The organism is Alistipes sp. AF14-19 (assembly GCF_003461645.1).
Taxonomy (GTDB): domain Bacteria; phylum Bacteroidota; class Bacteroidia; order Bacteroidales; family Rikenellaceae; genus Alistipes; species Alistipes shahii.
In genome coordinates, this window is record NZ_QTXM01000001.1 from 115344 (window position 1) to 230686 (window position 115343).

Consider the following 115343-nt stretch of genomic DNA (forward strand, 5'->3'; position numbering starts at 1 on the left):
GTCCCGTCATCGTCAACGCCTCCCCGGCGGCCATCGGCGGCGAGATCATCCTCAAACTGAAGACCGAGGCCTCCGGCATCGTGGAAAAGAGCCGCGCGCAGGGCGTTTCGAAAGGCAGCGGCATCGACGAGATCGACCGCATCCTCAACACGGTGAACACCGTACGTTTCGAACGGCTCTTCCCGGACGGCGGGCGTTTCGAAGAACGCACCCGCAGGGAAGGCCTGCACCTCTGGTATTACGCCAAATACGACCCGTCGGTCCCGACGAGCGAGATGGCCAGCCTGCTCTCTTCGTGCAAGGACATCGAAATCATCGAATACTCGCTGGCCGCCGAAACTTCGGACCACCGCCGCGCGGCATCTCCCGCCGCCGGGGCGCAGAGCGTCACCCGCGCCATCGCAGACGAGGTGCGCAACGTCCCCTTCCCGTTCAACGAGAGCGAACGCTCGCAGCAGATGCAATGGCACTACAACAACACGGGAAACATCTTCGCGCAGACGAGCCAGCTGGGCGCCGACGCCAACGTATACGCCGCCTGGCAGCTCTCGACGGGCAATCCCGACGTGATCGTCGCCGTCGTGGACCAGGGCGTCAAATACGACCACGAAGACCTGGCCGCCAACATGTGGGTCAACGAGGCCGAACTGAACGGCACGCCGGGCGTCGACGACGACGGCAACGGCTATGTGGACGACATTTACGGCTACAACTTCACCAAGGAGACCGGCGAACTGGATTTCTCGGCCGAACTGATGCACGGCACGCACGTCGCCGGCACGATCGCCGCCGTGAACAACAACGGCGTGGGCGTCTGCGGCATCGCAGGCGGCTCGGGCAGGGGCGACGGCGTGAAGATCATGTCGTGCGAGATTCTCGGCAAGTCGGAGTCCGGATCGTCGGGCGCCGGACTGGCCGGACAGATCCGCGCCATCAAGTACGCCGCCGACAACGGCGCCGTGATCTGCCAGAACAGCTGGGGATACACCGCCGGAACCATCTCCGTGACCGACTGGACACGCGGTTCCTACTCGGCGCTCTCGCGTGCCATGGAGTACTTCAACAAATATGCGGGACTGGACGAAAACGGCAACCAGACAGGCCCGATGGCCGGCGGCATCGTCCTCTTCGCCGCGGGCAACGACGCTTCGAGCGAGGTCTGCTATCCCGCCGCCGACGCCAACGCGATCAGCGTGGGCGCAACCGCGTTCACGGGCGCCCCGGCCTACTACACCAACTACGGCACATGGGTCCGGATCTCGGCCCCGGGCGGCGACCAGATGCTGAGCAACGCCTACGGCGGCGTTTACAGCACGAGCGTGGCCGCCGACGGCTCTTCGGGCTACGAAGGCAGCCAGGGGACCTCGATGGCCTGCCCCCACGTGTCGGGAGCCTGCGCGCTGGCCGTCAGCTATTACTACGGCGCTGAAAAACGCAAGGGCCTTACGGGCGAAATGCTCCGGCAGGCGCTGTTGAGCAGCACCCAGTCCGTCGACCGCTACTGCACCGGCAAATACCAGCAGTATCTGGGCAACATGGGCATCGGCAGCCTCGACACCTACAAGCTGCTGCGGAACATCGCCAAGATCGACGGCATCCCGGCGCAGCGGGTCGGCGTGGGCGACACCGTCAGCATCGACCTGAGCAACCACTTCACCGCCACCAATGTCCTGGGGTACACCGTTTCCGTTCCCGACCTCGTGAAGATCGAACTTCGGGGCGGAGTGATGAAGCTCACCGGCCTCAAGAAAGGCCGGACGACGATCATCGTCTCGGACGGCGCGGCCATTCGCAAACCGATCGAGGTAACCGTCGAATGACACATTCACTAACGCAAAAGAGAATCAAACCTATGAAAACCTTTTATAAATACGCGGCATTCGCGGCGGCGGCCCTCGCGGGACTGTGCGCCTGCTCGTCGGACGACGACGCGGCGGAGACCGGCTCCGGCCTGCAACCCGTCGCACAGCCGCAGATCATCGTCAGCGACCTGACGACCACCGGATTCACCCTCCGCTGGGAAGCCGTCGACGACGCAGGGTCCTACGTCTACACGTTCGACGGCGGGAGCGAAACCTCGACAACCGGCTGCCGGCTGGAATTCAACAGTCTGGAACGGCAGAAAGAGTATGTCGTGGCGGTCAAGGCCTGCCCCCGGGACCCGGCCGAATACACCGAATCCCCCTTCACCTACATCCACGTGCTGACCGACGATCTGGAGCAGCTTCCCCAGCCGAAGATCACGCTCGGCAGCGCCTATGCGTCGAAAACCGTCATCTCCTGGACCGAAGTGCCCGAAGCGGAACTCTATGAGTTCTCGGTCGACGGCGGGGAGGTGTCGACCACCCGAAACCGTACGGTCATCCTGTCGAAACTCGACAAGGGCCGCACCTACTCCTTCTCGGTGCGCGCCATGACGTCCGACGCCACGCGCTTCACCAACTCGGAAGCCGCACAGCTCTCGTTCGTCACCTCGGACGCCGACGTTCCGCCGCTGGTCATCGCCCCGACGACGATCATCTCCGACGCCGTGGCGTTCGACATCTACGCCTCCAGCGACGAAACCTACTATTATGAGATTCTCCCGGCCACGACCTTCGCCAAGTATTCGCCCGAAGAGCTGATGACCGCCTTCCAGACCTATATCGTCGAATACGCCAAAAAGCAGGGCATCAGCCTCCAGCTGGCCATGGCCTCGATGCTCAAGTCGGGAACCCAGAGCCTCCAGATGACGGGACTCACCCCCGAGTTGAGCTACGTGATCTTCGCCTTCGGCATGGACCTGCGGGGCAACATCACCTCGAACCTCTCCTCCACGCAGTTCAAGACCACGGCCGACGGCTACTCCGCCGGTCCGAACTACGGCGGCAGCGACTGGTTCACGCAGCGGTTCTACATCACCAACGCCTACCTCGCCCTGACGGGTTACGGCTGGACCAACTCCGTGTGGACCCACTGGAAGGGAGACGACGTGACGGACGTCCGTTACCGTACGCTGACGACCAAGCTCTTCAATCAGGTCTTCTCCGATCCCTACGACCAACAGGCCATCGCCGCATTCCTGAAAGACCCCAATTACGGAGTCCAGTTCAACCCCGAGCTGCTCTCGGCGACGGTAAACAGCGCCGACGGTTACAACGGACTTACGGAAGGAGTCAGCGCCGGCACGTCCTACACGCTGCTCACGCTGGCCACCTCGTCGAGCGGCGCCGAAACGGTCTGCGTCAACTCCGTCACCACGAAGACCAGCACGGCCGCAGCCGCGTGGTTCGCAGCCGCAGCCTCGACCAACGCCAACTACGGCCCGACGCACAACACCGTGGCCGGCGTCATGAAGGGCATCGACATCGCAACGGTGCGTTACGCGATTTTCAAACAGAGCGCCCTGGCGAACGTCAGCACGGACAACTATCCGGCCGTGATCGAAGAGTTCGGACACGACCTCAAGGAGGAGTACCTCCCCTACATCAACGGAAACGGCTTTGCCATCCTCTTCACCGGGGAGAGCGGCGTAACGCCCGAAACCACGTACGTCTTCATGGCGACGGCGACCAACACGGTCGGCGACAAAGTCACCAAATGGGGTTCGGCGACCACCAGCGCGGCTCCGGACGCCGCCCGGGCGAAGGCGCAGGCCGCAACCCGAACGGACGAACCGCTCCGGTCGCCCGCCGGGAAACCCATCGCCAACCCCGAGAAGTTCATCTACCCGATGGAGAGCGTCCAGCTGCCCGCCGGAGCGAAACCCGAAGGCGACCTCTGGACCATCATTCACAACACGCACAACATCAAATAAGAGTACATCTATGAACAAGATAGCAGCAATTCTCTGGTGCATCCTGTCGCTGGCATGGACGACGGCCTCCTGGGCGCAGAACGTCGCCGTCAGCGGCAAAGTCACCGGAGCCAACGGCGAAGCCATCATCGGCGCGAACGTTCTCGTGGAGGGCACTACGCAGGGCATCACGACGAACGTCGACGGAGACTACACCCTGACGAACGTCCCGGCCAACGCCACGCTCGTCGTCTCCTACCTGGGCTACAAGACCGAGAAAATCCCTGTCGGCAACAAGACCCGCATCGACGTCACGCTCCGGGAGGACACCGCCGAGATCGAAGGCGTGATGGTCGTGGCCTACGGTACGGCCAAGAAGGAGTCGTTCACCGGTTCGGCCGCCGTCGTCAAGGGCGGCGAACTCCAGAAGCGCGTCGTGGGCAACGTCACCAAATCGTTCGAAGGAACCGTAGCCGGCGTGCAGGTCGCCTCCGGCGGCGGCCAGCCGGGCGAAGCGGCATCGGTCATCATCCGCGGCATCGGGTCGGTGAACGCCTCGGCGACACCGCTATACGTGGTCGACGGCATCCCCTTCGACGGGTCGCTCAGCGCGATCAACCCCGCGGACATCGAGACGATGACCGTGCTCAAGGACGCATCGGCAGGTGCGCTCTACGGCGCCCGCGGAGCCAACGGCGTCATCGTCATCACGACCAAGAAGGGCAAGAAGGACAAAATCCGCATTTCGTACAAGGGCAACGTCGGAATCGCCTCGCGCGCCATCCCCCGCTACGACCTGGTCGACATGAAAGATTACGTCGAGATGAGCTACGAAGCGCTGCGCAACAGCGCCCAATACGGCACGGGCATGGATTTCGAGGGCGCGAGCCGCTACGCCGCCGCCAACCTCGGCCAGCAGATCGGCGGACTGAAGAATCCCGAATACTACAACCCGTACAAGAATTACACGTGGGAGACGCTGATCGACCAGTCGACGGGCAAGATCCGTTCGGATGCCAAAGCTGCATGGAACGAGAACTGGCTGGACGAAATCAGCGACAATTCGGCCATACGCACCGAACACATCGTCTCGGTGAACGGCGGTTCGGAACGCGCCAACTACGTCGCATCGCTGGGATACTACATGGAAGACGGCATTCTCCAGAACACCGACTTCTCCCGCTACACGGGCCGCGTGGGCGCCGATTCGCAGGCCAAGAGCTGGCTCAAGATCGGCATGAACGCCAACTTCGCCCACAGCGAATCGAGCTACCAGAGTTTCGAGGACGCAAGCACGTCGAACGTCTGGTACACGGCGCAGTTCATGGCCCCGGTCTATCCCGTCTACCTGAAGGACATGGCCGGCAACAACGTGCGCGACGCCGACGGGCGGCTGCAATACGAATACGGATCGGAGGATGACAACGGCTACGCCAACCGCCCCTCGGCCCAGGGCTTCAACTCGAAGGCCGAACTTTACAACAACAAGGCCTACTACACCCGCAACTCGCTTTCGGCGCGCAGCTACATCACCTTCGGGACGGTCAGGGAGGAGGCCCGGCTCTACGGACTGAAACTCACGATGAACTTCGGTACGGACTACACCGACTACCAGCGCACGCTGGTCTACGACAAGGAGCACGGCAACGCGGCCCAGCAGGGCGGACGCCTCAGCAAGACCAACACCCGCACGCTGAGCTACACGTTCAACCAGCTGCTGACCTACGACCGCACGTTCGGCGACCACTCCCTCAACCTGCTGGCCGGCCATGAGTACTACCGCTACAAGTACAACTACGCCCTCGGCGAAAAAACCGGCATCGTCGGCGGGATCGACGAGTTGGGACCCGCCGTGACGACCACCGACAACAACAGCTATTCGCACAACTACGGCGTGGAGTCCTACCTCGCGCGCATCAACTACGGCTTCAAGAGCCGTTACTACATCGACGCCAGCTGGCGAACGGACGGTTCGTCGCGCTTCCATCCCAGCGACCGCTGGGGCCATTTCTGGTCGGTGGGCGCCTCGTGGCGCATCTCCGAAGAGCAGTTCATGGAGAACACCCGCCAGTGGCTCGACAACCTCACGCTGAAGGTTTCATACGGCGTACAGGGCAACGACAACCTGGGAACCTATTACGCATGGCAGGGTCTCTACGACTACACGTGGCCCAACGCCACCGATGCGGGCGCCTTCGTCGACAAGCTCGAAAACAGGAAGGTGACCTGGGAGAAGAACGGCAACCTCAACGCCGGCATCGAAGCCACGATGTTCGGCGGCCGACTGGGCGTTTCGGTCGAGTACTACAACCGCAAAACGCGCGACATGCTGCTCAACAGTCCACTGCCGATCTCGACCGGATTCACGGGCTTCAACGACAACGTCGGCTCGCTGCGCAACCAGGGGCTCGAGGTCTCGCTGCGCGGAACGATCCTCGACAAGCGCGACTTCCGCTGGGACGCGACGCTGATGGGTTCGTTCAACCGCAACAAGGTGCTCTCGCTCACGGGCGGCCAGGATGTCATCACGTCGGGCATCCGCGTCATCGAGGTGGGGCGGCCGATCTACACCTTCTACCTGCCGAAAACGGCCGGCGTGGACCCCGCCACGGGCAAGCAGCTCTACTACGCCTACTGGACCCAGACGGTCAACGACGAGGGGACGCTGGTGAACACGCGCTGCGACGAGTACATCACCGACAACGTGGCGATGGCCACCTTGAGCAAATACTACCACGAAAGCCGCGAGCCGAAACTCTTCGGCAGCATCGGTTCGACGTTCACGATCCTGAAGAACATCGACGTCTCGTTCCTGACGACCTATTCGATCGGCGGATGGGTTTACGACGGACTCTACAACGGCTCGATGTACGTGCAGTACGCCGGCAACAACTGGCACAAAAACGCCAAACGCCGCTGGCAGAAGCCGGGCGACAAGACCGACGTGCCGATGCTCGAAGTGGGCGGCTCGTACGCCACGACCAGCAACTCGCTGATCGACGCCTCGTACTTCGCCATCAAGAACATCACCGTCGGCTACACGCTTCCCAAGCGCTGGCTCAAGAAGATCGACATCGAGTCGCTGCGCATCTACGCCACGCTGGACAACATCGCCATGTTCAACCACATGGACGGCATGGACCCGCAGTATAACTTCACGGGATCGGTGGCTTACAGCTACACCCCGTCGCGCGTGATCGCATTCGGTATCGACCTGAACTTTTAACCACGGGAGAAAACAACTATGAAAAAAGCAATATATCTTATCATCGCACTGATCGGCTTATCAGCCCCCTCGTGCAGCGACTCGATGCTCGATTTCTCCCCGACCGACTCGGGTTCGGGCAAGGAACTGCTCAAATCGGCATCCACGGCCATCACTTCGGTCAACGGCGTCTACCGCTCGATGTGGACGGCCGGATGGTCCACGACCGCAAACACCCACCAGTGCTTCGGCATCGCGGCCTACAACCTGGCGCTCGACTGCATGGCCGACGACCTGATCATGCAGTCGCAGGGCAACGGCTGGTTCTGGGGCGACCACTGCTACAACGTCAAGAGCAACTACACTTCGTCGGCCTTCCGGTCGTACGACGTCTGGTACGCCAACTACAAATGGATCGCCAATGTAAACTACATCATCGACGCCGAGCCGGAAATGGCCGGAACGGAGGCCGACGTGGCCTACGTCGCAGGACAGGCCTACGCCATCCGGGCGCTCTGCTACCTGAACCTGGCGACGTGGTTCTCCCGCGCCCCCTACAACTCCCTGACGGGCGCTTCGCGCTGGAACGAGCCCTGCGTACCGGTTTACACCACCGGCACGTCGATCGACACGGGCGGACAGCCCCGCGAATCGCTGCGCACGGTCTACGGCCGTATCGACCAGGACATCGACCGTGCCATCGAACTGCTCGAAAAGGCCAGGGAAACCACGCTGGCCGAGAATAACAAATCGCACATCAACCTCTACGTGGCCCTGGGCATCAAGTCGCGCGCCTGTCTGGCGGAAGGCGACTGGGACGGGGCATTCAAGGCGGCCAAGCGCGTGATCGACGAAGGCGGCTACGCCGTCGGCACGAAGAGCGACCTGACGAGCGGCATGAACTCGCTCGACAAGCAGAACGTCATGTGGGGCGCAGGCATTCAGGTGGCCGACCAGGCGGGCGGCTACGCCGGGTTCTTCACCCACATGGACAACAAGGAGGGCGCCTATGCCAAATCGGCGCCGAAGCTGATCAGCAAACAGCTCTACAACCGCATCAGCGCGACAGACATCCGCCGCGACTGGTGGGACCCCTCGGACAAGGAGTCGCCCTACGTCAGCAAAAAATTCTCGTTCGCCAACGTGGCCTCCTTCCTGGGCGACTACATCTACATGCGCGTCGAGGAGATGTACTTCACGGCCGCCGAAGCGGCCCTGCGGCTGGACGACCTCAAGAGCGCACGCGAACTGATGAACACCGTCATGGCCGAACGCGACCCGGGTTACAGCGCCAACAACCGCAGCGGCACGCTGCTCGGCGCGACGACCACGACCTGGACCGGATCGTTCCTCGAAAACATCCTCACCCACCGCCGCATCGAACTGTGGGGTGAGTACGGCCGGCTGTTCGACGTCCGCCGCCTGGGCCAGGGCATCGACCGCCGGACCGACGACGGCTTCTCCGAGGAGTGCATTTCGATGATGAACCGCCGGAACGTCAACATCACCAAAGCCGACACTTACGACTGGGTGCTGACCATTCCCAAAGCCGAACTGGATGCCAATCCGAACATCAACGAGGAGGACCAGAATCCCTAACGAGCCTTTGAACCGTTGAAAATCAAGTACACTATGAAAAACATATCGAAATATCTGGGTGCGGGACTGCTGCTCTTCACCGCGGCCTGCAGCCAGACGCAGGAGGGCGACCAATACACCCCCAACAAGGACGATGCGAAGGCCATCCACTTCATCCAGTCGTCCATCCAGAAGGAGTTTCCGCAGGACGCCGTGCAGGGCGTGATCAACGTCGAAATCGCGCGTCCGGGCAACAAAGGCGCCTACAAGGTCTATCTGGCGACCAAGGACGACGACTACGAGCTGTTCTCGGTTCCGGCCGAGGCGACCATTCCCGACGGCAGCCACTCCGTGACGGTTCCCGTCGAGGTCGACCTTTCGAACTTCGTCATGGGTTCGAACTACAAGACCACGCTCTACATCAGCAGCCGGGAGGCGCGTCCGGGCGACAACGCCGCGCAGGTGGCGCAGTACTCCGACAAGGTGACCCTTTCGGCCACCTACGAACTGGAGTGGGAGACGCTCTACCGCACCACCGGAGAGGGCGAAGAGATCCCCCAGCTGGCAACCTACCACTACAACGGGTACTATTCGGGCCGCGATTCGGGCCTGGAGGTCGAGAAAGCCGTGGGAGCCAATATCTTCCGGCTGAAGGACTGGGCCAGCGGCGTGACGTTCAAGTTCGTCCTCCACGACGACAACACCTGCACCGTGCCGGCGCAGTCGATCGGCTACTACAACTCGAACTACAACGAGTACGTCTACGTCGCCGACATGGCCGTTTACACCGGCAACGACTCGGCGTACGCCAGCTATCCCTGCACGTTCGACGGCGAGAGCACCTTCTCGTTCTACCTGATCTACTACGTGTCGTCGGGCTATTTCGCCCAGGGGACCGAGAAACTGGTCTTCGACACCGACATCGACACCACGCCCGTCGTGGAGATCGCTTTCGAGGGCATCGAGACCACGAGCACCGGATTCAAGGCTCCGAAACTCCACTTCTCGCCCAACGAATACACGAAGTACTACAAGGCCGCGGTCGTCGCCGGAGACATCACCGCCGACGCCGAACGGCAGCAAGAGGTGCGCCGGCAGCTGATCGACGACAAACTGGAGGCCGTGACCCCCGTGGTGACGCTCCTCGCGGACGACGCCTCGGTCTGGAACGTTCCCTCGGGCAACTACACCGCCGTGGCGCTGGCCTACGACTCGATCGAGAACCCCTGCAAGCTCTACACGCAGCGGTTCACGAACGACCCGAACGACGAATATGCTCCCCGATCGCTCGAATTCGAGTTCTACGCTCCGGAGAACAACCTCAACTACTCGCCCTACAACACGCTCATCTGGCAGATGCAGACCGCGAATGTGGCGGCGATGAAATATCTCTGCGTCAAAACCGCCGTCGCCGACTACCTGTGCGAAGCGCTCGGCATGACACTGGAGGAGGTGACCGCATCCCGGGGCTACGACGTTCCCGAGGAGATGATCGCGCAGCTCAACTCCCCCGAAGGCCGCGGCACGTCGTTCAGCCCGCTCGACGAAGGCAGCACGTACACACTCGCCCTGCTGATGTACAACTCGTTCGGCGACACGGCTTTCGTTTCGAAGAGCGCGTCGACGTTCGGTTACTTCGCCAAGGATTTCGACCGGACGAAGACCCTGGAGGACTTCATCGGCGCATTCGGCGTCACGGCGACCGTCGACGTCGATTCGCAGTCGTCCGAAAAGACCTTCCGCATGGACATCGCGCGCATCAACGACCGCGACGTGCTCATCAGCGGCATGACCGACATGCGCGACTTCGCACCCCAGCTGAAAGGCTACTACGACAAGGAGCTGCACATGCTGATCGTCGAACCCCAGTACGCGGGGATGTACAACGGCGCCTATGCGACGCTCGGCTTCTCGAACGGACTGTCGATCTTCTGGGGCGACGCCGGAATGGCCGTCGGCTACATCGGCGACACGCTCTACTGGGCTTCAAGCCCCTACTCACCCGAAGAGGTCAACAGCTACATGTTCCTGCTCTTCAGCACGCCGCAGGCGTCGAGTTCGAGCTACCTGCGCCAGTACGCCGGTTCGAAAACCTACTCGTCCCTCAAGATGAAGCCCCTCCAGCAGGCGTCCGCACAGACCGCGGCCCGCGCCGCGGAATCGCGGACCGGAAGCATCGAGACCGGCGGACAGCGCTTCACGACCTACCTGACGGGCGAACGCGTCGCCGTTCCGGCGAAAGCCTCCGGAAACACGGCAGCGAAAGTCCCGGCCGAAGGCAAGCGTCTGCGCACGGACCTCGTGCTCCACACCCGCTGATCCGCAGCCCGCACAACCGAAAACCGGATTTCCGCTTTGGGCGGAAGTCCGGTTTTTTCATAAAATCGCAAAAAACGGCGTCTCGGCGTGACAGTTTGGCGCGAATTTACTAATTTTGCAGGTTGTAAGGCGAAAACACAAAAAACTCACGATATTATGCTTACGATAAAGCAAATCCGCGATGACAAAGAGGCCGCCGCACGCAAGCTGGCCAAGAAGGGCGTGGACGCCGCGCCTGTCATCGAAAAGATCATCAGCTTCGACGACCGGCGCAAAGCCCTCCAGCTGGAACTCGACAACACGCTGGCCGCCCAGAACAAGGCCGCCAAGGAGATCGGCGCACTGATGGGCCAGGGCCGCCGCGAGGAGGCCGAGGAGCGCAAACGCTTCGTGGCGGACCTCAAGGAGAAGTCCTCGCGCCTCGAAGCCGAGCTGACCGACGCCCGGCAGGAGTTGCAGTCGGCCATCGTCTCGCTGCCGAACTTCCCCGCCGAGATCGTCCCCGAAGGCAAGACGGCCGAGGACAACCTCGTCGTCAAGCTCGTGGAAAGCTACACCGCGCTTCCGGAAAACCCGCTGCCCCACTGGGAGCTGGCCCGCAAGTACGACATCATCGACTTCGACCTGGGCGTGAAGCTCACCGGCGCGGGATTCCCCGTCTACAAGGGCAAGGGCGCACGGTTGCAGCGCGCGCTGATCAACTATTTCCTCGACTGCAACACGGCGGCCGGCTACCTCGAAGTGGAGCCGCCCGTGATGGTCAACGAGGCTTCGGGCTTCGGCACGGGACAGCTCCCCGACAAGGAGGGGCAGATGTACCACGCCACGGTAGACAACTTCTACCTCGTTCCCACGGCCGAGGTTCCCGTGACGAACATCTACCGCGACGTGATCCTCGAAAAGGAGGATTTTCCGGTGAAGATGACCGCCTACACCCCGTGCTTCCGCCGCGAGGCCGGGTCGTACGGCAAGGACGTGCGCGGACTCAACCGCCTGCACCAGTTCGACAAGGTGGAGATCGTGCAGCTCTCGCTGCCCGAAAAGAGCTACGAAGCATTGGACGGCATGGTGGCCCACGTGGAGAGCATCGTCAAGGCCCTGGGCCTGCCCTACCGCATCCTGCGCCTGTGCGGCGGCGACATGTCGTTCACCTCGGCGCTGACCTACGATTTCGAAGTCTACTCCGAGGCCCAGAAACGCTGGCTCGAAGTGTCGTCGGTATCGAATTTCGAGTCGTTCCAGGCCAACCGCCTCAAACTCCGCTACCGCGACGAGGAGAAGAAAATCCAGCTGGCGCACACCCTCAACGGCTCGTCGCTGGCCCTGCCGCGCATCGTGGCCGCGCTGCTGGAGAACTATCAGACCCCCGAAGGCATCCGCATCCCCGAGGCGCTGATTCCCTACACGGGTTTTGATATTATCAAATAAGTTTTTATATTTGCACACACACATTTAACAATAAACACTCAACACAATGGCTTACAAAATTACCGACTCGTGCGTTGCATGCGGCAGCTGCATCGGCGAGTGCCCCGTAGAGGCTATTTCGGCCGGCGACATCTATGTGATCGACGCCGACAAATGTATCGACTGCGGCACCTGCGCAGGCGTATGCCCGAGCGAGGCGATCGTTTCGGAGTAACACGGAATATCCGAAAGAGAAGCACACCTCGGCAACGGGGTGTGCTTTTTGCGGTTTGAAAAGCCGCTTCCCCCACCCAACAACCAACGAATCATGGGCGATCTCGAAAAAATGAAAGCCGGGCTTTGGCTCCACGCCATCTGTCCTGAAATCGGCGGCGCGCTGCTGCGGACCGAGGAGCTGGTGTTCCGGCTCAACCAGCTGCCCCCGAGCCGCCGGGAGGAGCGGGAGGCGATCATCCGGCAGCTGTTCGGACACGTCGGCAAGTCGGTCTGCATCCACAGCCCGTTCCACTGCGATTTCGGAGCGCAGATTTCGGTCGGCGACCATTTCGTCGGCAATTTCAACCTGACGATCCTCGACGAAGCGCCCGTCACCATCGGCGACCACGTCTTCATCGGGCCGAACGTCGGCATCTACACCGTCAACCACGCCCTGCTGCCCGACCAGCGCAACGCGGGCATCATGCGTTCGCTGCCCATTGCCATCGGCAACAACGTCTGGATCGGAGGCCACACGGTCGTGATGCAGGGCGTGACGATCGGCGACAACACGGTGATCGGGGCCGGGAGCGTCGTCACGCACGACATCCCGGCGGGAGTCGTGGCCGTCGGCTCGCCCTGCCGCGTCCTGCGGGAGATCACCGAGGCGGATCGGGTAACGCCCGTATGAAAAAGAAAAAGCGCTCCGATCCGGGGCGCTTTTACGTCATTGCGAGGAGCGCAGCGACGCGGCAATCCGATTGCTGCGCTGTGGCATTACGGCCCAGATCAAGAATCAGACGAACCCGTCCGATAAGTCCTTCCACAATGAATTTTGAGAGTCTATTAACCCGATTTTCCGTTTCCGGCTCCAACTCTTGATTTGTTTCTCCCGGGCGATTGCATCCCGAACGTCCCGATACTCCTCGGCGTAAATCAACTTATGGACGTTATAGCGGCGCGTAAATGCAGACTGACCGGCGGCATGTTCTTTCATACGCCGGGATAACGAGGTCGTAACGCCGACATACAGCACCGTATGCAGTTTATTGGTCAATATATATACATAGCTGCTCTCCATGGCCGACTCTGCGTTTTTTTCGGATTGCCACGTCGCCTGCAGCTCCTCGCAATGACGTAAAACCCCATCATTCTATTCGTAAAGCAAGTACTGCACCCGCTTTTCGCGGTAGCGTTCCACATCGGGAACCCAGCGGGCGCGGATCGCCTCCTCCGAAGCCCCGGCCACGATCATCCCGCGCACCCATCCCGCACCGACCAGCTTTTCGAACATCGGGGTGAAGAACCTGTCCCCCAGCCCCAGATCGCGGTAGGCGTCGATCATGTAGCGCAGCGAGAATCCCACTTCGCGGGCCTCGGAGAGCGGCATGCCGCGCAGGTCGACGCCGTGGCACAGCCGGCCTTCGAGCGGCGGATGTTTGGCCCCGGCCGTGGGGCGCGGCGTAAAGGAAAAGGCGCGTCCGGTCATATCGGGATGTCCGTAGATTTCGAACGGGCAGTCCGTTCCGCGTCCGAGGCTCACGACCGTGCCCTCGAAGGGGCACAGCGCGGCATAGAGATAGACGGCGCGCGCAGTCGGAAGGTTGGGCGACGGAGCGACGGGCAAGAGGTATTCGGTGGCATGGGTGTAGTTGCGGCACTTCACGACCGTCAGGTCGCACGGCTTCGCCCACCCTTCGCCAACGGCCATGCGGGCGATTTCGCCCATCGTCAGTCCGTGGAGCACGGGGACCGGAATCGCCCCGACGCCCGATTTGTACTTCATGTCGAGAACGGGTCCGTCGACAAGATGCCCGTTGGGATTGGGGCGGTCGAGCACCACGACCAGGCGGCCGAAATCGGCGCAGGCGTCCATCATCCGCAGCATCGAGATATAATAGGTATAGAAGCGCAGACCCACGTCCTGCATGTCGACGACCAGCACGTCGAACGAGCGCATCGCCTCGTCCGAAGGCCGTTTCGCGTTGCCGTCGTAGAGCGAGCGGATGGGAATGCCCGTCCGGGCGTCGACCGAACTTGCGACCCGCTCCCCGGCATCGGCCGTGCCGCGGAATCCGTGCTCGGGCGAGAAGATCGCCGCGACGGCAAACCCTTCACCGTGGAGCAGGTCGACCAGATGCACCCGCCCGGAGGCATCGGCTCCCGGCGCGCCGGGCAGCTCCGCCACGGAGGTCTGGTTGGCCAGCACGGCCACGCGCCGTCCCCGCAGCAGCGGGTAATAGGACGCCGTGTCGGTCATGCCGACGTTCACCTGCGCCGGAGCGGCGAAGGCTGCAAAAATGGTGAATACAAGGATAAAAACAGATCGCTTCATAGAGCAAAGATAATATTTTGCACCGAAAAATGCTATCTTTGCGGAAAAGCGCCTCTGCCATGAACCTTCGTAAAACGGATCGCTCCGAGCTGAACCTTTTCCCGGCCCTGTCTTTTCTGGTTGTCTGTTTCATCGGAGGCTATTTCCTTTGGGCAACGAAAGATGCGCTGCCCTCGGAGGCGGACAATACGGATTTTCGCTACGCTCCATCCCGGGCAAAAGAGTTAGCCCAGGAACTCGACTCAATCTATTCCTGCAAATCGGGACCGGGGATGGAGGAGTTTCCGGAGACATGGCATCGGAAATATACGTCCAACGCATCGGCTCCGGACAACCAGAACGACACGCTGCGTAACGTTTACAATCTCTTTACCACCCTCTTCAATCCCGACCCGACGCTTCGTCCGAGGGGTTTCCGGAGCGATTCGGCCTACCGCTACGTCGTTATCCAATCGCAATTGACGTTCTGTGTCGCAGAGGACGGCATGTTCGATTATTATTACGAAAGCTCCCCTCCTCCCACATTTCCGACCGACGGATTTTACCTTCTCCGCAAAGCGGGAGCCTATTACAGGGTTTTGGACGATTTCCGACCGCAAATCCGGCAAGCGGGGTTAAAACAGCTCTATCTCACCGATGAATACAAGGATGCTCTCGAACTGTTTCTGGAGAAAAACGGATACTGGCCCGACGAAGAGCGGACATCCGCAGAATCGGGCCGGAAGCGGATGCGTTTCCTGCAAAACTACTGGTACGTCATCAACGGGCATTGGGAAGGATGGCATCTCGGAATCCCCGCAATCGGATACATCGTCCTGAACAAATCACTCGACAAGGCCGTTGCCGAGGTAGTGGAAGAGTACAACGGCAGCGGCGTCCTTCTACATAAGACGCATTCGGGCTGGAAAGAAGTGGGCGGACTTTATCATTGGGAGGAATAATCCCTACGCCTGCGCGCCGTATTCCATCAGATAGGCCTTGATGAAGGCGTCCAGGTCGCCGTCCATCACCGACTCCACGGCCGAAGTCTGCACGCCCGTGCGGTGATCCTTCACGCGGCGGTCGTCGAAGACGTACGAGCGGATCTGCGAACCCCACTCGATCTTCTTCTTCGAAGCCTCCAGCGCCTGCTGCGTCGCCATACGCTTGTCCAGCTCGCGCTGGTAGAGTTTCGAGCGGAGGATGCGCATGGCGTTCTCGCGGTTCATCAGCTGCGAGCGCGTCTCCATGTTCTCGATCAGGTACTCGATCGCCTCGCCCGTGTCGGGGTCTTTCGCGTGGTAGCGCAGGCGCACGGCCGTCTCCACCTTGTTGACGTTCTGCCCTCCGGCGCCCGACGAACGGAACGTGTCCCACTCGATGTCGGCGGCATTGACCGTGATCTCGATCGTGTCGTCGACGGCCGGCGATACGAACACCGACGCAAACGTGGTCTGACGCTTGTTGTTGGCGTTGAACGGCGACAGGCGCACCATGCGGTGCACGCCGTTCTCGCTCTTGAGGTAGCCGTAGGCGTATTCCCCCTCGAACTCCAGCGTGCAGGATTTCACCCCGACTTCGTCGCCGGCCTGGAAGTCCAGCACCTTGACCTTATAGCCGTGGGCCTCGCCCCAGCGGGTGTACATGCGCATGAGCATCGACGCCCAGTCGAGCGCCTCCGTGCCGCCCGCCCCGGCGTTGATGTCGAGAATGGCCCCGAGTTTGTCCTCGTCGCGGCGCAGCATGTTGCGCATTTCGAGTTTTTCGATCTTTTCGAGCGTCGCGGCGTAGTGGGCGTCCATCTCCTCCTCGCTGACCACGCCCTCCTTCACGAAGTCGGGCATCAGCTGAAGGTCCTCGGCATCCTTGCGAATGGCGTCGTAATCCTCGACCCATGCCTTGATCCCCGCCACCTTGCGCAGCTGCTCGCGCGCCTTGTCGGGGTTGTCCCAGAAGTTCGGCTCCTGGGTTTTCTCCTCTTCGTTGCGCAGGTCGATGCGCTTCTGGTCGATGTCCAAACAGCGTTCCAGCGCTTCCCGGCGCTGTTCGATCTCCTTGATCTGTTCCGCAAGTACCATAATATGCTCAAAATTTCATGTTCAGTTTCCGTGCGGCGAACTCCAGGATGAAATCCGCCGTGCCCTCGTCGCCCAGCGGCGAGGTGCTGACGCAGAGGTGGTAGGTCGCCGCCTCGCCCCACGTCCGCGAGCTGTAATAGTTGTAATACGAGGCGCGCCGGGCGTCGACGCGCTCCATCATCGCGCGGGCCTCCTCCGCGGTGCATCCCTGCCGGCGGCGGATGCGGCCGATGCGGTCGGCATCGTCGGCCGTGAGGAAGACATTGACGCAGCGCGGATTCTCGCGCAGGATGTAATCGGCACAGCGGCCCACAAAAACCGCCGATTCACGCGCCGCGACGGCGCGGATCACGTCGCTCTGAATCTTGAACAGCGCGTCGTTCGACAGCACGTTCGTCACGCCCCCGTCGTCGCCCACGAACGGCGCCCGCAGGTAGCCGACCACGGTCGAAATCACGCCGCGCGACTCCTTCTCGTCGGCCTTCTCGAAAAACTCGGAGCAGATGCCGCTCTCGCGCGCCGCCAGGTTGATCAGCTCCTTGTCGTAGAGCTTCACGCCCAACCTGCGGGCGATGATCTCCCCGACGGTCCTGCCGCCGCTGCCCAGCTGGCGGCCGATGTTGATGACGAATTGTTCCATAGTCCTATCCCTCTTTGGCGGCGTTTTCCGCACCGATGGCCCGGAATTTCCGCAGTTGGTAAGTCAGCATGAAGAAAGCCACCAGCGAAGCCAGGAAGTCCGACAGCGGCATCGAGCACCACACGCCCCAGCTGCCGTTCCACTCGGTGCAGACGTCGAAAATGTGCGGCAGGAAGATCAGTCCGGGCATCAGAAACAGCAGCTGGCGCGACAGCGACAGGAAGATCGCCTTGCCGGCCATGCCGATGCTCATAAAGAAGTTGGTGGCCACCATCTGGAAACCGATGATCGGGAAGCAGAAGAAGACGATGCGCATGCCTTCGACCGCCAGGCGGATCAGCTCCTCGTCGGAGGTAAACATTCCCACGGCCAGGCGCGGCATGAACTCGCCGAGGAGGAATCCCGCGGTGGTGACGCACGTCGCGCCGATCATCGTCAGCTTCAGCACGCGCATCACGCGGTCGTACTGCTTCGCGCCGAAGTTGTAACCCGCAATGGGCTGCATGCCCTGGTTGACGCCCAGCACGATCATCACGAAGAAGAACGCCAGGCGGTTGACGATGCCGTAGGCGCCGATCATCAGGTCGCCGCCGTACTCCTTCAGCCCCTTGTTGATGAGGATGACGATGAAGCACGCCGCGAGGTTCATCAGGAAGGGCGACATGCCGATGGCCAGCATGTCGCGCACGATCTTCTTCCGCAGGCGGTAGATGCCGCGGCGGAAGTGGAGAAGCTCCTGTTTGTTCGAAAGGATGCGCAGCTGCCACACGAGCGAGATGACCTGCGCCAGCACCGTGGCGATAGCCGCTCCGCGGATGCCCCAGCCGAAACCGAAAATGAACAGCGGGTCGAGGATCGTATTGATGACCACGGTGTTGATCGTGGCGTACATCGACTTGCGGGGATGCCCCGAGGCGCGCAGCACGGAGTTCAGACCCAGATACATGTGCGTGACCACGTTGCCCAGCAGAATGACGGTCATGTATTCGCGGGCATAGCCGATCGTGGCCTCGCTGGCCCCGAAGAAATAGAGGATCGAATCGAGGAACAGAAGCGCCACGAGGCCGAACGCTATGCCGATGATCAGATTGAGCACCAGTACGTTGCCCAACACCCGCTGGGCCGTTTCGTAGTCGCGCTGGCCCAGGCGCATCGAAATCAGCGTCGCGGCGCCCACGCCCACCAGCGAACCGAACGCCGCGGCGAGGTTCATCAGCGGGAAGGTCAGCGCAAGGCCCGAGATGGCCAGCGGCCCGACCCCGTGGCCGATGAAGATGCTGTCGACCATGTTGTAGAGCGACGAGGCCGTCATGGCGATGATCGCCGGCACGGCATATTGCACGAGCAGCTTCCGGATTCGCTCGGTTCCGAGCTCCAAAGCCGCCGATTTTATCTCCGTCATAAGTTATATTCCCTTAAAAATTCCATTACCGGCCCGCACGTACGGCACGCACGCCCGGGGCTGCCTCACAGCACGCTATGCGCCAGCAGTTCGCGGCTGAATCGCGCGGGGTAATAAATATCGCAAATGTAATGCTTGGGGCAAGTGAAGCTCCACCCTTCGGCGCTCCGGTATTCGTAGTCATCCCCCCGGCTGATCCGCTCGGCCGGGTAGCAGCGGCGCTCGATGAGCGGAATGTCGATCTGCGAGAAGAACCGCCGCATCGCCACGTCGATGTACAGCCCCGTTCCTTTCAGCGCGACGCCGAGCCGCAATTCGCTGCCCGCACGCGAGGTCTCCCGTACGACGCACCACTCCAAAGGCATCCGGGCGGGCAGGCCGAACTGCACCCTGAAAAACCGCAAGGTATTGTACCGGTATGTCTCCATGTCTCTGTCCTTATCAGATAAAACGTTACAAATTCCCTGAAAATTCCGTTTTCGCCGCGGCCGGGTACTCCGGCGTGGCGCCCGCGCACGAACAGACGAAAGCCGCGACCTTCGACGCGAACGCCTGGGCCGGCCAGATGTCGTACCCGGCGGCCAGCATCGCGCAAAACGCCGCCGTGAACGAATCGCCCGCACCGACCGTGTCGACAGGGCGGACACGCTCCCCGCGGGGAATCACATAGGCCGAAATCCGGTTCCGGGTGAACACGCGGCTGCCCTCGGCGCCCTCGGTGAGGATGACCATTTCGAGGTTCTCCCGGCGGTCGAGCAACTCCCGGCACAGCCCGCCCGGATCGGCGGCGGGACATCCGGTCAGGCATCCGGCCACGCGCGGAGCCTCCTCGTCGCTGATCTTCAAAATATTGCAGCGAGCCATCGACTCCTCCAGCACCTCCCGCGAGAAGAAATCCTGCCGCAGGTTGACGTCGAACACGCGCAGCGTCGGCCGCTCCCGGCGAATCACCCCGTCGAGAAACCGGACGACGGTAGCGTGCGACGCCGCGCTGCGCTGCGCCAGCGAACCGAAGCAGACCACATCGGTCCGGGCGGCCAGCCGGGCCAGCGCATCCGACCACGTCATTGCATCCCATGCGCCGGGCAGAATCTCGTAGGCGTTGACCCCGGCGGCATCCCGGCGTTTGTCGACGACGCCGGTAGGCAGCTCCCCGACGCGGCAAAGCCCGTCGCAAAGCCCGCGGGCCTCCAGTTCGGCCGACACCGCGCGGCCGCGCTCATCGTCCCCGACCGCGCTGACCACATGCACCTCCGCCGCATCCGGACCGGAAATCAGCCGGGAGCACTTGAGGAAATGATCGGCGAAATTGGCCGGCGCGCCGCCGAAGGTATATTCGTCCGTCACGACATCGTGGTCGTAAAGCACCTCGCCCAGTCCGACGGCTACGATCTTGTCCGGATTCCCCATACCAGCAGGCGTTTTATTCCAGTTCCCAGTCCGTGCCGTCCTTGCGGTCCTTGACGCGGATGCCGGCGGCCGTGAGTCCGTCGCGGATGCGGTCCGAGGCGGCCCAGTCCTTCGCCGCACGGGCTTTCAGGCGTTCGTCCAGAAGCATCTCGACCAGCGGCGTCACGTAGTCGCGCCCCGAAGCCGTCCCGGCGGCCTTCTCGTCGCGCAGGCCCAGGATGTCGAAAGCGTAGCGGCGCACGGTGGCCGTCAGCGCCGCGAGGTCGGCGGCCGTGATCGTCTGCGAGCCGTCGGCCAGCTGGTTGATCGTGCGCACCCAGTCGAACAGCGCCGAAATGACCATCGGCGAGTTCAGGTCGTCGTCCATCGCCTCGGCGCAGCGCGTCTCCAGCTCGGCGGGATCGACCGTCGAGACCTCCGCGGGTTTGATCTTCCCGAGCGTCTCGATGCCCTTCATCAGGCGGTCCAGCCCCTTCTCGGCGGCTTGCAGGGCCTCGTTCGAGAAATCGAGCGTCGAGCGGTAGTGGGCCTGGAGCACGAAGAAACGGATCGTCATAGGCGAATAGGCCTGCGAAAGCTTCGGGTGCGACCCGGTGAAGAACTCCTCCAGCGTGATGAAGTTGCCCAGCGACTTGCCCATCTTCTGCCCGTTGACCGTCATCATGTTGTTGTGCAGCCAGTAGCGGGCCGAATCGTGGCCCAGCGCGGCGGTCGACTGCGCGATCTCGCACTCGTGGTGCGGGAACATCAGGTCCATGCCGCCGCCGTGGATGTCGAAACGCTCCCCGAGGTAGCGCGTGGACATCGCCGAGCACTCCATGTGCCAGCCCGGGAAACCCTCGCCCCAGGGCGACGGCCACCGCATGATATGCTCGGGCGACGCCTTCTTCCACAGCGCGAAGTCGTAGGAGTGGCGTTTGTCCGACTGCCCGTCCAGCTCGCGCGTGTTGGCGACGATGTCGTCGAGGTTGCGCCCCGACAGCCTGCCGTAGTTGTATTTGGCGTTGTACTTCTCTACGTCGAAGTAGACCGAACCGTTCGCCTCGTAGGCATAGCCGTCGGCCAGAATCCTCTTCACGAACTCGATCTGCTCGATGATGTGTCCCGAGGCATAGGGTTCGATCGAGGGGGTCTCGACGTTGAGCGCGTCCATCGCCCGGTGGTAACGCTCCGTGTAGTAGTGCGCCACCTCCATCGGCTCCAGCTGTTCGAGCCGGGCCTTCTTGGCGATCTTGTCCTCGCCCTCGTCGGCGTCGTGCTCCAGATGGCCCACGTCGGTGATGTTGCGCACGTAGCGCACCTTGTAGCCCGAAGCCTTGAGGTAACGGAACAGCAGGTCGAACGTCACGGCGGGCCGGGCGTGGCCCAGATGCGGATCGCCGTAGACCGTGGGACCGCAGACATACATGCCCACGCGGCCCGGAACGAGCGGCTCGAAGACCTCCTTGCGGCGGGTGAGCGTATTGTAAAGTACGAGTTTGGAATCCATAATCGCAAATTAACGTTTTGAACGGGTAAAGGTACGAATTTTTACACGGAAACCGAAAAATAAATCGTACCTTTACGCCGATTATTATGAAATTTCAAGACTTACGACTCTCCGAGCCGCTGTTGCGCGCCATCGGAGAAAAGGGGTACACAGATCCCACCCCCATTCAGCAACAAGCCATTCCTCCCGTACTCGAAGGCCGCGACCTCCAGGGCTGCGCCCAGACCGGAACGGGCAAAACCGCAGCTTTCACGCTGCCGATGCTCCAACTTTTAGCCGCCGAACCGGCCCCCAAGGGACGCCGCCCGATCCGCGCCCTGGTGCTCACCCCGACGCGCGAACTGGCCATCCAGATCGACGAGTGCTGCCGCGACTACGCCCGCTACACCCCCATCCGCCACTGCGTGATCTTCGGCGGCGTCAACCAGCGTCCGCAGGTCGACGCGCTCCAGAAGGGCGTGGACCTGCTGGTGGCCACCCCGGGCCGCCTGCTCGACCTGATCGGGCAGGGTTACGTGACGCTCGACACGATCCGTTTCTTCGTGCTCGACGAGGCCGACCGCATGTTGGACATGGGCTTCATCCACGACATCCGCCGCATCCTGCCGCTGCTTCCCGAACGGCGTCAGACGCTCTTCTTCTCGGCCACGATGCCCGAGTCGATCGCCGCGCTGGCCGCGAAAATCCTCCGCAACCCGGTGCTGGTCACCGTCACGCCCCCGGCGTCGGTGGTCGAGACCATCGCGCAGACGGTCCATTTCGCCGAAAAAGCCGAAAAAAGCCAGCTGCTGATCGACCTGCTCTCGGCATCCGACGCCCAGCAGGTGCTCGTATTCTCGCGCACGAAGCACGGCGCCGACAAGCTGGCCAAAATCCTGAACCGGGCCGGCATCCGGTCGTGCGCCATCCACGGCAACAAGTCGCAGAACGCCCGCGTGAAGGCCATGAACGATTTCAAGTCGGGCGAGTGCCGGGTGATGATCGCCACCGACATCGCCGCCCGCGGCATCGACATCGACCAGCTGCCGCTGGTGATCAACTACGAACTGCCGGAGGTGGCCGAAACCTACGTCCACCGCATCGGCCGCACGGGCCGCGCGGGACACGAGGGCGCGGCGTGGTCGTTCTGCTCGGAGGACGAGTTCGAGTATCTCTGCGACATCCAGAAACTCACCGGACTTACGATCCCCACCGAGGGACCGGTTCCGGAATATGCCCTGCGCAAGGCCGCCCCGGCGCGGAAACCCGCGCAGAAGGCCGCACAGCGTCCCGCCCGCACCCAGGAGCCGAAACCGGCCCGGAACGCCGGAGCCAAATCCGCACAGCGTCCCGCCCGGGATGCGGACGCCGGACAGCAGCCTGCGCAGCGGCCGGCCCGCAACACGGAGCAGAAGGCCGCCCGCAATGCCGCGAAAGCCGCCGGGAACAAATCCGCCGCCACCGCAGCGCCGAAAAACGCCCCCAACCCGGCTCCGGCCCCTTCGGCAAAGCCGTCCCGCCGCCGCAAACGCAGAGGGTCGGGGAACGCCGCCGGGTCCGCGGCTACCGCCATCGCCGCACCGGCGGCAACGGCCGAGGCCCCGCAGAAAAAATGGTGGAAAAGGTGGCTGTAAACGCATTTCGCGTAATAAGGTTGGAAAAAACGCGTTAAATCATTACTTTTGCACGATAAGTAGTTACGAAAAAAGTTTTCTCGGATATGCACTTTTACAAACGCTGGAACAACATCACGGGCTGGGCCGTATTCGCCGTCGCGGCGATGGTCTATCTGATGACGATGGAACCCGTCTCAAGCCTCTGGGACTGCTCGGAGTTCATCGCGACATCCTACAAACTCGAAGTGGGACACCCGCCCGGAGCCCCGCTGTTCATGATGCTGGCGCGCCTGGCCACGCTCTTCGCCTTCGGAAACCCCGACTACGTGGGCATCGCCGTCAACGCCATGAACTCGCTGGCCAGCGCCTTCTGCATCCTGTTCCTGTTCTGGACCATCACCCACCTGGCACGGCGTCTGGTGACGCGCGACGGCGCGCAGCTCACCGCCGCCAACACATGGGCCGTCCTGGGCGCCGGAGCCGTCGGGGCCCTGGCCTACACCTTCACCGACACGTTCTGGTTCTCGGCCGTCGAGGGCGAGGTCTACGCGCTCTCGTCGATGTTCACGGCGCTGGTCGTGTGGCTGATGCTCAAATGGGAGGAGCAGGCCGACGAACCCCACTCCTCGCGCTGGATCGTGCTGATCGCCTACCTGATGGGACTCTCGATCGGCGTGCACATCCTCAACCTGCTCTGCATCCCCGCGCTGGTCTTCATCTACTACTTCCGCAAGACCGCCACGGTGACCTGGCGAGGCATCGCCCTCTCGACGCTCGTGTCCGGGGCGATGATCGTCTTCGTCAACAACATCATCATCCCCTACACCGTCTGGATCGGGGCGCAGATCGACACGCTGTTCGTCAACACGTTCGGCCTGCCGGTCAACTCGGGCATCACGCTCTTCGCGCTGGCGCTGATCATCGGCCTGGGATGGGCCGCATGGGCCGCCCACAGACGGGGCCGCGTGCTGCTCAACATCATCCTGCTCTCGACGACCATGATTCTCGTCGGCTACTCTTCCTACGCCTCGGTGACCATCCGCGCCGCGGCGAACCCGCCGATGAACTCCAACAACCCCAACAACCCCCACGCCCTGCTGTCGCTCCTGAACCGCGACCAGTACGGCGACCGCCCGCTGCTGTACGGCGCGCAGTATTCGGCTCCCCCCGAGGGCGTGAAGGAGAAGAAGGTGTGGTATCTGGACGAGGACGGCAAGTACAAGACCGCCACGGTGCTCACGGGCTACACCCACGCTCCGGAGTTCATGCAGCTCTTCCCCCGCATGTGGAACTACTCGAAGGGCGAAAAGGCCTACAAGGAGTGGGCCGCCTACCGCACCAAGACCGAGACGCTGCGCGACGACAAGGGCGAGGTCCTGCGCGACGCACAGGGGCGTCCCATGCGCGGCGAGACGCTCGACTTCGGACGCAAACGGGCCTACACCGACTCCTACGGCGAAACCCGCACGGTCACCGAACCGACGTTCTGGGAAAACGTCCATTTCTTCTTCAACTACCAGCTTTCGTACATGTACTGGCGCTATTTCATGTGGAACTTCGTGGGACGCCAGAGCGACATACAGCCTTCGCGCACGACGATCACCGACGGCAACTGGCTCTCGGGTATCCGCTGGATCGACGAGAAATACGTCGGCCCGCAGGACAACCTGCCGCGCGAAATCGCCGAAAACAAGGGCCGGAACACCTATTATTTCCTCCCCTTCCTGCTGGGACTCATCGGACTCGTCTACCAGTTGAACCGCGACCAGCGCAACTTCTCGATCGTGCTGTGGCTGTTCGTGATGATGGGCATCGCGCTGGTCTTCTACTTCAACACCTCGCCCGGCGAGCCGCGCGAACGCGACTACGTCTATGCGGGATCGTTCTACGCCTTCTCGATCTGGATCGGATTCGGCGTGCTGGCCCTGCGCGACCTGATCGCCCGGCTCTCGAAGCGCGACAACGTGGCGACGGCAGCCGCGGCAACGGTCGTCGCAATGAGCGTCCCGGCCATCCTCGCGGCCCAGAACTGGGACGACCACGACCGTTCGCACCGCACGATGGCCCGCGACATCGGCTGGAACTACCTCCAGTCGACGCTCCCCAACTCGATCATCCTCAACTACGGCGACAACGACACCTTCCCGCTGTGGAACAATCAGGAGGTCTACGGCGTGCGCCCCGACGTGCGGATTATGAACACCTCCTACCTCGGCGGCGAGTGGTACATCGACGAGATGAAGACCAAGGCCAACGACGCCCCCGGCGTCCCCTTCTCGCTGCCCAAGCACAAGTACACCTTCAACAACGACATGATCTACGTCACCAACAGCATCGACCGCCCGGTGGAGATCAAGGAGGTGATCGACTTCGTGCGCAGCGACGACCCCCGCAGCAAGGTCAAACTCGCCGACGGCACGCTGGCCGACTACATCCCCGCCAAGCGCATCGCCCTGCCGGTGAACAAGGAGAACGCCCTGGCGTCGGGCATCGTGGCCGAAAAGGACCGCGACAAGATGGTCGACACGGTGTTCATCAACATCAAGAAGAATTCGCTGGACAAGAACCAGCTGATGATCCTCGACATGCTGGCCAACTTCGACTGGAAACGCCCGATCTACATGACGCAGGTCTACATTCTCCAGGACTTTGGGCTGATGGACTACCTCCAGTTCGACGGCTACGCCTACCGCCTGGTGCCGATCCTCACCCCGACGCAGAACCCCTACGAGATCGGACGCATCGACGCCGACTACGCCGCGCCGCTGCTGCGCGACACGTTCCGCTACGGCAACCTCAAAGACCCGCGGGTCTACGCCGACTACTTCATCCAGTACAACCTTTCGGCCTCGCACGCCCGCGACGCCTTCGCCCGCGTGGCCAAGGAGCTGCTGCGGCAGAACCGCGTCGCAGAGGCCGTCGAGCTGCTCGACCTGGGGCTGGAGCGGATGCCGACCTCGCAGGTGCGCTTCACCGACACCAACACCTACCCCTTCCTGGAGGCCTATTACGCCGCTTCGGCCATGGGCGACAAGGAAGCCGCCGCGAAGGGCGACGCCCTCTTGAGGGAGTATGCCCAGACGCTGATCGAATACATCGAGCACTACCTCCGTTTCGAAGGGGCGCAGGGCGACATGGTCTCGGGCCTTATCGACGAGAAGCTCGACCAGCTGGGCGACATCTACTACCTGGCCAGCTACGCCGACCGCAAGGAGGTGGTGGCCGAACTGAACGACTACTACCGTTCGCTGGGGGTCTCCGAGGAGAACCTGATCGACGTGGGCGACAAACGCCAGCAGCCCGACTCGGCGCTGCTGCCCGCCGCGAAATAACCGGAACCGGAAATGAAATAACGCACGTAACGCTTCTGTTACGTGCGTTATTTTTATGCGGCCGCCCACCCGGAACGGATTTCGGGCAGGCCAAAATCCGGTTCCGCGGTTAAAACCGACATTTTTTGAGCCTGAACACTCCCAATTGCCCTCACCTTTCACTATATTTGCAAAATAAACCGTTTTTCACGAATCCAAACCCTGAACTTATGCCGCTTTTCATTCCGGAAGACTATACGGCCAAGCTCGCTCCCGAAACGATGGAGCAGGCCATCACCTATCTCAAGGAGATTTTTCCCGACATGCTGGCCCGCCGCCTGCGCCTACGCCGCGTCACGGCGCCGTTGTTCGTCCTTTCGGGCACGGGCATCAACGACGACCTGAACGGCGTGGAGCGCGCCGTGTCGTTCCCGATCCGCGATCTGGGCGACCGCCGGGCCGAGGTGGTGCACTCGCTGGCCAAATGGAAACGCATGAAACTGGGGACCTACAAGATCGCCCCGGGATACGGGCTGTACACCGACATGAACGCCATCCGCGCCGACGAGGAGCTGGACAACATCCACTCGCTCTACGTCGACCAGTGGGACTGGGAACGCACGATGCGCCCCGAAGAGCGCAACCTGAACTTCCTGAAAGCGACCGTCGAAACGATCTACGAGGCGATGAAAGCCGTCGAGGAGGAGGTTTACGAACTCTATCCGCACATCACGCCCATACTGCCCGAGCGAATCACGTTCCTGCAGGCCGAGGAGTTGTTGCAGGAGTTCCCCGCGCTGACGCCCAAGGAGCGCGAGCAGGCGGCGGCCCGCAAATACGGCGCGCTGTTCCTCATCGGCATCGGCGGCGAACTTTCCGACGGGCAGCGGCACGACGGACGCGCCCCGGACTACGACGACTGGAGCACCCCGACCGAAGGCGGTTACAAAGGGCTCAACGGCGACATCATCGTGTGGAACCCGGTGCTGGAGAGCGCCTTCGAACTTTCGAGCATGGGCATCCGCGTCGACGCCGAGGCCCTCGAACGCCAGCTTGCGATCTGCGGATGTCCCGAGCGGCGCGAAATGGAGTTCCACCGCCTGCTGCTCGAAGGACGGCTGCCGCTCTCGATCGGCGGCGGCATCGGCCAGTCGCGCCTCTGCATGTTCTACCTGCGCTGCGCCCATATCGGCGAAGTCCAGGTCAGCATCTGGCCCGAGCGGATGATCGCCGAGTGCGCCGCCCACGGCATCCACCTCAAGTGAGGCGGCTCCTCGAAAGCGCCCCGGTCCCTCGCCGAAAGCCGACCGCCCCGCGGAAACGCTCCGGCTGCTCCGGATTAAGAAAAAGCCCCCGCTCTCGGAGCGGGGGCTTTGCTTATTTTCCGGCGGCAGGCTGGTCCGGAGTCTGGCCGTTCTTGTTCTTGTTGTAAAGGAAACGCTTGATCTTATGCGTGGGGGTCTTGATGAAATCCTCCTTCTCCTCAACGACCTCCGAGATCCGCGAAAAACGGTTGACCTTGGCGTTGACGAAATCCATGATCTCCTTCTTCAGCTGTTCGGTCTTGGCCTCCCAGGCCTCCTTCTTGCTCTCCCACTCCTCGCGCCAGTCGTCGATCATCGACTCGATCTCCTCGCGGTTGAAGTGCACCAGGGCGATCAGGCGGCCCTCCTGCTCCGTGACGATCGAATCGGCGATGCAGACGTGCGAGTTGAGCACCGTCTCGATGTCCTCGGGATAGATGTTCTCGCCGCCGGGACCCACGATCATGTTCTTCAGACGGCCCTTGATGTAGAGCCAGCCGTCCTTGTCCAGCTCCCCGAGGTCGCCCGTGCGGAACCATCCGTCGGCCGTGAAAGCCTCCTTCGTAGCCTCGGGATTCTTGAAATAGCCCACCATCGCACTCGGCGTGCGGGCCACGATCTCGCCCTGACGGGTCTCGGGGTTGACGTTCTCCAGCCGCAGTTCGACGCCCGGGGCCTGGGGACCGGTCGATCCCAGCCGCACCATCGAAGGGGCCGCGCCGGCCAGCAGCGGTGCGGTCTCGGTCAGCCCGTAGCCGATGGCATAGGGGACGCGGGCTTCGAGCAGGAATTTCTCGGCCCCGCCGTCGAGTTTCGCACCCCCGATTCCCAGGAAGCGCAGACGGCCGCCGAAGAGTTTCATCAGTTTCCCGCCCGCGACGCGGTGGAGGTAGCGGCGCATGAAGCCGATGCGGTAGAGCGTGCGCCAGAAGGAGTTGGAATTGAACTTGGCGAGCACCTGGTGGCGGTAGATTTTCTCGATGATCAGCGGCACGATCAGCATGACTGTCGGGCGGATCGCACGCAGGGCGGGCATCAGCACCGAGGCCGTGGGCGGACGGTCGAGGTAGACCACCCGCGCGCCCATCGAGAAGGGATAGATCATGCCGATGGAGCACTCGTAGGTGTGCGAGAGGGGCAGCACCGAAAGGAACGTGTCGCCGCCGTCGACCGGGAAGATCGAGGCGGAGATGTCGACCTGCGCGCAGAGCGCCGCATGGGTCAGCATCACGCCCTTGGGCTTCGAAGTGGTTCCCGACGTGTAGATGATCACGGCCAGGTCGTCGGGCCGGGGAACGCCCGTCGAGCCTTCCCCGCGGACGCGCTGCGAGATGACGCCGAGGTTCTTGGTGCGGACCGCCACGTTGAGCCGCTCGATGGTCTGCTTCGAGAGCTTGGTGAAAAGTTTGTCCGACACGAGCAGGGCCTTGGCCTCCGAATGCTCGATGATCATGTCCAGCTCCTCGCCCGAGAAGTCGGGCAGGATCGGCACGGCCACCATGCCCGCCGACGTGACGGCGAAATAGCTGATGCCCCAGTTGGGCATGTTGCTGCTCAGGAGAGCCACCTTGTCCCCGGCGCGAAGCCCCGCTCCGGTGAGGATTTCCTGCACCCTGGCGATACGACGGTCCACCTCGGCATAAGTCACGTCATCGCCCTCGTACATCGAGAAAGCGACCTTCGACGCGAACTTCTCCACGCTGTTGCGGACCAGTTCGTACAGTGTATTGATAGTCATCATGTGTTCTTTTTTAGCTACGTTCGGATAACGCAAAAGTTTGGGGCGAAATTACTAATTTCCGGCTAAAAAACACTATTTTTGACATTAATTATCACGATGATCGACCATCTGTACATCAAACGGCTCGCCGCCGGCGCAGGGTTCGACCTCTGCGGCATCGCCCCGTGCCGCCATCTGGCCGAAAACGAGGCGCTGTTCCGCGCATGGCTGGCCCGCGGCCGCCAATCGTCGCTGGGCTATCTGGAACGCAACGTCGACAAACGCTTCGACGCGCGCCGGCTGGTCGAAGGCGCACGCACGGCCGTGGTCTGCGCCGTGTCGTACAAAAACCGCGTCGGCGAGGGCTATCCGCCCGGGCACCGGACGAAGGTGGCCTCCTACGCCTGCGCGGCGGATTACCACGCCACCCTCCGGACGATGCTCGGCGGGATGCTCGACGCCCTGCGCGCGGCGCACCCCGGTCTGGGAGGCCGCGCCTTCGTCGACACCGCGCCGCTGGCCGAAAAGCAGCTGGCCGTAGAGGCCGGGCTGGGGTGGATCGGCCGGCAGTCGCTGCTCGTCACGCCGCAATACGGGAGCTACGTCGTGCTGGGCGAGCTGATTCTCACCGAAGAGACCGACCGCTACGACGCGCCGTTCGAAGGGTCGCGCTGCGGAACCTGCCGCAGCTGCATCGACAACTGCCCCACGGGAGCCGTCGCCCCGGACAGGACCATCGACACGGGCCGCTGCATCTCGTGCCGCACCATCGAGCGGGAACAGCCCGGTCAAACGGACCTTCACGGCTGGATCTTCGGCTGCGACGCGTGCCAGAGCCTCTGCCCCTGGAACCGCCGCGCCCCGCAGCACCGCAACGCGGCGTTCGATGCCGTGTTCGACCCGCTGGCGATGGACGCCGCGACGTGGCTCGGCATGGATGAAGCGGCGTTCGAAGCCCTCTGCGGCCGCACGCCGCTGACACGCAGCGGACTGACCCGCATCCGAGAAAACGCCCTTCGAAACGCCGCACCCGAAGAGCCGTCGGAACGCTGAACCAGCCCCCCGCTCCGGCACGAAAAAGCGGGTTCCGGAAATCCGGAACCCGCTCTGCGGTTTATTTCATGGGGCCGGAGGCTCACTGTCTGCGGCCCTTCGGAAAACCCGGCAGGCCGCCCTCTTCCTCCTGCAGCCCGCAGGCTATTTGGTTAGTTCGGCCAACGCGGCTTTCGCACTCTCGACAGCCGGTCCCGCCGTCACCTTCCGGAAGGCCTCGATGGCCTGCGGCTTCATCTCCTTGGCGTTGTAGGCGGCGCCCAGCGTCAGGTACATCAGGCTCACATCCTCGGGATCGGTCTGCACCTTGGCGGCAGCCTCGCCCAGCTCGATCACCTTGTTGTAATCCTTCTTGCTGGCATAAGCCTGCAAGCGGACCTTCTGCGCCAGAGCGTTTTCGGCGTTCTTCGCCAGCAGCGCGTCGGCCATCGCGATGATACCGTCGAAATCGTTGGCAGCCTGAAGCGTGGCCACCTTGTTATTGGTGTAGAGGGCGATCATCTCCTTGGCCTTGGCGGCGTCATCGGCATACTTGGGGTGCGTCTTGGCGGCCACCGCCTCGTAGATGTCCATACCCTTCTCGTACTCGCCCATCTCGCAGTAGCTCATGGCGAGGTTCAGCGCCATCGCGGTATTGTCCGGGTCGGCCTTGTAGCCCTTCTCGAACACGCCTGCGGCGGTCGCATAGTCCTTGTTGTTGAAAGCGTCGCCGCCCTGAATCTGATAGATCTTGGCCACCCAGCCGTTGGCCTTGGCCATCTGGCTCATGTCGCCGTAGAGTTCGGCCAGCTCCGCCGATTTGGTGAAATTCTTCAGCGCCTCGTCGTAGTTCTTGGTCCGGATCGCTCCGCCGCCCATCATAAAGTAGCATTTGGGAAGCGTCGTCTTGGCCGTGGCCACCAGCGACGCGGCCTCCTCGCTGTCCAGCCCCTGCTCGATCACCTGTTCGAACTTCGCGGCCGCGCCTGCGAAATCCTTGGCGCCGAAAGCTGCTGCGGCTTCGTTGTAGATTGCAGTAACATCCTGCGCCGAGAGCGACACCGCCGCCAACAGCGCGACAACCGATACAAATAACTTTTTCATTGCTTTTCTATTCGATTTTATAAGTTTTTCAGTTCATGCGCCCCTGTCCGAAACGCGTTGGATGCAAAAGTATAAAAAAAATTCCTTTTTTACCAAATCTATCCGCGCAAACCCGCGAAAAAACCGTTCATCAACTCCTCGCACTCCTCCCGGAGCACCCCCCGCGCCACGGTCGTCCTGGGGTGGAACACCGCCTCAGAGTAACGCCGGAAGCCCTTCTTGGGATCGTCGGCGCCCCACACCACGCGGCTCACCTGCGCCCATCCGATCGCCCCGGCGCACATGATGCACGGCTCGACCGTGACGTAGAGCGTGCACTCCTGCAAATACTTGCCCCCGAGCGTCGCGGCAGCGGCCGTGAGGGCCTGCATCTCGGCGTGGGCCGTGGGGTCGGCCAGGGTTTCGACGAGGTTGTGCCCCCGCCCGATCACCGCACCGCCGGCCACGACGACCGCACCGATGGGCACCTCCTGTTGTTTTAACGCCTTTTGCGCCTCGTTTAGTGCCAGGCGCATGAATTTTTCGTCGGTTTCGTGCTGTTCCATGCCGGATTGTTTTCGGCAAAAGTAACCATTTTTTCCGAAGAACGCACCCCGCGCCCGGCAAACTCCACCCGGAAGCGACGCAGGCGCATCAATTTCGATTCAAAACACTCCTTCTTCCAAAAAGAAAAAATCAAAATCAAAGAAATGCTTGCATTTTATTGCATAATTTCTATATTTGCAAATGGAATAGTCCACAAAACCCTTAAATTCAATTTGCTCCTACAAAACACACACATCCGGCCCAAAAAACGGTCCAAACCATGCACTCTGTATTTCGAAACCACACCAATTACTAACCAGAACCAATTAAAACCATTATGGAAGAAACTCGCCAAAAAGCACCCGGGAACGGGCATTTTCCGGCAGTCCTGCGATTCGTCGCCGCGCTGCTGCTGTCCGGAACCCTATGCCTCGCGTGGGGGGGGGGAAATCTCCTCGCACAGATCCGGAGCATCTATGTAACGATAGATGCAGCCGATGCAAGCATCCGGGAGGTCCTCGAATCCATCGAGGCGCAGAGCGATCTGCGGTTCATCTATGCGGATGAAGTAAAACCGATCCTGACCAAGGTCGTAACGGTCAGGGAGAAAAACGTAAGCGCAAACCGGATTCTCGACCAGATCCTGCCCGACGTCGGCCTTCAGTATTCGGTCGGCGGCACGCAGGTCCGCATCTACCAGGCCGCCAGCGGTTCGCGCGACGTCGCCCAAACGGTCAGCGGCACGGTGATCTCCGGCACCGACAACTCCCCGCTGGCCGGCGTGATGATCTACGTCGAAGGAACGACGGCCGGCACGATCACCAACGGCGACGGCTCGTACACCTTCACCATTCCCGCCAAATCGAAATATGTGACCTTCTCGTACGTCGGTTTCGACACGAAGAAACTCCACGTCGAGGACACCGAGCTGTTCAAACTCGTATCGCTCGCCGAGCAGAGCAACGCGCTCGACGAAGTCGTGGTCATCGGCTACGGCACGCAGAAAAAGGAGTCGATGGTCGCCTCGATCACCTCCGTAAAACCCTCCGACCTGAATATCACCTCCAGTTCGCTGACCACGGCGTTCGCCGGCAACATCGCCGGCATGATCTCGCGCCAGACCTCGGGCGAACCCGGCTACGACAGCGCCTCGTTCTACATCCGCGGCATTTCGACCTTCGGGTCGAGCAACTCGCCGCTGATCATCCTCGACGGCGTGGAGGTGTTGAGCAACATGCTCAACAACATGCCTCCCGAGTCGATCGAGTCGTTCTCGGTGCTCAAGGACGCCCAGGCGACCTCGGTCTACGGTTCGCGCGGCGCCAACGGCGTCATCCTCATCAACACGAAAAACGGCCGCAACTCGGAGAAGATGAACGTCTCGGTCCGTCTGGAAAACACCTTCTCGATGCCCACGATGGTACAGCAGGTGGCCGACGGCGTGACCTACATGCAGCTCTACAACGAGGCCGTCTTCAACACCGCCAAGGAGACCGGAACGCTCCACGCCTACCAGCCGTTCTACTCGGCCGACAAGATCAACGGCACAAAGGCGGGACTCAACAAGTACCTCTATCCGAACAACGACTGGTACGACCTGATGTTCAAGGATTTCTCGGTCAACCAGAACCTCAACCTCAACATCCGCGGCGGCGGCCGTAAGGTCAGCTACTTCCTCAACGCAGCGGTTTCGAACGAAAACGGCATCATCGCCGACATCGAGCAGAACCCCTACGACGTGAAGATGAACCACCAGAAATACATCTTCCAGAGCAACGTCAGCGCCAACATCACCAAGACGACGGTCGTCGGCATCAAGGTCAACGCCCAGCTGGAGTACAACACCCGCCCGATCGAGGACATCGGCAACCTGTTCTACTACTCGATGCGCGCCAATCCGGTACGTTTCCCGGCCACGCTCCCGGCCGAAGAGGGCGACACGTTCGTGCGCTACGGCAACAACGCCTCGTGGGACACCGGCGCCACCGACCTCAACCCGCTGGCCAAGCTGTCCCGCGGCTACGGCAAGCGCTACTACTCCTACATGACGACGGCCTTCACGCTGGACCAGAACCTGGATTTCTTCACCAAGGGCTTGAGCGCCAACCTCACGGCGTCATTCTACAACTACACCTATTCGGCGACCTACCGCACGGCAACCCCCTATTATTTCAAGGTCGAGGACGGCAGTTCGCTCAACCCCGACGGCACGGCCAATCTCATCACCAACTCGATCGGCGACACGGGCACGACCTACCTGACCAGCACCGACGGCAACGGCGGCCACCGCCGCTACGCGCTGCAAGCCTCGCTGAACTACGCCCGCAAATTCGGCAAACACGACGTGGGAGCCATGTTCGTCTACCGCATGAACGAGAAGAAGAACAACATCGCCGGCACGAGCGAGGAGAACCTGCTGCCCTACCGCGAGCAGGGCATGGCGGGCCGCGTGACCTACGGATTCGACAACCGCTACCTGTTCGAGGCCAGTTTCGGCTACAACGGCTCGGAGAACTTCGCTCCCGGCAAACGCTGGGGTTTCTTCCCCTCGGCGGCGGCCGGCTGGGTGATCTCCAACGAGTCGTTCTGGGACGGCATCCGCAAGACGGTCAGCAACCTGAAGATCCGCGTATCGTACGGTCTGGCGGGCAACGACGCCTTGGGCGAGCGCTTCCCCTACCGCTCCATCGTGGCCATGGGCGAAGAATCGGGATTCTACTACAACTGGAACTCCCAGGGCAAAGGCCCGAAGATCACCACCTACGGCAACCCCAACGCGACGTGGGAGGAGGCCAAGAAACTCGACGTCGGTCTCGAACTGGGACTGTTCAACGCGCTGAACATCGAAGCCGCCTACTTCACCGAAGACCGTACGGGCATCTTCATGCGGCGCACCTCGCTGCCTTCGTCGACGGGCCTGCTGGGCGTTACGCCCTACGGCAATATCGGACGTGTGAAATCGCACGGCGTCGACCTTTCGGCCGTCTACAACAAGCAGTTCAACAAGGACTGGTCGCTGAGCCTGCGCGGCACGTTCACCTTCTCGCGCAACGAAGTGGTCGAGAAGGATGAAGGCGACCTGATGTACGACTACATGTCGGTCGTGGGACATCCGGTCAACGCCATCACCGGCGTGCTGGTCGCCGACGGGCTGTTCACCTCGCAGGAGGAGATCGACAACTCGCCCAAACAGCGGTTCGGCAACTACACGGTCGGCGACATCAAGTACCGCGACCTGAACGGCGACGGCATCGTCGACGGCAACGACGTGACGACGGCCGGCAGCCCGACCGTTCCCGAAATCCAGTACGGCATCGGCGCGACGGTGAAGTGGCGCAGGCTCGACTTCTCGTTCATGTTCCAGGGCGCATCCAACGTATCGCTGCGGATGTACAACATGCACCCGTTCTGCGACGCCTCGCACTTCGGCTACGGCATCACGCAGTACATCGCCGACAACCACTGGTCGGAGGACAACAACCGCGCCGACGCGGCCTATCCGCGCCTGACCTCGCAGTTAAGCTCCAACAACACCCAGAGTTCGACCTTCTACATCCACGACGCCAAATACCTGCGCCTGAAAACCGTGGAGCTGGGCTACACCATCAAGAAACTCCGCGTCTACCTGTCGGGCAACAACCTCTTCGTCATCTCCCCGTTCGACTACTGGGACCCCGAAAAGGGCGGCGGCCACGGCCTGTCCTACCCGTTGCAGCGGACGGCGAAAATCGGCGTTCAATACCAATTCTAATCCAAAAGAAGATACCGTTATGAAAAAAATAGCAATGGCGTTAGCCCTCCTTCTCGCGGCCGCATCCTGCGATTTCCTGGATGTCGTTCCCGAGGGCAGTCCCACGCAGGACGACATCTACAAGACCCAGGCCCAGGCCGAAAAGATGCTCTTCATGGTCTACGGCAAGTGCCCCGACCTGTTCCATGCGCAGGCCATGCCCGACCTGAGCGGCGGCGACGACCTGATTTCGAGTTACTACGGATCGGTGCGTTATTTCTCGTGGAAGAGCCTCGTATACGCCACCTCGCAGGAGTCCTCGACGAACACCTACTTCAACATGTGGGGAACGACCTCGGGACTTCCGACGGGCAACTACTCGTACAACATCTACGAAGGCATCCGTTATGCCTACAACTTCCTGAACAACATAGGTTCTGTTCCCGACATCTCGGAGGCCAACCTGCGCTACTGGTCGGGCGAGGCGCACTTCCTGATCGCCCACCTGCACCAGATCCTGCTGGAGTACTACGGTCCGATCGTACTGGCCCGGGAGGAGATCGACCTGAATGCGCCGGCCAGCAGCGTGAACGTGCCGCGCAGCACCTACGACGAGTGCGTCAATTTCATCGAGGAGGAGTTCCGCAAGGCCGCCGACATGCTGCCCGACTACTGGGGTCCCATCGCGTACGGCCGCGCCATCAAGGCCACGGCGCTGGCCTACCGCGCCCGCCTGCTGCTCTACGCCGCATCGCCGCTGGTGAACGGCAATTCGGAATTCTACGCCGATTTCGTCAACAAGGACGGCACGCACCTGATCAACCAGACCTACGACGCCGAGAAGTGGAAACGCGCGATGGACGCCGCCAAGGAGGCTATCGACTGCGTGGAGGCTTCGAAGGAAACGGGAGCCTACACGATGGACGACCGCCAACTGGGCCTCTCCGTGTCGAAAAGCACCAGCACGACCGACCCGTTCGAACTGGGGCGCGCCAACTACACCTACATCTTCACCGGCGACGGCAACGCGACACAGTTCTTGAACCAGAACGAGTACCTGATGAGCCTGAACAAGTCAGGCTCGATCACCTACACGCAGAAGCAGTTCGGCTGCCACCTGGCCAACAACTACACGAAGGTGTCGGGCGCCTACCGCGGCTATTTGTGCCCGACGTTCGAGGCCGTCCAGATGTATTACACCCGGAACGGACTTCCGTGGGAGGACGACCCCGAGACGAAGGACATCGACCCGCTGGCCTACAACAAGGCGGCCGGGACGGTCGAGATGCACCTCCACAAGGAGCCGCGCTTCTATGCGTCGGTGGGTTATGACCGGGGCACGTACCGCTTCAACGGCGGCAAAATGACCATCAAGGCGCACAAGGGCGAGCCGCAGGGCTTCACCGGCAGCTACGACAACGAATACCAGTCCTACAACGGTTATTTCTGCCAGAAATGGGTCAACGAACAGTCGAAGATGACGCTCAACTCAAGCGGAAACTACTCCGTCAGCACCTACATGAGCTACGTCTTCCCCTACATGCGCATCGCCGAGCTATACTTAAGCTACGCCGAAGCCGACTTCGAGTACGACGGCACGTTGAGCGACTACGGCTACGAGTGCCTGAACAAGATCCGCTCGCGCTGCGGCCTTCCGACGTTCCAGGAGTCGTGGAGCAGGGCCGGCGGCATCCCCTCGGGCCAGAAGCTGCGCGACATCATCCGCCGCGAGCGTTCGATCGAGTTCCTGATGGAGGGACGCCGTTTCCACGACATCCGCCGCTGGAAGATCGCCGAAGAGTGCCTGCGCCCCATCCCGAAGGCCTGGAACATCGAGGGCGACACGCCCGAGAAGTTCTACAAGCTGGTCGACATGAAGGAGAACGACACGCGCATCTTCACCACGCCGAAACACTACTGGCTGGCGATCCCCAACTCGCAGCTCAACATCAACGGCCAGCTGGTTCAGAATCCGGGTTATTAACCATTAGCGAAAAGAAACGACCATGAAAAAGCTATTTTTAGCGCTCGCGCTGTCGGCGGCAGCCTGCCTGGCCGGGTGCTCCGACAACGAAGAGATCGGATACGACATCGGCTCGAAAGTGCTGATCCCGAAAAACGGCCTGCAACAGGTCGCCCTGACGGCCGATGCCGCAGCGGTCGACTACGAGGTGTGGATCTACCGGAGCGGCTACAACGAAGGCGGTTCGACGGCCGCACTCTCGGTCGACGCCGAAGCGCTGGCCGCCTACAACAAGGCCAACGGTACGGCTTACGTGCTGATGCCCGAAGCCTGCTACAACCTCCCGACCGCCGCCGTGCGGCTCGACAACAACGCCCACACCGCGAAGATCGGCATTCGGATCGACGTCTCGGCGATCACGGCGGACAGTCGCTGCGTGCTGCCCGTTTCGGTCGGCAGTCCCGACACGGAGGTGAACGCGGCGGCCGCCACGGTGCTGATCTTCCCGGTCCGCCCCACGACGGAGAAGCCTGAAAACGACCAATGACCCGGCCGGATCAATCAACTGAAAAATTAACCACATAACCTTCCTAATATGAAAAAAGGGTTTTTATCGTTTTTTCTGTTCACGGCTTTCGCCCTGGCGCTCTGCCCGTCGTGCAAAGACGACGAGACGGCCGAATGGAAAAACGTCGCGTTCTCGGTAGCGTCCAACCTCGCCCCCGAAAACGGGACCATCCCCTACGAAGGGAGCACGGTCGTGTTCACCGTAACGACCGACGGCAAATGGACCTATGCGATAGACCAGAGCAAGACCGACTGGTTCACCCACCCCACCGTCGACGGCATGACGCTGGCGATTCTGATTCCGGAAAACACCGTGAGCAGGGAGCGCTCCGGCGTAGTCCGGTTCATCTCGGTCTCGGACCCCACGCTGGTCGAGGAGTTCACTATCACGCAGGAACCCGGACCCGTGCCGCCCGAAGCGCCGAAAGCCGACCTGCTCGACGTTGTCTTCCACGCCGACGGCACGGCCGAGGACGTATCGCCGCTCAAGAACGAGGTGCTCTCCTACCCCGGCACGGCGCTGACCTGCTATTACCACGACGTCTACAAGCGCATCGTGACCAACTACACGCACACCCCGGGGCAGGGTTCCCGCAAGGATTCCTATTACCGGGTGGACTACTACACGAACGAGACGTTCAAGCAGGGTCTGGACGACGGCCACACGCTGGAGGTCGTCCTGCGTTCGAACCGCAACGACGGCACGAAGGAGTACAAGCCCTTCTCGGCGCATGAAGCCGGCGGCACGGGTTTCCTGATCTGCAAGGAGGGCCAGGGAGGCCATCCGGCCTGCATCACGTTCCTGCCCAATGTGAGCACCACGGGCAAAAGCACGTGGCGCTGGGCGCAGAGCGACGTGACGCCCGAACCGGGCCGTTACTACCACGTCGTGGGCGTCTGGGACAAAACCGCCGAGAAAGCCTATATCTACGTGGACGGCCAACTCAAGGGCACGGCCGACGCTCCGGGCGAACTGATCCACGCCAAGGACGGCGCACGGTGGTTCGCGCTGGGCGGCGACTCGGCCGTAGGTTCGATGGGCAACGCATGGAACGGCGAAGTGGTTCTGGCCCGCGTCTTCGACGACGCGCTGACCGGGGACCAGATCGCCCTGCTCTACCAGGATGCGGCGTTCGCCGGCCAGACGCCCGTAGAATTCGCACTCTCGAACCTCGCCTACCTGACCAGGTGCGAGATCGGCGCAGGCTACACCTATACGATCTACGGCAACGGTTTCGCAGCCGGCGACAAGGTAAAGTTCACCTCGGCGGCCAACGTGACCGCAGCGTTCACGGCCGACGCCGCATTCACCGAAGCCTCCGGCGACAATACCCTTCAGTCGCTGGCAGTGACCCTCCCCGCAGGGATTCCCGCCGGAACGAGCCGGTATTTCATGACGCTCGTCCGCAACGGCAGCCAATACCCGATCGGCACGGTCGAATTCACCGTCTGCGACAATCCCTCCGTCTCGATGCCCCGGATCATCGCGCACCGCGGCCAGCATCAGGACGGCGTGGAGAATTCGACCGAGAATTCGATCGCTGCCCTGACCAACGCCCAGAAACTGGGCATCCACGGCGCCGAGTTCGACGTCTGGATCACCGACGACGACGTGCCGGTGATCAACCACAACGCGACGGTGGCAGGCAGCGACCTGCGGATCGAAGAGAGCGCCTATGCACAGATCAGGGACCTCACGCTGGCCAACGGCGAAAAACTGCCGACGCTTGACGCCTATCTGGAGCAGGGCGCCAAGGACGCTTCGATGAAACTGATCTGCGAAATCAAGACCCACAGTTCGGCCGCAAGCAACACGCGGGCCGTCAACGCCGTCGTGGCCGCCGTCAAGGCGAAGTCGATGGAGACGCGGGTCGATTACATCGCCTTCGACTACGAGGTCTGCAAGCAGCTCCGGGCGGCCATGCCCGCGGCCGGCGTACAGTATCTGGGCGGCGACAAGGCTCCTGCCGAAGTCGCGGCGGACAAGCTCTCGGGCATCGACTACCAGTATTCGACCGTGCTTTCGAAAAAACCCGAGTGGGTGACGGAAGCCCACGCCGGCGGAATCGAGGTCAACGCCTGGACGGTCAATTCGACGGCCGACATGATGGCCTGCATCGCGCTGGGTGTCGACTACATCACCACCGACAACCCCGCCACGCTGAAAAAACTGCTGGAGACACCGTTCGTCACGGCCCCGAAATAACCGCGGAGGCTCCGTTTCGGATTTCTGGATTCGCAGGCCGGACAATCGTCCGGCCTGCGTTCTTTGCGGAATCCGCGTTTTTTTATTAGTTTTATACCCGAAATCAACCTTATACGACAACCCTGCAATGAAGAAACTTTTGGTATTGGCATGGGCCGGCGCTGCGTTGCTGTCCGGCGGCATGCTCCGGGCGGAAAACATCCTCCTCTCGACCCGGAATTCCTCGCTGCTGCTGACGGCAGAAAAAGGCAAAACCCCTCTGTTCCAGTATTTCGGAGCGCGCGTCGCCTCGCCCGACGACATCCTCGCCAGCGGAGCGGCGTTCGGCGATGCGGCCTACCCGCAGTTCGGCGCCCAGTGTTACCGCGAAGTAGCCATTCAGGCGACGCACGGCGACGGTTCGATGTCGCTCGAACTGGCTGTCGAGTCGGTGTCGCGCGACCGCAGGGACGGCTCCGAAACCACCGCCATCGCCATGAAGGACAAGCACTACCCGTTTTTCGTGACGCTCTTCTACAAGACCTACGACGACTGCGAGGTGATCGAGACGTGGACCGAGATCAGCCACACGGAGAAGAAACCCGTGACGCTCTACCGGTTCGCATCGGCCTACATGCCCGTCCGCCGGGGCGACACGTGGCTGACGCATTTCCACGGCACATGGGGAGCGGAATGCTACCTCCACGAAGAACCGCTGACCGACGGCATGAAGGTGCTCAAGAACAAGGACGGCGTACGCAACACGCAGCGCGACAACCCCTCGCTGATGATCTCGCTCGACGGACGCCCCCGGGAGTTGACAGGCCGCGTCATCGGCGGCACGCTGGCCTGGGCCGGCAACTACCGCATCGCCCTGGACAACGACAACACCCACACCACGCACCTCTTCGCGGGCATCAACGAGGAGCAGTCGCAATACACGCTGCAACCCCGCGAGGTCTTCACGACCCCGGTATTCGCCTTCACGTTCAGCGACGAGGGCAAGAGCGGCGTGAGCCGCAACATCCACCGATGGGCGCGCCTCCACCGGCTCAACCACGGAACCGAGCTTCGCGACGTGCTGCTCAACTCGTGGGAGGGCGTCTATTTCAAGGTCAACCAGGAAGGCATGGACCGGATGATGGCCGACCTGGCGGACCTGGGCGGCGAACTGTTCGTGATGGACGACGGCTGGTTCGGCGACAAATACCCGCGCAACAACGGCGAGACGAGCCTCGGAGACTGGACGGTCTGCCGCGAGAAACTGCCGCAGGGCATCGAGGGTCTGACCGAGTCGGCCCGCAAACACGGCGTGAAGTTCGGCATCTGGATCGAACCCGAGATGACCAACACCCGGAGCGAACTCTATGAGAAGCATCCCGACTGGGTGATCCAGCAGCCCTACCGCGAAAACCGCAAGGGCCGCGGCGGCACGCAGCAGGTGCTCGATCTGTCGAACCCCGCGGTGCAGGAGTTCGTCTTCAGCGTGGTCGACCGTCTGATGACCGCGCATCCCGACATCGCCTACATCAAGTGGGACGACAACATGACGCTCTACAACTACGGCTCGACCTTCCTGCCGGCCGACCGGCAATCGCACCTCTACATCGAGTACCACCGCGGCATGGACAAGGTGCTGCGGCGCATCCAGGAGAAATATCCCCGTCTGGTGATGCAGTCGTGCGCCAGCGGCGGCGGCCGGGTCAACTATGGCGTCCTGCCCTACTACGATGAATTCTGGACCTCGGACAACACCGACGCCCTGCAACGCATCTACATGCAATGGGGCGTGTCGAACTTCTATCCCGCCGTGGCGATGGCCTCGCACGTGAGCGCCTCGCCCAACCACCAGACGGGCCGCAACGTTCCGCTCAAACTGCGCTTCGACGTGGCCATGTCGGGACGCCTGGGGCTGGAACTGCAACCCTCAAAGATGACCGGCAAAGAGAAGGAGTTCGCACGCAGGGCGATCGCCGACTACAAGGAGATCCGTCCCATCGTGCAGCAGGGCGACCTCTACCGGCTGATCTCGCCCTACGACAAGACAGGCTATGCATCGCTGATGTACGTCGCACCCGAAAAGGACCGCGCCGTCTGGTTCGTCTACAAGCTGGAGCACTTCCTCAACATGCCGTCGCCGGCCTTCCGCATGGCGGGTCTCGACCCCGGCAAACGCTACCGGATCACCGAACTGAACGTCGACGGGAAGCCGGTCCCGCAGGACGGCAAGACCTTCAGCGGCGCGTTCCTGATGGAGAACGGACTCGAATTCACGGTGGGCAAGGAATATGCGAGCCGCGTACTCGAACTCAAAGCGGTGGAGTAATTATCGGTCAGAAACGGCTGTCCGAAATCCGGGCCGCCCAACAAATCCCCGAAACGACGCCCGGTCCCGGGAGGTTCGTTTCGGGGATTCCGCATCTCTTTTCGCTCTTTTCCCTGCATATCCGCCGTTTCATCCGCCTCGCTGCAATTCCGGCGGCGGCGTTCTTCACACACAAAGGTTTTAACAAGGCATCCTGTCATTTAATTATGAATTATGAATTATGAATTATGAATTTTAGTTAACTTTGCGGATCGTAACGACTAAACATAACATATCGCCATGTACAGAACCCATACCTGCGGCTGCCTCCGGGCCTGCAACGTCAACCAAACCGTCACCCTGGCCGGATGGGTGCAGAAAGTGAGGAACCTCGGCGCCATGACCTTCATCGACTTGAGGGACCGCTACGGCATCACCCAGATCGTCGTCGAGGAACACTCCCCCGCCGAGGCGCGCGAAACGGTCTGCCGCGTGGGCCGCGAATGGGTCATCCAGGTCGTCGGCAAAGTCGTCGAGCGGCAGTCGAAAAACCCCAAAATGCCGACGGGCGACATCGAGGTCACGGCCGAGAAGGTGGCCATCCTGCACGAAGCCGAAGTGCCCCCCTTCACCATCGAAGAGGTCTCGGACGGCGGCGACGACCTGCGCATGAAGTACCGCTACCTCGACCTGCGGCGTCCGCCCCTGCAACGCAACATGATTCTGCGCCACAAGATGGCCCAGGAGATCCGCCGCTTCCTCTCCGACGAGGGATTCCTCGAGATCGAAACCCCCTGCCTGGTGGGTTCGACGCCCGAAGGAGCGCGCGACTTCGTCGTGCCGAGCCGCATGTCGCCCAACCAGTTCTACGCCCTGCCCCAATCGCCGCAGACGCTCAAGCAGCTGCTGATGGTCGCCGGCTACGACAAGTATTTCCAGATCGTGCGCTGCTTCCGCGACGAGGACCTGCGCGCCGACCGCCAGCCCGAGTTCACGCAGATCGACTGCGAAATGTCGTTCGTCGAGCAGGAGGACGTGCTCGAAATCTTCGAGCGCTGGGCCAAGCACATGTTCAGGCATGTGATGGGAATCGAGCTGACCGAGCCGCTGCGCCGCATGCCGTGGATCGAGGCGATGGAGAAATACGGTTCGGACAAACCCGACCTGCGCTTCGGCATGGAGTTCGCGGAGATCACCGACCTCGCCAAGGGGCACGGCTTCAGCGTATTCGACGAGGCCGAATACATCACCGGATTCGCCGCCACGGGCTGTGCCGCGTACACCCGCAAGCAGATCGACTCGCTGACGGAGTTCGTCAAGCGGCAGCAGATCGGCGCCAAGGGCCTCGTCTGGATTCGCGTCGCGGAGGACGGCGTGAAGTCGTCGATCGACAAGTTCTACTCCCCCGAGGAGGTGCGCGCCATGGCCGAGCGCTGCGGCGCTGTGGCCGGGGACATGGTCTTCATCCTCTGCGGCAAGAAGTTCAAGACGCTGACGCAGCTGTGCGCCCTGCGCCTCGAAGTGGCCCAGCAGCTGGGGCTGCGCGACCCGCAGAAGTTCGCCCCGCTGTGGGTGGTGGACTTCCCGCTGTTCGAGTGGGACGACGAGACGCAGCGTTACTACGCCGTGCACCACCCCTTCACCTCGCCCAAGCTCGAGGATGTGCAATACCTCGACAGCGACCCGGGCCGCGTGCGCGCCAACGCCTACGACTTCGTCTGCAACGGCACGGAGATCGGCGGCGGTTCGATCCGTATCCACGACTCGAAGTTGCAGGAGAAGATGTTCGAACTGCTGGGCTTCACGCCCGAGGAGGCGCAGAAGCGCTTCGGCTTCCTGATGAACGCCTTCAAGTACGGAGCGCCCCCTCACGGCGGCCTTGCGTTCGGTTTCGACCGTCTGTGCTCTTTGTTCGGCGGCTCGGAGTCGATCCGCGACTACATCGCCTTCCCGAAGAACAACGCCGGCCGCGACGTGATGCTCGACGCCCCGGGCTACATCGACCAGACGCAGCTCGACGAGTTGTATCTGCAACTGCGCAAGCCGGAGGAGTAATAAATTAGAATGCAACAAAAAAAAGAGGCTGTCTATAGACGACAGTCTCTTTTTTCATTCAAATTTCATTAGCTCGCTCTTTTGTTAACAAATCAGAATTAATACTATCCTCGTATAATATTATTATTCGACAGTCATTTGCCATGCGAATCTCAACACATCCAATATCCATCCTATCTTTTATATACACAAACACCGTTCTATAAACACACCGATCAGACCGCAAGGCAAATAACTCATGTCCATCACCCTCTCTCCATGGCGACTTAAACTCTTTCTGATCAAGGATAGGAGCACCATATTTTTTCGTGTAAACATCCACCAAGTCGTCATATATTCTTTTAATGAGGCTCCATGTGTCATATGTCGATTTGAACAAAACCCCGACTTGCCATACGGTATTCGTAATGGGTGTATCATAAATAAAAACATAACTATCCCGGCCTATAAATGTACCAGATAAAATATCGTCATCTACATACACATATCCTTGGCGCTGCAATTCTTTCACAAATTCCTGTTTGCTGCCATCTATCGGCAGACCTTTGAACGTCAAATGTTCCGTTTGCGCATAGGACAGCACACAAAACAACGAGGAACAAATCGTCAGCAATAACTTTTTCATAATCGAGGCTTTTCAGCCACCCGCACCCCGGCGGCATAAACAAAAAAGAAAAGCGTGGTGCCGAAGCCCATTTCAGAATCGTAGGTCGTAGGATACCTTGCAAGATAAAATAAGCGACAGCTCCCACGCCTATACCCGCAGAATACGGATACGACGCGGCAAGATGTTTGCCTATTCCTCTCTTGCAATGAATTTCCTACGTTCACGATTCGGGAACAGACTTACACTTTCCGTGTTTGTCAGTATGTTCGACAAATATAGGATTATTTTTTGAAAATTTCCTATCTTTGTTCCTAATAAATCGAACATGCCATGCCGAACATTCCTTTAGCCGAACGACTGCGCCCCCGCACGATAGACGAATATATCGGGCAGGAGCACCTCGTGGGCAAAAACGGGGTGTTCCGCAAGTTCTTCGAGACGGGCAACGTCCCGTCGTTCATCCTCTGGGGACCTCCGGGCGTGGGCAAGACCACGCTGGCGAAGATCGTCGCCACGCAGTTGGAACGCCCGTTCTTCACCCTCTCGGCCGTCACGTCGGGCGTGAAGGACGTGCGCGAGGTGATCGAGTCGGCGCGCAAGCAGCGGTTCTTCGACCAGAAGGCCCCGCTGCTGTTCATCGACGAAATCCACCGCTTCAACAAATCGCAGCAGGATTCGCTGTTAGGGGCCGTCGAACAGGGCGTCTTCACGCTCATCGGCGCGACGACCGAAAACCCCTCGTTCGAGGTGATCTCGCCGCTCTTGAGCCGCTGTCAGGTCTACATCCTCAAGTCACTCGAAGACAAGGACCTGCAAACGTTGCTCGACCGTGCCCTGACGACCGACACCGAGCTGAAAGAGCGCGACATCGAGGTCACGGAAACCGGCGCGCTGTTCCGCTTCTCGGGCGGCGACGCGCGCAAGCTGCTCAACATCCTCGAAATCGTCGTCGGGGCCACTGACGGCAAGGTGACGATCACCGACCGGTACGTCACCGACTGCCTCCAGCAGAACATCGCCCTCTACGACAAGAACGGCGAACAGCACTACGATGTCATTTCGGCCTTCATCAAATCGGTCCGCGGCAGCGACCCCAACGCCGCGATCTACTATCTGGCGCGGATGCTGGCCGGGGGCGAGGAGCCGCGGTTCCTGGCCCGGCGTCTGGTGATCCTGGCCTCGGAGGACATCGGGCTGGCCAATCCCAACGCCCTGCTGCTGGCCAACGCCTGCTTCGACACGGTGCACAAGATCGGCATGCCCGAGGCGCGCATCACGCTGGCCGAGACGACGATCTACCTGGCCACCAGCCCCAAGAGCAATTCGGCCTACATGGCCATCAACAAGGCGATGTCGCTGGTCGAGCGCGACACCACGAACCGTCCCGTGCCGCTGCACCTGCGCAACGCCCCGACCCGCCTGATGGACAAGGCGGGCTACGGCAAGGGCTATAAATACGCCCACGACTACGCGGGGCATTTCGCCGAGCAGGAGTTCCTGCCCGAGAGCCTTTCGGGCACGAAGTTCTACGAACCCGACACGCAGAACGCCGCCGAGGCCAAAATCGCCGAACGGATGGCGCAGCTGTGGAAAGAGAAGTACCAATGAAACGCATCGGCATTATATCCGACACCCACGGAACCTTCGACGACACGCTCCGCGAATTTCTGAAAGACGTGGACGAAATCTGGCATGCGGGCGACATCGGCTCGATCGAGCTGGCCGACCGGATCGCCGCATTCAAGCCGCTCCGCGCCGTGAGCGGCAACATCGACGGCGGCATGACCCGCCGCGTCTATCCCGCGTTCCAGGCCTTCGAGTGCGAGCGGGTGCAGGTGCTGATGACCCACATCGGAGGTTATCCCCGCCATTACGACCCGCGCGCCGTGCAGAAAATCCAGTCCGTGCACCCGAAACTCTTCATCGCCGGGCATTCCCACATCCTCAAAGTCATCTACGATCCCGTCTACGACCTGCTCCATGTCAACCCCGGAGCCGCCGGGGAGTTCGGCTTCCACAAGGTCCGCACGGCCGTACGCCTTACGATCGACGGCGCGGAGATGCGCGACATGGAGGTCGGCGAGTGGCCCCGCAACTGAAAACCCGGCGGGCGGAGAGCTAAAACCGACTGTCCGGGAGAGCCTTTTCCGTCACAAAATCACCCGAAATAAAATTTTATACCCCAAAAGGCCGGAAATGCATTCCGGGCGGATTTCGGTGATCGTCAGCGAAATATCCGAAACATTCCGGCAAGTCGCGTCATAAAAAAGCCGATTCTATACATTTCCGTCCGGAAACACTCCGATAAAGCCCGCAAGATATTGGAAGTCAGCCGGTAAACCCGATGCCTTGGGGCTGCTCCGAAAATGCCCGTCCGACGGAAAGGCCTCTGCGTCAGCCACCAAAGTTCAGACACTAAACAAAAACGGCCGCATAATAATCACATACGCGCTCTCGTTAGTATGGCGAATTCATAACGACGACGCAACATGCAACCAAAAATTTCGAAAACGTTGGAGGGCATCATCGCCCGTTCGGCATTCAACACGACGAAGGCGGGAATGACGCATTCGCTCAAGGACTTCCTCACGCTGGAACTGCTCCGCGAAGAGGGGTCGCTCGCCTACCAGCTTTTATCCTCCCGGCTCAAGGACTGGGAGCTTTATCAGGTGCGCCTGCGCATCGAACGCGAGGTAATCAGCGCCAAACAGCAGGAGACCCGGTCGCCCGAGGAGTATTACCGCGACTTCACCGAGGAACTGCTCGCAATGCCGGGCGTCGCCCGGAGCGTGTCGACGGCCCACGCGCTGCTGGCCATCATCAGCGACCGTTCGACGGCGACCGCGCGCGTACTGGAGATGTACGGCGTGACGGCCGACAGCGTGTCCGGAGACCTGCAAAAATTCGCCGTGGGCGACGACTTCCGCACCGAAGTGCAGGTTCACATGCTCGACTTCGGCGAGGAGAACAGGAACGAGGAGAAAGGCCCGGCCCACCTGCTGGACAAGTTCGGCGTGAACCTTACGCGGCTGGCCCGCGAGGGGAAGATCGACCCGATCATAGGCCGCGAGCAGGAGATCGAACGCGTGGTGCAGATCCTCTCGCGCCGCAAGAAAAACAACCCGATCCTGATCGGCGAGGCCGGCGTGGGCAAGAGCGCCATCGTCGAAGGGCTGGCGCTGCGCATCGCGCGCGGCGAAGTGCCCTACACCATCGCCGACAAAACGCTCTTCTCGCTCGACGTCTCGTCGCTCGTGGCGGGCACGAAGTTCCGCGGCGAGTTCGAGGAGCGCATGCAGCAGCTTCTGGACGAACTGCGCAAAGCCAAGGACACGATCATCTTCATCGACGAGATACACACCATCGTGGGCGCCGGCTCCACGCAGGGCAGCCTCGACACGGCCAACATCCTCAAACCGGCCCTCGCGCGCGGCGAACTGCAAACCATCGGCGCCACGACGCTCGACGAGTACCGCGAGAACATCGAGACCGACTCGGCCCTCGAACGCCGCTTCCAGAAGGTGGTGATCGAGCCGACGACACCCGAGCAGACGCTCCAGATCCTGCGCAACATCGCGCCCCACTACGAGCGCCACCACAAGGTGCACTACACCGAGGAGGCGTTGCAGGCCTGCGTGACGCTCACCGGGCGTTACGTCACCGACCGCTATTTCCCCGACAAGGCCATCGACGCGCTGGACGAGGCCGGCTCGCGGGCGCACCTGCAATCGGCACGCGAACCGGAGGAGCTGCGGGCCATGAAGACGGCGCTCAGCGACGCCAAACGCGAACGCCGCGAAGCGGTCGAGGCGCTGGTCTACGAGAAGGCCGCCTCGGCGCGCATGCGGGAAATCGCGCTGCGCTCGAAGTTGGGCGAGAGCCGCGCCGAATGGAAGCGCTCGCTCGAAAGCAACCCCGTGGAGATCACCGCAAGGCATATCCAGGAGGTGATTACCGCCATGACGGGCATCCCTGCGGAGCGCGTCTCGGACGGCGAGATGATCCGTCTGCAAACCCTGCGCGAACACCTCGCCAAGCGTGTCGTGGGACAGCAGGAGGCCGTGGAGAAGATTTCGCGCACCATCCGCCGTTCGCGCGCCGGACTGAAGGACGAAAACCGCCCCATCGGCGTCTTCCTCTTCGTCGGGCCCACGGGCGTCGGCAAGACGCTGCTGGCCAAGGAGGTGTCGAAATGGCTGTTCGACGAGCGCCGCGGGCTGATCCGGATCGACATGAGCGAATACGGCGAAAAACACAACGTGGCGCGCCTGATCGGCTCGCCCCCGGGATACGTCGGTTACGGCGAAGGAGGCCAGTTAACGGAGGCCGTGCGTCGTCAGCCCTACGCCGTGGTGCTCTTCGACGAGATCGAGAAGGCCCATCCCGAGGTCTTCAACGCCATGTTGCAGATCTTCGACGAAGGACACCTCACCGACGGCTCGGGACGCAAGGTCGACTTCCGGAACACGATCATCATTATGACCTCGAACGTGGGTTCGCGGGCCGTGGTCCGGAAATCGGTGCAGGTGGGTTACAGCACCACCTCGAAGAGCGCCGTGGCCGACCGGACGCCCCAGAGCGAGTACTGCAAGGCTCTGGAGCACACCTTCGCCCCGGAGTTCCTCAACCGCATCGACGACATCGTGCTGTTCCGCACGCTGGAGATCGCCGACGTGGAACGGATCGTCGACCTGGAATTGCAGGGGCTGATGGCCCGCACGGGCAGGCTGGGCTACAAGGTGAAGATCACCGAAGGGGCCAAACGCCGGCTGGCGGCCATGGGCTACGAGTCGCGCTACGGCGTGCGTTCGCTCAAGCGGACGCTGATGGACAACGTCGAGGAACCGCTCTCGACGCTGATCATCGACGGCAAGCTCCACGAGGGCGACACCGTGATCGTGGAGTCGGACAAGGGCCGCGGCGTAAAACTGCGCGTGGCATAACCGACCGCTCGCAGAGAGGGACCGGGATCGTTTCCCGGCCCCTTTTCGCATTTTTCCGGCAGGAAAGGATGCGATATTTTCCATTTTTCCTAAATTTGTGCGAATATTTCATACCTCTTCAGAGAAACCGAATGCGTCCGATTTCTCTGAAAACCCTCTCCGGGGCCTTGTTTATAACCCTCTGCGCCGCGACGACGGCGTTCGCAGCAACCACTGAAGCCGACAGCCTGTCCGCAGCGCTGTCCCGGGCGCGCACGCCCGCCGAACGGGAGCAGACCTATGTCCGGCTGGCCGACCTCTGCGCCGACAGCACGGCGCTCGCCGTCCTCTACTGGGAAGCCGCACTCACCGAAGCCGCCGGAGCCGGAGACGACTACGGATGCCGGGAGGCGCTGGACCGGCTCGTGCAGGGATTCTCGGCGAAGCAGCCCGAACGGGCTTTGGAGTACGTCCGCCTTGCGGACAGCCTCCTGCCCGACCGCCGCTTCGCGCTGTTCCGTGCATCGCTCAACGCCTTCTGGCTCTGGAAGCAGATGTCGGTGGCCAACTCGTTCGAGGCGATCGACCGCGCGCAGGCGGAGTTCCGCGAGCGGCAACCGGGCAGCCTCACCCCCGAGGAGGAGATCGAATGGGAATTCCTCACGGGACTCTCCATCGACTATTCGTCGATCGCCACCGAAGCCTACGGCAACATTCCCCAGGCCATCCCCTATGTGGAGCAGGCTCTCGCCAAGCTCGAAAAATACCCGCTGGAGGAACGCGTTCACTTCGAAAAACTCTGCCGCGAGGAACTTGCAGACATCTATCTCTACGCCGACGATCCGCGCGCCGCCGGTCAGATCGGCCGGTGCATCGACCTGCACCGCGCGTGGGTGGCTGCCGACAAACGTTTCGAACGCCCCCGCCGCGACTCGGCGGAATACCTGATGCGGTCCTACGGCAAGATGGTCTTCCTGGGCGGCCTCCTCACCCGGGAGGAGGTGGACGGCTACTACGACAAATGCATGGAGCTGGCGCGCGGGCGCGGCGACCGCGAGGAGATATACAACACCAGCGCCCGTTATTACCGGGACAGGGGCGACTACGAGCGGAGCACGGCCTACATGGATTCGCTGCTGACCCACTACGCCGAGACCGGCAAAAAGGCGGATCTCGGCTCCATCTACATAGCGCAGTCGCACCTGTATGAAAAGGCGGGCGATTACGCAAAAGCCCTCGAAGCCATGCGGAAAGGCAACGACTTCCGCTACCACAGCCGCATGGACCAGGCGCAGAGCAAGCTGGCCGAGATGCAGGCGCTCTACGACGTCAACCGCCTCGAACTCGAAAAGTCCCGGCTGGCCGACCGCAACAAACTCTTCCTGCTTGTCGCCGGCGGCATCGTGCTGCTGCTCGCCGGCTGGGCCGCCTACCAGCAGGCGATGGTCCGGCGGCTGAAGCTGGCGCGCACGCAGTTCATGGCAGCCAGCGAAGAGGCGCAGCGCCAAAGCCGCCGCGCCCAGGAGAGCGAAAAAATGAAGACCGCCTTCATCAACTCGATGTGCCACGAGATACGCACGCCGCTGAACGCCATCAACGGCTTCTCCGAACTGCTGCTCACGGAACAGAAGCCTGCGGCCCGGCAGGCTTTTCAGGCCGAGATCTGGAAGAGCACCACGGCCCTGACCGCCCTGCTGGAGAACATGCTCGAACTCTCGCAGCTCGTCAGTTCCGAAAGCCCGCTCCCGGTCGCCCAGACCGACATCCGCCTGCTCTGCGCCGAACGGCTGGAGCTGCAAAAGCAGCTCGGCGACAATCCGGCGGTCGAATACGTCAACGAAGCGGGAACGGAGATCGAGATACCCACCAATGCCTTCTACCTGACGCGCGTCGTCGACAACCTGCTGCATAACGCCGCCAAGTTCACCGCCGCAGGACGCATCACGCTCCGTTGCCGCAACGACGAGCCCCGGCGCACGTTGCAAATCAGCGTCAGCGACACGGGCATCGGCATCCCGCCCGAAAAGCAGGAGTGGGTGTTCGAACGCTTCACCAAGGTCGACCCCTTCAAACCCGGTTCGGGCATCGGGCTTTACCTCTGCCGCCTGATCGTCACCCGCCTCGGGGGCGACATCCGCGTCTGCCCCGAATACAGCGGGGGCTGCTGCATCCGCATCGAACTGCCCTACTGATCCGCACCGCGGGCACTTTCGCAGCCCCTTCCGGCGCTTTTTCCGCCCCGGGAGGGGTTTGTGAATTGCAATCCCGGCGGAAATGGCTATCTTTGCACCTCAATACCCGAATCGAATGTACAGTTTCGCAACATACAAAGAGCAATACAAAGCCAACCTGCGGCTGGCGCTGCCCGTGGTGCTGACACAGCTGGGGCAGATCCTCACGCAGGTCGCCGACAACCTGATGGTCGGCCGCTACGGAGGCAGCGACCCCACGCCGCTGGCCGCCGTGTCGTTCGGCGGCGCCGTCTTCTTCATCCTCTTCATCGCCGCCATCGGCATCGCACTGGGCATGACGCCTCTCGTGGGCGAACTCTACGCGCAGGGCGACCGCGAGAAATCGTCGGGACTGCTCCAGAACGGCATTCTCTTCTACGGACTGCTGGGCGTGGCGATGGCCGCCGTGCAGTACGCCGTCATTCCGCTGATGTACCACCTCGGCCAGCCCGCCGAAGTGGTCGACATGGCCATCCCCTATTACAGGATGCTGGTGTGGAGCATGCCGTTCATCATGCTGTTCTTCACCTTCAAGCAGTTCCTAGAAGGCGTGGGCAACACGAAGGTCGAGATGTTCGTCACGATCGCGGCCAACCTCGCGAACATCGGCTTCAACTGGGTGTTCATCTACGGCCGCTACGGATTTCCCGAGATGGGCGCCGAGGGCGCGGGCCTGGGCACGCTGATGTCGCGCATCATCGCCCCGATGCTGATGATCGGCTACTTTTACAGCCGCAGCAAATACCGCGTCTATCTCGAAGGCTTTTCGCCGCGCAACTACTCGTGGGCGTCGGTCAGACAACTGCTGCACATGGGCCTGCCGATCTCGATGCAGATGTTCCTCGAAGCCTCGGCCTTCGTCGGCACGGGAATTATGATGGGGTGGTTCAACAAGGAGACGATGAGCGCCAACCAGATCGCCACGACCATCGGCAACTGCGCCTTTATGATCGTCATGTCGATCGGCGCGGCCACCACCATCCGCGTGTCGCACTGCTACGGCGCGCGCGACATCAGCCAACTGTCGCTCGCGGCCAAGGCGTCGTACCACCTCGTGCTGGCGTGGAACGCCCTCGCAGCGCTGGTTTTCATCACGATGCGCAACGTGATCCCGACCTTCTTCACCACCAACGCCGAGGTGATCGCCATCGCCTCGAACCTGATGGTCTTCGCTGCGCTCTACCAACTGTCGGACGGCATCCAGAACGTCTCGGTGGGTATCCTGCGGGGCATTCAGGACGTGAAGATCATCATGCCGATCGCCTTCGTCTCCTACTGGCTGCTGAACCTCCCGGCGGGCTACCTGTTCGGTTTCACGATGGGCATGGGTCCTTCGGGGCTTTTCCTGGGCTTCTCGTTCGGACTGTCGGCCGCAGCCGTGATGATGATCGTGCGCATCCGCCGCAGCATCAGCCGTTTGCATGCAAACGGGAATTCACAATCCACAATTCGCAATTCATAAATTCAGTTTGCAGGCATAGTTCCCGAATAAGCCAAAATTGTGAATTCTGAATTCTGAATTGTGAATTATTTTGTATCTTTACGCAAATTATACCCAATCATGGATACCGAAAAACGACATACGGGCGCCTGCAAACCCGAAGTGGGCCGCGGGTGCGCCTTTTGCAACTGCGGCTCGGAGCCGGAAGCCAAACTCTGCGACGGGTGCTTCAAGCTCCACGAAACGGCCTGGCTCGACGAGTACCCGGTCAACATGCCGAGCGACATCGTCGAGGTGCGTTTCAAGAACACCCGCCGTTCGTTCTACCAGAACGTCAACAACCTCGACCTCAAACGGGGCGACATCGTGGCCGTCGAAGCGTCGCCGGGCCACGACATCGGCGTCGTGTCGCTCACGGGCGACCTGGTGGCGCGCCAGATGCGCCGCACGGGATTCAACCCCTACAACGGCGAATACAAGAAGATCTACCGCAAGGCCAAACCCTACGATATCGAAAAGTGGCAGGAGGCCATCGCGCTGGAGCACGAGACGATGATCGCCTCGCGGCAGATCGCCGCCGACATGGGCCTGAACATGAAAATCGGCGACGTGGAGTATCAGGGCGACAAGATCAAGGCCATCTTCTACTACATCGCCGACGAGCGCGTGGACTTCCGCGAACTGATCAAGGTCTTCGCCGAACGGTTCCACATCCGCATCGAGATGAAGCAGATCGGCGCCCGCCAGGAGGCCGGACGCATCGGCGGACTGGGCGCCTGCGGCCGCGAACTGTGCTGCGCGTCGTGGATGTCGAGCTTTTCGAGCGTCACGACCGGAGCCGCGCGCGTGCAGGACATTTCGCTCAACCCCCAGAAGCTGGCCGGGCAGTGCTCGAAGCTCAAGTGCTGCATGATGTACGAATACGACACCTATGTCGACGCCCGCAAGGAGTTCCCGCGCCTGCGCGAACCGCTCCAGGCTGCCGAAGGCGAATGGTTCTGCGTCAAGAGCGACGTGCTGGCCGGAACGATGACCTTCTCTTCGTCGAAGGACGCGATGGCCAACGTCACCACGCTGCCCGTTTCGCGCGTGCGGGAGATCATGGCGCTGAACCGCCAGGGCAAGAAGGTCGAACGGTTGCAGGACGCCGACGACATCCGCCCGGAGATCGAGGAGCCGACCTACCGTTCGGAGGAGGACAGCATCACCCGCTTCGACCAGGCCAAACGCCGCAAGCGCGGCGGCCGCAACAACAAGGGCCGCGGCGAGCAGGGACGCCCCGCAGGGCAGAACGGACAGACGCCGCAGGAGTCCGGCGGAGAGACCCGCCAGCCGCGTGAAGGACAGCCCGGCCGTCCCGACAGGCAGCCGCGCCGCAACGACCGTCCGCGCAACGGAGGCAACGGAGGGGAGCGTCAGAACGGCGGCAACGGCAGCAACGGCGAGCGTCTGCACAACGGCCGCGGCGACAATAACCGAGGCGAAAACAACAGCCGTGAACCCCGCGAGAACAACGGCCGCGAACCCCGTGAAAACAACGGAGGCGGCCGTGAGGGCGGAAACCGCAGCCGCAACAACCGCAACCGCCGCCGCGGAAACGGAAACGGAAACGGAAACAACGGCGGAAACGCCCCGGCCGGCAATAACGGCAACGGAGGCGGCAGCGAAGGCGGCAATAACGGCGGAACGCATCAAAACCAATAGCGCGGTGAAACGCTCGGCAGGGCATATCGCGGCCGTGGCGGCCGCGCTTCTGGCCGGAAGCTGCGTCTCGCCCCACCAGTCGGCGGTCACCGACGTCAACCCCGCCCGGTGGGACTCGCGGGCCGAAATCCGCCTGCCGAACGCAGACACCGTGTCGCTGCGCGACGCCGTGATCTTCCTGCGCTGCAACGACCGCTTCGCGGAGGACACGTTGACGGTCCGCATCGCCACCGTAACCCCCGATTCGCTCCGCTTCGGGGAGTGGTTCCTGCTCGTCATCCCGCACCCGAAAGGTCCCGCGGCCCTGATGCGCGAGGCAGCGATCCCCTACCGCCGCCGAATCCGCCTCACGCAGCACGGCGACTACCGCTGCTCGGTCACGCCGGTCCGCCCCGTCCGCGGGGTCGAAGCCGTCGGCGTCGACCTGCAGCAAAGCAGATAACCGAAAACACATTACCGTCCTGCCGGCCCCGCAGTCCGGCGGAACAACAGACCACTATGGGCAAAGACAAGCTCCGCAGGTTCCGCGAGAACCTGACTTTCGAATGTTTCGTGCAACCCGAATTCGACGAGGTGTTCCACCGCGACCACCCGCTGAAAGGGAACTGGAACCGTGATTTCTTCCGCAACGACAATCCCATCGTACTGGAACTGGGCTGCGGCAAGGGCGAATACACCGTCGCGCTGGCTCAGCGCGACCCGCAGCGCAACTACATCGGCATCGACATCAAGGGCGCACGCATGTGGCGCGGCGCGAAGACCGCCACGGACCGCAGGATGCACAACGTAGGCTTCCTGCGCACACGCATCGAGTTCATCGACGCGCTGTTCGCCGAAAACGAAGTGTCCGAAATCTGGATCACCTTCCCCGATCCGCAGCTCAAGACCCGGCGGGCCAAGAAACGTCTCACCTCGCCGCTCTACCTGGCCTGTTACGCCCGCCTGCTCCGGCCCGACGGGTGGATCAACCTCAAGACCGACTCCAAGCACCTCTACGCCTACACGGGCGAGGTCATCCGCCATTACGGGCTGACTTGCGAGGTCTCCGAACCCGACATCTACGGTTCGGGGTTCGCCGACGAGGTGCTTTCGGTCAAGACGGCTTATGAAACCCGCTTTCTCGAAATGGGACTTCCGATCACCTACACGCGCTTCGCGCTGGACGGCCGGCACGAATTCCCGTGGTTCGACTGGGAGGAGGACGACAAGGAGGAGAAAGACAACGAGGCCGAACGGCAGCTACGATAGTCTCGCTCCCAGCTCCGGCCTCTCCGACCAGGCCTCTCCACCTTTCTTATAAACATAGGTATTAATTATTTCGGGCTTATCTACTAAATTTTTAGATCGAAAATTTGTTTTACTAAAAATTTAGTAGTAATATTGTGTCGTAAACCCGAAACAACACGACCTATGAATACCAAGATTACGGAACTGACTCGCGGCGAGGAGGAGATCATGCAGATTCTCTGGCGTCTGGGCGACGCGGTGGTCAACGACATCATCGCCCGGACCGACGAACCCCACCCCAAGTACACCACCGTCGCCACGTTTCTCAAGATTCTGGAGAACAAGGGCTTCGTCAGCCATACGGCCGAGGGCAAGAGCCACCGCTATTTTCCGCTGATCGGCCGCGAGGAGTATGCCCGCGGCGTCATGTCGTCGATGCTTTCCAGCTATTTCGACGGCTCGCTGGCCCAACTGGTGTCGTTCTTCTCGCGCCATGAAAACATCTCCGCCCGGGAGATGGATGAAATTCTCGAAATCATGCGCAACGCCAAAAAATAACCGCCGTGAAAACCCTCGCCATCTACGCCCTCGAAGTGCTGGCTTGCAGCGGCGTGCTGCTGGCGGCCTACGCCATACTGCTCGAACGGCACGTGCGGTTCGGCTGGTGCAGGGCCTACCTGCTCGCATCGACCCTCCTGGCGGCGGTCATTCCGCTGCTGCGCATCCCCGTCTGGCCGGGCAAGGTGATCGAGGTCGCCCCGACGGTCGCACTGCCCGCGGCCGAATGGACCGCCGAGGTGGTCGAAGAGGCGGCTCCGGCCGTCACGCCCGAAGCGATATGCCTGGCGGTATACCTGATCGGGGTCGGGCTGGTCGCGGGCGTCATGCTGTGGCAGGTCGTGCGCATCCGCCGGCTGCGGCGCGGTGCGGCGATCACCCGCACGGAGCGTTTCACGCTCGTGCGCACCCCGCAGCGGATCGCGTCGTTCTCGTTCTTCCGCTCGATCTACCTCTGGGACCAGATCCCGGCCGGAGAGTTGCAGGCCATCGTAGCCCATGAGGCGAGCCACGTCGCCCACCGCCACTCCGCCGAGCGCGTGGCGATGGAATGCATGAAGGCCGTGCTGTGGTGGAACCCCTTCGTATGGCTCGCCGCACGGCGGCTCACCGAAGCCGAGGAGTTCGAAGCCGACAGCGACGTGCTGGCCGAAGGGTACGACATCGAACATTACATGAAAACCATATTCAGGCAGCTATTCGGTTATAGTCCGGAAATAGCCAACGGGCTGCGGGATTCCTTAACCAAAAAACGCTTTAAAATGATGACAACGAAAACTTCCGGCAGGCACTCCCTGCTGCGGCTGGCGGGAACGCTTCCCGCCGTGATAGGACTCCTGTGCGCTTTCTCGCTGACCACGCGCGCCGCCGAGGTCCGGATTGCAGAAACCGAAAAGGCCCCGGCCGACGAAACGGCGTCCCAGGACGCAACGAAGAAAAAAGTCTCCGTAACCGTCTTCCAGAACGGCCAGCCGCTTCCGGGCGCAATCGTACTGATCAGCAGATCGAACGTCGGAACCGTGACCGGCAAGGAGGGCACGGCGCAGATTTCAGCGGCTCCCGGCAATGAACTTGTCATCTCCTACGTCGGCTGCCAGACCCGGAAAGTCCGCGTCTCCGACAAATCCGGCGCAGAGAGTTTTGAAATCACCTTGGAGACCGAGAGCAACAAGCTCGACCCCGTCAGCGTAACCCTCGGCGACCAAAAAACGCCCGCGCCCCAAAGCGCCGCAGGAGCCGAAAAGGAGCGGAAAGCCAAACCGCTCTATATCGTCGACGGCGTCGAGCGGACGAGCATCGACGACATCGCCCCCAATACGATCGAACGGATCAGCGTCCTCAAAAATCAGTCCTCCACCGCAGTGTACGGTTCGCGGGGTAAAAACGGCGTGATCGTGATCACCACCAAAGGCGCAGCCAAACCGGCGGCTGACGAAGCCGTTTTCAACGAGAAACCCGGATCGGTCGAAATCGCCTCCGCGTCCACGGAAGACATGCCGTTTCTGATCGTCGAAAAGATGCCTTCGTTCCGCGGCGGCGACCTCAACGACTTCCGCGCGTGGGTGCAGGAGCACCTCCAATACCCCGCCGAGGCCGTGGAACGGAACATTCAGGGCCGCGTGGTCGTGACGTTCACCATCGAAAAGGAGGGTTCGGTAAGCAACATCCTGGTATTGCAATCGCCCGACAAACTGCTTGCCGACGAGGCCCGCCGCGTGATCGCCTCCTCGCCCGCCGGAGCATGGACGCCCGGCGAGCAGCGCGGAGAGAAGGTGCGCGTGAAATATACGCTGCCCGTCGATTTCCGCCTGCCCCAGACCGAAAGCGCAACCGTGCAGGGCGCTCCCGACGGTAACGAACCATTCCTGGTCACCGAGAAGATGCCTTCGTTCCGGAGCGGCGAGATCAAAGACTTCCGCAACTGGATACAGATGCACATCCAATACCCGGCCGAAGCGATGAAAAACAATATCCAGGGACGTGTCATCGTCTCGTTCATCGTCGAAAAGGACGGTTCGGTAAGCAATATCCTGGTATTGCAATCGCCCGACAAACTGCTTGCCGACGAGGCCCGCCGCGTGATCGCCTCCTCGCCCGCCGGAGCATGGACGCCCGGCGAGCAGCGCGGAGAGAAGGTGCGCGTGAAATATACGCTGCCCGTCGATTTTTACCTCCAAGGCAGCGGGGACAAGTTCTCCGAACGGCCTGAAAAGCCCCAAGGCAGTCGCGACGGAATCCTCGTCGTGGGCTACGGCGCAACCCAAAAATAACCCCCTTCTTACCATCAGCGACGGGCGGCGTCCACCCCAAGTTCAGCGGATGCCGCCCGTTTTTTGCCCTGCCCGCCGAAATCCGCCGCAAAAACACGGCATTCCGGGAACTTTTTACTACATTTACACGACTTTAACCGCTCGTAACATGGATGTAAAGATAGCCCCCGACTGGAAGGAACTCCTCGCCCCGGAGTTCGAAAAACCCTATTTCGCGCAGCTCACGGAGTTCGTACGGCAGGAATACGCCTCGCGGCGCATTTTCCCGCGCGGCAGCAACATCTTCCGCGCCTTCGACAAATGCCCGTTCGACCGCCTGAAAGTGGTCGTCATCGGCCAGGACCCCTATCACGGTCCCGGACAGGCCAACGGGCTTTGTTTCTCGGTCGCGGACGGAGTTCCCTTCCCGCCCTCGCTGCAAAACATCTTCAAGGAGGTCTCCGACGACACCGGCACGCCCATACCGTCTACGGGCAACCTCGACCGCTGGGCCGAACAGGGAGTGCTGCTGCTCAACGCCGTGCTCACGGTCCGCGCCCACGAAGCCGCGTCGCACGCCGGCCGCGGCTGGGAGACCTTCACCGACGCCGTGGTGCGCGCCATCGCCCAGCGCAAAGAGGGCATCGTCTACATGCTCTGGGGCAGCTACGCCCAGAAGAAAGGCGCCATCGCCGACCCGCAGCGCAACCTGATCCTCAAAGCCGTGCACCCTTCGCCGCTGTCGGTCTACCGGGGATTCTTCGGCTGCCGCCACTTCTCGCGCGCCAACGAATACCTCCGCTCCGTGGGCAAGGAGCCGATCGTGTGGTAACAACATTTAACAGAATCACCCAATTAGACAACTCGCACTTCTGATCACAGTCATGCTGTTGGAGCCTGCTCCCCAGACCCACCGAACACACGGTTACAAAAACGCCACGATCCATTAAGACGCGTAGCCATTTCCTTTTTTTAAAATTCCGAAAAAATTTGGAATATAAAATTATCGCCCTATATTTGTAGTGTACTACTACACTAATACACAAAAACAATAACAGCCATGATTGCTTTTCAAAACGTTTCTTTCGGTTACAACCGTCGCCGGAAGGTTTTCGCAGATCTCTCGCTGACGTTCGGCGAAGGGCACATCCACGGCCTGCTGGGACGCAACGGCACTGGCAAAAGCACGCTGCTGCAACTTATCTGCGGACTGCTCGAACCCGATACAGGGCACATTGCCGTCGATGGATTCACCCCGCGGCAGCGGAGCGTGGATTTTCTGTCCAGGCTGATGCTGATCCCGGAAGAACTGAGCCTGCCGAATATTCCACTCCGCCGTTTTGCCTCACACACAGGTGTCTTCTACCCCGGTTATTCAGCAGAAATGTTCGAAAGTCATTGCGAAGCACTCGAAATCGATCCGTCACAAAATCCCCACGACATGTCCATGGGCCAGCGCAAAAAAGGCTACATCGCCTTCGCACTCGCCTGCAATCCACAGTTCCTGCTACTCGACGAACCGACCAACGGTCTGGACATCCCGTCGAAAACAATCCTACGCAGCCTGTTGGCGGCCTACGCCGACGAGAAACGCACCATCGTGATCTCGACCCATCAAGTCCGCGAAGTCGAGAACCTGATCGACAAAATCGTCATCCTCGACGAACAGGGCCTTGTGCTCGCCGCAACCACGGAAGAATTGTCGCACCGCCTCACGTTTGGGCCGTTGCCCGCAGACGCGAAAGCGATTTACAGCACCCCCTCGTTCTCGGGCGAAGAGGGCATCGCCCTCAATACGACCGGCCGGGAAAGCCGTCCGGACCTCGAACTGATCTTCGCAGCCACCACCCACGACCGCATGACCATTCCCTCGATTCTTCACACAAATCCCACCAATCATGAATAACTCCATCTCTTTTCGGCGCACTGTATTATATGCACGCAAACATTACGTTGAAAATGCCCGCTACTACGGCTACGGCCTGCTGGCAATTCTGATTCTGCTCTCTGTCTTCGCGTGGTTTTACGGATCATGGCGCAGTGATCCGGGGGAATTCCGCGTAACCGCCTGCTTCACGATGTTGGGATTCATGTATTACGTCACCCGCTTGAGCTGCCGTAACCTCTACAAGCGGCTGCCGATGGTACGCTCCTACACGCTGCCTGTCACGGCGGCGGAGAAATACCTCTTCATCTGGTTCAACACAACGGTTATCGCCACCCTGCTTTTCAGCCTCGTCTTGTGGCCTGTCACAGCCGCGGCAGACATCCCCGACGGCAACATCATCCGAATCATGATCTATCCTACATGGCTGACGATCTTCACGGTGCAGGCCGGGCTGCTGCTGGCCTGTTGCTGGGGCAAGGAATACCCGATGAAAATATTCCTGCTGCTCGCCGGAGCTTTCATCCTATTCTTCATCATCTACTACTGGGTACTGATGCCATCAGACGGATTATTCGTCCGCATTCCCTTTTCCGAATTCACTGTCAACATACACTCCGACACCGCAAGGCTCTCTTTTCCGCTCCGGAAGCAACTCCCGGAATACGGCGCCTACACGATGATCTTCGGATACTGGACTCTCGTAAGCTGGGTGACCGGATATTTCAAGCTCCGGGAAAAAACTCTCAAATAATCCGGCCATGCAATTCAACGACAACCAGCCGATCTGGCTCCAGATCTACGACCACGCCTGCCGCGCCATCGTCTCCGGCCGTTGGCCCGAGCGGGAGCGCATCCCCTCGATACGCGAACTCGCCGTGACACTACAAGTCAACCCCAACACGGTGATGCGGGCGTACGATAAACTCGGAAGCGACGGACTGATCCTTATCCGCCGCGGCATGGGATTCTTCGTCGCCGAAGGCTCGCAGGCTCGGACACTCGAAGCCCAGCGACACGAATTCATTCGGGTCGAACTGCACACCATGTTCGCCCGCATGGACGAACTGGGCATTGACATGAACGACCTGCAGACTCTCCACAACAACTATTTAAAACGGAAAAGTCATGAAAACAAGCAATAAAATCCTCTCGACGGCATTTGCTGCCTACCTGCTCTTTACCGCCGGCAACAGCGCGGCAATCCTGAAGGAGTACAAACGGGCCGAAGCATCGGGCAAAGCGCTCATTACACAACTGGAAAAGACTTCGATCCACGTTCTCTCGGTCGAAGGCGACAATTACATCCAAGCCAGTCGGGGACGAAAAAGTTCGCAAACGCTCGGTTTCTGGAGCCCATTCGATCCAGAGACCACGCCCCTACGCATTTGCGGCGATACGCTCTACATTTCGGGAACGTCGTACGGCTACGTCACACTACCCGACCTGAAAAGTTTCCTGCGCAACGGCAAGCCACAACCGATCAACGAAGATTAGACACCAAAAAACCGGTCGTGTATACAACACGACCGGTTTTCTAATCCCATAAACTTTATCCCAGATAGGATTTCAGGAGTTTCGACCGCGACGAATGCCGGAGGCGGCGAATCGCCTTCTCCTTGATCTGACGCACGCGCTCGCGCGTCAGGTCGAACTTCTCGCCGATCTCCTCGAGAGTCATCTCCGAGGTTCCGATGCCGAAGAAGTACTTGATGATGTCGCGCTCACGCTCCGTGAGGGTCTCCAGCGCACGGTCCACCTCGGTCGACAGCGACTCGTTGATCAGCCCGCGGTCGGCATTGGGCGAATCGGGATTCACCAGCACATCCAGCAGCGAGTTGTCCTCACCGTCGGCGAACGGAGCGTCGACCGATACGTGGCGGCCGGCGACACGCAGCGTGTCGGTGACCTTCTCCTTCGGGAGTTCCAGTTCCGTAGCCAGCTCTTCGGGCGACGGCGTGCGCTCGTGCTCCTGCTCGAAGCGTGCGAACGCCTTGTTGATCTTGTTCAGCGAACCCACCTGGTTGAGCGGCAGACGCACGATGCGCGACTGCTCGGCCAAAGCCTGGAGAATCGACTGACGAATCCACCACACGGCATAGGAGATGAACTTGAAACCGCGGGTCTCGTCGAACTTCTCGGCGGCCTTGATCAGCCCGAGGTTGCCCTCGTTGATCAGGTCCGGGAGGCTCAATCCCTGATTCTGGTATTGTTTGGCGACGGACACCACGAAACGCAGGTTGGCTTTGGTGAGCTTCTCAAGCGCTTCCTGGTCTCCTTTTTTAATTCGCTGGGCGAGTTCCACCTCCTCCTCGACCGTGATAAGCTCCTCCTTGCCGATTTCCTGCAAGTACTTGTCCAGCGAGGCGCTTTCGCGGTTGGTGATGGACTTTGTAATCTTTAATTGACGCATATTTTTTTCTAACTATCCTAATAATACTGCAATCCATAAACCCGCCCGGGCTGCGATTTACTCCACCAGCGTGTAGCTTGCCGAACGGCCGTTGGGATAAACGCCGTCGATCGAACGGACCTTCTCCGTCATCCGCTGCATGTCGCCGAGCGAATAGACCGGGCGGTCGTTGATGTGAGTGATCACAAATCCCTGTTTAACACGGGCGCGGGCCAGAATTCCGTCGGCCTTGATGCCGACCACCTGCACGCCGCCCTTGATGTCAAGTTCGCGGCACAGTTTGGCGCCCGCATCGGCGAACTTACCTCCGAGCGCATCGACAACATCGACGTCCTCCTTGGTAACCAATTCCGTTTTACCTGCTTTATTACGCAAAGTAACGTCAAATTGTTTCACCTTTCCGTCTCTTTTTACGGATAATTTAACCGTATCGTTGGGTCGGCGTTTGGCGATCTGCTCCTGAAGCGTCGAAGGCTCAACAATTTTCACGCCATCAATGTCCAGAATCACGTCTCCCTTGCGGATTCCGGCCTCCGAAGCGGCTCCGCCCTCGACAACTGCGGCCACGTAGGCGCCGCCCAGATCCTTGATGCCCAACTCTTTACCCTCCGTATCGAGGAAATCCTGATCCACGACGCGGAACTGTACGCCCAGCAGGGCGCGCTGCACGACGCCGAACTCCTTCAGATCGACCACCACCTTGCGGACGATCGACTCGGGAATGGCGAACGAATAGCCCACGTAGCTTCCCGTCTGCGACTTGATCAGCGTGTTAATGCCCACCAGCTCGCCGTGGGTGTTGACCAGCGCACCGCCCGAGTTGCCGGGGTTCACCGCCGCGTCGGTCTGGATGAACGACTCGATCCTGAAATCGTTGGGAATGGCTCCCAGCTGCCGCGCCTTGGCGCTCACGATGCCGGCCGTGATGGTCGACTGCAAGTCGAACGGCGAACCGATCGCCAGCACCCATTCGCCCAGACGCAGCGCATCGGACGATCCGAAAGCCAGCGTAGGCAGCCCCTTGGCCTCGACCTTCAGCAGCGCGAGGTCCGTCGCCGAATCCTTGCCGATGAGTTTGGCGTCGAACGAACGCCCGTCGTTGAGCTTCACCTTGAGTTTCGAAGCCCCGTCCACGACGTGGTTGTTCGTCACGACATAGCCGTCCTCCGAAATAATCACGCCCGAACCGCCGGCCCGCTGCTCGCGGTACTGCGGACCTCCGTCGCCGCGGCCGTAATCCTGCGGGATTCCGAAGAACTCCAGAAACGGATCGTAGCCCCGGCGCTGGGGCATCTCGACCTGCTGGATGGCCTCGATGTTCACGACGGCCTTCACCGCATTCTCGGCGGCGTAGGTGAGGTCGGGATACTGCTCGGCCTGGTAAGACGTAAACTGGGTTCCCAGCGCGGGCGTACGTTCCACCTCGCGCTCGATGTATGCGACGGAACCTCCGCGGTCCGCGGAAACCGTCCAAGCCGTAAGTCCGCCGGCTGCGGCCGACACGGCTACGAGTCCTAAAATCAAAAATGCCTTTTTCATAATGAATTAAATGTTTTGGTTCTATTAATCAGAGGCAACTTCATTACATAAGCTGTACGTTTAAATTTCAATTTCGAAGGACAAACGCACAATAACGTCCGGTTAGTATGTCCTTTTCGCACAAAAATCGGGACATCCTGCGCGGACGCCCCGATTTTTCAGCGTATCCGGACGCTAAAGGCCGAACTCCCGCTTGATCTGCTCCACGGCATCAAGTTTCTCCCAGCCGAAGAACTCGATTTCGCGCTCGGTCTCGACGCCGTTTTCCCAGACCTTCTCCACCTTCGTGTAAGGACGATTGCCGAAATGCCCGTAGGAGGCCGTCGCCTCGAAGATCGGGTTTTTCAGGCCGAAACGCTTCACGATGGCCGCGGGACGCAGGTCGAAGAGCTTCCCGATGCGGCGGGCGATCTCGCCGTCGGTCATGCCGGCCAACGCCGCGGGACGGGGTGAATTGTAGGTATCGACGTAGATCGACAGCGGCTGCGCGATGCCGATGGCGTAGCTCAACTCGACCAGAATCTGGTCGGCGACGCCCGCCGCCACGAGGTTCTTGGCGATGTGGCGCGCAGCATAGGCCGCCGAACGGTCCACTTTGGACGAGTCCTTGCCCGAAAAGGCGCCGCCGCCGTGCGCGCCGCGGCCGCCGTAGGTGTCGACGATGATCTTGCGGCCCGTAAGTCCCGTGTCTCCGTGAGGCCCTCCGATCACGAACTTGCCCGTGGGGTTCACGTGCAGGATGTAGTCGTCGCCGATCAGTGCGGCCAGCTGGTCGCCGGCGCGCTCCAGACGCGCCTTGACCCGCGGAATGAGAATCGTGCGCACGTCCTCGCGGATTTTGTCCTGCATCTGTTTTTCCGCCTCCTTCTCGCTGCGGCCCTCGCCCGAGAGGATGAACTCGTCGTGCTGCGTCGAGACGACGATCGTATGCACGCGCAGCGGCTTGTTCGTCGTCTCGTCGTACTCGATCGTGACCTGCGACTTCGAGTCGGGACGCAGATAGGTCATCACCTCGCCTTCGCGGCGGATGACGGCCAGCTCCTTGAGGATCACGTGCGACAGGATCAGCGTCGCGGGCATCATCTCGCGGGTCTCGTTGCAGGCGTAGCCGAACATGATGCCCTGGTCGCCGGCGCCCTGCTCCTCCTCGGCTTCGCGGACGACGCCCTGGTTGATGTCCGACGACTGTTCGTGAATGGCCGACAGAATGCCGCACGAGTTGCCGTCGAACTGATAGTCGCTCCGGGTGTAGCCGATGCGGTTGATCACGCGGCGCGCCACGCCCTGCACATCGACATACGCCTCCGAGCGCACTTCACCCGCCACGACCACGAGTCCCGTGGTGCAAAGGGTTTCGCAGGCGACTTTCGAGTTGGCGTCGCGGCGCAGGAATTCGTCGAGGATTGCGTCGGAAATCTGATCCGAAACCTTGTCAGGATGTCCTTCGGACACCGATTCCGATGTAAATAAAAAGCCCATTTTCATACATTTTTAATGGTTAAACGTATAAAATGGGAAAAATTGGCTGTTGAAAATAAAAAATGTGCTGTTTTAGCGATTTTTTATTGTGGTTTGCAATCAGTCAAATCTTTCCACATTTCCCCGCTTGACAGACGGGACTGCAAAGATAGGCATAATTTCGGAATCTGCAAAACAAAAGCCACCGCGTCGGGCGGTGGCTCCTGCACATTTTATATATAGGTCACTTCGGCGGCAACTCGAAAATCGTTGCCGCCGAACCCGGACGGTCTCCGCTATTTCCCGAGCATCTTCTTCACTTCGGCGGCGACGGTTGCCCCGTTGTAGCCGAACTTCTCGTCGAGCACCTTGTAGGGGGCCGACCAGCCGAAATGGTCGAGACCGTGGATCACGCCGTTCTCGCCCACCAGTCCCCGGAGATTGACCGGAAGGCCCGAAGTCATGCCGTAGCGCGCAACGCCCGCAGGCAGCACGCTCTCCTGGTACGAACGGGGCTGGTCGCGGAACAGCCCCTCGCTCGGGACGTTCACCACACGGACCGGAATGCCCTCGGCGGCCAGCAGTTCGGCGCCTTCGACCAGCGTTGCGACCTCCGAACCCGTGGCGATCAGCACCGCGGCGGGTTTGGCGGCATCCATCACCACATAACCGCCCTTGGCGACCTGCGCGGCCTCCTCGCGGCGGATGGCGCCCAGCGTCGGCAGGGTCTTGATGTTCTGGCGCGACAGCACGAGCGCCACAGGGCGGTGCTCCTCGACGGCCAGTTTCCACGCCATGACGGTCTCATCGCCGTCGGCCGGACGCAGCACGAGCATCGAACGCTCGTCGTGGTGGTTGCGCAGGTGCTCCATCAGGCGGATCTGCGCCTCGTGCTCCACAGGCTGGTGCGTCGGGCCGTCCTCGCCCACGCGGAACGAGTCGTGCGTCCAGACGTAGACCACATGCAGGCGCATCAGCGCCGAGAGGCGCACGGCGGGCTTCATATAATCGGAGAAGACGAAGAACGTGCCGCAGACGGGGATCACGCCGCCGTGCAGCGCCATGCCGTTCGCAACGCAGGCCATCGTCAGCTCCGAGACGCCCGCCTGGAAGAATTTCCCACTGAAATCGCCCTTCGTGAACGCCTTGGTCTTCTTCAGGTAACCGTCGGTCTTGTCCGAATTCGACAGGTCGGCCGAAGCCACGATCATGTTGTCGATCTTCTCGGCGAAGACGCCCAGCACCGTCGCCGATGCGGCGCGCGTAGCCACGTCGGCCTTCATCTCGATGGACTTGTAGTCGATTTCGGGAAGTTTGCCCGAAAGGAAATCGTCGAGTTTGCGCGCCAGCTCCTTATGCTCCGCGCGCCACGACTTCTCGACGGCGGCCTGCTTCGCGGCCCACTCCTTCAACGCCTCGCGACGTTCGGCGAAGACCTCGCGGCTCTCCTCGAAGACGGCGAACGGATTCTCCGCATCGCCGCCCAGGTTCTTCACCGTAGCGGCGAAATCGGCCCCGGCGGCCGTCAGCGGCTGGCCGTGGGTCGAGACTTTGTTTTCGAAACTCTCTCCGGCGGGGCCTTTGGCGCCCTTGCCCATGACGGTATGGCCGATGATGAGCGTCGGACGCTCGGTCTCGCTCTCGGCGGCGACCAGCGCCTCGCGGATCTCATTGATGTTGTGCCCGTCGATCGACAACACGTTCCAGCCCCACGCCTCGTACTTCATGGCCACGTTCTCGGTCATCACCTCGTCGACCTTCGTCGAGAGCTGAATGTTGTTCGAATCGTAGTACATCACGAAGTTCGACAGGCCCAGATGGCCGGCGATGCGGCCCACGCCCTGCGAAATCTCCTCCTCGACGGCGCCGTCCGAAATATAGGCATAGGTCTTGTGCGCCATCCACTCGCCGAAACGGGCGGCCATGAAGCGTTCCGCAATGGCGGCTCCCAGCGCCATGGCGTGGCCCTGTCCCAACGGTCCCGACGTATTCTCCACGCCGCGCATCACGTCCACCTCCGGGTGCCCCGGCGTCACGCTGCCCCACTGGCGCAGCGATTGCAGATCTTCAGTCGAATAGTGCCCGGCCAGCGCGAGCGTCGAATAGAGCATCGGCGACATGTGGCCCGGATCGAGGAAGAAACGGTCGCGGTAGGGATACGCCATATTATCGGGGTCGTAACGCAGGAACTCGGTGAAGAGCACCGTGATGAAATCCGCGCCGCCCATAGCGCCGCCGGGATGCCCCGACTTGGCCTTCTCGACCATCGCGGCCGAAAGGATGCGGATATTATCGGCAACGCGCGTAAGTTTTGAATTCGTTGTAGACATGGAGTTAGTATTTTATGCGTTTTAGCTGTTTATTTCCGACAAAGATAGCCAAAAAGAAATTAGCCGACTTGTTTAAGTTCCAAAATATTTGCCTTTTCTATCTTTTTCTTTGCATAAGGCAAAGTAACGGTGAACTTTCGGGCATCGGTCGAGGGGATGTCGAACATCGTGTCCATCATAATCGCCTCGCAGATCGAGCGCAGGCCGCGCGCGCCGAGCTTGAACTCGACGGCCTTGTCGACGATGTAGTCCAGCGCGTCGTCGTCGAAGGCGAGTTTCACGCCGTCGAGTTCGAACAGACGCTTGTACTGCTTGACGATGGCGTTCTTCGGCTCGGTGAGGATCGAACGCAGGGCCGCGCGCTCCAGCGGCTGCATGTAGGTCAGCACCGGGAGACGTCCCACCAGTTCGGGAATCAGTCCGAACGACTTGAGGTCCTGCGGCGTGACGTACTGCATCAGGTTCGAGCGGTCGATGGGATCTGCGTTCAGCCGCCCGTAACCCATCGCGCGGGTGTTCAGCCGCTGGGCGATCTTCTTCTCGATGCCGTCGAACGCACCGCCGCAGATGAAGAGGATGTTGCGCGTGTCGACCTGGATGAATTTCTGCTCGGGGTGCTTGCGGCCACCCTGGGGAGGCACGTTGACCACCGTTCCTTCGAGGATTTTCAGCAGGGCCTGCTGCACGCCCTCGCCCGAAACGTCGCGCGTGATGGAGGGGTTGTCGCCCTTGCGCGCGATCTTGTCGATCTCGTCGATGAAGACGATGCCGCGCTCGGCCTGCTCGACGTTGTAGTCGGCGACCTGCAACAGCCGCGAGAGAATGCTCTCGACATCCTCGCCCACATATCCCGCCTCGGTCAGAACGGTCGCGTCGACGATCGTGAACGGCACTTTCAGCAGCTTGGCGATCGTGCGGGCCATCAGCGTCTTGCCCGTGCCCGTCGGACCGACCAGCACGATGTTCGACTTGTCGATCTCGACCTCGTCCTCCTTCGGGGCGTACAGCAGCCGCTTGTAGTGGTTGTAGACCGCCACGGACATATACCGCTTGGCGGCATCCTGCCCGATGACATACTGGTCGAGGAACTCCTTGATCTGCGCCGGCTTGAGCAGTTCCTCCATCTTGAGCGGAGCCGCCGCCGGACGCCGTCCCCGTTCGGAGGCGATGTCGTTGTCGACGATGATCTTATAGCCGTTCTCGATACATTTGTTACAGATATTCGCGCCGTCCGAACCCTGGAACATGATCTCCACGTCCGTGCGCTTGGCGCCGCAGAACGAGCAGCAGTCGCCGCCGTTCTTGTTGTTGTTCTTATTCTGTGCCATGCGGTTTACTTGTCTCGTTTGGAAAGCACCTCGTCGATCAGTCCGTAATCCTTCGCCTCGCGGGCCGACAGCCAGTAGTCGCGGTCGGCGTCCTTCTCGATCTTCTTGACCGGGACGCCCGAGTGGACCGAGAGGATTTCGTACAGCTCGCGCTTGGTTTTCAGAATCTCGCGCGCCGTGATCTCGATGTCCGAGGCCTGGCCCTGCGCGCCGCCCAGCGGCTGGTGGATCATCACCCGCGAATGCGGGAGCGCCGAACGCTTGCCCTTGGCGCCCGCCGTGAGCAGCACGGCGCCCATCGAGGCGGCAAGCCCCGTGCAGATGGTCGCCACGTCGGAGTTCACCAGCTGCATGGTGTCGTAAATGCCCAGTCCGGCCGAAACCGACCCGCCGGGCGAGTTGATGTAGATCTGAATGTCCTTCTCGGGATCGACCGATTCGAGGAACAGCAGCTGGGCCTGGATGATATTGGCCGCGTCGTCGTAGATCGGTGCGCCGAGGAAGATGATGCGGTCCATCATCAGGCGCGAGAAAACGTCCATCGTGGCGATGTTCAGCTGACGCTCCTCGATGATCGTAGGCGACACGTAGGCCGCGCTTACCGACTGGAAATCGTGCAGTTTCAGCGAACTGATCCCGCAGTGGTTCCGTGCGTATTTTTCAAATTCTGACATAGTCGTATTTATTTACTCTTCATATTCTGCCTTCTGCCGGTCAGGAGCGCACAAGCCGCCGGAAGCATTCCGAATTCCCCATCGCCCCCGAAACCCGCTTCTTAAAGCGGGCGCGAAAACCGCCGCAAGCGATCCGGCCCCCGTCGCTCCCGAAAGCCGCCTCCCAGGCGGGCGGACGGGAGCGCAGAACCGGATGGGAAGCGTGAAAACCCACAGCCGCCCCTAAAAGCGCGTTCTTAAAGCACAAAGGACTTTGCAAACATCACGCCTGCAAAGTCCAAAGATAGATAAAATTCCGCGAAACTTAAAGTTCCTTCGCCAATTTAGCGAAATCGTCCGCAGATACGGCTTTTTCAGTTACCTTGACCTTCGATTTGACATCCTCGACGACCTTCACCTCATAGAGCTTCTCGTAAATCTTCTGGCCCTGATCCTTGTCGGCGAGAATCTTCTCGGCGTAACCCTCCAGCATGTCGTCCGGCGCCGAGGGCATGCCGTACTGTGCGAACTGCGAGGCGGCCAGCGCCTTGGCTTCGGAGAGCGCCTCCTCCTTCGAAACGGAGATGCCGTCGGTCTTGATGAAGTGCTTCTGGAGGTAGTTCCAGGTGAACATCTTCAGGAACTGGTCGAAATCCTTCTCGATGTCCTCCATCGAGAACTTGCCCTCGTTGATCGTGTAGAGCCAGCGCTTGAGGAACGCCGCGGGCATCTTCAGGTCGGCCTTCTTCACGAGATAGTCGCGCACCTGCAACGTGAAGAGGTAGTCGCTCTCGCGGCGCAGCTCGGCCTCGATCTGCGCGTCGATGAACTTGTCCAGCCCGGCTTCGTCCGTGACGCCGCCCTGCGGGAAAGCCATCTTGAAGAACTCCTCGTTCAGCTCCGGCTCGGCGAACTTGCGGATTTTGGTGATCTCCAGTTCGAATTCGGGGTTGACGCCCTCCAGTTCGTTCTCCTTGACCTGCAGGCAGGCGGCGCGCTGAGCGGGATTTTTATAGAGTTCGTTGATATTCACCTTCATCTTGTCGCCGACCTTCTTGCCGATGAAAGGCTTGCGGTCGGCCTCGTCCATCGAGATCAGACCCACGTAAGCGTCCGCAACGTTCATCTCGCCGTTGTCGAGCGTCACCGACAGCGCCTCGTCCGAAGTCACCTTCTCGGCGTCCACCAGGCGGCCGAAGCGGCGCAGGTAGTTCGAACGGTAGTCGTCGTGCATCTTCTTGTCGACCTTGATCTTGTTGTAGGTCAGCTTATCCTTGTCGGAAAGCTCCAGCTTGATCTCGGGAGCCTCGCCGATCTCGAACACGAATTCGAACTCGGTGGCGTTGTCGAAATCGAAGTCGCCCTGCTCCTCCGCGGGAATCACGTCGCCCAGATAGTCGATGCCCTCCTTCTGGAGATATTCGAAAACGGCGTTCGAAGCCTGACGGTAGGACTGCTCGGCCAGGACGCCCTTGCCGTACATCTTCTTGACGATGCCCATGGGGACCATGCCCGGACGGAATCCGGGGATGTTGGCCTTGCGCTTGTACTCGCGCAGGGACTTTTCGACCTCCTGCCCGTAATCCGCCTCGCCGACAGTCACGCGGATCAGCGAGTTATTCTCGCCGCGTTGTTCTCTTACAATGTTCATAATGAATGAATTATATTTGTTATTCTTCGTATTTCCGTTCAGAATCGGGAGGCAAAGATACGAAATTATTCCATTTCCGGCAAGACATTACCCGTAATAATACGGTCAAATTATGATATACGGTTTGTTTTTCGTACCTTTGGGGCCGCAACGCCCCCGCTTGCCGGGGAAGGTTCTACCGAGCCGTGCGCAATTCCGTTTTGATCCCATCCGACTTTTTCGTATCTTTGTGAGCTATTTTGTTCCGAAACAATGAAAACGACCCCGATATTCCTGTTTTCCATCCTGCTGCTGGGCGCATGCGGCGGTCCGGCGGCGCGCGCCAAACGCCCCGGCGCAAAGGCGCAGGCCGCGGCGGCCGTGCAGGCCGAGCCGAAAACGTACACCTACCGCATCGCGGCGACCTACCCCCACTCGACCGGCGCCTACACCCAGGGGCTGCAATACGTCGACGGGACGATGTGGGAAGGTACGGGCCAGCACGGCGAATCGGTCGTTCGGAAGACCGACCTCGCGACGGGGAAAACCGAGGTCATGGCGCGCCTGCCCCGTTCGGAGTTCGGCGAAGGAATCACCCTGCTCGGCGGAAAGCTCTACCAGCTGACCTGGCAGTCCAACACCGCGCACGTATATTCGCTGGAGAACGGGAAACTGCAAAAGATCCGCGACTTCCGCTATCCGGGCGAAGGCTGGGGCCTCACGACCGACGGCGAGAAGCTCTACATGTCGGACGGCACGGCCACGATCCACACGGTCGATCCCGCGACGTTCCGCCGCGAAAAGCGCGTGACGGTGACCTACAAGGGCGCGCCGGTCGAATACCTCAACGAACTGGAGTGGATCGGCGGCAAAATATGGGCCAACGTCTACACCACCGACCAGATCGTCGTCATCGACCCCGCGACGGGCGTCGTCGAGGGCGTCGTCGACCTCGCGGGGCTGCTGCCCGAAACGGAAATGACCGCGACGACCGACGTGCTGAACGGCATCGCCTATGACGCCGAGGGGGACCGCATCTTCGTGACGGGCAAAAACTGGCCGAAACTCTACGAAATAGAAATTACCGAAAAATAAATGACGACAACGCTATACGACCAACTGGAGCGCCGCATCCTGCTGCTCGACGGAGGCTTCGGCACGATGGTGCAGGGCTACGGACTGCAAGAGGAGGACTACCGCGGCCGGCGGTTCGCCGGCTGGCCGGTGCAGCTCAAGGGCTGCAACGACCTGCTCGCGCTGACCCGCCCGGACGTGGTGCGCGAGATTCACGAAAAATACCTGCGGGCGGGAGCCGACATCATCGAAACCGACTCGTTCAACGCCAACGCCGTGTCGCTGGCCGACTACCGGCTCGAAGAGTGCGCTTACGAGATTTCGAAGGCCGCAGCCGGAATCGCACGCAGCGCGGCCGACGAGTTCACGGCCCGCAACCCGCAGAAGCCGCGTTTCGTGGCGGGATCGGTGGGTCCCACGAACCGCACGGCCTCGATGTCGGCCGACGTACAGAATCCCGCGGCCCGCGAGGTGACCTTCGCACAACTGGTCGAAGCATATACGGATCAGGTGCGGGGACTGGTGGACGGCGGGGCGGACATCCTGCTGGTGGAGACCGTTTTCGACACGCTCAACGCCAAGGCGGCCCTCTGGGCCATCGACACGCTCTGCGAGCGGCTGGGCCGCGCGATCCCCGTGATGGTCTCCGGAACGCTCGCCGACGCCAGCGGCCGCACCCTCTCGGGGCAGACCGTCGAGGCCTTCGCCGTCTCGGTGTCGCATGCGAACCTGCTGTCGGTCGGACTGAATTGCGCCTACGGGGCCAAGCAGCTGCTGCCCTACCTCGAACGGCTGGCGGCAGTGGCCGGAACGCGCATCTCGGCGCACCCGAACGCAGGGCTTCCCAACGTGATGGGCGGTTACGACGAGACGCCCGAAATGTTCGCCGGGGATGTCGGCGAGTATATGCGTCGCGGACTGGTGAACATCGTGGGCGGCTGCTGCGGCACGACGCCCGCCCACATATTCGAATTGTCGAAAATATCCGGAGACTACGCCCCGCGGCCCGTTCCCGCGCCGAAGCACATCACGACCTTGAGCGGTCTGGAGCCGCTGCGGATCGTCCCCGAAGCCAACTTCATCAACGTCGGCGAACGCACGAACGTCGCCGGATCGGCCCGTTTCGCAAGGCTGATCCGCGAAGCCAACTACGAAGAGGCGCTCTCGGTGGCCCGCGCACAGGTCGACGCCGGGGCGCAGATCGTCGACGTCTGCATGGACGACGGGCTGATCGACGGTCCGGCGGCGATGCGCACGTTCCTCAACCTGATGGCCTCGGAGCCGGAGATCGCCCGCGTGCCGGTGATGATCGACTCGTCGAAATGGGAGGTACTTCAAGCGGGACTTGAAGTGACGCAGGGTAAGTCGGTGGTCAACTCCATCTCGCTCAAGGAGGGCGAAGCGGAATTCCTGCGCCGGGCCGCGGAGATCCACCGCTTCGGCGCTTCGGCCGTGGTGATGCTCTTCGACGAGCGGGGCCAGGCCGACACCTTCGAACGTAAAGCAGAGGTTGCGGAGAGGGCATACAAGCTATTGACGGACAACGGATTTCCGCCCGAAGACATCATTTTCGACCCCAACGTGCTGGCCGTCGCAACGGGCATTGCGGAGCACGACGGCTACGCCAAGGCGTTCATCGACGCGACGCGCTGGATCAAGGAGCACCTTCCCCATGCGAAGGTCTCGGGCGGCGTGTCGAACCTTTCGTTCGCCTTCCGCGGCAACAACACGGTGCGCGAGGCGATGCACTCGGCGTTCCTCTACCACGCCATCCGGGCCGGAATGGACATGGGCATCGTCAACCCGCAGATGCTCAAAGTGTACAGCCAGATCGAACCCGAACTGCTCTGCCGCGTCGAGGACGTGATCCTCTGCCGCCGGGCCGACGCCGCGGAGCGGCTCGCGGAGTATGCCCACGGGGTGCAGCAGACGGCCCAGGCGCAGCCGCAGGCCCCCGACGCATGGCGTGCGGGGACGCTCGGAGAGCGTATCGCCCATGCGATGCTCAAGGGCGTGGCCGACTACGTGGAGCAGGATGCGCTGGAGGGTTACGAGGCGCTGGGAAGCCCGATGGCCGTGATCGACACGCTGCTGATGCCTGCCATGGAGCAGGTCGGCACGCTGTTCGGCGAGGGCAAGATGTTCCTGCCGCAAGTGGTGAAGACCGCCCGCGTGATGAAACGCGCGGTGGCGGCGCTGACGCCCTATATCGAACAGGGGTCGGCCGCGAATGCGCATAATTCGGGGAAAGTGCTGATCGCCACCGTGAAAGGCGACGTGCACGACATCGGCAAGAACATCGTGGCGGTCGTGATGGCCTGCAACGGTTACGAAATCCGGGACCTGGGCGTGATGGTCGAGCCGGAACGCATCGTCGAGGAGGCGGTGGCGTGGGGCGCGCAGTGCATCTGCCTGAGCGGGCTGATCACCCCGTCGCTCGACGAAATGGCCCGCGTCTGCGAGGAGCTGGAACGGCGGGGGCTGCGCATTCCGGTCATCATCGGCGGCGCGACGACCTCGGACCTCCACACGGCGGTGAAGATCGCCCCGGTTTATTCGGGCGTGGCGGTCCACTCCGCGAACGCCAGCCGCAACAGCCAGATACTGGCGCAGCTGCTCGGCCCCGACGGCGACCTTTACGCCGACAAGGTGAAAGCCGACCAGCAGGCCCTGCGCGAGGAGTACGCCCGCCGGCTGCGGGAGCGCGACCTCATTCCGATCGCCGAAGCGCGCGCGGCGCGGCGCGGCGCGGCGCAGCACGAACCCGTCGTGCCGCTCCATACGGGGCGCATGGTCTTCCCCGACTTCGACGTGGCCGACGCCGAACCGTACATCGACTGGAGTTTCTTCTTCGCGGCGTGGGGACTCAAGGGGCGTTACCCCGAGATTCTCGACCACCCCGAAAAGGGCGCCGAGGCGCGCAAGGTCTTCGCCGACGCCCAGGCCCTGCTGGCCCGCATCCGCGACGAGCGGCTGCTGACGCTGCAAGGGGTCGCGGGCATCTTCCCGGCACGCTCCGAGGGCGACGACATTCTGGTGACGGACGCGAAAGGGCGCGAAAAACGCCTCCCGATGCTGCGCAACCAGACGCGCGGCGAGGAGAACCTGTCGCTGGCGGACTTCATCGCACCGGACGGCGACTGGATCGGCTGTTTCGCCCTGACGGCCGGCATCGGGCTGAAGGAGCTGGCGGAAAAGTTCCGCGCCGGGGGCGACGACTATTCGGCCATCATGGCCAAACTGCTGGCCGACCGCCTCACGGAGGCCTTCGCCGAGGCCGTGCACGCCTTCATGCGGCGCGAGATGTGGGGCTACGAAACGGGCACGCCGCCCACCCCCGAGCAGGCAGTCCGCGGCCAGTACCGCGGCCGCCGCATGGCCTTCGGCTACCCGGCCTCGCCCGACCATTCGCTCAAACGCGAGGTCTTCGACCTGCTCGCGGTCGAGGTGACGACCGGAATGCGGCTGACCGAAAACTGGATGATCGACCCCGGGGAGGCGCTGTGCGGACTGATGTTCTCCGACGCCGACTACTTTTCGGTCGGGACCATCGGCGCCGAACAGCTGCTCGACTACGCACGCCGCCGCGGAATGGAGGCCGAAACCGTAAAAAAGATTATACCGAACAACGTATGAACGTCGTAGAGATCATCAACGAAGCGATCGCCTCCGGGCGCACCCGCTTCGCGTTCGAACTGCTCCCGCCGCTCAAGGGCGACGGCATGCAGAAGATATTCGCCGCCGTGGAGCCGCTGATGGCCCTCGACCCGGCTTACGTCAACATCACCTTCCACCGCGAGGGAATCAAGGAGACCGAGCGCGAGGACGGCAGCGTCGAATGGCACGTCGTGCGCCGCCGCCCCGGGACGGTGGGCATCTCGGCGGCCATCCAGAACCGCTACGGCGTGGAGGTGGTCCCGCACCTGATCTGCGGCGGACTGTCGAAATACGACATCGAGGACACGCTGATCGACATGGACTTCCTGGGCCTGCACAACGTGCTGGCGCTGCGCGGAGACAAGTCGCAGAACGAAAAGCGTTTCATGCCCCATCCGCAGGGCCACGCCCACGCCGTGGACCTCGTGCGGCAGATCGCCGACATGAACCGCGGAAAATTCATCGACGGCGAGGTCGAGGAGTGCCACCACTCGAAATTCTCGATCGGCGTGGCGGGCTATCCCGAGGTGCACGCCGAGGCGCGCGACATCACCTCGGACATCGCCCGCCTGCGCGACAAGGTCGACGCCGGGGCGGAATATGTCATCACGCAGATGTTCTTCGACAATGCCAAATACTTCGACTTCGTGCGCCGCTGCCGCGAAGCGGGGATCACCGTGCCGATCATCCCCGGCATCAAGCCCCTCTCGACGCTGCGCCACCTGGAAATACTGCCCGAAACGTTCGGCGTGAAGCTGCCCGAGGAACTCGTGCGCGAAGTCAAGGCGCATCCCGACGGCGTGCGCGAAGTGGGAACCGAGTGGGCCATCGCCCAAAGCCGCGAACTGATGGCCGCAGGCGTGCCCGTGCTGCACTACTACACGATGAGCCGCACGACGAACATACAGAAAATCGTCAAGGCGGTTTTCTGACCCAAACCGATAAAACAGAGAATCAATGGAACCTGTCGAATTCCGCCGCCGCCTGCATGCGCACCCCGAACTGTCGTTCAAGGAACACGACACGGCGGCGTTCATCGAACAGCAGCTCGACGAACTGGGCATCGAACACCGCCGGATCGCATCGACGGGCGTCGTGGCCCGCATCAAGGGCCGCAAGACCCCCGAAGGCGACCGGCGCGCCGCGGTGCTGCGCGCCGACATCGACGCCCTGCCCGTCACGGAGCGGAACGACTGCGAGTGGAGATCGCAGAACGAGGGCGTGATGCACGCCTGCGGCCACGACATGCACGCCGCGGTGCTGTTCGGCGTGCTGAAAACCTTCGCCGAGGCGCCCGATTTCCGGGGCACGCTCTTCGGGCTGTTCCAGCCGGGCGAGGAGTGCAACCCGGGCGGAGCCTCGCTGGTGCTGGCCGAAAAGCCGTTCGAGGGCTACGACGTGCGGGCCGTCGTCGGCGAACACGTCGAACCGCAGCTGGAAGTCGGGACCCTCGGATTCCGGGCCGGAAAGTACATGGCGGCAAGCGACGAACTGCGCTTCCGCGTCCGCGGCACGGGCGGGCACGGCGCCATGCGCAAGCAGCTCAAGGACCCCGTGGCGGCCGGCGCCGAACTGCTGACGCGCCTCATCGCGCTCAACGGCGAGGAGTGCGTGCTCTCGATCGGCCGCGTGGAGGCCGGGGGCGCGACGAACATCGTGCCCGACGAGATCTACATGGAGGGAACGCTGCGCACGTTCGACGAACGCGAGCGCGGCATCATCCACCGCCGCATCGAGATCATCGCCGCGGACATCGACGCCCGGCACGGCGTGAAGACCGAAGTGACGATCGGCCGCGGCTATCCGTGCGTCGTCAACGACGAGATCCTCGTGAAGCAGGCCACGGCCCTGGCCAAAGCCGAGAAGCTGAAGGTCGAGATGCTGCCCCTGCGCACCACGGCCGAGGATTTCGGGTTCTACTGCAAGCAATACCCGTCGCTGTTCTACCGGCTGGGCGTGGGCGCTGCGGCCGGACGCCCGCACACGGCGACATTCTTCCCCGACGAAGCGGCTATCGGCGTGGGCATCGCCTACATGCGGAAACTGGCCCTGCAACTCCTGGAAAAATAACGCCCGGTTCCGCAAAACGCACACAGGCCGGCCGCGACAGCGGCAAAACGGGCACAACGGAAATCCGACGGAGGACCGAAGCCCTGCAAATTTTTAAGAAATGATGAAAAAACAGAAACAACGCTCCGAAAACGGAGCACGGAAGACGGACCGCACCTCGATCATATTGAGCATGTTCCGGGAATTCCCCAACAATAAGTTCTCGCTGAAGCACCTGGCTTCGGCTTCCGGAGGCGCCACGAAAGAGGGCCGCCGCGAAACGTTAGAAATCCTCGGACGCCTCTTCGAAGAGGGAGTCGTCGAGGAGTGCGCGCGCGAAAAATACCGTCTGATGCAGACCCACCTGCCCCACTACGAGGGCGTGGCCGACATGGCCCCCTCGGGTTCGGTCTATGTGAAGGTCGAAGGGCAGGAGAGCGACATCTTCGTCAACCAGCGCAACGCCGCGAACGCCCTGAACGGCGACCGCGTCGAGGTCGTGGTGATGCACCGCGGCCGCAACGGACAGCTGGAGGGCGAGATCACGCGGATCATCGAACGCAACCGCAAGCCCTACGTGGGCGTGGCCGAAGTCGGGGCGCACCAGATTTTCGTACGGGCCGACTCGCGCCGCATGCCGATGGACATTTATCTCTCGAAGCGCACCTATCCCGACGTGCGCGACGGCGAGAAGGTCGTGGTGCGCATCGCCGACTGGCTCCCGGGCAGCAAAAGCCCCGTGGGCGAACTGGTCGAGCGGCTGGGCATGGCGGGCAACAACGACACGGAGATGCACTCGATCCTGGCGGAATACGAGCTTCCCTACCGCTTCGAACCCGAAATCGAGGAGGCCGCCCAGGCCATCGACGCCCGCGTCACGGCCAAAGAGATCGCCCAGCGGCGCGACTTCCGGGGTGTCACGACCTTCACGGTCGACCCTGCGGACGCCAAGGACTTCGACGACGCGCTGTCGGTGCGCAAAATAAAGGACGGCGTCTGGGAAGTGGGCGTGCATATCGCCGACGTGACCCATTACGTGCGGCCCCACTCGGTAATCGACGACGAGGCCGTGGAGCGCGGCACGTCGGTCTATCTGGTGGACCGCACCGTGCCGATGCTTCCTGAACGGCTTTCGAACGAGCTGTGTTCGCTGCGCCCCCACGAGACGAGCCTCTGCTTCTCGGCGGTGTTCACGCTCAACGAAAACCTCGACATCCTCGAAGAGTGGTTCGGACGCACGGTGATCCACTCCGACCGCCGTTTCACCTACGCCGAGGCGCAGGAGATCATCGAAACGGGACGCGGCGACTACGCCGAGGAGGTGCTGACGCTCAACCGGCTGGCGCAGGCGCTGCGCAAGGAGCGCTTCAGGAACGGCGCGATCTCGTTCGACCGCGAAGAGGTGAAATTCCGCCTCGACGAGAACGGCAAACCGTTAGGCGTTTACTTCAAGGAGCAGAAGGAGTCGAACCAGATGATCGAGGAGTTCATGCTGCTGGCCAACCGCCGCGTGGCGGAGTTCTGCGGCAAACGCAGGACCGAGAGCGGCCGCTCGGCGGAGCGCACGATGGTCTACCGCGTGCACGACACCCCGAGCGAGGAGAAACTCGACCGCTTCCGGCAGTTCATCCTCCGCTTCGGGCACATCTTCAAGGCTACGAAGGGCCGCGCCGTGGCCAAGGAACTGAACAAGCTCTTCAAACAGATAAAGGGAACCACGGAGGAAAACGCCGTGGCGACGATGGCCGTGCGCTCGATGGCCAAAGCCTATTACACGACCGACAACATCGGACACTACGGTCTGGCGTTCCCCTACTACACGCACTTCACGTCGCCGATCCGCCGCTACCCCGACATGATGGTCCACCGCCTGCTGGCGCGTTACCTCGCGGGCGGCAAGCCGGCCGACAAAACGGAACTGGAAGACCTCTGCGCACGCGCTTCGGACCGCGAGGTCGTGGCCGCCGAGGCGGAACGCGCGTCGATCAAATACAAGATGGTCGAATTTATGAAAGAGCACATCGGCGAGGAGTTCGAGGGACACATCTCGGGGCTTACCGAATGGGGCGTCTACGTCGAGCTGGACGAAACCCACATCGAGGGCATGTCGTTCCTGCGCGACATCGAGGGCGACTTCTTCACCTTCGACGAGCAGCTTTACGAAATCATCGGCCGCTCGACGGGCATCCGCATGACGCTGGGCAGCCCGGTACGCATCCGCGTGAAGCGCGCCGACCTGCAGAAACGCCAGTTAGACTTCGAATTGCTGCTGCCCGGGGCCGCGGCGCGCCGTACGGAAGAGCCCCGCGGCAAAGGCCCGAAGGTGCGCACCTCGTCGCGCCGCAAAGGACGGTAGTCACGGAACGAGCGCCGGTTCGGCCGTAATACCCATATCCCCCGAAGGAACGGTTGTCGTGGTGTCCCACGACAACCGTTCCTTCGTATTCGGAGAGCGCCCCGACCGCAGGACGGCAACGAAAAAGGGAGGCCCCGCAGGGTCTCCCTTTCCGGTGACGGGCGTTCCGCCCCGTCAGAAGAGATTCACGCCGTCGAGCGTTGCGATCAGGTAGGTGGCGGCCACCGTCAGGATGGCGTACAGCTCGGGGAAAGCCGCGAGGATCAGCGTCTTACCCATCACGTCGTGACCGTTGCCGATAGCGGCGATACCGTTGGCGCAGACCTTTGCCTGATAGATCGAAGCGGCGATGTTCACCAGACCGACCAGCAGACCGGCGCCGAAGATAGCCGCGCCCTGCACCATCGTCGGGTCCGTCAGACCCTTCTGCACCAGGAAGAAGCAGACGAAACCGTAGAGACCCTGCGAACCGGGAAGCGCCGAAAGAATCATGTAGCTGCCGAAAGCGCCGCCGTTCTTCTTCATGGCCCCTACTGCGGCCTGACCCGTAATTGCGGTACCGATCGACGAAGCGACACCTGCCAGACCCACCATCAGCGCTACGCCGACGTAAGCCAATACCAATGCTGTTGTTTCCATAATGTTTTGAGTTTTTTTTAATTGTTATTATTCGTTAGTATCGTTCATTTTACGAATCGGGTCGAAATTGCGCGGGGCCATTTCGAAACCGGCGTTCTTGAAAAACTCGACGAACGTCAGACGCAGCGGGTGCACGAACGACGAGATGGTCGACATGAAAAGGTTGATGCCGTGACCGATCAGCAGAATCGGAATCATAATCAGCAGCCGGACCACGATGTTCGCGCCTTCGGGCACGAATCCCGACGCCAGCGTGTTGAACACCAGCGCCAGCACACCGCCCGAAAGCCCGATGGCGAACAGACGGATATAGGACAGCACGTCGCTCAACAGTCCCGTGAGGTTGTTGTAAAGGTCCCACAAACCCGCGCCGAGGTTGATGAGCGGATTGCGCTTCGGATTGTTCAGAAGCAGCATCAGCACGCCGCCGACGCCCAGCGCCGCATAGAAGGCCACCGATCCGGCCGTAAAGCCCGGAATGGCGAGACCCGCCATCGGAAGGCCCATGGCCAGACAGCACGAGACGAGGATGATGAACCACCCCAGCAGTCCCAGCGCACGGCCGAAACCGAAACAGCGAACGGTCATCCAGATGTTGAGCAGCATGCCGAAAAGAATCTGCACCACGCCGATAACCAGCGCGATGGAGAAGAACTGTCCCTGGAAATCGAGGAATTTCACCGAGGGGAACCACGTGTTCATGTTGATGCCGAAGAACGAGCCGCACAGCAGTCCGAACGCGACGGTCGACACGCCGCACAGCGTGGCGAACCACGCCGCCTGACGCATCATGCCGGGCTTTCGGTTCCTGGCGAGCATCCACCACCCCATCAGGGTCAGGATCAGTCCGTAGCCGGCGTCGTTGAGACAGATGCCGAAAAAGAGCATGTAGAACGGAGCGAAGAAGGGTGTGAGGTCCATCGTCCCGTATTTCGGGCGGGCGTACATGTCGCCCACCAGTTCGAAGACATGCGCGAACCAACGGTTCTTGAGCTTCACGGGCGTTTCGTCCTCGGGCGTGGGGTCCGATTTGAGGAAGACCACGTTGGGGTACTCCTCCAAAAGGGCGTCGACCCGACCGGAAGTCTCCTTCTCGGCCCAGCCCTCCATGACGACCAGCGTACCGTCGGCGGCCTCCTGCGCCGTAGCCTTCACCCGCACGCCCTGCAAACGCTCCTTCAGCGAGCAGGCGTGCTGTGCGAGCAGGGCCTCCGAAGCGGCCGCACGCGAAAATTCAGCGTCGAGGGTCCGGAGTTTCCCTTCGGCTTCGGCGATGCGGCGCTCCGCCTCGCGAATGTCCATCGTCGGGGTCTTCATCTCCTGCGCGTCGAGCGTAACCTCCTCGCCGGGCTTGGCCACGACGACGAACCACACCATGGCATCGGTGCGGCTGACCTCCGAAACCGTATAGCGCTCCGACCACTCGGCCAACTGCTTGTCGAAGGTGTTGCGCTGGGTGAAGAAATAGCGCAGGACAATGCCCCGGGCGGCGAGTTTCCGCGTCGCCTCCACGTCGAACGCCCCCCAGGGACGCAGCTCCTCGGCCGCTTTTTCCAGCCGCCCGATCTCGGCGTTGAGCGTCGCGGCCTCGCGGTGCGCGGCGGCGTAATGCGCATAGGCCTCCTCGCCCGAAGCGAACGGCGCGGCGGCAGCGTCGCAGCGCTCCCCGGCGCGGAAGTTCTTCAGGAACTCCGCGGCCTTCGCAAGGCTCTCGATGTCCAGCAGCAACTGGCGGTCCTCCTCGGAGGGTTCCCAACCCGCGGTGGTGATGTCCACCAGCCCGAGGCCGCGCAGCTTCTCGACGAAATCCTCACTCTGCGCCGCAAAGAGCACAAAGTTGTATTTTGACATTCTGGCTATCATAACATCGCGCCCTCCCCGGCGGCCTGCTGCTTGGTTTTCACGATCTTCTGGGCCGACTTGGAGAGGTTCTCCTCGTCCTCCATGAAGCGTTTGATCTTACGTATGGCGTCCTCGTACCCGGGTATCTGAACCTTTTCGTACAAGTTCACCTTTTGAGTGGTTTTGCGGCGCGCATGGTCCAGCAGTTCCATCTTCCGGTTGTAGACCTCGAACTCGATCCCCAGCTGCGCCATGCGCTTGAGGATGCCGACTCCGTCGGCGAACCACACCGGCGAGGAGAACAGATCGTAGGGTTTCTCCTCGAATTTCACTTCCTGCAGGACGGGCGTGCGCACACCCGCGATTTTCTGGACCGACAAATCGACGTCGGCAATGCGCAGGAGGTCACAATCAAACTCTCCCCAGAGCGACACCATGTAGTCGTACTCGGCCTTCAGAGCGTCGAGCCGACGACGGTAGTCGCTTGCGGAGTCCTTCGCCTTCTTCACTTCGGAGCGCAGGGCCGACTCCTTACTTTTGATCGTAGGGAGGGCCTTCTGGCGCATTTTCAGCTGTTTGCCGAGTTCGCCCAGCGAGGTCTTGTTATATTGGAATTTGATTGCCATTGCGCGTTACGCCTCCTTCCAGTATTTTTGGATAAGTTCCTCCTTGATGGCGACCTCCTCCCGGGTGAAGTACTTGGCGAAAAGCCCCCATGCGGTGTCGAGCATCTGGTTGATCTCGATATTGATATCAATGGCCAGCAGTTTCTCCGAGTAGTCGAAGGCGAACTTCAGGGTGCGCTCGTCGTAGTCCGAGAGGTCGAAGCCGTTCTCCAGCTTGGTCTTGGCGTTGGCCGCGTCGGCGTAGAGGCGCACGCAGGCGTTCATCACCTGCGGATGGTCCTCGCGGGTCTTCTTGCCGATGACGAGCTGTTTCAGACGCGACAGCGAACGGAACGGGTCGACGATCACCTTGCCCGTGTCGGAGTCGTTGCGCAGGAACAACTGGCCCTCGGTGATGTAACCCGTATTGTCGGGGATGGCGTGCGTGATGTCGCCGCCCGAAAGCGTCGTCACGGCGATGATCGTGATCGAACCGCCGTTGGGCAGCTGCACGGCCTTTTCGTAGATCTTCGCAAGGTCCGAATACAGCGAACCGGGCATCGAGTCCTTCGACGGAATCTGGTCCATGCGGTTCGACACGATGGCCAGGGCATCGGCGTACAAGGTCATGTCCGTGAGCAGCACCAGCACCTTCTCGCCCTTGTCGACGGCGAAGTACTCGGCGGCGGTAAGCGCCATGTCGGGAACGAGCAGACGCTCCACGGGCGGATTCTCGGTCGTGTTGACGAACGACACGATGCGGTCGAGCGCGCCGGCGTTCTCGAAGACCGACTTGAAGTACAGAAAGTCGTCGTTCGTAAGGCCCATGCCGCCCAGGATGATCTTGTCGGCCTTGGCGCGCAGGGCCACGTTGGCCATCACGGCGTTGTAGGGCTGGTCGGGGTCGGCGAAGAAGGGGATCTTCTGCCCCGTCACGATCGTATTGTTCAGGTCGATGCCGGCGATGCCCGTGGCAATCAGCTCCGAAGGCTGGATGCGCCGGAAGGGATTCACCGTCGGACCGCCGATCTCGCGGGCCTCGCCCTCGATGATCTCGCCGCCCTCGAGCGGTTCGCCGTAGGCATTGAAGAAACGCCCCGCGAGGTTGTCCGAAACGCGCAGCTTGGGAGGCTCGCCGTGGAAGACGACCTCGGAGTCGGTGGACAGGCCCTCGGTTCCGGCGAAAATCTGCAACGTGACGTTCTCGCCCATAATCTTCACCACCTGCGCCAGCTTGCCGCCGACGGTGGCCAGTTCGTCGTTGCCGACGCCCGTGGCGCGGAGCGTCACGGTAGCCTTGGTGATGTTGTCAATCTTGGTATATATCTTCTGAAATGCTCGTGTTGTCATAATTTCTCCCGCTTATTTGGATTGTTCACTCACATACTGCTCGATCTGCTTCCGGTAGCCCTCGAACTTCTCCGACTTCCACTCCGAATAGTTCATCTGGCGGAAGAGGTTGATCAGCCCCTTGAAGAACTGCGAGCAGGCCTCGAAGTCGGCGAACGCAAATTCCTGGTTGCAAATGCCCAACACCATCTTGTACATCATCTGCTGGCGTTCCATCGGGCAGTTGGCGTCGATGTCATCGAAAGCGTCCTGCTGGAGGATGACGAAGTCGATCAGCTCCGATTTCCAGAACCGTTCGTGATACTCCACCGGCACGCCGTCGTCGCCCAGAATGTTGATCTGGTCGTTGGCCTCCTTGCCGCGCTGCACGATGGTCTTGCCCGCGTAGACCAGGTCCACCCAGTCCTTCTCGATGTGCTCGTCGAGGTATTCGCGGATTTCGGGGTATTCGAGGTATTTCGAGTAGGACTCCAGCGGGTCGATGGCCGGATAGCGCTTCGAGTCGGCGCGGCCCTGCGAAAGGGCGTAGAAACAACGCGCGGCCTTCTTCGTCGATTCGGTCACCGGCTCCTTGAGGTTACCGCCCGCAGGCGACACCGTGCCGAGGAACGTCACCGATCCGGTCTGGCCGCCGACGAGTTTCACCAGTCCCGCACGCGAGTAGAAGTTCGAGATGATCGCCGAAAGGTCCATCGGGAAGGCGTCCTGACCGGGAAGCTCCTCCAGACGGTTCGACATCTCGCGCAGCGCCTGCGCCCAGCGCGACGTCGAGTCGGCCATCACGAGCACCTTGAGGCCCATCGAGCGGTAGTATTCGCCGATGGTCATACCCGTATAGACCGACGCCTCACGCGCGGCGACGGGCATGTTCGACGTGTTGCAGATGATGATCGTGCGCTCCATGAGCGTATGGCCCGTATGCGGGTCGATCAGCTCGGGGAACTCCTTGAAGATTTCGACCACCTCGTTGGCGCGCTCGCCGCACGCCACCATGATGATCACGTCGGCGTCGGCCTGCTTCGAAATGGCGTGCTGGAGCACGGTCTTGCCCGCGCCGAAAGGCCCCGGGATAAAGCCCGTACCACCCTCGGCCATCGGGTTGAAGGTGTCGATCGGACGCACGCCGGTCTCCATGATGCGCGACGGGCGGGGTTTCTCCGTATAGCAGCGCACGGCCTGCTTCACGGGCCATTTTTGCACCATCGTCACCTCGTGGTCGCGGCCTTCGGCGTCGGTCAGGACTGCCATCGTGTCGGTGATCTTGTATTTGCCCGCCTCGGCGACGCTCTTGACCGTATAGCTGTCCGTCATCGTGAAGGGAACCATGATCTTGTGCATCACCCACTGCTCCTTCACCTCGCCCAGCCACGACGCCGCCGTGACCTTGTCGCCGACCTTGGCCAGCGGCGAAAATTCCCACTCGACATCGTAGTCGACCGGATCGGTGATCGAACCGCGGGCGATGAACAGACCGTCCATCTTTTCGAGGTCGTTCTGAAGACCGTCGTAGTTGCGCGACAAAAGGCCCGGAGCCAGCGTGACTTCGAGCATGTGACCCTCGAATTCGACCCGGTCGCCGATCTTCAGACCGCGGGTGCTGTCAAAAACCTGGACATAGGCCGCGTCGCCTATGACCTTGATGACCTCGGCCATCATTTTGGTATCGCCCGTCCAGACATAGCAGATCTCGTTCTGACCCACGGGTCCGTCGGCCTTGACGATCACGATGTTGGAGATGATACCGTTTACACGTCCTGTAGTTTTCATTGTATGTTTTTATTGTTTATTCCTTATTAATCAGCTCCTTGCCGTCCAGTTCGGCAAGCAGGCGGGCGAACATCTCGCGGCCGCGCGCAGCGTCGAGCAGCGTCCAGCGGGCGACGATGTTGATCCGCACCAGGTAGGAAAGGATGGCGTTGACGTCGAAATAGTCGAAGGTCGCCAGCTCCGCGGCTTCGTTCCAGCGGATCAGGTCGATCTTGTGCTCCTTCTCCACGAGGTTGGCCTCGTCGTTCACCGCCGCGATCACCGCGTCGATATAGGGAAGTTCGCCCCGAAGCCCGAAATCGGCCGCAGAACTGCGCTGCAACTGTTCGGCGACATCGCCGCCGCCCACGACGACCTCCTCGACCGCACGCCCTGCGGCGCGCGCCGTGACGGCCGCCGAAACGTTGCGCAGGTTCCGGTCAAAAGCGGACCACTCGCGCAGGAAGCGGCTCCCGGCCTTTCCGCAGGCGGCGTAGTAGGCCCCGAACAGCTCCTTCTCGAAACGCCGCGACGTGTCGACCGTCTCGGCGTCCTCGCCCTCGGGATCGGCATAGGCCCTCACCACGCGGGCAACCGCCTCGGGAAGCCGCTTCGGAGCTTTCAGCTCCTCCGCCAGCTCCTCGCGCGTGAAGTTGCCCAGCGGATTGTGCGCCGAGCGCCCCGCACGCAGGGCGGCGATATTCTCACAGTCGTAGTAGCCGTACAGGAGCCGCACCTCGCGGGCGTCGCCGCGGTTCACCTCCTCCAGAATCCCGGAGACGATGGCCCGGGCGTCGAAGCCCTTGGTGTCGGCGTCGAGCGCGTACTCCTTCAGGGAGGCTACCAGACAATAATATTGGGTCGCAAACATGCCTTACGCCTTGAACAACAGTTGGAACACCTTGTCGCGCAGGTACTCTGCCAACAGCGCTTCGATGTCGGCGTCGGCGAACGAAATGTAGTAGCCGCCCTCCTTGGCGCCCACCTTGAAGCCGGTCTTCACCTCCTTCGACCAGCCCACCTCGACACCGGCGGCGAGCAGCTCCTTCGCACTCTCCTCGAACGCCGCGTCGAGCTTCTTGCGCTCGCCCTCGGGCAGCAGGGCCTGCAATTCGACCTTGCCCGAATCGGAACCGTTCCAGTTTTTAGCTACGGCGACGAGCATCTCCTTGATGAACGCCGGGTCCACGACGGCCTCCTTCACGCCCCGGGCCGTAGCCTTGGCGATGATCAGCGAGGCGATCTCCGACTTGATTCTGCCGACGGCCTGCTTGCCGGCCAGCGAAATCTCGGTCATGGTGTTCTTCGAAACGTCCTCGGCCTTGGCCTCCGCCTTTTTGACGATCTCTTCGGCCTCGGCGCGGGCCTCGGCGACGATCTTCCGGGCCTCGGCCTTGGCGTCGGCCACCAGCTTGTCGGCCTCGGCGCGCCCTTTCTCCAGCCCCTCGTCGTAGAGCTTCTGCGTCAACTGTTGAAGTTTGTTTTCCATAGCGTTATTTAGTTTTGATTATTGTTTTTCGGTTTTAACGCACAAATATAAAAAAGATTATCTACAATCGGGGATACTGAACAGCAATTTATCCTATTTTGACAAATTTCCGGCACAAATGGAGCAGATGTATAACCGCAGGCCCGCCGCACCGCAATGGCAGCCGCCGCAGGCCCGGGACATGCCCCGGAACTGATCGCCAAAGAGGTTGCGTTCGGCAACGGACAGATCCGCAAGGGCGGAAACACGCTGACGATAGAGGCCGTCGCCCCGGCTCCCGGATTCACGGAGTGTTTCTTCGGACTCGACAAACTGGTCCTGCATCTGCAATAAGGAGAGTCCGGCTTCGGCGCGACACGATCCGGGCCGGCCGGGAGATACAAACGCATTCCCCGGCCGGCCCGGACAAGACGGGCGAAAGACACCCGCAAAACCTTAAACCTATTGGTGCTGGGGGCGCAGAAGATCCTGCACCACCTTCACCGGAGAGAATGTCGTGACGGGAACGTCGACGAAGACCGTGTTCCACTTCGCCATCGCACCGTTCCAAAGACCCGGAAGCTCCTGCGCGCGCAGATCGCGGCCGCCGGAGGATTTCGACGAGATGAATCCCGTCGCGGGATCGGTGTACCGGCGCAGATCGAACTTGCATCCCTTCGAATCGCGCACGCCGCAGACGAGGTCCACCGGATTGAAGTGCGTGGCCGACTGCATCAGCGGCAGGTCGTCGGGCGCGATCTGGCTCGACTCGGCGATCTGAAGCGACTCCGTGCCGTCGGGGTTCCCGACCCAGAACGGGCCGCCGCCCGGCTCGCCCTCGTTGCGGACCATGCCGCAGACGCGGATCGGACGGTCCAACACGGCGCGCAGCAGCGCCGAATCGTACTCGGCGGGGAGTTTCACGCAGAGCTGTTTCCCGATGAATTCGGCGATGGGTTCCAGCTCGGCGCCGCCCACTTCGAGGGCCTTGAGGTACTCGAAGGCGCGCCCCTGGAGGTCGAGCAGAACCCCTGCAAGCACCTTTTTATAACGGACCGTGTCCCCGCGGCGGGCATCGGTCGTCACGTTGTCGATGTTCTTGATGAAGATCAGGTCGGCGTCGATCTCGTTCAGGTTTTCGATCAGCGCCCCGTGGCCCGCGGGACGGAACAGCAGCGTGCCGTCGTCCTGCCGGAAAGGCGTGTTGTCGGGATTCACGGCGAGGGTGTCGGTCGAAGGTTTCTGCACCGAGAACGAGATCTCGTAACGGACGCCGAACCGCTTTTCGTAAAGGGGGACCTTTGCGGCGAGCAGCTCCTCGAAGCCCGCGACGTGCTCGGGCGAGACGGTGAAATGGATGCGCACGACGCCTCCGGCCGCGGCGTAGGCCGCCCCTTCGACCAGGTGCTCCTCGACGGCCTTGCGCGCCCCCTCGGGATAGGCGTGGAAGGTGACCAGGCCCTTGGGCTTGCGGCCGTAGTTCAGCCCGTCGCCGACGATGGCATTCACGATCGCACGGTCGTCGGCCCCGGCGGGCAGCACGGCGCGAAGTTCGGGCCAGAAGGCGAACTTCCCGATATTTTCCAGCAGCGTGTCGATGCCCTTGCCGCGTTTGCCGTCGTTGACGAACTCGAACAGCTCCTTGAACATGCGCGTGGCGGCCCCCGAAGCGGGCACGAACTTCACCACCCCCAGTCCGGCAGACTCTTTTTCATAGCGTTCCACGGCGGCATCGGCCTCCGCCGCGCCGACAACCAGCACGCCGTCGCCCGGCGATGCGGCCCGCACGACATTCAGGAAAGGGAATCCGCGGCGGAAATTCTCCAACTGGGTCTCCGCCTGTTCGGGAGTGAGTCCGTGCTCCCGGATTTGCTGCAAATCTTTTTCGTCGAACATATTCTGTTATCGTTTACATGGTCACCGATCGCCAAACCTGCGGTGCCTCCGACGTTTGCGCCGGGAATCGCCGCCAAAAAAACGGATCAGCGCAAGCAAGGACAGCAGTATGCAGATCAGCCACACCATTGAGTTATTCAGGTTTGAATCTCAAAGTTAAAAATAATTTCTAACTTTGCATACCATGATTCGAGAATTTCACCAAATCAGCCTGCGCGGGCGCAACAGTTTCGGCGTCGACCAGCGGGCCGCACGCCTCGTAGAATTCGAAACGGCCGAGGATCTGCGCACGTTTTTCGCCGCGGGGATTCCCGGGCGGTGGACGGTGCTCGCCGGGGGCAACAACATCCTTTTCACCGAAGATTACGACGGCGTGCTGCTGACCCCCGTGGCCCGGCAGATCGCCCTTTTGAGCGACGACGGCGACGAAGTTCGCCTGCGCGTCGAGGCGGGCGTCGAATGGGACGACCTGGTGGAATGGGCCGTCGAACGCGGTCTGTGGGGCATCGAAAACCTCTCGCTGATCCCCGGCAAGGCGGGGTCCGCCCCGGTGCAGAACATCGGGGCCTACGGCTGCGAAGCGAAGGACGCGATCCGCCGGGTCGAGATGTACTGCGTCGAAACGGGCAACCTGCTGACGCTCGACGCCGCGCACTGCGGATTCGGCTACCGCGAAAGCGTCTTCAAGCACGACCTGAAAGGGCGCGTGATCATCACAGCCATCGAAATACGCCTCTCGCATACGCCGCGTCCGAAACTGGGCTACGGCGACGTGGAGCGCGAGGTCGAAGCCCGCGGAGGCGCCACGCTGCGCAACATCCGCGAGGCGATCTGCTCGATCCGCCGCGCGAAACTTCCCGACCCGGCCGTGCTGGGCAACGCGGGCAGTTTCTTCAAGAATCCCGTGGTCGAAGCCCCCGTCGCGGAACGGCTCCTTGCCGAATATCCCGACATGCCGCACTATGCGGCCCCCGAAGGCCGCGTAAAGCTGGCCGCCGGGTGGCTGATCGACCGGGCCGGGATGAAAGGCTACCGCGAGGGAAGCGTGGGGGTTCACGAGCGGCAGGCGCTGGTGCTGGTGAACCACGGCGGCGCCACGGGCGGCGAGGTGATCGCCTTCGCCCGCACGGTGCAGGCGAAGGTCCGCGAAAAATTCGGCATCGAAATAGATACTGAAGTGAACATATTATGAATCTTTTGGACTCTTTTCAACGCTACATCGACGAGAACGACCTCGCCACGCACGACGACAAAATCCTGCTCACCGTCTCGGGCGGCGTGGACTCGATGGTCATGCTCTCGCTGTTCACCCGCTGCGGCTACCGGGTGGGCGTGGCCCACTGCAACTTCCAGCTGCGCGGCGCAGAGAGCGACGAGGACGAAGTGCTGGTGGAAGACGAGGCCAAAAAGCACGGCGCGGCGTTCTACAACAGGCGCTTCGAGACCAGGGCCGAAATGGAGCGCACGGGCGAGTCGATGGAGATGGCGGCCCGGCGGCTGCGCTACGCATGGTTCGACGCCTTGAGCCGCGAGCACGGCTACACGGCCATCGCCATCGCCCACCATGCCGACGACTCGATCGAAACCTTTTTCATCAACCTGCTGCGCGGAACCGGCCTGCGGGGGCTGACGGGAATCTCGACACAGGTCGGAAAGGTGATCCGTCCGCTGCTGTTCGCGTCGCGCAAGGAAATTCTCGAATATGCCGTCCAGAACCGCATCCCCTTCCGGGAGGATTCGTCGAACCGGTCGACCAAATACCTGCGCAACAAGATCCGGCTGGGGCTGATCCCCCGCATCCGCGAAATCAACCCCAAGTTCACGAGCCTGATGAGCCGCAACCTCGCGCGCCTGACCGACGCCCAGCTGTTCATCAACCACGGCATCGAACGCATCCGCTCGGAGGCCGTCACCTCGGACACGGGGATCGACACGATCCATCTCGACCGCCTCGATCCGGCCTTTCCGCAGGGATTCGTGATCTACGAACTGTTGAGTTCGGGCTACGGATTCAAGGGCGACGTGATCGACGCGCTGTGCCACTCGCTCGAACAGGACGCCACGGGACGGCGGTTCTACGCCCGCGAAAGGGTGGCCTCGATCGACCGCGGAAAGATCGTCATAGCGCCGATAGCCCCCGACGACGCGTGTCTGACGACGGTGCGCAAAGGCGCCCCGCGCAGCTACTGCGGCAACTCGGTCCTCTACTACGAATACTGCGACATCGACACGATCAAGAATTTCGGCGTTCCCGAGAACATCGCGCAGATAGACGCCGACCGCCTGCAATTCCCGCTCACACTGCGCCGCTGGCGCGACGGCGACTGGTTCGTGCCGTTCGGCATGACGGGCCGCAAAAAGGTGTCGGACTTCCTCGTCGACGCCAAGGTCTCCGTGGCCGAGAAGCAGCGGCAGTTCGTGCTGCTGTCGGGCGACGAGATCGTCTGGCTCGTCGGACGCCGCATCGACGACCGCTACCGCCTTACGCCCGACACGGAAAACGTGTTGCGCATCACCAAAGAAATCGTTTAAAATGGCAAAGAGCGCTCTGAAATTCAAGGATTCCGTCGCCCAGTACGAACGGATCGCGGCAGAGGTCGCGGCCCGCCGGTTTTCCGGCATCTACCTGCTGATGGGCGAGGAGAGCTACTTCATCGACGCACTCTCGGACCAGCTGGCCGCGACGATCCTCGACGAGGCCGCGCGGGCCTTCAACCAGATCACCGTCTACGGGCGCGACTCCGAGGCGGGGCAGGTGATCAACCTCTGCCGCCAGATGCCGATGATGGGACAATACCAGGTGGTGATCCTCAAGGAGGCACAGCAGCTCAAGGGGCTGGACAAGCTCGCGCTCTACACGCAGAAGCCCTCGCCGACGACCATTCTCGTGATCTGCCACAAGGAGAAGAACGCCGACAAACGCTCGGCCTTCTACAAGGGCTGCGCAGCGAACGGCACGGTGCTGGAATCGGTGCGCCCGCGCGACTACGAGATCGCGGCGTGGTTACAGCAGTTCATCCGGCAGAAAGGATTCACGATCGACCCCAAGGCGCTTTCGATGCTGACCGACCATTTGGGAACCGACATCGCGAAGATCTCCAACGAAATCCGGAAACTCACCGTCTCGCTGCCCGAGGGTACGCAGCGCATCACCGACGCCGACATCGAGGCCAACATCGGCATTTCGAAGGATTTCAACAACTTCGAACTCTGCAAGGCGGTCGTCACGCGGGACATGGCCCGCGCGCTGATGATCGCCGAGCACTTCGCCCGCAACCCCAAGGACAACCCGTTGCTCTTGACCGTCATGGCGCTGTTCGGGCAGTTCAAGGAGCTGTTCGTGGTCAACTACCTGCGCTGGCTCGCACGCCACAAAGGACGGCCCTTTCCGCCGGACACGGAACTGATGCGCATCCTGCGCAAGAACAACACGTTCGTCATCGGCGAGATCAAGCAGAACGCCGCCGGATGGGACAACCGCAAGGTGTTCAACATCCTCGGGCTGCTGCGCGAATACGACGCCAAGAGCAAGGGACTGGGTGCGGGCGGCGCGTCGGACGGCGAACTGCTGCGCGAACTGCTGCTGAAAATCTTTCTGCTTTGACCGGTCTCTACCTATACCAGACCGTGCATCTGGCCCGGGGCCGCGCGCGCAACGTCGCCGGACACATCGCCGTGCTCGACGCCGCGTCGCGCGAACTGTTCGGACGCCCCTACGCCCCCGCCGCAGAGCGGCTCGCGAAGCGTATCGAGACGCTCTCCGCCGCGGAACGCTATCCGGCGGGCGTGTCGGGCTTCGTGCGCATAGAACTGGACCCCGACGGCACGGAACGTCTGCTCCCGGCAGGGGTGTCGCTCTACGACGGCTACGCCTTCCGGAGCCTTCAGCCCGAAGCCGTGACCGTCGGATACGATCTGACGCTCTCCGAGGCTCCGACCTCCGCGCGCGAGGCCGCAGCGCAGCTGGCACGCAGGCTGGCCGAACGGCGCGGGGCGGAAGTCGCCGTGCGCTGCGACAGCGCGGGAATTCTCCGCTCGGCCGACGACGCGCCGCTGCTGGCCATCGCCGGCCGCACCGTCCTAACAGCCCCCGGCCCCGCAAGCGTCGAACGCCGCCTGGCCATGCTGGCCGTTCGGGCCGCAGGGCTGGAACTGAGCGAAGAGGCCTTCGGACGCGCCGACCTGCCCTCGCTCGACGAACTTTTCTTCGCCGACCACCGGGGCGTCACCTCGCTTTCGCGCTGCGACGGGCTGCCGCTGATGACCTTCGTCGCCGAACGCATCGCCGAAGCGATGGAGGGTCTTTTTCCGAAAAAATAGAAACCGGACCGGACGCAACCGTCTTATCTTTCGGGGAACCAAAACCCGAAAATCGTGAAAAAATACCTCTTTGCGTATGCGGTTCTTGCAACCGCACTGCTGTTTTTCACCTGCCGCCATTACCGCGCCGAGAACCGGCGGCTGGTCGAAAACCAGACGGCCCTGGCGGCCGACGTCACCCGTTACCGCACACGACTGGGCGCGGAGGCGGCCTCGGTGCAGGCCCTCCGGCTGCGGTGCGGGGAGTTCGAAACGCTGCGCGCGGCCGACGCCGAGCAGATCCGGCGCCTCGGCATCCGGCTCCGCAGGCTCGAAGCCGCCGCCAAGGCCGTCGCCGTCACCGACGCCGAAATCCGCACCCCGCTGCGCGACACCGTCGTCGTCCGGATACACGACACGCTCCCCGTGCGCGACACCGTCCGGATGTTCCGCTGGCGCGACCCGTGGATTTCGGTCGAAGGACGCATCGGCCGCGACTCGGCCGCCTGCCGCATCCGCAGCGTCGACACCCTGCGCCAGGCGGTCCACCGCATCCCGCGCCGTTTCCTCTTCATCCGCTGGGGCACGAAGGCCCTCCGGCAGGAGATCGTCTCGACCAATCCCCACACACGGATCGTCTATGCGGAGTACGTGAAAATCGAACGCTGAAAAATTTTCCGCAAAAATCCGGCTGTCCCGTAGGGGTCGGCCGGATTTTTCGTGTCACAATGGAAACGACAGCAAACCATGAATCCGGACAACCATACCTGGGACCTTCTGGTCGGCGCCCTCAAAGGCACGCTCGGCGAGGCCGAACAGCGCGAATTCGACCGATGGGCCGCCGAAGCGGAAAACCGCCGCTTCTACAACAACCTGACCCGCGTATGGCGCGAAATACAGCAGCGGGCCGCGGCTTACGAGCCGGACCGCGACCGGCTGTGGCGGCAGTTGCAGCAACGGATCGGAACCTACGAAATTCCGCATGCGGACCAGCTTCCGAAACGTCGCCGGAGCCACCTGCTGCAAATGGCCATAGCTGTCGCCGCGGCAGTCGCCGTGACCCTTTTCGCAACCCGCGCCGACCTCTTCCGCTCCGCCGCAGAGACGGCGGAACAGCGGCTCTGCGCCTTCGAAGGCAAGTCGCAGGCGCGGCTCTCCGACGGCTCGACGGTCTGGCTCCACGGCGGATCGACGCTCACCTGCGACGCCCGTTTCGCCGCCGGGGAACGCCGCGTGAAACTCCGCGGCGAAGGGTTCTTCGAGGTGGCCAAAGACTCCGAACGCCCCTTCACCGTCGAGGTCGAAGGGTTGGAAATCAGCGTCCACGGCACGAAATTCAACGTCCGCACCGCGGCCGACCGCTACGTGTCGGTCTCGCTGGTCGAAGGCTCGGTGTCGCTCGACACCGGGCGCGGCAGCCGCAGACTGCTGCGTCCCGGGGAGATCGCCTGTTACGACCCCGACACGCGCAAAGTGGTCATCGGACGCGGCAACGTGGCGATGGAGTCCTGCTGGGCCGCGGGAAAACTCGCGTTCGAACGGCAGTCGCTGGGCGAAATCTGTCACTACATGGCACGCTGGTACGACACCGAAATCCACATCACCCCGGCCCTCGCACACAACTACGCCTACACGTTCACCATTACCGACGAACCGCTCGAAGAGATCCTGCGCATCATGAGCCGCATCAACCCCATCGCCTACACGTTCGCCGAAGACAACACCGTCACGATTTCCGAACTCGAATAAACCCTGCATTACGACCTTTAAAAACCCGATTGCCTATGAAGCGATAAACCGACCCCCTACCCGACCTTACCGCAGCGGCCCATGACCAATGCCGCCGCAAACTTTCCACAAACTTAAAATTTCAACCATGATGCACTTCAGACTATTTGCAATCCTCTTGCTGCTGGTCGCAGGCAGTACGACGGTTGTATCCGGCCAGACGCAGCAGGAACCGGCGCTCGACATGGAGTTCACGGACATCCCGCTTTCGGAGGCCATATCCCGTATCGAGAAGAACACCCGCTACACGTTCTTCTACGACGCCAAGCAGACCGACCTCTCCCAACGCGTGAGCCTCAAGGCGAAGCGAATGCCGATTTCAGCCGCCTTGAAGGAAATGCTCGCCCCGACAGGGCTGAACTTCACCATCACCGAACGCCAGATCGCCCTGATCCCGGCCCGCAAGGCCGCGGCCCGGCAGCGCACGATCGCAGGCGTCGTCAACGACTCGTCCGAAACGCCGCTGGCGGGCGTGGCCGTCACGCTCGTGGGCGACAACACCCGCGGTGCGGTAACGGAAGCCAACGGCAGCTTCACGCTCACGGTCCCCGACGCCGACATAACGCTCAGCTTCACCTATCTGGGCTACGTGAGCAAGAAAGTCGCCGTCCCCGCCACGCAGAACAACGTGAAGGTGTTCCTTACGGAGGACGCCGTGAAGATGGAGGACGTGGTGGTCGTGGGTTACGGAACCCAGAAAAAGGTGAACCTCACGGGCGCCATCGCCACGGTGGACGAAAAACAGCTGCAGAACCGGTCGGCGCCTTCGGTGGCCCACATGCTGCAAGGCTCCGTCCCGGGACTCACGGTCTCGACTTCGTCGGGACGCCCGGGCAATCCGGCCAGCCTCAACATCCGCGGCATCACCTCGATCAACGGCGGTTCGCCGCTGGTGCTGGTCGACGGCGCCGAAGGCGACCTGATGAAGATCAACCCCAACGACGTGGCCTCGATCTCGGTGGTCAAGGACGCTTCGGCGGCGGCCATCTACGGCGCCCGTGCGGCATTCGGCGTGGTGCTCGTGACGACCAAGAGCGGCGACTCCTCGGGCAAGACCCGCATTTCGTACAGCGGCCGCTGGGGCTGGAACGAACCCACCACCTCGACCGACTACGAGACCCGCGGCTACTACTCGGTCTACCTCAACGACCTCTTCTGGCGCTCCTACGCCGGAAACAACTACACGCGCTACACCGAACAGGACATGATGGAGCTGTGGGCGCGCCGCAACGACCGCACGGAGCATCCCGACCGCCCGTGGGTCAAGATCGACCAGCGCGACGGCCGCGACACCTATGTCTACTACGGCAACACCGACTGGTATCACTACCTGTTCAAGGATGAGCACCCGAACACGAGCCACAGCATCTCGCTCTCGGGAGGCAACGACCGTGTGGACTATCTGCTCTCGGGCAGCTATTACAGCGAGGAGGGACTTTTTCGCCAGCATCCCGACAAGCTCCAGAAGATCACATTCCGGTCGAAAATCACCTTCGACATCAACAAGTGGCTGAAGGTGAGCAACAACACCAGCTACTACAACTACAAGTACTTCTACCCCGGCCCGAGCGATGTCAATACGGCCTTCTCGTGGAGCACCGTACACGGACTGGCTTCGTTCGTTCCCGTCAACCCCGACGGCACGAGCGTCTACAACACGTCGTTCTCGAACTACCAGATCATGGACGGACTGCCCACGATCCTCAACAAAGACGGCCACACCAACGACGACCATACGGACAACATGTCGACCACGACGGAGCTGACCTGGACCCCGGTCAAAGGGCTGGAGATCAAGGGTAACTTCACCTACATGTTCAATACCACGCGCTACACCAACCGTCAGGTCAACACCGAGTACTCGCAGTATCCGGGTGAAATAAACACGCTCACGTCCGGAAAGATGGAGGACAAACTCTATGAAAAGAGCATGACCCACACCTACTATCAGGCCAACCTCTACGGCACGTTCGAACGCACCTTCGCCCGGGACCACAACTTCAAGGCGATGGTCGGCTTCAACTGGGAGACCAAATTCCTCAAGGACGTGGCCGCAACGGGTTACAACCTGCTCTCCGAAACGCTCAACGACCTGAACCTCGTGGGCCAGGGCGCCGACGGCGAAAAACGCATGGAGGTAGGCGGCGGTCAGAACGAATACGCCCTGATGGGCTTCTTCGGCCGTCTGAACTACGACTACAAGGGCAAATACCTCGTCGAGGCGAGCGGCCGCTACGACGGCACATCGCGCTTCAAGCGCGGGCAGCGCTGGGGCTTCTTCCCCTCGTTCTCGCTGGGATGGCGCGTCTCGGAAGAGGCCTTCTTCGACGGCATCCGCGACCAGTTCAACAACCTCAAACTGCGCTTCTCGTACGGCCAACTGGGCAACCAGAACGTCGGTTATTACGACTATATCCGCAAAATCTCGATCGGGAGTCAAAACTACCTGTTCGGCGGCGACAAGCCCACCACGGCGACCATCTCGGCCCCGGTGGCTTCCGACCTCTCGTGGGAGCGAAGCATCCACAAGAACCTCGGCGTGGACATGAGTTTCCTGAACAACCGCCTGGCCTTCTCCGCCGACTTCTACATCCGCGACACGAAGGACATGCTCACCGCGGGCATCGCCCTGCCGGCCACCTACGGCGCCGACTCGCCGAAAATGAACAGCGCCGACCTGCGCACCAAGGGCTACGAGCTCTCGCTCAACTGGCGCGACGAGTTCCAGCTGCTGCGCCGTCCGTTCTCGTACAGCGTGACGCTGACCTTCAACGACTACGTTTCGAACATCACCAAGTTCGACAACCCCGACCGCTCCTTCGCCAAGAAATACTACGAAGGCATGCGCTGGGGCGAAATCTGGGGTTACCGCATCGACGGACTGTTCGCCTCGGACGAGGAAGCCCGCAACTACCCCGTCGACCAGACGACCGTGAACGAGATCATCAACGCCTCGGCAGGAGCCGAAAAGGGACTGCGCGCCGGCGACCTGAAATTCCGCGATCTGGACGGCAACAACGTAATCTCCATCGGCAAGAACACCGTCGACGATCCGGGCGACCGCGAAATCATCGGCAACAGCCAGCCGCGCTACCACTACGGCGCCACGCTGGCGCTGCAATGGGCAGGCATCGACTTCTCGATCTTCTTCCAGGGAATCGGCCGCCAGGACTGGTACCCGGCCGCCAACGCACTGGCCTTCTGGGGTCCCTACGCACGTCCCTACGCCACCTACCTCCCCAAGAACTTCCACACGCAGATCTGGTCGGAGGAGAATCCGAACTCCTATTTCCCCCGTCCGCGCGGCTACACGGCCCTGCAGGGAACCAACCGCGAGCTGACGGCCGTCAACGACCGCTACCTGCAAAACATCGGCTACTGCCGTCTGAAAAACCTCACGGTGGGCTACACGCTGCCCAGACAATGGACCCGCAAGGCGCTGATCGAGAGCCTGCGCATCTACTTCACGGGCGAAAACCTCTTTACCTGGTCGGGCATCCGCTCGGATTACATCGACCCTGAAATGGCCGCCACGAACGGCAACCTGCGTCTCTACCCCTGGCAGCGGACCTACATGTTCGGCGTGGACGTCACCTTCTAACCGCTTAAATGAGAAGAGTTATGAAAAAGATTCTATCGATACTGACCGTAGGCTGCGCCCTGACGCTTTCGTCGTGCGAGGACTGGCTCGACAAATATCCGCTGGCGCAGATGTCGCCCGAGACCTTCTTCTCGAACGAAAACGAGTTGCAGGCCTTCAGCAACACCTTCTACACGATCTTCCCCGGCGACGGCCTTTACAACGAAGGCTACGACAACATCGTGAAGAACGAAATCGCCGCCGAAATGCGCGACGGCCGCACGATTCCCGCCTCGGGCGGCGGCTGGACGTGGACCGACCTGCGCAAGTTCAACACCCTGCTCGAATACTCGGGCAACTGCAAGGACACCGACATCCGCAACCGCTACGACGCCGTGGCCCGTTTCTTCCGCGCCTACTTCTATTTCGAGAAGGTGAAGCGCTTCGGCGACGTGCCCTGGTATGCCAAGCCCCTCGGTTCGGCCGACCCCGAGCTGAAGCGTCCCCGCGACTCGCGCGAATTCGTCATGCAGCGCATGATCGAGGACATCGACTTCGCCATCCGCTATCTGCCGGCCGAACGCGATCTCTACCGCGTGACGAAATGGACGGCGCTGGCGCTCAAGTCGCGCTTCTGCCTCTTCGAAGGCACGTTCCGCAAGTACCACAGCATCGACGGCTACGAACACGACTGGAAATGGTATCTCGAACAGGCCGCCGACGCAGCCGAGGAATTCATCACCAACAGCGGCTATTCGCTCTACACCGCGACCGGACCGGCCACCAGCTACCGCGACCTGTTCGCCTCGGAGAACGCGCAGAGCGTCGAGGTCATCCTCGCCCGCGACTATAATTCGGCGCTGGGCGTCTTCCACAACGCCAATTTCTACACCATCAGCGCCTCGTACGGCAAACCGGGCATGACGCGCAAGATCGTCGACAGCTACCTGATGGCCGACGGTTCGCGATTCACGGACAAGGCCGGCTGGGAAACCATGGAGTTCAAGCAGCAGTGTTCGAACCGCGACCCGCGCCTGGCCCAGACCATCCGCACGCCGGGATACACGCGTATCGGAGCCACGACCAAGCTGGCGCCGGACCTGGCGAACTCGATCACCGGCTACCACGTCGTGAAGTTCGTCACCGGAACGGCGCAGGACGCCTACAACAAGTCGTTCAACGACCTGCCGATCTTCCGCTCGGCGGAGGTCTACCTCAATTTCGCCGAGGCCAAGGCCGAGCTGGGAACCCTCACGCAGGAGGACATCAACCTCTCGGTCAAACGGCTGCGCGACCGTGTGGGCATGTCCAACCTGATCCTCGACGACGCCAACAAAAACCCCGACCCCTACCTGTCGGATGAGAAGACCGGCTATCCCAACGTCACGGGTGCGAACAAGGGGGTGATCCTCGAAATCCGCCGCGAACGCACCATCGAGCTGGCGATGGAGGGATTCCGCTACTACGACATCATGCGCTGGAAGGAGGGCAAGACCTTCGAACAACCGCTGCTGGGCCTCTACATCCCCGCCAAGGGCGAGTACGACATCGACGGCGACGGAACGCCCGACGTCTATTTCGCCACCAAGGGCGAGACGCCCTCGACCACGGCCAAACTGACACTGGTGATCGACCAGGACATTCTCTTCTCCGACGGCGACCACGGCTACATCTCGCCACACAAGAACAACCCCGGCATCTGGGACGAAACCCGCGACTATTTCTATCCGATTCCGACCGACGACCGCTCGCTGACGGGCGGCGCCCTGACCCAGAACCCCGGATGGAACGACGGACTGAATTTTTAACCGCAAAACAAACCGAAAAATGTTGGAACTCATGAAAAAATACCTGATGACCCTGCTGACGCTCGGCCTGGCCTGCAATGCCGCAGCCTGCATGGAGGACGAACCGTTTTACGACACCGAAATTCCGCCCCACGCCTCGATCGACAACTCCAAGGGCGAGGGTGTGACACGTCTGGTGACCTACAATGTCGGAATCTTCAACAAATACATCAAGGACGACTACCAGCTCATCGCCGACATGATGAAGGAGATCGACGCCGACGCCATCTGCATGAACGAGCTCGACAACAACACCAACCGCACGCGCCACGTCTACCAGCTCAAGCATTTCGCATCCCTGATGGGCAGCTGGGACTTCGAATACGGTGCGGCCATGCCCTACGACGGAGGCGAATACGGCGAGGGCGTGACGACCCGCAAGAAGGCCGTGAATAAGTTTTCGGTGGCCCTGCCCAAGGGCGTGGGCGCCGAGCCGCGCGTACTGGTCGTCATGGAGATGGAGGATTACGTGATCTGCACCTCGCACCTCGACCATGTCTCTTCCGAGGCGCAGCTGGAACAGGTGGAGCTGATTACCAAAACGATGAAGGAACGTTACGGCGACTCCGGGAAGCCCGTTTTCCTGGGCGGCGACATGAACGCCACACCCTCGTCGGAGACGGGCAAACTGCTCCAGAAAGACTGGGAGATCCTGACCATCACCGGATTCGGGACCTTCCCGTCGGACAATCCCTCGAAATGCATCGACTACATCATGCAGCTCAAGGGCACGCCGAAGTGCGAAGTCGTAGGCTCGCAGATCCTGCGCTGGTTCAAGTCGGGCGACGTGACGAAAGCCTCGGACCACCTGCCGGTGATGCTCGACATCAAACTCCCGGCCAAAAACAAGTAGAACCCAAAACGAACACGACCATGAAACGATATGCTTCCATCCGTCTCGTTGCGGCCGCCGCGCTGTTGATTGCGTCGGGAGGCTGCAAGGACGACAATCCGGGAACGGGGCTGAACGGGCCCGCGGTGCTGGCGATCCAGAACGCCGGGGCCGAGCCGCTCCAGATCTCGCTGCTCGAACCCAAAACCCAGACGATCGACATCCGGGCCGTCGCCCGGTCGGTCAGTGCGGAGAACCTCACCGTGACCTTCAAGGTCGACCGCACGCTGGTCGACGCCTACAACAAGGCCCACGACACGTCGTACGAACTCGTGCCGGCCGAGGCCTACGAATTTTCGAAGAAGGAGGTGATCCTGCCCCGCTACAACGAGGTTTCGTCGACGGCGCAGGTGACGCTAAACAGCGAGAAGATGCCCGACGGCGAGCAGTACCTGCTACCGATCACCATCGAACAGATCAAAGGCGACGACGCTGCGCAGACCTCCGACGAGGGCAACGTCTACTACATCCTCTTCAACAAGCGCGTGCTGCCGCCCGCCCAGCTGCTCGACCGCGAAGGCTGGAAAGTGGTCCACTGCACCTCGGAATACACCCCGGGCGAAGGCAATCCCAAGACCGGGTGGGCCAAGGACGTGCTCGACGGCAACCCGGCGAGCTATTGGACCTACAATTTCAAGGCATCCGTCGGTCCGGTGGTCTACGTTCCGCTCTATTTCGTCTTCGACATGGGCAAGGAGGTGACCGTGCGCGGCGTCCGCATCACGGCCCGCACCAAAGCCGGCGGCGTACTGAACAATCCTCCGGGCGACATCACGATCGAAACGGCCAAGACCATCACGGGCGACGGCATGGAGAACGACGCGGACTGGACATACAGCGAACGGTTCACCGGGACGAAGCCCGACGAGGGAATCATGTCCCACTCGCTCCATAACTCGGTCTATCTGGGTGAAATACAGCGGGCGCGCTACATCCGCTTCACGCTCCACATGTCGTGGAACAGCGGGTCGAGCGTAAAACCGACGCCGATGACCTACAAAGGCGGCACATTCGCCGAATTCGAAGTCTGGGGCAACCTCGAAGAACTGGACCTCGACTAATCCCTTATCACCCGCCTGCGGGAGCGTTCCCGCAGGCGGCTTTTTCAGCCACCACCCTTCCCCAATCCAATGAGAAAGAGCATTTTATTAATCTTCGTCACACTTCTCGCGGCAGCCGGCTCCGCCCGGAGCATCGACATCATCCCGCGCCCCGCGGAAATCACCGAAGCCAGAGGTGAGTTTCGGATCACGGCCCAGACCGCCATCGCCGCCGAAGGAGAACTCCGGCGTCCCGCCGAAATCTTCGCAACGGACATCGAACCCGTCATCGGGCGCGAAATACCCGTGGCCGCGAAGGGCGAAATCCGTCTCCGGACATCCCCGTCCCTCGCCGCCGAGGAGTACACTCTTGCCGTGACGCCCCGTACCGTCGAAATTCTCGGAGGCTCCCCGCAAGCCGTGTTCTACGCCTTGCAGACACTCCGCCAACTCGTCGCTACCGACGGAACAGTACCCGCGGTCGTCGTCCGCGACAAACCCTGCTTCGCACACCGCGGCGGAATGCTCGACTCCGGGCGTCATTTCTGGACCGTAGACGAGGTGAAGCGTTTCATCGACATCCTCGCCATGCACAAGCTGAACGTATTTCACTGGCATCTCTCCGAAGATCAGGGATGGCGCATCGAGATCAAACGCTATCCCCTGCTGACCGAGATCGGGTCCGTACGCAGGGAGACCGTCATCGGCCGATACGACAAGACCGACGAAAGCCGCAACCGATACGATGGAAAACCCTACGGCGGTTTTTACACCCAGGACGACGTACGCGCCATCGTGGCCTACGCCGCAGAGCGCTACATCGAGGTCATTCCCGAGATCGACATGCCCGGGCATATGCTCGGGGCGCTGGCTTCCTATCCCCAGCTGGGATGCCGGGGCAAGGGCTACGAGGTATGGACCCACTGGGGGATTTCCAAGGACGTGCTCTGCGCCGGAAAGGAGGAGACCTTCGAATTCGTGGAAAACGTGCTCGCAGAGGTGCTCGACCTGTTCCCCTCGAAATTCATACACGTCGGGGGCGACGAATGTCCCAAGGAGCGCTGGAAGGAGTGCCCCGCCTGCCAGAGGCGCATCCGGGAGGAGGGACTGGCAAACGAAAACGAACTTCAGAGTTATTTCATGCACCGCGTCGAAAAGTGGCTCCACGAGCACGGACGCGAGTTGATCGGATGGGACGAGATCATGCAGGGCGGAATATCGAAGTCAGCGGTAATCATGGCCTGGACGGATCAGTTCCGGGGAACGGACGCCGCGAGGAAGGGAAACCGAGTCATCATGACACCCAAGTGGAACTGCTACCTCGACTACTCGCAGACTTCCGATCCCGAGAAGTACGAGCCGATAGGACCCACACGGTACCTCTCCATGAGGCAGGTTTACCGACTCGATCCCTACGACCGCCTGAAACCCGCCGAGTACAGGAATATCCTCGGCATTCAGGGAAACGTATGGACCGAATATATCGCCGATTTCGGCCATGTGCAGCGAATGACGCTCCCCAGGATGGCCGCCATCGCAGAAATCGCCTGGGCATACGACCGGAAGGATTACGACGATTTCGAAAAACGGGCCAAAAGGCTCCTGCCGGAACTTTACGGAAACGCAAAACTAAAATTCTCGGAATTCTTCTTCGAGGACATCGAGTGAACAAAGCCGCGGAAAAGCGGGTCGCCTCCCCACCCTGCGGCCTGCTTTTCCGCAACGGCTTTTCGGGGAATCCCGATTTTTAGTACTTTTACACAGTCTTACGACACGCCATGTCAGATAACGAATACGACGTTCACCTGTGGTTGAGAATCGAACGGGGGGGGGGGAAATCGCCGCCTTCCGGGAGTTGTTCGACCGTTACTATGCGCCGTTGTGCCGCTTCGCCGAGTTCTGGCTCCGCGACCGCGCTTCGGCCGAAGAGGTCGTACTCGACGTCTACACCCATGTCTGGCAGCACGCCGCCGAGCTGCGGATCACCGTCTCGGTACGCGCCTATCTGTTCCGCGCCGTGCGCAACCGGGCGCTCAACCGCCTGCGCGACGACCGTTTTTCCTACATTCCGTTCGAAGAGTTAGGCGAGGTTTTCGCCAGCCCCGAGTCGTTGCAGATCGAGACCGACGAGATCACGCAGCTCGTGGCCGAGGCCGTCTCGCAGCTGCCCGGCCGCTGCCGCGACATCTTCCTCAAAAGCCGCAACGAGCAGCTCTCGAACGCCGAAATAGCCGCCGAAATGCATATTTCCGTCAAGACCGTCGAAGCGCAGATGAGCAAGGCGCTGCGTCGCCTGCGCGGTCTGCTCCACAAGGAGTGACCCGCCGCGGCTGCAATGAATAAAAACGGGAAAACGTGCTGTTTTTCCGTTTTTTTTCTACCTTTGTCCGATATGGAACGCACTGCAATCTTCCCCGGGTCGTTCGACCCCTTCACGCGCGGCCATGCGGCTCTGGTCGACGAAGCGCTGAACCTGTTCGACCGCGTGATCATCGGCATCGGCAACAACACCTCCAAGCAGGGGCTGCTGACGGTCGAGAACCGCAAGCGGCTCATCGACGACATCTACCGCGGCGATGAGCGCGTCGAGGCGTGCATCTACACCGGGCTGACGGGCGAATTCGCCGAGGCGGCAGGAGCCTGCGCCATCATCCGCGGCGTGAGGAACACCACCGACTTCGAGTACGAACGCACGATGGAGGCCACCAACCACCGCATCTACCCCGACATCACGACCGTCATGCTGTTCACCCCCTCGCCCGTGGCCGACATCTCGTCGTCGACCGTGCGCGAGGTGCTTTCGTTCGGCCGCACCGTGGAAGAGTTCATGCCCATAGGAATAGATATTAACAAATACCTGTAACATATGAAACATATGATGGAATTTACAGCCGAAATGATCGCCGGATTCCTGGGCGGCGACATCGTCGGCAACAAGGACGCCAAGGTACACACCGTTTCGTCGATCGAGGAGGGCAGGGCCGGATCGCTGGCCTACCTCACGAACCCCAAATACGAACCGTTTCTCTACACCACGGGCGCGTCGATCGTGCTGGTCGACCGTGCGTTCGAGCCTTCGCAGCCGGTGGCCGCGACGCTCGTCAAGGTGGACGACGCGGGCGCCTGCGTCCTGAAACTGCTCGAAATGTACAACGCCGCCAAACCCCGCCGCAAGGGGATCAGCGGCCGCGCATCGGTCTCGGAACGGGCGCAGGTCGGTCAGGAGTGCTACATCGGCGATTTTGCGGTCGTCGAGGAGGAGGCCGTCATCGGCGAGGGTTGCCAGATCTACCCCCAGGTCTACGTGGGCCGCGGCGTCCGGATCGGCGACAACACCACGCTCTACCCCGGAGTCAAAATCTACGAAGGCTGCATCGTGGGTGCGAACTGCATCCTCCACGCAGGGGCGGTGATCGGCGCCGACGGATTCGGGTTCATGCCCAACGCCGCGGGCGGATTCGACAAGATTCCCCAGCTGGGCAACGTGGTGATCGAGGACGACGTGGAGATCGGCGCCAACACCTGCATCGACCGCGCCAAGACCGACTCGACCGTCATCCGCCGGGGCGTGAAACTCGACAACCTGATCCAGATCGGCCATAACGTGCAGATCGGCGAGAACACCGTGTCGTCGGCCCAGACCGGCATCGCGGGAACTTCGAAGGTCGGCCGCAACTGCTTCCTCGCGGGGCAGGTGGGCATCGCCGACCACGTCACCATCGGCGACCGCGTGAAGGTCGGCTCGAAGAGCGGACTCGACAAGGACGTTCCCGACGACGAAATCCGCTTCGGATACCCCGCCCTCCCGGGCATGCAGTACCACCGTTCGGCAGCCGTGTTCAAACGTCTGCCCGAACTGGCGCAGCAGGTCCGCGCGCTGGAAAAACAACTTGCAGAACTCACAAAAAAATAATTCGATGAAAAAAATCCTGATCCTCGCAGCGGCGGCAGCCGTGTTGTGCAGCTGCGCCAACAAAAACAAGTACGCCGTCGACGGCAAGGTCGAAGGAGCCAACAGCATGGTTTACCTCTTCGACGAGAAGGACAACATCCTCGATTCGGCGGCCGCGGCCAACGGGGTGTTCCGCTTCGAGGGCGTGGCCGAGAAACCGCAGGCGGCCATTCTGCGCGACGCACGCGACGACGGGGCGACGTTCGGCGCCATGCTGATCCTCGAACCGGGCACGATCAACGTGACCGACGACGCACAGAACCCCTACCGCAAGAAGGTGACGGGCACGCCGGCCAACGACGCCAGCGACGCCTACGCCACGGCCGGAAGCGCCCTCGTGCAGGAGTTCCGCAATCCGGAAACCACCGCCGAGCGTCGCGAAGCCATCGAACAGGAGTACGAACAGCTGACCCGCACGGTCCTGGACCAGAACCGCGACAACCTCTTCGGCGTGATGCTGCTGTCCCAGCAGCTCGGCTACGAGCTTTCGGGGCAGGAACTGCTCGACGAGATCGCCAAATTCCCGGCCGAGATGCAGCAGACCGACGCACTGGTGCGGCTCAAGGAGAACGCCGAGCAGATGATCAAGACCGACATCGGCCAGCCGTTCATCGACATCGCACAGCCCAATGCCGACGGCGAGCAGGTATCGCTCGAATCGGTGGTCAGGAATCCGGCGAACAAATATGTCCTGCTCGACTTCTGGGCTTCGTGGTGCGGTCCCTGCATGGGCGAAGTTCCCCACCTGAAGAAGACCTACGACGAGTTCCGCAAGAAGGGTTTCGAAATCTACGGCGTATCGTTCGACGAGGACCGCGGCGACTGGCTCGGCGCCGTCGAGCAGAACGACATGAACTGGCTGCACGTCAGCGAGGTGAAAGGCTTCGACAACCAGGCCGCCAAGGATTACGCCATCCAGGGCATTCCGTCGAACTTCCTGATCGACGGTCAGGGCACGATCGTCGCCAGGAACCTGCGCGGCGAGGCGCTCTACGAAAAGATCTCGGAGCTGCTGGCCCAGTAATTTCCCAACGACATTCCGGCCCCTCCGTTCCGTACAGCCGGAAGGAGGGGCTTTTTCCATAAAATGCAGATGAAATCCGTCGAGAAATACAGAATCATGGGCATCGACCCCGGCACGAACTACATGGGTTACGGCGTGCTGGAGATCGAGGGGCGCACGGTGCGCTCGGTGGTGCTGGGCGACATCGACCTGCACAAGCTCCCCGACCCCTACGCCAAACTGCGTTACATTTTCGAGCGCGTGGGAGCGCTGGTCGACGAGTACGCCCCGCGCGAAGTGGCGCTGGAGTCGCCGTTCTTCGGCGAGAACGTGCAGTCGATGCTCAAGCTGGGACGGGCGCAGGGCGTGGCCATGGCCGCAGCGTTGAGCCGCGGCATCGACGTTTTCGAATACGCCCCGATGCGCATCAAACAGTCGATCACGGGCCGCGGATCGGCCGCCAAGGAGCAGGTGGCCTCCATCGTCTGCCGCACGCTCGCCATCGACCGCCCTCCCAAGCGGCTCGATGCCACGGACGGCATGGCCGTCGCTCTGTGCCACTACTTCACCTCGGCCAGTCCGCTCAACGCCGCGCTGGGCGACGAACGCGTCAAGGGGCTCGGAGGCGGCAAAAAAGCCGCCTCGAAGGGCGGCTCGCAGAGCTGGGAGCAATTCCTGAAAAAGAATCCCGACCGGGAGATCAAATAAAACCGACACCAACCTACCCGCCACCATGAAAAACCTTCCGACCGCCGCCCTCGCCGCCCTGCTATGCAGTTGCGGAGGCGCAAACTACACCATCACAGGCCGCTACGAACTGCCTCCGGGCGACTCGGTCTATCTGCTGGCTTCCGACAACACGGTGCTCGCCGCCGGTGTCGTGAACGCCGACACGACCGTTTCGCTGCAAGGGACCGTTACGACTCCCGACCTGGTTTTCCTGGCCAACGCGAAGCGAACCAACCACCCCGCCTGGTTTTTCCTCGAACCCGGAAAAATCCGAATCGAGAAATACGATCCCGCATTCGGCTATGTCGTCTGCGGAACACCGCTCAACGACCGGAAAAAAGCATTCGACGAAGCAATGTACGCTTTCGGAGACAAACTCCGCAAAGGCTCCCCGGGGCAGTCGCTCCAAGCGATCCTGGCCGAAATGAATGCACTCTATACCCAAACCGTAGACGCCAACCTCGACAATGTTTTCGGAGCCTGGGTCTTCAACAGCTACGAATTCCAGAACATCAAGGACAATCCCGAAAAAGTCAAAGCCCGGCTGGCGCAATTCACCCCCGGAATACAAGCGCATCCGATGTTGAAAAAGTCGCAGGATGCCTCCCAGGCCACCGCACGGAGCGCTGTCGGCCAACCCTATACCGATTTTTCCTGTAAAAACACCGCCGGAGAGACCATTGCGCTCTCGTCACTCACAGGTCCCGGCCGCTGGGTGCTGCTCGACTTCTGGGCCACATGGTGTACGCCCTGCATGAACGAAGTGCCCCACCTGAAGAAAGCCTACGAAACCTTTCACGCCAAAGGCTTTGAAATCTACGGCGTATCGCTCGACACGGACCTGACCCGTTGGGAAAACACCATCGGCGAACAAGACATGAACTGGATCAATGTGGCACAGAAAAAAGGCGGAGGATTCGATCCAACAGCGCTCTATGCCGTCAGTTCCATCCCCGCAAACTTCCTGATCTCACCCGAAGGTAAAATCGTAGCGAAGAACCTGCGCGGCGAACACCTCGAAGAAAAACTCGCAGAAGTACTCAAATAAAGACTTTCCGATGAACAGAATTTGCCCGACAATCCTCGCCGCCGTGGCGCTATCCGGCTGCGGAGGCCCCAATTACACCCTTTCGGGCAGGGCTGGCCTCGCTCCGGGCGACACGCTCCGCCTGTGCTCGCCCTACGAGAACGACTCGGTGCTGGCCACGACGGTCATACGCCGCGACAGCTCATTCCGCATCCGCGGACACGTCTCCGAACCGACGATCGCCAACCTGATGCACAACGACCGCCGTATCGGGGCGCCGATCCTGCTCGAAGCGGCCGACATCCGGCTCGAGCCCACGGGCGACGTACGCGGCTTCCAGTTCACCGGAACGCCGCTCAACGATGCATTCAACGCCATGAATGCCGCGCAGGTATCGCTCGGCAACGTCCTGCAGGCACTGGAAAACGAACCGGACACACCCGAGCGCAGGCGGAAACTCGACTCGCTGGGACGGATTTACCGGCAGATTCCCGGCGACGCGCTGGAAGCCAACCGCGACAACCTGCTGGGCGCATTCCTCTACGCCCGCCGCACCGATGCGGACCCGGCGAAGGCCCGCGAACGGCTCGCGCAGTTCCCCGCCCAATTGCAGAACCACCCCGTGCTGGCGAGCGTACGGCGCGAGATCGAAGCCGTCGAACGCTCGTCCGTCGGCCGACCCTACATGGACCTCACGCTGAAAGACGCCGACGGAGAGACCGTCGCCCTCTCGTCGCTCGCAGGACCCGGCCGCTGGGTGCTGCTCGACTTCTGGGCCACGTGGTGCGGTCCCTGCTGCCGGGAAATCCCCTACCTGAAAGAAGCCTATGCCGCATTCAGCGGACGCGGATTTTCGATCTACGCGGTGTCGATCGACCACGATGCGGCACGCTGGCAGCGGTTTCTCGCCGAAAACGACCTGCCGTGGACGAACGTGCTGTCCCCCGGCTGCGGCAAGCAAAGCCCTGCCGCAGCAATGTACGGCATCCGCTTCATTCCGTCGAATTTCCTGATCTCGCCCGACGGCGTGATCGTCGCCCGCAACCTTCCCGGCAGGCAATTGCAGTCCCGGCTGGAGGAATTGATGAAATAGCGTCATTTTTTAAACGACTGATAATCCGAACGATGGCATAACACCCGTCGTCCGGATCATCTTTTTTACTAAATTTTTTAAGCAATTATTTGCGTGTTTCGGATTTTTGCCCTACATTTGCATTCGCAATTCGGCACCGTAGCTTAATTGAATAGAGCATCTGACTACGGATCAGAAGGTTACAGGTTTGAGTCCTGTCGGTGTCACTCTCAAAATCAACCACTTACAGCAATGTAGGTGGTTTTTTCGTGTCTTGTTTCGAGCGGTTTTTACGGCGAAATCGGGGATTTGTTTAAACCAATGTTTAAACCGAAATTGGTTATGAACACCACCCTCACAACCGTCCTGTACACCTCTAAAACCCTATCTGACGGCACTCACCCCCTCATGTTACGGCTCACGAAAAACCGCCGAATCAAGTACATCAGCCTGCACATTTCCCTCGATGCCAAATTTTGGGACTTTGACAAAAGCCGTCCCAAGCGGAATTGCCCCGATAAAGAGCGCATAAACACCCTTATTGAAACCAAGACGAAAGAGTTGCAGGAGCAGATTTTGGACTTTAAAACCAGCGACAAGGAATATACACTAAACACGCTTCTCGAAAAGGCATCCCGCAAGGTCGTGCGCCAAACCGTCAGCGAATATCTGAACGGCTACATCGACCGCCTGCTGGCCGAGAAACGTGTAGGCAACGCCAAAACCTTTCAGGAACTCCGCACCTCGCTGACGAAATTCTGCCGTTCGCTGGACTTTTATTTTATAGACATCGACGCCGAGTGGCTGAAACGATACGAACAATGGCTGCGGGTGGAACGGCATTATTCCGACAACTCCATTGGCATCCGTTTCCGTTCGTTGCGGGTGCTGTACAACAGCGCAATCACCGACGGTCTAATCAAAAAGGCAGACTACCCTTTCGACACGTTCAAAGTGAGCCGATTCAAGGAAGCCACGGCCAAACGGTCGCTAACGAAAGAGGATATAAGGCGGATTATGGATTGCGAGGTACGCACGCTGACCAAGTACCCCAAACCGTTCCTGCAACTGGCAAAGGACTTGTTCCTGTTCAGCTACCTGTCGTGCGGCATCAATCTGACAGACATTTTGCACATCCGCTATGCAGACATCGTGGACGAACGGTTGGTTATCAATCGTCAGAAAACAGGTAAACTCCTGTCGTTCCAACTCCAACCTGCCGCCCTCGACATCCTCGACAAGTACCGCCAACCGAACGCACATCCGCAGGATTACATTTTCCCTGTTTTAAGGCGTTCTGTTCACGTTACGGCGCAACAGCAGTACGGACGGGTGCAACGGACGAACAAGCGGATAAATCGCTATCTGAAACTAATCGGCGAGCATCTGCACCTGCCTATCACGCTCACGACATACGTTGCGCGGCACTCGTTCGCAACTGTTCTGAAAAGGTCGGGAGTTTCGACATCCATCATTTCGGAATCGCTGGGGCACAGTTCGGAAAAGATTACGCAAATCTACCTCGATTCATTCGAGAACTCGCAGATAGATGCGGCCATGCAAAACTTATTGTGAGGTGGTGACAAGGTTTGAAAAAAGGTCTATCTTATAGCCCCCAAAACTAAATTTATCACTACCTTTTAAGGGATTATCCGCTTGCATCGGGTAGTCCCTTTTCTTTTTTCTGCCAAAAATCTGCCAGTGTCATGGCACCTGCCATTTTGTCATAACGGACAGATTTACAATATTTTCCCTGATATATTTTGCAATATTTTCGACAGCAAAGGTAATGAATAGGTCAGTTTTCGCTGGCTATTATTTATATTTCGCCAAGGCACCAAAGGTCGGATTTATGCAGGTTCAATAGCCAGAATCCGCGAATAAAGCGTACGGTTATTCGAGTGATTCGGGGAGTAGCCGACAGCCCGAAAGAGGCGGCAACAAAACTTAATAAAAAAGATAACGATTATGAAAACGCTTGCAAACATCAACGACAATATTAACATCAAATTTAATAAAACTATGACT

87 protein-coding genes and 1 tRNA gene (2 of these 88 cut by a window edge) are annotated in these 115343 nt (G+C 61.3%); 61 read left to right on the forward strand and 27 right to left on the reverse strand.

The genetic code is table 11. The annotated features are described in order from the left end of the window. The 8 genes from DWW03_RS00405 to DWW03_RS00440 all read left to right on the forward strand — a co-directional run. On the forward strand, positions 1-1820 hold the 3' portion of the coding sequence (locus DWW03_RS00405; protein ID WP_022062100.1) for a S8 family peptidase. Its footprint begins 100 nt before the window's first position; the window shows 1820 of its 1920 coding nt (coding positions 101-1920); the start codon falls outside the window, past its left edge; its stop codon occupies positions 1818-1820. A gap of 32 nt (positions 1821-1852) precedes the next feature. Further along, the gene (locus tag DWW03_RS00410) at positions 1853-3796 is read left to right on the forward strand and encodes a hypothetical protein (RefSeq protein ID WP_022062101.1); all 1944 of its coding nucleotides are present in this window, start codon (positions 1853-1855) and stop codon (positions 3794-3796) included. A gap of 10 nt (positions 3797-3806) precedes the next feature. Then, positions 3807-7001: a SusC/RagA family TonB-linked outer membrane protein gene (locus DWW03_RS00415; RefSeq protein ID WP_118406076.1), complete on the forward strand. Its 3195-nt coding sequence runs from the start codon at positions 3807-3809 to the stop codon at positions 6999-7001. Between the two features lie 18 nt (positions 7002-7019). Next, the gene (locus tag DWW03_RS00420) at positions 7020-8579 is read left to right on the forward strand and encodes a RagB/SusD family nutrient uptake outer membrane protein (protein ID WP_229028751.1); all 1560 of its coding nucleotides are present in this window, start codon (positions 7020-7022) and stop codon (positions 8577-8579) included. Between the two features lie 33 nt (positions 8580-8612). Beyond that, positions 8613-10877 carry a hypothetical protein gene (locus tag DWW03_RS00425; RefSeq protein ID WP_118406077.1) on the forward strand — a complete coding sequence of 755 codons (2265 nt, stop codon included), beginning with the start codon at positions 8613-8615 and terminating at the stop codon, positions 10875-10877. Between the two features lie 156 nt (positions 10878-11033). Further along, entirely contained in the window at positions 11034-12305 is a 1272-nt protein-coding gene (gene serS / locus DWW03_RS00430; RefSeq protein ID WP_015547591.1) for a serine--tRNA ligase, read from the forward strand. A gap of 46 nt (positions 12306-12351) precedes the next feature. Beyond that, positions 12352-12519 carry a DUF362 domain-containing protein gene (locus DWW03_RS00435; protein ID WP_015547590.1) on the forward strand — a complete coding sequence of 56 codons (168 nt, stop codon included), beginning with the start codon at positions 12352-12354 and terminating at the stop codon, positions 12517-12519. A gap of 93 nt (positions 12520-12612) precedes the next feature. Beyond that, positions 12613-13191 carry a sugar O-acetyltransferase gene (locus tag DWW03_RS00440; RefSeq protein WP_015547589.1) on the forward strand — a complete coding sequence of 193 codons (579 nt, stop codon included), beginning with the start codon at positions 12613-12615 and terminating at the stop codon, positions 13189-13191. A gap of 105 nt (positions 13192-13296) precedes the next feature. On the opposite strand, the gene DWW03_RS00445 is transcribed toward DWW03_RS00440, so the two are convergent. Together DWW03_RS00445 and DWW03_RS00450 are read right to left on the reverse strand one after the other, a co-directional pair. Next, the gene (locus DWW03_RS00445) at positions 13297-13581 is read right to left on the reverse strand and encodes a GIY-YIG nuclease family protein (RefSeq protein ID WP_015547588.1); all 285 of its coding nucleotides are present in this window, start codon (positions 13579-13581) and stop codon (positions 13297-13299) included. Positions 13582-13653: 72 nt separating this feature from the next. Next, complete coding sequence (locus DWW03_RS00450; RefSeq protein WP_022062106.1) at positions 13654-14835, reverse strand: exo-beta-N-acetylmuramidase NamZ domain-containing protein; 1182 nt, start codon at positions 14833-14835, stop codon at positions 13654-13656. A gap of 59 nt (positions 14836-14894) precedes the next feature. On the opposite strand from DWW03_RS00450, the gene DWW03_RS00455 reads away from it, so the two are divergent. Continuing rightward, entirely contained in the window at positions 14895-15776 is an 882-nt protein-coding gene (locus DWW03_RS00455) for a hypothetical protein (RefSeq protein WP_022062107.1), read from the forward strand. Between the two features lie 3 nt (positions 15777-15779). Here the strand turns inward: DWW03_RS00455 and prfB are convergent, their stop codons facing one another. The 6 genes from prfB to cysS form a co-directional block, all read right to left on the reverse strand. Further along, on the reverse strand, positions 15780-16892 hold the full coding sequence (prfB, locus tag DWW03_RS00460; RefSeq protein ID WP_015547586.1) for a peptide chain release factor 2: 1113 nt from the start codon (positions 16890-16892) through the stop codon (positions 15780-15782). 7 nt (positions 16893-16899) lie between these two features. After that, a complete protein-coding gene (locus tag DWW03_RS00465) occupies positions 16900-17532 on the reverse strand; it encodes an AAA family ATPase (protein WP_022062108.1) in 633 nt (210 codons plus the stop codon). A 4-nt stretch (positions 17533-17536) separates the two neighbouring features. Next, positions 17537-18934, reverse strand: a complete 1398-nt coding sequence (locus tag DWW03_RS00470; protein ID WP_118406078.1) for an MATE family efflux transporter — start codon at positions 18932-18934, stop codon at positions 17537-17539. A 65-nt stretch (positions 18935-18999) separates the two neighbouring features. Further along, a complete protein-coding gene (locus tag DWW03_RS00475; RefSeq protein WP_022062110.1) occupies positions 19000-19362 on the reverse strand; it encodes a hypothetical protein in 363 nt (120 codons plus the stop codon). Between the two features lie 25 nt (positions 19363-19387). Then, positions 19388-20344 carry a carbohydrate kinase family protein gene (locus tag DWW03_RS00480; protein WP_015547582.1) on the reverse strand — a complete coding sequence of 319 codons (957 nt, stop codon included), beginning with the start codon at positions 20342-20344 and terminating at the stop codon, positions 19388-19390. A gap of 13 nt (positions 20345-20357) precedes the next feature. Further along, positions 20358-21833, reverse strand: a complete 1476-nt coding sequence (gene cysS, locus DWW03_RS00485; protein WP_015547581.1) for a cysteine--tRNA ligase — start codon at positions 21831-21833, stop codon at positions 20358-20360. An 86-nt stretch (positions 21834-21919) separates the two neighbouring features. Between cysS and DWW03_RS00490 the strand changes: the two genes are divergently transcribed. The 3 genes from DWW03_RS00490 to asnA all read left to right on the forward strand — a co-directional run bounded on the left by DWW03_RS00490 (position 21920) and on the right by asnA (position 28004). Further along, positions 21920-23446, forward strand: a complete 1527-nt coding sequence (locus DWW03_RS00490; RefSeq protein WP_118406079.1) for a DEAD/DEAH box helicase — start codon at positions 21920-21922, stop codon at positions 23444-23446. Positions 23447-23532: 86 nt separating this feature from the next. Beyond that, entirely contained in the window at positions 23533-26760 is a 3228-nt protein-coding gene (locus tag DWW03_RS00495) for a DUF2723 domain-containing protein (RefSeq protein WP_022062111.1), read from the forward strand. A gap of 209 nt (positions 26761-26969) precedes the next feature. After that, positions 26970-28004, forward strand: coding sequence for an aspartate--ammonia ligase (gene asnA, locus DWW03_RS00500; RefSeq protein ID WP_118406080.1), 1035 nt, complete (start codon positions 26970-26972; stop codon positions 28002-28004). 112 nt (positions 28005-28116) lie between these two features. Here the strand turns inward: asnA and DWW03_RS00505 are convergent, their stop codons facing one another. After that, positions 28117-29781, reverse strand: a complete 1665-nt coding sequence (locus tag DWW03_RS00505; RefSeq protein ID WP_022062112.1) for an AMP-binding protein — start codon at positions 29779-29781, stop codon at positions 28117-28119. A gap of 99 nt (positions 29782-29880) precedes the next feature. Between DWW03_RS00505 and queG the strand changes: the two genes are divergently transcribed. Beyond that, entirely contained in the window at positions 29881-30816 is a 936-nt protein-coding gene (gene queG / locus DWW03_RS00510; protein WP_118406081.1) for a tRNA epoxyqueuosine(34) reductase QueG, read from the forward strand. Positions 30817-30960: 144 nt separating this feature from the next. On the opposite strand, the gene DWW03_RS00515 is transcribed toward queG, so the two are convergent. Both DWW03_RS00515 and DWW03_RS00520 read right to left on the reverse strand, forming a co-directional pair. Further along, positions 30961-31899 carry a tetratricopeptide repeat protein gene (locus tag DWW03_RS00515; protein ID WP_022062114.1) on the reverse strand — a complete coding sequence of 313 codons (939 nt, stop codon included), beginning with the start codon at positions 31897-31899 and terminating at the stop codon, positions 30961-30963. Positions 31900-31997: 98 nt separating this feature from the next. Beyond that, positions 31998-32444, reverse strand: a complete 447-nt coding sequence (locus tag DWW03_RS00520) for a nucleoside deaminase (protein ID WP_118406082.1) — start codon at positions 32442-32444, stop codon at positions 31998-32000. A 317-nt stretch (positions 32445-32761) separates the two neighbouring features. On the opposite strand from DWW03_RS00520, the gene DWW03_RS00525 reads away from it, so the two are divergent. The 6 genes from DWW03_RS00525 to aspS all read left to right on the forward strand — a co-directional run bounded on the left by DWW03_RS00525 (position 32762) and on the right by aspS (position 45229). Then, complete coding sequence (locus DWW03_RS00525) at positions 32762-36175, forward strand: TonB-dependent receptor (RefSeq protein ID WP_118406083.1); 3414 nt, start codon at positions 32762-32764, stop codon at positions 36173-36175. 19 nt (positions 36176-36194) lie between these two features. After that, positions 36195-38138 (forward strand): RagB/SusD family nutrient uptake outer membrane protein, encoded by a 1944-nt coding sequence (locus DWW03_RS00530; RefSeq protein WP_118406084.1) that lies wholly within the window; start codon positions 36195-36197, stop codon positions 38136-38138. Between the two features lie 22 nt (positions 38139-38160). Then, complete coding sequence (locus DWW03_RS00535) at positions 38161-38664, forward strand: DUF1735 domain-containing protein (protein WP_118406085.1); 504 nt, start codon at positions 38161-38163, stop codon at positions 38662-38664. A 48-nt stretch (positions 38665-38712) separates the two neighbouring features. Continuing rightward, complete coding sequence (locus tag DWW03_RS00540) at positions 38713-40890, forward strand: glycerophosphodiester phosphodiesterase family protein (RefSeq protein ID WP_118406086.1); 2178 nt, start codon at positions 38713-38715, stop codon at positions 40888-40890. Between the two features lie 127 nt (positions 40891-41017). Next, a complete protein-coding gene (locus DWW03_RS00545) occupies positions 41018-43195 on the forward strand; it encodes an alpha-galactosidase (protein WP_118406087.1) in 2178 nt (725 codons plus the stop codon). Between the two features lie 279 nt (positions 43196-43474). After that, a complete protein-coding gene (aspS, locus tag DWW03_RS00550) occupies positions 43475-45229 on the forward strand; it encodes an aspartate--tRNA ligase (RefSeq protein WP_015547572.1) in 1755 nt (584 codons plus the stop codon). Between the two features lie 58 nt (positions 45230-45287). On the opposite strand, the gene DWW03_RS00555 is transcribed toward aspS, so the two are convergent. Then, positions 45288-45854, reverse strand: coding sequence for a hypothetical protein (locus DWW03_RS00555; protein ID WP_118406088.1), 567 nt, complete (start codon positions 45852-45854; stop codon positions 45288-45290). A gap of 312 nt (positions 45855-46166) precedes the next feature. Here DWW03_RS00555 and DWW03_RS00560 point away from each other — a divergent pair, with 312 nt between their 5' ends. The 15 genes from DWW03_RS00560 to DWW03_RS00630 all read left to right on the forward strand — a co-directional run bounded on the left by DWW03_RS00560 (position 46167) and on the right by DWW03_RS00630 (position 63550). Further along, the gene (locus DWW03_RS00560; RefSeq protein ID WP_022061786.1) at positions 46167-47444 is read left to right on the forward strand and encodes a replication-associated recombination protein A; all 1278 of its coding nucleotides are present in this window, start codon (positions 46167-46169) and stop codon (positions 47442-47444) included. Then, positions 47441-47935, forward strand: a complete 495-nt coding sequence (locus DWW03_RS00565) for a metallophosphoesterase family protein (RefSeq protein WP_022061787.1) — start codon at positions 47441-47443, stop codon at positions 47933-47935. Before DWW03_RS00560 ends, DWW03_RS00565 begins: the two co-directional genes overlap by 4 nt. Before the next feature lie 390 nt (positions 47936-48325). After that, the gene (locus DWW03_RS00570) at positions 48326-50779 is read left to right on the forward strand and encodes an ATP-dependent Clp protease ATP-binding subunit (RefSeq protein ID WP_118406089.1); all 2454 of its coding nucleotides are present in this window, start codon (positions 48326-48328) and stop codon (positions 50777-50779) included. Between the two features lie 131 nt (positions 50780-50910). Then, the gene (locus DWW03_RS00575) at positions 50911-52950 is read left to right on the forward strand and encodes a sensor histidine kinase (RefSeq protein WP_022061789.1); all 2040 of its coding nucleotides are present in this window, start codon (positions 50911-50913) and stop codon (positions 52948-52950) included. Positions 52951-53065: 115 nt separating this feature from the next. After that, positions 53066-54451, forward strand: a complete 1386-nt coding sequence (locus DWW03_RS00580) for an MATE family efflux transporter (protein ID WP_022061790.1) — start codon at positions 53066-53068, stop codon at positions 54449-54451. Positions 54452-54550: 99 nt separating this feature from the next. Then, entirely contained in the window at positions 54551-56134 is a 1584-nt protein-coding gene (gene ricT, locus DWW03_RS00585; protein ID WP_118406090.1) for a regulatory iron-sulfur-containing complex subunit RicT, read from the forward strand. 4 nt (positions 56135-56138) lie between these two features. Then, entirely contained in the window at positions 56139-56576 is a 438-nt protein-coding gene (locus tag DWW03_RS00590; RefSeq protein WP_118406091.1) for a hypothetical protein, read from the forward strand. A 56-nt stretch (positions 56577-56632) separates the two neighbouring features. After that, positions 56633-57382, forward strand: coding sequence for a tRNA (guanosine(46)-N7)-methyltransferase TrmB (gene trmB / locus DWW03_RS00595; RefSeq protein ID WP_022061793.1), 750 nt, complete (start codon positions 56633-56635; stop codon positions 57380-57382). A gap of 162 nt (positions 57383-57544) precedes the next feature. Continuing rightward, positions 57545-57919: a BlaI/MecI/CopY family transcriptional regulator gene (locus tag DWW03_RS00600; RefSeq protein ID WP_015547564.1), complete on the forward strand. Its 375-nt coding sequence runs from the start codon at positions 57545-57547 to the stop codon at positions 57917-57919. A 5-nt stretch (positions 57920-57924) separates the two neighbouring features. Further along, the gene (locus DWW03_RS00605; RefSeq protein ID WP_118406092.1) at positions 57925-60189 is read left to right on the forward strand and encodes a M56 family metallopeptidase; all 2265 of its coding nucleotides are present in this window, start codon (positions 57925-57927) and stop codon (positions 60187-60189) included. Between the two features lie 148 nt (positions 60190-60337). Next, complete coding sequence (gene ung, locus DWW03_RS00610) at positions 60338-61000, forward strand: uracil-DNA glycosylase (protein ID WP_015547563.1); 663 nt, start codon at positions 60338-60340, stop codon at positions 60998-61000. 228 nt (positions 61001-61228) lie between these two features. Further along, positions 61229-62074: an ATP-binding cassette domain-containing protein gene (locus DWW03_RS00615; RefSeq protein WP_015547562.1), complete on the forward strand. Its 846-nt coding sequence runs from the start codon at positions 61229-61231 to the stop codon at positions 62072-62074. Continuing rightward, positions 62067-62807: a hypothetical protein gene (locus tag DWW03_RS00620; RefSeq protein WP_022061796.1), complete on the forward strand. Its 741-nt coding sequence runs from the start codon at positions 62067-62069 to the stop codon at positions 62805-62807. Before DWW03_RS00615 ends, DWW03_RS00620 begins: the two co-directional genes overlap by 8 nt. Positions 62808-62814: 7 nt before the next feature. After that, positions 62815-63198 carry a GntR family transcriptional regulator gene (locus tag DWW03_RS00625; protein ID WP_015547560.1) on the forward strand — a complete coding sequence of 128 codons (384 nt, stop codon included), beginning with the start codon at positions 62815-62817 and terminating at the stop codon, positions 63196-63198. Then, positions 63182-63550: a hypothetical protein gene (locus tag DWW03_RS00630; RefSeq protein WP_022061797.1), complete on the forward strand. Its 369-nt coding sequence runs from the start codon at positions 63182-63184 to the stop codon at positions 63548-63550. Before DWW03_RS00625 ends, DWW03_RS00630 begins: the two co-directional genes overlap by 17 nt. A gap of 55 nt (positions 63551-63605) precedes the next feature. Here the strand turns inward: DWW03_RS00630 and DWW03_RS00635 are convergent, their stop codons facing one another. The 7 genes from DWW03_RS00635 to DWW03_RS00665 form a co-directional block, all read right to left on the reverse strand. Continuing rightward, positions 63606-64466, reverse strand: coding sequence for an RNA polymerase sigma factor RpoD/SigA (locus DWW03_RS00635; RefSeq protein WP_010266169.1), 861 nt, complete (start codon positions 64464-64466; stop codon positions 63606-63608). A gap of 57 nt (positions 64467-64523) precedes the next feature. Continuing rightward, positions 64524-66005 (reverse strand): Do family serine endopeptidase, encoded by a 1482-nt coding sequence (locus DWW03_RS00640; protein ID WP_022061798.1) that lies wholly within the window; start codon positions 66003-66005, stop codon positions 64524-64526. Positions 66006-66179: 174 nt separating this feature from the next. Next, on the reverse strand, positions 66180-67484 hold the full coding sequence (metK, locus tag DWW03_RS00645) for a methionine adenosyltransferase (protein WP_022061799.1): 1305 nt from the start codon (positions 67482-67484) through the stop codon (positions 66180-66182). 275 nt (positions 67485-67759) lie between these two features. Further along, complete coding sequence (locus tag DWW03_RS00650; RefSeq protein WP_118406093.1) at positions 67760-69793, reverse strand: transketolase family protein; 2034 nt, start codon at positions 69791-69793, stop codon at positions 67760-67762. Positions 69794-69852: 59 nt separating this feature from the next. Continuing rightward, positions 69853-71121: an ATP-dependent Clp protease ATP-binding subunit ClpX gene (gene clpX / locus DWW03_RS00655; protein WP_015547555.1), complete on the reverse strand. Its 1269-nt coding sequence runs from the start codon at positions 71119-71121 to the stop codon at positions 69853-69855. A 5-nt stretch (positions 71122-71126) separates the two neighbouring features. After that, on the reverse strand, positions 71127-71795 hold the full coding sequence (clpP, locus tag DWW03_RS00660; protein ID WP_015547554.1) for an ATP-dependent Clp endopeptidase proteolytic subunit ClpP: 669 nt from the start codon (positions 71793-71795) through the stop codon (positions 71127-71129). A gap of 304 nt (positions 71796-72099) precedes the next feature. Next, a complete protein-coding gene (locus DWW03_RS00665) occupies positions 72100-73425 on the reverse strand; it encodes a trigger factor (protein ID WP_015547553.1) in 1326 nt (441 codons plus the stop codon). Between the two features lie 252 nt (positions 73426-73677). Between DWW03_RS00665 and DWW03_RS00670 the strand changes: the two genes are divergently transcribed. From DWW03_RS00670 to rnr, 5 genes are all read left to right on the forward strand, one after another. Next, positions 73678-74499 carry a glutaminyl-peptide cyclotransferase gene (locus DWW03_RS00670; RefSeq protein ID WP_118406094.1) on the forward strand — a complete coding sequence of 274 codons (822 nt, stop codon included), beginning with the start codon at positions 73678-73680 and terminating at the stop codon, positions 74497-74499. Then, positions 74500-78114 carry a methionine synthase gene (gene metH, locus DWW03_RS00675; RefSeq protein WP_118406095.1) on the forward strand — a complete coding sequence of 1205 codons (3615 nt, stop codon included), beginning with the start codon at positions 74500-74502 and terminating at the stop codon, positions 78112-78114. Then, on the forward strand, positions 78111-79067 hold the full coding sequence (locus tag DWW03_RS00680) for a methylenetetrahydrofolate reductase (protein ID WP_015547551.1): 957 nt from the start codon (positions 78111-78113) through the stop codon (positions 79065-79067). Before metH ends, DWW03_RS00680 begins: the two co-directional genes overlap by 4 nt. Positions 79068-79092: 25 nt before the next feature. After that, positions 79093-80205, forward strand: a complete 1113-nt coding sequence (locus DWW03_RS00685) for a M20 family metallopeptidase (RefSeq protein ID WP_022062479.1) — start codon at positions 79093-79095, stop codon at positions 80203-80205. Positions 80206-80308: 103 nt separating this feature from the next. Next, positions 80309-82540, forward strand: coding sequence for a ribonuclease R (gene rnr, locus DWW03_RS00690; RefSeq protein ID WP_022062480.1), 2232 nt, complete (start codon positions 80309-80311; stop codon positions 82538-82540). A 174-nt stretch (positions 82541-82714) separates the two neighbouring features. Here rnr and DWW03_RS00695 read toward each other — a convergent pair whose 3' ends face one another. From DWW03_RS00695 to DWW03_RS00725, 7 genes are read right to left on the reverse strand one after another with little or no spacing between them, the layout of a single operon-like run. Continuing rightward, positions 82715-83179 (reverse strand): ATP synthase subunit C, encoded by a 465-nt coding sequence (locus DWW03_RS00695; RefSeq protein ID WP_022062481.1) that lies wholly within the window; start codon positions 83177-83179, stop codon positions 82715-82717. Between the two features lie 27 nt (positions 83180-83206). Continuing rightward, positions 83207-85030: a V-type ATP synthase subunit I gene (locus DWW03_RS00700; RefSeq protein WP_118406218.1), complete on the reverse strand. Its 1824-nt coding sequence runs from the start codon at positions 85028-85030 to the stop codon at positions 83207-83209. A gap of 8 nt (positions 85031-85038) precedes the next feature. Beyond that, positions 85039-85647, reverse strand: coding sequence for a V-type ATP synthase subunit D (locus DWW03_RS00705; protein ID WP_015547547.1), 609 nt, complete (start codon positions 85645-85647; stop codon positions 85039-85041). Between the two features lie 6 nt (positions 85648-85653). Further along, on the reverse strand, positions 85654-86976 hold the full coding sequence (locus DWW03_RS00710; RefSeq protein ID WP_022062483.1) for a V-type ATP synthase subunit B: 1323 nt from the start codon (positions 86974-86976) through the stop codon (positions 85654-85656). 12 nt (positions 86977-86988) lie between these two features. Further along, entirely contained in the window at positions 86989-88743 is a 1755-nt protein-coding gene (locus DWW03_RS00715; protein ID WP_118406096.1) for a V-type ATP synthase subunit A, read from the reverse strand. 16 nt (positions 88744-88759) lie between these two features. Next, entirely contained in the window at positions 88760-89593 is an 834-nt protein-coding gene (locus DWW03_RS00720; RefSeq protein ID WP_022062485.1) for a DUF2764 family protein, read from the reverse strand. Positions 89594-89596: 3 nt separating this feature from the next. Next, positions 89597-90211 (reverse strand): hypothetical protein, encoded by a 615-nt coding sequence (locus DWW03_RS00725; protein WP_015547544.1) that lies wholly within the window; start codon positions 90209-90211, stop codon positions 89597-89599. Between the two features lie 156 nt (positions 90212-90367). Here DWW03_RS00725 and DWW03_RS16490 point away from each other — a divergent pair, with 156 nt between their 5' ends. Further along, positions 90368-90544: a hypothetical protein gene (locus DWW03_RS16490; protein ID WP_181989588.1), complete on the forward strand. Its 177-nt coding sequence runs from the start codon at positions 90368-90370 to the stop codon at positions 90542-90544. A gap of 108 nt (positions 90545-90652) precedes the next feature. On the opposite strand, the gene DWW03_RS00730 is transcribed toward DWW03_RS16490, so the two are convergent. Beyond that, entirely contained in the window at positions 90653-92086 is a 1434-nt protein-coding gene (locus tag DWW03_RS00730) for a DUF4301 family protein (protein ID WP_118406097.1), read from the reverse strand. Positions 92087-92270: 184 nt separating this feature from the next. On the opposite strand from DWW03_RS00730, the gene murB reads away from it, so the two are divergent. The 21 genes from murB to DWW03_RS00835 all read left to right on the forward strand — a co-directional run. Beyond that, positions 92271-93278, forward strand: a complete 1008-nt coding sequence (gene murB / locus DWW03_RS00735) for a UDP-N-acetylmuramate dehydrogenase (RefSeq protein ID WP_015547541.1) — start codon at positions 92271-92273, stop codon at positions 93276-93278. Beyond that, on the forward strand, positions 93275-94618 hold the full coding sequence (gene tilS, locus DWW03_RS00740; RefSeq protein ID WP_118406099.1) for a tRNA lysidine(34) synthetase TilS: 1344 nt from the start codon (positions 93275-93277) through the stop codon (positions 94616-94618). Before murB ends, tilS begins: the two co-directional genes overlap by 4 nt. Before the next feature lies 1 nt (position 94619). Beyond that, entirely contained in the window at positions 94620-95690 is a 1071-nt protein-coding gene (gene holA, locus DWW03_RS00745) for a DNA polymerase III subunit delta (RefSeq protein WP_015547539.1), read from the forward strand. After that, positions 95687-96406: an aminotransferase class IV gene (locus tag DWW03_RS00750; protein WP_022062489.1), complete on the forward strand. Its 720-nt coding sequence runs from the start codon at positions 95687-95689 to the stop codon at positions 96404-96406. Before holA ends, DWW03_RS00750 begins: the two co-directional genes overlap by 4 nt. Before the next feature lie 54 nt (positions 96407-96460). Continuing rightward, positions 96461-97054 carry a DUF6549 family protein gene (locus tag DWW03_RS00755; RefSeq protein WP_044054512.1) on the forward strand — a complete coding sequence of 198 codons (594 nt, stop codon included), beginning with the start codon at positions 96461-96463 and terminating at the stop codon, positions 97052-97054. 78 nt (positions 97055-97132) lie between these two features. After that, positions 97133-98134: a FecR family protein gene (locus DWW03_RS00760; RefSeq protein WP_022062490.1), complete on the forward strand. Its 1002-nt coding sequence runs from the start codon at positions 97133-97135 to the stop codon at positions 98132-98134. Between the two features lie 127 nt (positions 98135-98261). Next, positions 98262-101774: a TonB-dependent receptor gene (locus DWW03_RS00765; RefSeq protein WP_118406100.1), complete on the forward strand. Its 3513-nt coding sequence runs from the start codon at positions 98262-98264 to the stop codon at positions 101772-101774. 20 nt (positions 101775-101794) lie between these two features. Then, positions 101795-103561, forward strand: coding sequence for a RagB/SusD family nutrient uptake outer membrane protein (locus DWW03_RS00770; RefSeq protein WP_022062492.1), 1767 nt, complete (start codon positions 101795-101797; stop codon positions 103559-103561). Between the two features lie 31 nt (positions 103562-103592). Then, positions 103593-104453, forward strand: coding sequence for an endonuclease/exonuclease/phosphatase family protein (locus DWW03_RS00775; RefSeq protein WP_309456971.1), 861 nt, complete (start codon positions 103593-103595; stop codon positions 104451-104453). Between the two features lie 20 nt (positions 104454-104473). Beyond that, positions 104474-105553 carry a BT_3987 domain-containing protein gene (locus DWW03_RS00780; protein WP_022062494.1) on the forward strand — a complete coding sequence of 360 codons (1080 nt, stop codon included), beginning with the start codon at positions 104474-104476 and terminating at the stop codon, positions 105551-105553. A gap of 69 nt (positions 105554-105622) precedes the next feature. Then, the gene (locus DWW03_RS00785; protein ID WP_022062495.1) at positions 105623-107200 is read left to right on the forward strand and encodes a beta-N-acetylhexosaminidase; all 1578 of its coding nucleotides are present in this window, start codon (positions 105623-105625) and stop codon (positions 107198-107200) included. A gap of 139 nt (positions 107201-107339) precedes the next feature. Then, on the forward strand, positions 107340-107852 hold the full coding sequence (locus tag DWW03_RS00790; protein ID WP_259301963.1) for an RNA polymerase sigma-70 factor: 513 nt from the start codon (positions 107340-107342) through the stop codon (positions 107850-107852). A gap of 72 nt (positions 107853-107924) precedes the next feature. Then, positions 107925-108395: a pantetheine-phosphate adenylyltransferase gene (gene coaD, locus DWW03_RS00795; RefSeq protein WP_015547533.1), complete on the forward strand. Its 471-nt coding sequence runs from the start codon at positions 107925-107927 to the stop codon at positions 108393-108395. 12 nt (positions 108396-108407) lie between these two features. Continuing rightward, entirely contained in the window at positions 108408-109445 is a 1038-nt protein-coding gene (gene lpxD / locus DWW03_RS00800; RefSeq protein WP_118406101.1) for a UDP-3-O-(3-hydroxymyristoyl)glucosamine N-acyltransferase, read from the forward strand. 4 nt (positions 109446-109449) lie between these two features. After that, positions 109450-110508: a TlpA disulfide reductase family protein gene (locus DWW03_RS00805; RefSeq protein WP_022062498.1), complete on the forward strand. Its 1059-nt coding sequence runs from the start codon at positions 109450-109452 to the stop codon at positions 110506-110508. A 69-nt stretch (positions 110509-110577) separates the two neighbouring features. Beyond that, positions 110578-111195 (forward strand): crossover junction endodeoxyribonuclease RuvC, encoded by a 618-nt coding sequence (ruvC, locus tag DWW03_RS00810; RefSeq protein ID WP_022062499.1) that lies wholly within the window; start codon positions 110578-110580, stop codon positions 111193-111195. Positions 111196-111220: 25 nt separating this feature from the next. Beyond that, on the forward strand, positions 111221-112264 hold the full coding sequence (locus tag DWW03_RS00815; RefSeq protein ID WP_022062500.1) for a TlpA disulfide reductase family protein: 1044 nt from the start codon (positions 111221-111223) through the stop codon (positions 112262-112264). 10 nt (positions 112265-112274) lie between these two features. After that, the gene (locus DWW03_RS00820) at positions 112275-113336 is read left to right on the forward strand and encodes a TlpA disulfide reductase family protein (protein ID WP_022062501.1); all 1062 of its coding nucleotides are present in this window, start codon (positions 112275-112277) and stop codon (positions 113334-113336) included. 132 nt (positions 113337-113468) lie between these two features. Continuing rightward, a tRNA-Arg gene (locus tag DWW03_RS00825) sits at positions 113469-113542 on the forward strand. 115 nt (positions 113543-113657) lie between these two features. Then, positions 113658-114890, forward strand: coding sequence for a site-specific integrase (locus tag DWW03_RS00830; protein WP_118406219.1), 1233 nt, complete (start codon positions 113658-113660; stop codon positions 114888-114890). 447 nt (positions 114891-115337) lie between these two features. After that, positions 115338-115343: the 5' end (the start) of a hypothetical protein gene (locus DWW03_RS00835; RefSeq protein WP_229094712.1), read on the forward strand. The gene runs 585 nt beyond the window's last position; only the first 6 of its 591 coding nucleotides appear in the window; the start codon lies at positions 115338-115340; the stop codon falls past the right edge of the window.

What these genes read in the sequence shown, in the direction of transcription:
- DWW03_RS00410 (WP_022062101.1), top strand. Translation starts at nt 1,853, where the DNA reads ATGAAAACCTTTTATAAATACGCGGCATTCGCGGCGGCGGCCCTCGCG.
- DWW03_RS00415 (WP_118406076.1), top strand. Translation starts at nt 3,807, where the DNA reads ATGAACAAGATAGCAGCAATTCTCTGGTGCATCCTGTCGCTGGCATGG.
- DWW03_RS00420 (WP_229028751.1), top strand. Translation starts at nt 7,020, where the DNA reads ATGAAAAAAGCAATATATCTTATCATCGCACTGATCGGCTTATCAGCC.
- DWW03_RS00425 (WP_118406077.1), top strand. Translation starts at nt 8,613, where the DNA reads ATGAAAAACATATCGAAATATCTGGGTGCGGGACTGCTGCTCTTCACC.
- serS (WP_015547591.1), top strand. Translation starts at nt 11,034, where the DNA reads ATGCTTACGATAAAGCAAATCCGCGATGACAAAGAGGCCGCCGCACGC.
- DWW03_RS00435 (WP_015547590.1), top strand. Translation starts at nt 12,352, where the DNA reads ATGGCTTACAAAATTACCGACTCGTGCGTTGCATGCGGCAGCTGCATC.
- DWW03_RS00440 (WP_015547589.1), top strand. Translation starts at nt 12,613, where the DNA reads ATGGGCGATCTCGAAAAAATGAAAGCCGGGCTTTGGCTCCACGCCATC.
- DWW03_RS00445 (WP_015547588.1), bottom strand. Translation starts at nt 13,581, where the DNA reads ATGGAGAGCAGCTATGTATATATATTGACCAATAAACTGCATACGGTG.
- DWW03_RS00450 (WP_022062106.1), bottom strand. Translation starts at nt 14,835, where the DNA reads ATGAAGCGATCTGTTTTTATCCTTGTATTCACCATTTTTGCAGCCTTC.
- DWW03_RS00455 (WP_022062107.1), top strand. Translation starts at nt 14,895, where the DNA reads ATGAACCTTCGTAAAACGGATCGCTCCGAGCTGAACCTTTTCCCGGCC.
- prfB (WP_015547586.1), bottom strand. Translation starts at nt 16,892, where the DNA reads ATGGTACTTGCGGAACAGATCAAGGAGATCGAACAGCGCCGGGAAGCG.
- DWW03_RS00465 (WP_022062108.1), bottom strand. Translation starts at nt 17,532, where the DNA reads ATGGAACAATTCGTCATCAACATCGGCCGCCAGCTGGGCAGCGGCGGC.
- DWW03_RS00470 (WP_118406078.1), bottom strand. Translation starts at nt 18,934, where the DNA reads ATGACGGAGATAAAATCGGCGGCTTTGGAGCTCGGAACCGAGCGAATC.
- DWW03_RS00475 (WP_022062110.1), bottom strand. Translation starts at nt 19,362, where the DNA reads ATGGAGACATACCGGTACAATACCTTGCGGTTTTTCAGGGTGCAGTTC.
- DWW03_RS00480 (WP_015547582.1), bottom strand. Translation starts at nt 20,344, where the DNA reads ATGGGGAATCCGGACAAGATCGTAGCCGTCGGACTGGGCGAGGTGCTT.
- cysS (WP_015547581.1), bottom strand. Translation starts at nt 21,833, where the DNA reads ATGGATTCCAAACTCGTACTTTACAATACGCTCACCCGCCGCAAGGAG.
- DWW03_RS00490 (WP_118406079.1), top strand. Translation starts at nt 21,920, where the DNA reads ATGAAATTTCAAGACTTACGACTCTCCGAGCCGCTGTTGCGCGCCATC.
- DWW03_RS00495 (WP_022062111.1), top strand. Translation starts at nt 23,533, where the DNA reads ATGCACTTTTACAAACGCTGGAACAACATCACGGGCTGGGCCGTATTC.
- asnA (WP_118406080.1), top strand. Translation starts at nt 26,970, where the DNA reads ATGCCGCTTTTCATTCCGGAAGACTATACGGCCAAGCTCGCTCCCGAA.
- DWW03_RS00505 (WP_022062112.1), bottom strand. Translation starts at nt 29,781, where the DNA reads ATGACTATCAATACACTGTACGAACTGGTCCGCAACAGCGTGGAGAAG.
- queG (WP_118406081.1), top strand. Translation starts at nt 29,881, where the DNA reads ATGATCGACCATCTGTACATCAAACGGCTCGCCGCCGGCGCAGGGTTC.
- DWW03_RS00515 (WP_022062114.1), bottom strand. Translation starts at nt 31,899, where the DNA reads ATGAAAAAGTTATTTGTATCGGTTGTCGCGCTGTTGGCGGCGGTGTCG.
- DWW03_RS00520 (WP_118406082.1), bottom strand. Translation starts at nt 32,444, where the DNA reads ATGGAACAGCACGAAACCGACGAAAAATTCATGCGCCTGGCACTAAAC.
- DWW03_RS00525 (WP_118406083.1), top strand. Translation starts at nt 32,762, where the DNA reads ATGGAAGAAACTCGCCAAAAAGCACCCGGGAACGGGCATTTTCCGGCA.
- DWW03_RS00530 (WP_118406084.1), top strand. Translation starts at nt 36,195, where the DNA reads ATGAAAAAAATAGCAATGGCGTTAGCCCTCCTTCTCGCGGCCGCATCC.
- DWW03_RS00535 (WP_118406085.1), top strand. Translation starts at nt 38,161, where the DNA reads ATGAAAAAGCTATTTTTAGCGCTCGCGCTGTCGGCGGCAGCCTGCCTG.
- DWW03_RS00540 (WP_118406086.1), top strand. Translation starts at nt 38,713, where the DNA reads ATGAAAAAAGGGTTTTTATCGTTTTTTCTGTTCACGGCTTTCGCCCTG.
- DWW03_RS00545 (WP_118406087.1), top strand. Translation starts at nt 41,018, where the DNA reads ATGAAGAAACTTTTGGTATTGGCATGGGCCGGCGCTGCGTTGCTGTCC.
- aspS (WP_015547572.1), top strand. Translation starts at nt 43,475, where the DNA reads ATGTACAGAACCCATACCTGCGGCTGCCTCCGGGCCTGCAACGTCAAC.
- DWW03_RS00555 (WP_118406088.1), bottom strand. Translation starts at nt 45,854, where the DNA reads ATGAAAAAGTTATTGCTGACGATTTGTTCCTCGTTGTTTTGTGTGCTG.
- DWW03_RS00560 (WP_022061786.1), top strand. Translation starts at nt 46,167, where the DNA reads ATGCCGAACATTCCTTTAGCCGAACGACTGCGCCCCCGCACGATAGAC.
- DWW03_RS00565 (WP_022061787.1), top strand. Translation starts at nt 47,441, where the DNA reads ATGAAACGCATCGGCATTATATCCGACACCCACGGAACCTTCGACGAC.
- DWW03_RS00570 (WP_118406089.1), top strand. Translation starts at nt 48,326, where the DNA reads ATGCAACCAAAAATTTCGAAAACGTTGGAGGGCATCATCGCCCGTTCG.
- DWW03_RS00575 (WP_022061789.1), top strand. Translation starts at nt 50,911, where the DNA reads ATGCGTCCGATTTCTCTGAAAACCCTCTCCGGGGCCTTGTTTATAACC.
- DWW03_RS00580 (WP_022061790.1), top strand. Translation starts at nt 53,066, where the DNA reads ATGTACAGTTTCGCAACATACAAAGAGCAATACAAAGCCAACCTGCGG.
- ricT (WP_118406090.1), top strand. Translation starts at nt 54,551, where the DNA reads ATGGATACCGAAAAACGACATACGGGCGCCTGCAAACCCGAAGTGGGC.
- trmB (WP_022061793.1), top strand. Translation starts at nt 56,633, where the DNA reads ATGGGCAAAGACAAGCTCCGCAGGTTCCGCGAGAACCTGACTTTCGAA.
- DWW03_RS00600 (WP_015547564.1), top strand. Translation starts at nt 57,545, where the DNA reads ATGAATACCAAGATTACGGAACTGACTCGCGGCGAGGAGGAGATCATG.
- ung (WP_015547563.1), top strand. Translation starts at nt 60,338, where the DNA reads ATGGATGTAAAGATAGCCCCCGACTGGAAGGAACTCCTCGCCCCGGAG.
- DWW03_RS00615 (WP_015547562.1), top strand. Translation starts at nt 61,229, where the DNA reads ATGATTGCTTTTCAAAACGTTTCTTTCGGTTACAACCGTCGCCGGAAG.
- DWW03_RS00620 (WP_022061796.1), top strand. Translation starts at nt 62,067, where the DNA reads ATGAATAACTCCATCTCTTTTCGGCGCACTGTATTATATGCACGCAAA.
- DWW03_RS00625 (WP_015547560.1), top strand. Translation starts at nt 62,815, where the DNA reads ATGCAATTCAACGACAACCAGCCGATCTGGCTCCAGATCTACGACCAC.
- DWW03_RS00630 (WP_022061797.1), top strand. Translation starts at nt 63,182, where the DNA reads ATGAAAACAAGCAATAAAATCCTCTCGACGGCATTTGCTGCCTACCTG.
- DWW03_RS00635 (WP_010266169.1), bottom strand. Translation starts at nt 64,466, where the DNA reads ATGCGTCAATTAAAGATTACAAAGTCCATCACCAACCGCGAAAGCGCC.
- DWW03_RS00640 (WP_022061798.1), bottom strand. Translation starts at nt 66,005, where the DNA reads ATGAAAAAGGCATTTTTGATTTTAGGACTCGTAGCCGTGTCGGCCGCA.
- metK (WP_022061799.1), bottom strand. Translation starts at nt 67,484, where the DNA reads ATGGGCTTTTTATTTACATCGGAATCGGTGTCCGAAGGACATCCTGAC.
- DWW03_RS00650 (WP_118406093.1), bottom strand. Translation starts at nt 69,793, where the DNA reads ATGTCTACAACGAATTCAAAACTTACGCGCGTTGCCGATAATATCCGC.
- clpX (WP_015547555.1), bottom strand. Translation starts at nt 71,121, where the DNA reads ATGGCACAGAATAAGAACAACAACAAGAACGGCGGCGACTGCTGCTCG.
- clpP (WP_015547554.1), bottom strand. Translation starts at nt 71,795, where the DNA reads ATGTCAGAATTTGAAAAATACGCACGGAACCACTGCGGGATCAGTTCG.
- DWW03_RS00665 (WP_015547553.1), bottom strand. Translation starts at nt 73,425, where the DNA reads ATGAACATTGTAAGAGAACAACGCGGCGAGAATAACTCGCTGATCCGC.
- DWW03_RS00670 (WP_118406094.1), top strand. Translation starts at nt 73,678, where the DNA reads ATGAAAACGACCCCGATATTCCTGTTTTCCATCCTGCTGCTGGGCGCA.
- metH (WP_118406095.1), top strand. Translation starts at nt 74,500, where the DNA reads ATGACGACAACGCTATACGACCAACTGGAGCGCCGCATCCTGCTGCTC.
- DWW03_RS00680 (WP_015547551.1), top strand. Translation starts at nt 78,111, where the DNA reads ATGAACGTCGTAGAGATCATCAACGAAGCGATCGCCTCCGGGCGCACC.
- DWW03_RS00685 (WP_022062479.1), top strand. Translation starts at nt 79,093, where the DNA reads ATGGAACCTGTCGAATTCCGCCGCCGCCTGCATGCGCACCCCGAACTG.
- rnr (WP_022062480.1), top strand. Translation starts at nt 80,309, where the DNA reads ATGAAAAAACAGAAACAACGCTCCGAAAACGGAGCACGGAAGACGGAC.
- DWW03_RS00695 (WP_022062481.1), bottom strand. Translation starts at nt 83,179, where the DNA reads ATGGAAACAACAGCATTGGTATTGGCTTACGTCGGCGTAGCGCTGATG.
- DWW03_RS00700 (WP_118406218.1), bottom strand. Translation starts at nt 85,030, where the DNA reads ATGTCAAAATACAACTTTGTGCTCTTTGCGGCGCAGAGTGAGGATTTC.
- DWW03_RS00705 (WP_015547547.1), bottom strand. Translation starts at nt 85,647, where the DNA reads ATGGCAATCAAATTCCAATATAACAAGACCTCGCTGGGCGAACTCGGC.
- DWW03_RS00710 (WP_022062483.1), bottom strand. Translation starts at nt 86,976, where the DNA reads ATGACAACACGAGCATTTCAGAAGATATATACCAAGATTGACAACATC.
- DWW03_RS00715 (WP_118406096.1), bottom strand. Translation starts at nt 88,743, where the DNA reads ATGAAAACTACAGGACGTGTAAACGGTATCATCTCCAACATCGTGATC.
- DWW03_RS00720 (WP_022062485.1), bottom strand. Translation starts at nt 89,593, where the DNA reads ATGTTTGCGACCCAATATTATTGTCTGGTAGCCTCCCTGAAGGAGTAC.
- DWW03_RS00725 (WP_015547544.1), bottom strand. Translation starts at nt 90,211, where the DNA reads ATGGAAAACAAACTTCAACAGTTGACGCAGAAGCTCTACGACGAGGGG.
- DWW03_RS16490 (WP_181989588.1), top strand. Translation starts at nt 90,368, where the DNA reads ATGGCAGCCGCCGCAGGCCCGGGACATGCCCCGGAACTGATCGCCAAA.
- DWW03_RS00730 (WP_118406097.1), bottom strand. Translation starts at nt 92,086, where the DNA reads ATGTTCGACGAAAAAGATTTGCAGCAAATCCGGGAGCACGGACTCACT.
- murB (WP_015547541.1), top strand. Translation starts at nt 92,271, where the DNA reads ATGATTCGAGAATTTCACCAAATCAGCCTGCGCGGGCGCAACAGTTTC.
- tilS (WP_118406099.1), top strand. Translation starts at nt 93,275, where the DNA reads ATGAATCTTTTGGACTCTTTTCAACGCTACATCGACGAGAACGACCTC.
- holA (WP_015547539.1), top strand. Translation starts at nt 94,620, where the DNA reads ATGGCAAAGAGCGCTCTGAAATTCAAGGATTCCGTCGCCCAGTACGAA.
- DWW03_RS00760 (WP_022062490.1), top strand. Translation starts at nt 97,133, where the DNA reads ATGAATCCGGACAACCATACCTGGGACCTTCTGGTCGGCGCCCTCAAA.
- DWW03_RS00765 (WP_118406100.1), top strand. Translation starts at nt 98,262, where the DNA reads ATGATGCACTTCAGACTATTTGCAATCCTCTTGCTGCTGGTCGCAGGC.
- DWW03_RS00770 (WP_022062492.1), top strand. Translation starts at nt 101,795, where the DNA reads ATGAAAAAGATTCTATCGATACTGACCGTAGGCTGCGCCCTGACGCTT.
- DWW03_RS00775 (WP_309456971.1), top strand. Translation starts at nt 103,593, where the DNA reads ATGAAAAAATACCTGATGACCCTGCTGACGCTCGGCCTGGCCTGCAAT.
- DWW03_RS00780 (WP_022062494.1), top strand. Translation starts at nt 104,474, where the DNA reads ATGAAACGATATGCTTCCATCCGTCTCGTTGCGGCCGCCGCGCTGTTG.
- DWW03_RS00785 (WP_022062495.1), top strand. Translation starts at nt 105,623, where the DNA reads ATGAGAAAGAGCATTTTATTAATCTTCGTCACACTTCTCGCGGCAGCC.
- coaD (WP_015547533.1), top strand. Translation starts at nt 107,925, where the DNA reads ATGGAACGCACTGCAATCTTCCCCGGGTCGTTCGACCCCTTCACGCGC.
- lpxD (WP_118406101.1), top strand. Translation starts at nt 108,408, where the DNA reads ATGATGGAATTTACAGCCGAAATGATCGCCGGATTCCTGGGCGGCGAC.
- DWW03_RS00805 (WP_022062498.1), top strand. Translation starts at nt 109,450, where the DNA reads ATGAAAAAAATCCTGATCCTCGCAGCGGCGGCAGCCGTGTTGTGCAGC.
- ruvC (WP_022062499.1), top strand. Translation starts at nt 110,578, where the DNA reads ATGAAATCCGTCGAGAAATACAGAATCATGGGCATCGACCCCGGCACG.
- DWW03_RS00815 (WP_022062500.1), top strand. Translation starts at nt 111,221, where the DNA reads ATGAAAAACCTTCCGACCGCCGCCCTCGCCGCCCTGCTATGCAGTTGC.
- DWW03_RS00820 (WP_022062501.1), top strand. Translation starts at nt 112,275, where the DNA reads ATGAACAGAATTTGCCCGACAATCCTCGCCGCCGTGGCGCTATCCGGC.
- DWW03_RS00830 (WP_118406219.1), top strand. Translation starts at nt 113,658, where the DNA reads ATGAACACCACCCTCACAACCGTCCTGTACACCTCTAAAACCCTATCT.